A 115,343-nucleotide genomic window follows, 5' to 3' on the forward strand; every position below is an offset into this window, starting at 1 on the left:
GGCAGCGGTCATCTTGAACGGGCGCCCCCCTTTTCTGCCGCGAGCACGCGCCGAGACGAGCCCGGCGACCGTCCGCTCGGAAATCAACTCCCGCTCGAACTCTGCCAGTGCCGCGAAGATCCCGAACACCAGCTTTCCCGCCGCAGTGGTAGTGTCGATGGCCGCACCGTGGCCGGTGAGCACCTTTCAATGCAGGTTCATTCGCAGCTAACGCTGGTTTGCCGGGCCGGACAGTCGTAGTTAATCCTGGTCGAAAACGGCGCTGATTGCAGGTCGGAACGTTTTCGTTTGCAGGTCGTTACACCTAGGGACAACGGGTGCCCGGTTGTTTCGACCACCGTGACGCTGTGCAAGCCAGGTTGAGTCGCGATGGGCTTCGCAGAAGGGGTCTATGCTGGCCGTACCGACCTCATCCCTGTGCAATACACTGCAAGGAGACAATTAATGGAGCCCATGCCCAGTTCCGGAAAGGCGTTTTCCCAAGGCCTGCTTGATGTCCTGATTCGCGCCGGGCTGATCGCCATTATGGCAATATTCTGTTTCGAAATTTTCCATCCATTCCGAGACCTGATGCTCTGGTCGCTGATCCTGGCGATCACCCTCTATCCGCTGCAACGACGGCTCAAAGTCATGCTCGGCTACAAAGAGGGGCGCATTGCGACGCTGATCGTACTGGTCGCCATTGCAATCCTCATGGTGCCCATCTACTTGTTGGGCATCTCGATTGCCGACTCCGTCGAGCGTGCCATGATCGTGATCAAGAACGGTGAGTTCAACATTGCTCCACCGACCGCTTCAGTCGCCGATTGGCCGTTGGTGGGCAAGCCTCTGTATGCCATATGGTTGCAGGCCGCGACCGATCTTCCCGGTTTAGCCGGGAAGTACATACCGCAAATCAAGGGCATCAGCCTGAGCCTGTTGAGCAAGCTCGCCGGGGTCGGCATGGGGTTCCTCATGTTCATCTTCGCCCTGATAATCGCCGGGATTTTCATGGCCTATGGCGAGAGCGGCAGCCGCAGTGCGGTGCAGATTGCTTCGCGCATCAGCGGGCCGATCAAAGGACCGCAAATCTCTGGACTGTGCACTGCCACCATTCGGGCGGTAGCGTTAGGGGTGGTCGGCATCGCCTTTATCCAGATGCTGCTGATTGGCATCGGCTTCGTGCTCAAGGACATCCCTGGCGCTGGCCTGCTGGCTTTGGCGGTGTTGCTGATCGGCATCATGCAGCTTCCGGCCACGCTGATTACCCTGCCGGTCATCGCTTTCGTTTTCGCCACCGAGGGTGCCAGCACAGCGACCATCGTCTTCGCCATCTATGTTTTCGTTGCCGGGCTAGTAGACAATGTCCTCAAGCCATTGTTGCTGGGTCGCGGTGTCGATGTGCCCATGCCAGTGGTGCTGATCGGCGCCCTCGGGGGCATGGTCACCAGCGGCATCCTCGGACTTTTTATCGGGCCGGTAGCACTGGCAGTAGGCTATCAGCTGTTCTGGCAGTGGGTACAGGACCCGCCGCAAGCTCGCTCGCTTGACGAACCTGTCGAAGGCATGGCGGACCCGTCAGACCGCTAACGACTCAGGGCGTGAAGCGGTAACTAGACCAATCGGTTAACCGCAGGCGTCCCGTAGAGGAGGCCAGGATGCGAGCATAAGTGGGGGCGGATCAACCTGATTAGGCTCGCAAAACACTAGCGTCTGAACTCCTAACGTGGAAGTGAGGGGCGGTACGCGGCTTCATCGTGAAGCATCCCCTCGACTGTAGGGTTATAGGGCTCGTCTGTCTCAGCATAGAATACTCATCGCCAGTGCATAACCGTGGCGTGCGACAACGACGCCAAGAAACCCCGCGATTACGTTTGCTAGCGTGCCGACGAGAAACGTCATGAGAAGGTGTGACGCCCAGCTACGACGGGCGATTAAGAAACCGATGGGGTCGACACCCAGGATGTCTTTCGGTACAGAGACGACGTTTGTCCAAGCGTTCCACTTTGATGCGACCTTGAAGGCAAGCCAACCGGCCACTACTACATCAGCATTTGCCAAAAAAGCGCAGAAGAACAGAAAACGCTCTAAAAAGCCCAGCACACTGCCGCCTTCGTTCCCAGACACCACCCTCGCCCATTCGCTGGCTAGAGCGCTGCTTGGCGGTGGCAGAGACATTGACTTCGTCGCATGCGTCAACAACAGCTTGACCGTCAGGCCGAGCAAGAACGTGACAAGAAGGCCGGCTAGGATTTGGACGAGATTGGCAAGTGGTGACATTGCTGACGAGCCCTGATGTTTGAGTTTAGCGGCTGCCGAACGCAGTCCGTTGCACCGAAGGGTTAGGTCTCCGGGCCCTGACTAGGCCAGGCGTTGTGACATTGGCTGCCACTGAAGAACGTTATACGCCACGAACGGATAGCCCAATCTGCTCAATCAGTTCCGGCAACAGACTCAGCATAGCTATTCAATCGCCATCGCTCCGCCCACCGGCGGCTCTTGGCCTTCTCTGCCGGTCATGTCTGCACGAATCTTGCTGATCAAATACGGTGCACATGACTGGTCAGGTCGAATGCAAATGGGGGTCATATGCAATGCAAACGGGTGGTCAAGTAGGGTGCAATTTCGCAGTTTGAGGTCAATCCAGACGAAAGACCGTACATGCGAAACAGATGGATCAAATCTGAGGCGGGGTGGCGACCTTGCCTCGGAACCGAGAAATAGGCTCGCTGCCAGCAACCTCCTTTCTTCAAATCCTTCCAAATGAACGGCCAAGAGCTAGATGAAATGGAAGCGTTGCGACGAGAGCAGAAAAAGGGCCTGAGCCGGGCGCAAAAACGACTGACCGCGCAGGGCCAACGCCCATTGACGTGGAAGGATGTTTTTGGCGATTTGACTGCGAGCGATGAGCTTCACGCGCTCATCGGCGAGTGGCTGGACCTTGCGGAGAACCGGGAGGCCTTTCGGCAGGCGAAGATCCAGTCAACTGTTGAGCAACACTTCAGCGTCTAAGCAAGGTGATACAGGGCTGCAAGCTGCCCTGTATCTCGAACTGAGGATAAACCCAAGACTTACGCTTGAAATGAACTGTAGGAGTCGGCGGTTCGGCGTTCCGATTTACCGGAGTGCCGGACCACAGCGATGGTTTGCACAGCAGGCCTAACCATTGGGGCCCCTGCGGGACCCATCGCGGCTAAAGCCTGCTCCTACAAGGGGGGCGTTTGAGGCAGTAGGGCAACCACTCTTGACTCGATGGTTTCCAATACTTTTGCGCCCTCGGCTACCAGCAAGGCAGCGGCGTCGAGCGCGGCCCATAAGTCGGCTTTTTCGGTGCTCGGTGGCAGGTGGTTGAGCAGGTCGCGGCCCAGGCTTACGCGCTGACTGGCGCAGAGCACAAGGTCGAGCAGGTCGGCTTTGGCGTCGAGGTGGAGAACGGCAGGTGCGGTGGTCGGACAGTAGAGCGGGATAAAATCAGACATCGATAGTGCTCCTCACTAAAACTAGTTAAGAGCCACCTTGTTCGCTGCTAAACGAATTTAGGGTGGCGACTGTACGCGGGTTAGCAGACCGGCAACTAGTAACCAGCGCACCCGAAGGTGCCCCGCGCACAGCCGCCATAACGCAGGGTCCGGGAACATAAAAGCCCACGGAACGGTTACGGTTCTGTGCGATTAGTTGAGCGGGCTGCTAAACCCGATCGCTGATGTGCAGCGACGGGGCGCAGAGTAGCGTTGCAAGGGCGGTAACGCAACAGTGGTCCACAACACAGCCCCCGGCGCGGGAGCGGGAGCGGGATATCACGCAGGGATCGTGATTGCGGCGAGGCTATTGGCGAATGAAAACACCGCGGTTTTCCAGGCATTGCGCGTCATCGTTCATTCGCATGGTCCGGCATTCCGGCTAAAGCCGCTCACACATGCATCTAGATTCAGGAGTTTACCTGCCGCTTGGGAAATTTCCCGCTCAACTTTGGGAAATGGTCCGTATACGAAGAGCATCGATTCCACCAGCCTTGGCTGCTTATCCCACGTCACTCAAATCCGCATGCTCCATTGCGGATGACACTCAGGAAGCGCAGGTCCTACTGGAAGAGTCCATGATCAAAACCAACATCCCTCCTGCCTTCTGGCGAATCACTTCATACATACAACTAGCAGGTCTTGGCATCGCGGCCCTCAGCCTCAGCGCCTGCGGCGTGATCGGCTCACTCGCCAAGGAAGGTGCGATATCTGCCACCGGCCGCTACGGCTGGGACACCTTCACCTTTGCGGGAGAGCTGCCCACTCAGTTCGGGATTAAAGCAATAACTCGCTACGCCCCCATCACGCCGAGTGCAAGCTGTGAGGTCGAGCGTTTTGGAAGCAGTAACAAGGCAGAGCGCAGCCATGTGCAGTCCTACGAAAGCAACATCCAGGGCCAGCCACACAACTTCAAGTTCAACATCCCACTGAGCTACAGCGTTGGTCTTTGCAAGATGCAACTAGCGGCCATTGATTTGAGGATTCGAGGTCGGCATGGCGATCAGGACTGGCAGAAGACGTTTGGTCGCGGGGGGCTTCGTATCCTGGACATTCTTCCCGAAGGCGCGCCAGGGTTCGACTCGAACAACGCACTTCAAATCAGGGGGCGGTGTGATTGGCTTTTTCAGCAAAGCCAAGCCAAGTCTCGCTTTGGAGAGCTCGAGAAGTTATTGACCTGCAAAGGTGCCGGAGCCTATCTGCAATGGGATCAACTGGCCGGTAAGACGGTGAAGCTAGCGATTTCGGTCAATCCAGAAGAAGAGCCTTCCCACGATGACACTTGGGTCAAGTTTCCCAATGGTTGGAAACCTTGCCTACCCAAGGAAGGTGGTTGGATCAGATGCCAAAACCCGCCGACTTTCAAAACCTTCCAAATGAACGGACAGACCTGCACGGTCTATCCCGGCTGCACGGAGTAAACACGGATGACATTCTATATCAAGGAAACTTGCCCCAAACGCGGCTACTGGTGCAGCGTTCGACTGGTGGATGAACATGGCAGCAGCTCGCCCTATGCAGGTCTTGGCTATACGTTTCACGACCGGCTGGGCGAGTCCTACTCAGGCTATCTGGACGATGAGGGCTATGCCCGAATCGAAAATTTTTATTGCGGGCCTTTGGTTCTCGATTTGTCGATGCCTTACCAAGGCTTAGTGGACCCTTGGTACGACGAGCTACAGATTCGAAAACATTTCAAAATCCCGCTCACAGCCCTTCAGGTCGTCGCCGAACAATCCCCCTCAGGCCCTCGCGACAACGGTAAAACCTACCTCGCCAAACAACGCGCCGAAAATGAACAGGCCGAGTTCTACCAAGTTGAAGTACGCGACTTCGTCAAACCCGATGCAGCAGCTCACTTACCTGATACTGATACCTCTCTTTTTCCTCGTCCCTCTTCATTTCTTAAAGAAGTCTGCGGACGGTCCAATCAGCGACCAGGCATTGCCCTGATGGCAAACGAGCACACTCTTCTTGAAATTAAAGCTCTGCGTGCCTACAGCCCGTTGTTCTCACGGGACAAAGCGTTCTGCGCCTTGAATGCCTATCACCTGTCGATGATGTCGGTCTTGAGCTATGCGCCGTTTCATAAAAAGCGCTCTGCCAGCCAGCCCCCCGAGCCGCCGCCCTATCAGGTACCCGGCTGTATCGGCGCCGTCTTGCACAACCAACTGGCCCATCTAGAAAAGCCCACGCTGTTTGAAAGTGCCGGCCCCTATCACTTGCTCTGCGAAGAAGTCCCCTATTCCAAACGACTGGAAGTCGTGCCCTATGACCGGGAGCGCTATCAAAAAGAAGCCGCTTCGGGTTGGGAGTACCCAGAGCAGGTCCATTTCCTCAACGACGACAACGATACCCAGGGTTTTATTACTCACAACGACAAGTTCGTGATCATTTCCATTCGCGGGACTGCAGAGCTTGTGGCCGACGCGCTGCGCGACATGGATGCGCGTCAGGTTCCCCATGAGGATGGATTGGGTCAGGCCCACCGCGGATTTCATGATGCCTTCGTCAAAGCAAAGGAATTTATTGACCAATACATGCGAGCCTTTCACCGAAAAGAGCAAACCATCCTGGTCTGCGGCCACAGCCTGGGAGGCGCCATTGCCCTTCTGCTGGCTGAATGGCTTCGTCGCAAATACTCGGACGATATTCAGCTCTACACCTTCGGCTCTCCCCGCGCAGGCGACAGTGCCTTTGTCAAAGCCGCTGCCGATCTGCCCCATCACCGCATCGTCAATCACAACGACCTGGTGCCCGGCGTGCCTTCCACCTGGATGGACGCCGAATGGAAATTAGCGCTGCCCGGCACGCTGATGCTGGTCGCTTCCGTGGGTTCCCCCTTGTTAGGCGCCGCGCTGTTCTTGGGCGGACTGATGAACTTGCGTGGCGATAATTACGAGCACCATGGCGAGCAATGGCATTTCATGCCACGCAAGCAAAACGCCAACGGCTTCAGCTCGATCCTCTGGCAACCCGGGTGCGCCGCCATCGAACAGAAGATGTGCGCTGAGTTCACGGGGGATATCGACCTTCACGGCGATATGCCCAAGCGCCAAGGTTTGTTGGTGCAGTTGGCCTCGGTGAACCAGCACTCCAGTAACAGTGGGTACAGCCGGGGCGCGTTGACCACTTTGCTGCGCTGGCACACCAGCGTGATGCATCGCGGTGGCGAGCTGTTTACCGAAAGGGAGCGCAAGAAATTAGGCGGGCAAATCGAGCCTTTGCAGGAAGCCATGAGCCAGCCCATCCCCCTTACCTACGTTCAGTTTCGGCAAAAGTTGCGCCTGCAACCCCAGCCACGCCTGGAGAAAATGGGCGAAATCGAACTACGCACGTTGTTCGAACAGGGGCTGGTTGAAATGGAGACGTTGCGACTAAAGCAGAAAAAAGGCTTGAACCGGGCGCAAAAGCGACTGACTGCGCAGGGCCAACGCCAATTGACATGGCAGGATGTTTTTGGAGATCTGACTGCGAGCGATGAGCTTCACGCGCTCATCGGCGAGTGGCTGGACCTTGCGGAAAACCGGGAGGCCTTTCGGCAGGCGAAGATCCAATCGACTGTTGAGCAACACTTCAGCGTCTAAGCAAGGTGATACAGGGCTGTAAGCAGCCCTGTATCTCAAACTGATGATAAACCCCACACTTACGCTTGAAATGAACTGTAGGAGCCTGCCGCCCCCGGCGCCGCGCTGTCGCGTATAGAACCCATGTGGGAGTGCTGGTCCGGCACTCCGGCTCATCAGCGAATAGAGGCGCCGCGGTTTGTCAGATACACCGCGGTGCCCCTATTCGCGGATGAATTGAATCGGTCAAGAGATTTTGGACACCCGTTTAGGTCTTCGTGCCGGCCAGCTTCTCTGCAGCTACCGGCGACCGGTAGCTTCACCGCGTTCTGCCCGATACACCATGGCGTCTGCATCGAGCAAGCTTGGCTCCCACAGAATCAAAAGCTCACTGCTCGATATCGAGGTGAACGGAGATCGGGGTGGGAGTAAAGCTTGCTCACGATAGCTTCACCGCGCTCTGCCAGATACACCGTGGCGTCTGCATCGCGACGGTTCGGCGCCCCGACAAGCTTGGCTCCCACAAGATCAAAAGCTCACTGCTCGATAGCGGGGTGAACGCAGATTGGCGTGGGAGTAAAGCTTGCTCACGATAGCTTCACCGCGCTCTGCCAGATACACCGTGGCGTCTGCATCGCGATGGTTTGCACAGCAGGCCTAACCATTGGGGCCCCTGCGGGACCCATCGCGGCTAAAGCCTGCTTCTACAGGGGGGGCGTTTGAGGCAGTAGGGCAACCACTCTTGACTCGATGGTTTCCAATACTTTTGCGCCCTCGGCTACCAGCAAGGCAGCGGCGTCGAGCGCGGCCCATAAGTCGGCTTTTTCGGTGCTCGATGGCAGGTGGTTGAGCAGGTCGCGGCCCAGGTTTACGCGCTGACTGGCGCAGAGCACAAGGTCGAGCAGGTCGGCTTTGGCGTCGAGGTGGAGAACGGCAGGTGCGGTGGTCGGACAGTAGAGCGGGATGAATTCAGGCATCGATAGTGCTCCTGACAAGCTAGATAAGCGCCACCTGGTCCGCTGCTAAACGAATTTAAGGTGGCGACTGTACGCGGGTTAGCAGACCGGTATCTAGCAACCAGCGCACCCGAAGGTGCCCCACGCACAGCCGCCATAACGTGGTGCCCGGGAACGCGAAAGCTCACGGAACGTTGACGGTTCTGCGGTGCAAGATAAGCGGGCTGCTAAACCCGGTCGCTGATGTGCAGCGACGGGGCGCAGAGTAGCGTTGCAAGGGTGCTAACGCAACAGTGGCACACAACACAGCCCCCGGCGCTGGAGCGGGATATCACGCAGGGATCGTGATTGCGGTGAGGCTATTGGCGAATGAAAACACCGCGGTTTTCCAGGCATTGCGCGTTATCGTTCATTCGCATGGTCCGGCATTCCGGCTAAAGCCCAAATCAATCAAGAGCCGTCTGCGGGATTCCGATCATCCCTAGCTCAGGCAGTGGCTGTGGTTATGGCTGTGGACTGTGGTCTGTGGGAGCGGGCTCTGCCGGATTGCCGGACCACCGCCAATAAAGACTACGCGTAATAACTGAAAAATCGCGGGGCATTCATTCGCTGGCAAAGCCAGCTCCCACATGAATCAAAAGCCGCCCTGCGGGATTCCCGTCAACCATGAAATCTCCCACAGGATCCAGCGCTCACAAATTCTTCGTTCAAATAAAATCTTGTTCTATGAGAGGCGAGCTTGCACAAGATGGCCAGGCCCGTATAGCGGGCCTGGCCATTTTGCATTTACCGCTTTACACGCTCCTGCAAATGGCAAGCGGGTATGGCCACCAGCAGGATCAGCGCCCCCACCACCAGGACAGCCGCGATCACGTCGAACGCCAGGTACAGGTCTCCCGTCGCAGACTTGATAGCGCCCACCACCACCTGGCTGATAACCCCCGCCAAACCGCCAATGCAGCTGATCACCGCAATGCCGACGGCCGCCGATGAGGGCGGCAACAAGGCCGGTGGGATGGTCCAGAACAGCGACAAGGCGGAGATGGCTGCAGCGGCGCCCACGCTCATCAGGAACACCGAGAGCAGCAGGTTGCCCTGGGCCGGGCCCAGCGATAAGAAACAACTGGCGCTCACCAGCAGGGTCACGCCTACATGCCAGCGACGCTCCAGGTGTTTGTCGGAGCTGCGGGCCAGAAGGTACATGCCGAACAAGCCACAAATGTACGGCACGCTGGCCACCAGGCCGATGGTTTTCAGGTCTTCCAGGCCGAACCCGCGAATCAGGGTCGGCATCCAGTAAGACACCGTGTTGGAGCCACTGTAGATACAGAAGAACACCAGGCCCGCGATATACACCCGGGGGTTGCACAGTACCTTGCCAAGGCTGGCCTGGGGCATGTCAGCCGGTTGTCCCTGCGCAACCCCTGCGGCCACCAGCTGCTTTTCTCGCACTGTGAGCCAACGGGCATCCGCCGGTTTATCGACCAGCCAGAACCAGCCGAATACCCCGAGCAGCATGGCTGGAATACCTTCCAGGACAAACAGCACTCGCCAGCCCCCAAGCCCCATCCAGCCGTCGAAGTGGGTCATGATCCAACCGGCCAGCGGCCCACTGACGATCCCGGCGACCATCGCGGCCATCAGGAACACCGCGGTGATTCGGGCTCGCAGCGCGGGTGGGAACCAGAAGGTCAGGTACAAAATGACCCCCGGGAAAAAGCCGGCTTCAGCGATGCCAAGCGCAAACCGCGCGACGATCAACTGGTTCGCCGTGGTCACAAACGCCGTGGCCACGGTGACCAACCCCCACAACAGCATGATCCGGGTCAGAGTGGCGCGAGCGCCAACCCGCTGCAGGTACAGATTGCTGGGAATCTCGAAGAGGATGTAACCGAGATAGAAGATGCCGGCACCGATGCCGTAGGCCGCATCGGTGAGCGCTATGTCTTCGGCCATGCGCAGCTTGGCGAAGGACACGTTCAGACGGTCGATGGTATTGATGGCGTATGCCAGGAAAAGGAACGGCAGCAAGCGCAAGATCACCTTGCGATAGACCGCCCGGGCCTCGGGTGTGGCGTGCTCGGCTGTTGCCGGCAAGGACTGCTCGAATGCATGGCTCATGGAAGGATCCTGCACAATAACGCGCAAAAAAAAACCGGGCCTGACGCCCGGCAAAGTCAACAGCTCGTGACCTTCGCGAGTACGCGGTCAGTTCGAGATGGGTGCCGGCAATTTCTGCAAACGCATCATGGCCTGCTTCACCGCCAGGCTCTGGTAGCTGATGTTGGCGGGGTTCAGATTGACGCCTTCCTGGAATGGATACTGGCCGATGGTCGCCATGAACGTCTGGATTTGCGCCTGGACGGGCACGAACAACCACAGCTGATCGGAGGCCCAGCGCCGCGCCATCGGTGACTCCTTGCGCGCGGTCTCGAACGGGTCGGCCTTGAGGTTGGTAAGGATTGGAAAGTTGGTGACTTTGCGGGTCCCGGTACCAATATCACCGTCCACCGATGCAAAACTCAGTTTCCAGTCCTTCCAGCGCAAGGCATTCAACTCGCCGGCCATCCCGAAGTAGAAGTACTCTTCGCGTGGGCTGTCCTTGGTCTGGCCTTTGAAGAATGGCAAGAAATCGTAGCCGTCCAGATGGACGCGAAACTCTTTACCGTTGCGGTTCGTGCCCTTGGCCATGTCCGCCACCAGGCTTGAGTCGCCGGCCGCCGCCGCCAAGGTCGGCATCCAGTCATTGTGGGCAATCATGTTGTTGTAGTGAGTGCCCGGTTTGATCACCCCTGGCCACTTCACCAGCAATGGCACGCGATGCCCACCTTCATTTGAGGTGCCCTTCTCGCCCGCAAAGGGTGAAGTGCCGCCGTCCGGCCAGCTGAGTTTTTGCGCGCCGTTGTCGGTGGTGTAGATGATGATGGTGTTGTCGGCAATGCCCAGGTCATCGAGTTTCTTCAGCAACTGACCGACCTGCCCGTCATGTTCGACCATACCGTCGGGATACAGGCCGATGCCGGTCTTGCCCTCGGCTTCCTTGGTCAGGTGGGTCCAGACATGCATGCGCGTGCTGTTGAACCAGACGAAGAACGGTTTGTCGGCCTTGTGGGCCTTGTCGATGAAGTTTTCGGTGGCCTGCAGGAACTCGCCATCAATGGTTTCCATGCGCTTGCGGGTCAGCGCGCCGGTGTCCTCGATCTTGCCGTCGGCATAGGCGTGAACCACGCCACGCGGGCCATACTTTTTACGGAACTCCGGGTCTTTGGGGTAGTAGTAGGTTTCCGGCTCTTCCTCGGCGTTCATGTGGTACAGGTTGCCAAAGAACTCATCGAAGCCATGGTTAGTGGGCAGGTGCTTGTCACGGTCGCCCAGGTGGTTCTTGCCGAACTGGCCGGTGGTGTACCCCTGCTGCTTCATCACATCACCGATGGTCGGCGCCCAGTCCGGGATACCGTGCTCGGAGCCCGGCATGCCAACGGTCAACAGGCCGGTACGAAAGGGATGCTGGCCGAGGACAAAGGCCGAACGCCCAGCGGTGCAGGACTGCTCGCCATAGGCATGGGTGAACAGCGCGCCCTCTTTGGCGATCCGGTCAATGTTCGGGGTTTCGTAACCCATCATGCCCTGGTTGTAGGCGCTGAGATTGTAGTAGCCAATGTCATCGCCAAAGATCACCAGGACGTTCGGTTTGTCGGCGGCCATGGCGCCGAGTGACGTCACCAGCAGCAAGCTCGCCAGGGCGAGCGTCTGTAACCCTTTCCCGATCCGGGACATACCGTACTCTCCATCGTTATTGTTATTGGTCGCCAGCAACCTGCATCAATTTGGCGTAGGCCTGCAGATGATGGTCGTCATCACCGAACTGTCGCGCGACCATCAGCAGGTGCTTGGCATGGTGCGACAGCACGTATTCCCAGGTCAGGCCGATGCCGCCGTGCAGTTGGATACCTTGGTCTGCAATGAATCGGCTGGCACGGCTGACGATGAACTTGGCAGCGGCCAGAACCCGGCTGCGCTCGTCACTGTCTGCCTGATCAGCCACGCAGGCGGCATGGATGGCCATGGAGGTGGCCTGATCCAGTTCGATGCGCATGTCCACCATGCGGTGCTGCAAGGCTTGGAATTTGCCAATCGGCTGGCCGAATTGCCGGCGCGTCTTCAGGTAGTCGAGGGTCAGCGCGCAGGCGGCCTCCATGCTGCCGATGGCTTCTGCGCACTGGGCGGCGATGCTCCGGCCTTGCTGGTAACGCAACGCGGCCAGGGCCTGGCCAGGCTCACCGAGCAGCGCTGCGCCGCCGACCTCCACATCGTCAAGGTACAGTTCACAGGCGGTGCGGCCGTCCATGGTCGGGTAGCAACGACGTCGCACGCCGCTGGCCTGTGGGTCGACCAGGAACAGGCTGATGCCATCCTCGTCACGCGGGCCGTGGCTGATGCGCGCGGACACCAGGATCAACCCCGCGCTCTGCCCACCGACCACCACCGATTTACGGCCATTGAGTCGCCAACCACCACTCACGGCATCAGCGCGGGTCTGTACGTCATGCAACTGGTAATGGCTCTGTGGCTCGTCCAGGGCCACGGCCAACTGCAACCTGGCACTGGCGACCTGGGGCAGCAGTTCCTGCTTTTGCGCCTCAGAACCCAGCTGGGCCAGCAGGCCGCCGGCGAAAATCACCGAATGCAGGTAGGGTTCCAGGCACAGGCCGCGGCCCAGCTCGGTCATCACCAGCATGCTGTCCACACCGCTGCCGCCAAAACCGCCATAGGCCTCGGCAAACGGAACAGCGCACAGCCCCAGGTCTCCCAGCTGTTGCAGGAACTCGGTACTGAAGCCCTGCTCGCGTTTGCGGAACTGCTCGCGCTGCTCGAAACCATAGGTGTCACGCACCAGACGGGCTGCCGTGTCTTGCAGCATCTGCTGCTCTTCCGTCAATTTGAAGTCCATGGTCGTTGCCCCTTACAGTTCAAGAATCATTTTCGCGATGATGTTCTTCTGGACCTCGTTCGAGCCGCCATAGATCGAGGCCTTGCGGGCATCCAGGTACTGGTAGGTGGCCGAGGCGCTGTATTCGGTGTAGAGCAACTCATCATCGCCATAGCCCAGCTCGTCCTCGAGGAATGGCAACGCATGGGGCCCCACTGCCTTGCTCATCAGGTAGGCGATGGTCTGGCGGATCTCGGTGCCCTTGATCTTCAGGATCGAACTCTCAGCGCCGGGCGCAGCGCCGTCACGGGCAGCGGCCAGGGTCCGCAGATTGCTCATTTCGGCCGCCATCAGCTGCATTTCCACTTCGGCAACCTGGGTGCGAAACAACGGGTCTTCGATCAGCGGCCGGCCGTCGCGCAGCTCACTGCTGGCGATAGACTTGAGACGTTCAAGCATCGCTTTGTTCTGGGCGATCCCACCAATGCTGGTGCGCTCATGGGTCAGCAGGTACTTGGCGCAGGTCCAGCCTTCGTTTTCGCGGCCAACCAGGTTGGCCACCGGCACCCGCACGTTGTCGAAGAACACCTCGTTGACTTCATGCTCACCGTCAAGTGTGATGATCGGCCGTACGGTGATACCCGGGGTCTTCATATCGATCAACAGGAAGGAAATGCCGCGCTGCTGCTGAGCCTCGGGGTCGGTGCGAACCAGGCAGAACATCCAGTCGGCGTAGTGCGCCAGGGTGGTCCAGATTTTCTGACCATTGACCACGTACTGCTCGCCATCACGCACCGCACGGGTCTTCAGTGACGCCAGGTCAGAGCCCGCACCCGGCTCCGAATACCCCTGGCACCACCAGTCTTCGCTACTGAGAATGCGCGGCAGGAACCGTGCTTTCTGCTCGGGCGTGCCGAATTTGATGATCACCGGCGCCACCATTTTTACGCCAAAGGACACCACCCGCGGCGCGCCGGCAGCGAAACACTCTTCTTCGACAATATGTTTTTGCACCGCACTCCAGCCCGTGCCGCCGATGTCGGCCGGCCAGCCTGGTGCCAGCCAGCCCTGCTCGTTGAGGGTGCGCATCCACTGGACCTGGTCGTGCTTGTTCAGGTGCTTGCCCTGCTGGATTCGCTGGGCAAATTCGTTCGGCAGTTTTGCTTCGAGGAAGGCTCGCACTTCTTTGCGAAAGGCCTGTTCCTCCGGGGTGAAATCAATGTCCATCTCTCTACTCCGCACACCTGTTGGCGCGCCGGCGCATCAGCCGGCCGGCGCGTCGTGGATCAGTTATCGAAAATGATGACCGAGCGCGCCAGCTCACCACGGCGCAACTCATCGAAGGCCTCGTTGATCTGTTCCAGTTTGATTCGTTGGGAAATCATCTGGTCGAGCTTGAGCTTGCCGCTCATGTAGAAATCCACCAGGCGCGGCATGTCCACCGGGAAGCGGTTGGAGCCCATCAACGAACCCTGGACCCGGCGCTCGTGCAACAGGTGATAAGGGTCCAGCTCAATTTTCAGACCCGGCTTGAGCATGCCGATAATGGTCGCGGTGCCGCCGCGGGCCAGCATGGCGAAGGCCTGCTCGGCGGTCTGCTTCAAGCCAATACATTCGAAGGAGTGATGCACGCCACCGCGGGTCAGCTCCAGCACTTGTTTGGCGGCATCGCCGTCCTTGCCGTTGACCAGATCGGTGGCGCCAAATTGCTTGGCCAATTCCAGCTTGGAATCGAGCATGTCGATGGCGATGATCCGCCCTGCCCCCGCCAGCGCCGCGCCGTTGATGGCCGCCAGGCCAATACCGCCACAACCGATCACCGCCACGGTTTCACCGGGGCGGACCTTGGCGGTATTGAAGACCGCGCCCGTGCCGGTGGTCACCGCACAGCCCAGCAGCGCCGCGCGGTCGAGCGGCATGTCACGGCGGATCGCGACACAGGCGTTTTCATGGACCAGCATCTGTTCGGCAAAGCCGGACAGGTTGACGAACTGCGGCATCGGCTTATGGGCATAGGTCAGGCGCGGCTCGTCATCGGCGTCGCGCTTGGTTTCCGGCGAGACGCAGCGCGACAGGTGGCCGGTGACACAGTGTTCGCAATGGCCGCAGAACACGGTCAGGCAGGTGACAACATGGTCGCCCGGCCTGACCGAACGCACGTCGCAGCCGACCTGCTCGACGATACCGGCAGCCTCGTGCCCCAGCACCAGGGGGCCCGGAAACGGATAAGACCCATCAACCACATGCAGGTCGGAGTGGCAGACACCCACCGCCTGGGTGCGGATCAGGACTTCACGCGGACCTGGCTTGCTGATACCGATCTGTTCGATGACCAGCGGGGCTCCAACCTGGTGGAATACGGCAGCTTTCATGACATACCTCTCAAGAGTGGGCGTAGGGGGTTCAGGCCGGCTTTACCGGGGAACGAAATACCGCCTTGGCGTGGCTGAAGGTGCGGAAACCATCGATACCGTGATAGCTGCCCATGCCGCTGTGACCGACGCCACCGAAGGGCAGGCTTTCCACCGCTACGTGCTGCATGACCTCGTTCAGGGTCACCCCACCGGAGCAGGTACGGTTGAGTACAAAGGCTTCTTCCCCCGCGTCGTGGCCGAAGTAGTAGAGCGCCAGCGGGCGTGGTCGGGCGTTGATAGAGGCCACGACCTCGGTGAGGCGCTCATAGGATTTGATCGGCAGCAGCGGGCCGAAGATCTCGTCCTGCATCACCTGCAAGTGGTCGCCGGGGTCACGCAGTAAGGTCGGCACAATCTTGTTGTTTGCAGCTGTGCTGAAGTCCTCGCCAGCCGGGTTCAGCTCGACCAGCTCGACACCGGCTGCGCGGGCTTCGCTCAGATAGCCCAGCAGGCGCTCGAAGTGCCGCGTGTTGATCACCGAGGTGTACTCGGGATTATCCTTGAGGGTAGGAAAGAATTTGGCCACAACGGCTTTGGCCACCGCGATGAACTCATCCACCCGCTCGTGCGGAACAAAGACATAGTCCGGCGCCACACAGAGCTGACCGGCGTTGAGCAACTTGCCGAAAATGACCTTGGCGACCGCGGTCTTGAAGTCGGCGGAACGAGAAATAATGGCGGGCGACTTGCCCCCCAGTTCCAGGGTGACGGGTACCAGGTTGTCGGCTGCGGCACGCAACACCTGCTTGCCGATGCTGGCCGCGCCCGTGAACAGCAGGTGATCGAACGGCTGGCTGCAAAATGCCTGGGCGACTTGCGGGCCTCCGGTAATCACCGCAACTTCCTCGGGGGCGTAGACCGAACGGATCAGCCGGGCGACCAAGGCAGAGGTGTGCGGGTTGAACTCCGAGGGCTTGATCATCACTCGATTGCCGGCCGCCAGTGCTCCGGCCAAGCCCTTGAAGATCATATTGCCGGGCACGTTCCAGGCCGTGACGATGCCCACCACGCCCAGTGGCTGGTACTGCACCCAGGCCTCACCAACCTTGGTCTGGCGCGTTTGTGGCAGCATCCATTCGGCCAGCTCTGCCTGGGTCTGCTTGAGCGTTGCCAAAGGCGACTGCACTTCGCTGGCCCGCGAGAAAGCCGGGCTACGATGACCAAAATCGGCCGTCAGTGCATCGATGATGTCCTGTTCGTGATCAATCAGCAGCCCTATGGCGCGGTCGATCAATTCACAGCGTTGTTCCACGCTGTAGGGTTCATTGGCCAGGTAGGCCGACCGTTGTCGTTCCAGAATTGCGCGAATATCTGCATGCGTCGGGCTTTCAATAGCGCTCATACACATTCCTCTTATTGTTCTGTCGGCGTCGTGCTGGGTTCATGGTTGTCGATCAACTTCAGGACTGCGCCACCCGTATCAGGTGGCGGCCTGAGAACCTCAAGAACAACGCCTTGCGAGCAAGACGCTGTTCCGCTTACGGCAAGAAAAATCAGCGAATGCCTGCGTTGCGCAGCGCCGCTGGGGTGAAGTCGCTCAGGGAGGCGGACATGCCGTACTGCACACCTTTCTTGGACTCATTGGTCAAGCCCATCACGATGTAACGCCCGGCCGTCAGGTCATTGATCGACTGAGCCGCGTAGGTGGCGATGCCGTGCTCGAAATCGTTCAGTGCAAAGCCTTCGCTGACCCGCCACAGCTGGCCACGGCCATCGTAGTGATCGACCTCGGCCAGTTGCCAGGTGTCCTCGTCGAAGTACAGGTCGCGCTTGGCATAGATATTCCGCTGGCCGGCCTTCAGCGTCGCCTCCACATGCCAGACCCGATGCAGCTCGTAGCGAGTCAGGTCCTGGTTGATATGCCCGGGTTTGATGATGTCGTCGTACTTGAGCTTGGGCGACTGCAACCGGTAGTTGTTATAGGGGATGTAGACCTCCTTCTTGCCAATCAACTTCCAGTCGTAACGGTCGGGCGCACCGTTGAACAGGTCTGCGTTGTCCGTGGTTCGCAAGCCGTCAGCCGCGGTCCCCGGCCCGTCGTAGGCCACCTGAGGTGCACGGCGCACTCGGCGCTGACCGGCGTTGTATTGCCAGGCCATGCGCGGCTCGTTCACCTGGTCGATGGTTTCATACGCCAACAACACGTTACCGGCCAGGCGCGACGGCGCGGTGACCCGCTGCTTGTAGTAATAAATAATGTTTTGCGCCTGGTTCTTGTCCACACCCTGCATGTATTGCGGGGCGCCCATTTCATCCTCGATCTCGACGACGGTGTAGGTACCGTTGGCTTGGGGCGTCATCTGCGCGGTGGTGCGTTTGAAGTTCGGCCCCCGGTAACGGGTCGTGTGGTTCCACAGCACCTCGATGCCGCTCTTGGGAAGCGGGAAAGGGAAGAAACGCGTGTCGGAGAAATTGCGCAAGGCGTTGCCGTTATCGGCCAACTCAGTGCTGACGGCACTCTTCTTCGCAATCTCGTAGATCTCCTGAGAGGCCGATGCGCTGCGATGGGTCTTGTACACCGGGATCTTGTAGCTCTCGGGGTAGCGCGTGAACATCGCCAGCTGGCCTGGGGTCAGCTTGTCCTTGTACTGGCCGGCATTGGCTGCGGTGATGGTGAACAGTGGTTTTTCATCTTTGAAGGGGTCGCCCAAAAAACCGTTTTCATAAGGTGCGGCGCCCTTTTGCAGGCCGCCGGTCCAGGCCGGGATGCTGCCATCGGCGTTGCCGGCTTTCTGACCTCCCAGCGGTGTCAGGGTGGTGCCCAGTTGGGCCGCTTCCTGCGGCGAAACCGCCGCCATCACGCCGGTGGCCAACAACGACAGGGTCATTGCGCCAACGCGCAGCATAGTGATCGTGTTCATTCTTAAGTTCCTCTGCCCAGGTTGCATCAGAAATTCACGCCGAAGCTGAGCGCGACATAGTCACGGTCGACGTTAGTGTTGAAGTCGCCACCGAAGTAATCGGTGTAACTGAGACTGGCGGTGTAGGTGTTGAGGTAATCGGCATCCAGACCGAGGCTGACGGCCTTGGAGCCTTCATCGAAGTTCGGGCCATTACCCGAGACGTCATGGGACCAGGCCAGCGATGGCGACAGGTTGATGCCCGCGATCGCGTTGGGGTAGTCGAGCTTGGCCCGCACCCGGTAGCCCCAGCTGTTGCTGGTATAGAAACCGTCGTCGTTGCATTCCTGCGCCGGGTTACTGGCCGTTGGCAGGCCCGCGGCAGTGCCTGTGCACGCGGCCAGGCCTTGCGCACCCGGCAGTTCACCGGAGCCAAAGGCCGGGCTGCGACCGAAGCGCAGATCGGTGCCGTCGGCCTTGCCCAGACCGCCGATGTGGTTGTAGCCCACTTCACCCACCAGGGAGAGGCGGTTGGCACCCAGCACCTGGTCAACGAACTGGGTGACGGTGACCTGTGCCTGAGTCACCGGCATGCGCTTGTAGCCCTCCACCGTGGCACCGGGAGTGCGTCCGGCAAAGCCGGTGGTGATCAGCGGTGAGGTTGCACTGAAGGTGGCCGCGGACAGCAGGTCGGCGGTATTGAGTTGCAGTGGCATGTTCGGCCGGAAACTGACCTCACCGCCCAGGGAGGTGCCGCCCAGGTTGGTCTGGAAGCTCAGGCCATAGAGGCGGACATCCTCGGGAAAGTCGATGAAGTACCGCGCGCTGCGGGCAGAAGCGAGACCGCCGCTCAGGTCAGACATCTGATTGACGCTCAAAAACGGGGCTCGACTGTGATAGTTCATCGCGTAGGCGCCGAACTCGGTCTCGTTGAGCTCCGGCACGAACCAGCGCAAGGCCAGGCCATACTGCCCGTCGTTACGCGCCTCATCGTCGTTAAGGCGCGGGATGTAGGCGTTGGTGTTGGCATCGACCGGGCCGGTGTTGTCCGAGACGCCGGGCGGCAAGTCGAGGCCGGCGACCACCAGACGGTCGTCGCAGCCCTTGGCGATACCGTCGCTGCCGAAGAACGTACCGCAGTTATCGACGATCGATTTTTGCCACTGCAGTTGATAGAAGACTTCGGCCGTCAGGTTCTCGGCCAGCCCCTGGGAGAGATAGAACATGTTGACCGGGATCAGGCCTTCCTTCACCTCGGCCCCCGGGCGCCGCAGGGCTGCCACGTCGATCGGGTTGATGCTGTTGATCGAGTTACCGATAAAGGTGCTCTCGCCCCAGCTCACTACCTGTTTGCCAAGCCGCACGTTGCCGGCCTGATCGCCCAGGGTGTAGTTGTGGTAGACGAAGCTGTCGAGGAACATCGCGCCGGAGGACTTGGCCGCACGCTCGCGGCCGCGGTCGTCGATGTCGTAGAACGGGCGGTGCTCATCCTTGAGCTCGAAGTCATACCAGTACTTACCGCGCACGAAGGCGCCGCTTTCACCGTATTTGAGCTCCAGGTCATGCACACCCTTGAAGATTTTCGAGAAGGTCTCGCCCTTCTTGAAGTTCAGGCGGTTGTCATCGACGGTACGCGACGAGGAGGTTCCTCGTTCGCCCTGCGAGTTGAAGTTGGAAATCAACGACGGATCAGGCCCGCGCACCGACCAGCTGGAGCCAATCGACAGCGAGGAGTCGAACTGGCCCGAGATCTCCCCGATATTGAAATCAATCGCCTGAGCCTGAGTACTCATTCCTGCGGTTACCGCTACGGCCAGCAAACTGGGCTGGAAGACTCCGCGGATTTTTTTTCTTGTCATGCGGTTTCTCCGATTAAGGATGAAAGGGTGAGGCCATGTACCCGATGGCCCTGATACCCGAATGGGTGGTTTGAGACCTCGTGCAACAGCTTCCGTATTCGGGTTATCGCTGGCAGAGCCGAGCCTGATCCCTGGACCGAATGTAGTGACGAGGGGGGGGTAAAAAGCCCCCCGCATTGGGTGGCAGAAAAGCCAATCCGAGGTTGCTCGTCGATTCGAGCCGGCGCCGCCAGCGTGGCGGGCGACCACCCGAGTCGGGTGGCGCTGAGTGACCCGGCAAGTCCGAGCATGGCGCAAGCCCTCCCGCCATTGACACCAGGACGCCCAATGAAGACCGAGCTGATCACGCTGCGCAAAGCCCAACTTCTGATCAATGGCGGCATTGCCGAGTTCTCGCACCAGGACCCGAGCTCGCGCAACGCCTTGTCGCTGGACCTGCGCCAGGACTACAGCGAGATGCTCGACCGCGTGCAATCGGATCGCAGCATTCGCGCCTTGGTCATCACCGGTTCAGGCGGCAGCTTTTGCGCAGGCGGCGACCTCAAACCCTTCAAGGAACGCCAGACCAGCACCGACCCCGAACTCAACTCCGCGGATGCCATGCGCCGCCGCCTGCAGGCCGTGCACGTCTGGGTGGAGCGCTTGCGCAACCTGGAAATCCCGGTCATCGCGGCGGTCGACGGACCGGCCTATGGCGCCGGTTTCGCCCTCGCGCTGGCCGCCGATTTCGTGCTCGCCTCGCGCCGCGCCTCGTTCTGCATGTCCTTCGCCAAGGTTGGCCTGGTCCCGGACTCGGGCACGCTGTACATGCTGCCCCGGGTGGTCGGCCTGCAAATGGCCAAGGAGTTGATGCTGACCGCACGCCGCGTCGACGTCAGCGAAGCCCAGGCGCTGGGCATCGTGCATGCCGTCTACGACCCTGAAGCACTGCCGGCCCAAGCCTTGAATTTCGCTCGACGCTTTCTCGATGGACCTCGGGAAGTACTGGCGCAGACCAAGAGCTTGCTTAACAAAAGCTTCGAGACCCCCTACGCCACCCTCGCCGAGCTGGAATGCCTGGCCCAGGCCCTGGTGTCGACCGCGCCCTACCACCCCCAGGCCGTGAACTGTTTCCTGCGTGGCGAGCCCGCGCCTTTCGACTGGGATCGCCAGGCCTGAGACCTGAGATGAGTGCCGACCACCCACCTTGGGTGGAGTTCTCCAGGTCGTCACGACCTACCGTAAAGCCTGACAGCAGAGGCCTATCAACGGCGATACCCGAAGTCATGCGCGTACTGATCGCCCGCAATTGCTGATCCCTCCAACAACAAGGAAAACTCCATGAGCCAGAAAGTGTTCGTCGCCGGCGTCGGCATGATTCAGTTCAAAAAACCCGGTACCAGCGAGACCTACGATGTCATGGGCGAGCAGGCAATTCGTCTGGCGCTGGCCGACTCGGGTCTGGATTTTGGCGACATTCAGCAGGCCTACGCCGGTTACGTCTATGGCGACTCCACCTGCGGCCAGAAGGCCCTGTACCGCGTCGGCATGACCGGCATCCCGCTGATCAATGTCAACAACAACTGCGCCACCGGTTCCTCCGCACTGTTCCTGGCTCGCCAGGCGGTACAGAGCGGCGCGGTGGACTGCGCGCTGGCGTTTGGCTTCGAACAGATGAACCCGGGTGCGCTGAAATCCGCCTGGAGCGACCGCGCACCGGCCACCGAGCGCGCGCTCCACGTGAGCAACGAGCTGATCGGCATGACCGAACTGCCCAACGCAATTCGTCAGTTCGGGGGTGCCGGCTACGCGCACATGCAGAAGTACGGTACTCGGCTGGAGACCTTCGCGGCGATCCGCGCCAAGGCCAGCCGCCATGCCGCGCGCAACCCGCTGGCGGTCTTTCGCAATGTGGTCAGCACCGAAGAAGTGATGGCCGCACCGATGCTCTGGGAAGGCGTGATGACCCGGCTGATGGCCTGCCCGCCGACCTGTGGCGGCGCGGCGGCGATCGTGGTTTCCGAAGCCTTCGCCAAGAAGCATGGCCTGCGCGCCGACGTGCTGATCGCGGGCCAGGCACTGACCACCGACCTGCCGAGCACCTACGACGCCAAGGACATGATCCGCGTGGTCGGCTTCGACATGACCCGTCTGGCCGCCCAGCAAGCCTACGAGCAGGCCGGTATTGGCCCCCAGGATGTGCAGGTGATCGAGTTGCACGACTGCTTCGCCCAGAACGAACTACTGACCTACGAAGGCCTGGGCCTGTGTGCCGAGGGTGGCGCCGAGCAGTTTGTGCATGACGGCGACAACACCTACGGCGGCCAGTGGGTGACCAACCCGTCCGGTGGCTTGCTCTCCAAGGGCCACCCGCTGGGTGCCACCGGTCTTGCCCAATGCTACGAGCTGACTCACCAACTGCGCGGCACGGCCGGTGATCGCCAGGTGGCGGGCGCGCGCGTCGCTGTGCAGCACAACCTTGGCCTGGGCGGTGCCTGCGTGGTCACCGTATTCCAGAAGAACTGACAGACCCATGGAGTGAGCGACATGATCGACCAGAAACACATCGGCAAGGAGATCGGCTCTTTCACCGTCACCGCAGAGCTGGGCCAACTGCGCCTGTTCGCCAAAAGCGTTGGCGAAACCAACCCGATCTACTTTGACGAGCAAGCCGCGCGCGACACCGGTCACCCCAGCCTGCCGCTGCCACCCACCTTTTTGTTTTCGCTGGAGTTCCTCCTGCCGTCGCAAGCCTGGCGCGACGAGCTGGGTATCGTGCCGGCCCGCGTGCTGCACGGTGAGGAAACGTTCAAGTACCACCGCATGGCCTACGCCGGCGACACCCTGCACTTCGTGACCCGCATCGCCGACATCTACGCCAAAAAAGGTGGCGCCCTGGAGTTCGTGGTGCGCGAGTCGCGCGTGACCAATCAACGTGGCGAGCACGTGGCTGACCTGCGCAGCGTCCTCGTCCATCGCAACGGCTGAAGCGGAGAATCCTGATGAACACCGTGACTTTCGACTCCCTCCAGGTCGGCGACCTGCTGCCGGCACTGGCCCTGGCGCCGATCAACCGCACCACCCTGGGGCTGTTCGCCGGCGCCTCGAACGACCACAACCCGATCCACATCGACCTCGACTACGCACGCAAGGCCGGCATGAGCGACGTGTTCGCCCACGGCATGCTGTCGATGGCCTACCTCGGTCGCCTGCTGACCCAGTGGGTCGACCAACGCCAACTGCGTGAGTTCGGCGTGCGCTTCATCGGCATCACCCACCTCGGCCACCAGATCACCTGCACCGGCAAGGTTGTGGAGAAGTTCACGGCCGACGGCGAACAACGCATCAAGGTAGAAATCCAGACCGCCAACCAATACGGCGACGTGAAAATCCTCGGCGACGCTGTGATCGCCGTCTGATTCCCACTCAACAGGAGTACACCCCCATGGCAAAACTCGACGGCAAAGTAGCACTGGTCACCGGCTCCGGCCGCGGTATCGGTCAATCCATTGCACTGAAACTGGCCAGCGAAGGCGCCCGCATCGTCATCAACGATCTGGACGCCGACCCGGCTCACGAGACCGCGGAACTGATCCGAAAAATGGGCGGCGAAGCGGCTGTCTGCCACGGTAATGTCAGCGCTCCGGATTTTGCCGAGCGTTACATCAAGACCGCGATGGACAACTTCAAGGGCATCGACATCATCGTCAACAACGCTGGCTACACCTGGGACGATGTGATCCAGAAGATGAGCGATGAGCAGTGGCACGCCATCCTCGATTGCCACCTGACCGCGCCGTTCCGCATCCTGCGGGCCGCCTACCCGATCATCAAGGCCCAGGCCCAGGCCGAAGCTGCCGACGGTCTGGAAGTGTTCCGCAAAGTGGTCAACATCTCTTCGGTCTCGGCGCTCAATGGCAACGCCGGGCAGATGAACTACTCCTCGGCCAAGGCGGGTGTGATCGGCATGACTCGCTCGCTGGCCCGCGAATGGGGGCGCTTCAAGGTCAACGTCAACGCGGTGGCATTCGGCTTCATCGAAACCCGCATGACCCGGGCCGACGCCAACGCGGGTGCAACCGTGAATATCGAAGGCCGTGACATCCGCGTCGGGATCAGCCCGGAAGCGGCCAAGTCGCACTCCCAGCGCAACCCACTGGGCCGACCCGGTACGCCGCAAGAAGCCGCTGATGCTGTGTACCTGTTCTGCTCGCCCGAGTCGAACTACATCACAGCCCAGACCATCGCCGTGGCAGGCAATCTGCAATAAGCACCCTCGCGGCTGCGCCCGTTCGATGCGCCTCGCCCTGGTGCATGCGCAACGGCAGGCGCAGCCGCTGTGCGCGAATGACTGCTTATGGAGCAGAGCTGATCGAATAACAATAAAACTGGAGAGCTCAATGGCTACGGATAAGGGCGACGCTCGCCCGCTGATGACACACCGCTGGGCGGTGCTTTCAACCGCACTCACGCTGTGTGGCGCACTCTGGATGATGTCGGCCTGCGCTGTGGAAACGACGGTCGCAACGGACCGCTATGCCATCGACTCGGCCAAGGCTGTGCGCAGCCTGATGCTGGATGTCGTTCATGCCGGTACTCGGCTGGTGGCCGTGGGCGACCGTGGCCATATCCTGTATTCCGATGACCAGGGCCAAACCTGGGCCCAGGCAAAAGTGCCGACCCGGCAAATGCTCACGGCGGTATTTTTCGTCGACGACCAGCATGGCTGGGCGGTCGGCCATGATGCCCAGATCCTGGCCACGGCCGACGGCGGCACCACCTGGCGCAGTCAATTCCAAGACCTTGCGCGTGAGGCACCGTTGCTCGACGTCTGGTTCAAGGACGCCAGCACCGGCTTTGCCGTGGGTGCCTATGGCCAGTTCCTCGCAACCACCGACGGCGGCCAGCACTGGAGTGACGCCAGCGAGCGCCTCGATAACGAAGACCAGTATCACTTCAATGCCATCGGTGCCGTGAAGGACACCGGCCTGTTCATCGTCGGCGAACAGGGCAGCCTGTTCCGCTCCGCCGACTGGGGCCAGACCTGGGAGCGCGTGCAGGGCCCCTATCAAGGTTCGCTGTTCGGCATGATCGGCACGGGGCAAGGCCGCACGCTGCTGGTCTATGGCCTGCGCGGCAACCTGTTCCGCTCCACGGATTTCGGCGACAGCTGGGAAAGCATCCCGCTCCAAGGCGCCCGTGGTGCACTGGAGTTCGGCCTGTCCGGCGCCAGCCTGCTCACTGACGGCAGCCTGGTGCTGGTCGGCAACGGCGGCAGCGTGTTGCGCAGCGACGACGCCGGCCAACACTTCAGCGTGCTCAACCGGCCAGACCGCCTTTCGCTTTCTGCCGTCACCGGCGGTGCCAATGGCGAGCTGATCCTGGTCGGCCAGGGCGGCATACACACGAGCGCTACGACCGGCGCTGAACTGGGCCAACAGGTGGGACAACGATGAGCAGCCGTGAGAAGTTTTCGATGAGTCAACACCAGCAGGATCAGGCCACCTTCCTTGAGCGGCTGATTTTCAACAACCGGCCGGCGGTGATCTTCATCTGCCTGCTGGTCAGCAGCTTCCTGTTCTACCAGGCCACGCTGATCCGCCCCTCCACCAGCTTTGAGAAGATGATCCCGCTCAAGCACCCCTTCATCGAGAAGATGCTGGAGCACCGCAATGACTTGGCGAACCTGGGCAACAGCGTGCGCATCTCGGTGGAGGCGGTCGAGGGTGACATCTTCTCCAAGGACTACATGGAGACCCTGCGCCAGATCAATGACGAAGTCTTCTACATCCCCGGTGTCGACCGCTCGGGCATGAAGTCGTTGTGGAGCCCCAGCGTGCGCTGGACCGAAGTCACCGAGGAAGGCTTCGCCGGTGGCGAGGTGATCCCACAGAGCTACAATGGCTCGGCCGGTAGCCTGGAACAGCTGCGCAACAACGTGCTCAAGTCCGGGCAGGTCGGGCGCCTGGTGTCCAACGATTTCAAGTCGAGCATCGTCGAGATTCCGCTGCAGGAGTCCTACCCGGACCCTGACGACCAAGGCAAGCAGGTTGCGCTGGACTACCAGATGTTCTCCCACAGCCTGGAAGAAAAGATCCGCGACAAGTACCAGGCGCAGAACCCCAACGTCAAAATCCACATTGTCGGTTTCGCCAAGAAGGTCGGTGACCTGATCGACGGCTTGAACATGGTGGTGATGTTCTTCGGCGTGGCTTTTGTCATTACCCTGGTGCTGTTGTACGGGTTCACTCACTGTATCCGCAGCACCATCGCCGTGTTGAGTACCACCCTGGTGGCAGTGGTCTGGCAGTTGGGCCTGATGCACGCCGCAGGCTTCGGCCTGGACCCGTACTCGATGCTGGTGCCTTTCCTGATCTTCGCGATCGGCATCTCCCACGGTGTGCAAAAAATCAACGGGATTGCCCAGCAGTCCGGTGAAGCAGACAACGCCCTGACGGCGGCGCGGCGCACCTTCCGTCAACTGTTTTTGCCGGGCATGATCGCCATCCTCGCCGATGCCGTGGGCTTTATCACCCTGCTGATTATCGACATCGGGGTGATTCGCGAACTGGCCATTGGCGCCTCCATCGGCGTGGCCGTGATTGTCTTCACCAACCTGATCCTCCTGCCGGTGGCGATCTCCTACGTTGGCATCAGCAAGCGCGCCATCGAACGCAGCAAGCTGGACGCCGTGCGCGAGCATCCGTTCTGGCGTGCGCTGTCGAACTTTGCCAGTGCGAAAGTGGCACCGGTATCCATCGTCCTGGCATTGCTGGCCCTGGTCGGTGGCCTCTGGTACGGGCAAAACCTGAAGATCGGCGACCTCGACCAGGGCGCCCCGGAGCTGCGCCCCGACTCGCGCTACAACCAGGACAACCAGTTCATCATCAACAACTACTCGACCAGCTCGGATGTGCTGGTGGTCATGGTCAAGACCCAGGCTGAAGGCTGTTCGACCTACGCGACCATGGCGCCGATCGACGAGTTGATGTGGACAATGAACAACACCCAGGGCGTGCAGTCGGCGGTTTCCCTGGTGACCGTGTCCAAGCAGATGATCAAGGGCATCAACGAGGGCAACCTGAAATGGGAAACGCTGTCGCGCAACCCCGATGTGCTGAACAACTCCATTGCCCGTGCCGACGGCCTGTACAACGCCGACTGCTCGCTGGCGCCGGTGCTGATCTATCTCAACGACCACAAGGCCGAAACCCTGGACCGCGCCGTCGCGGCCGTGAAGGCGTTCGCCAGGGACCACGACCAGGACGGTCTCGAGTTCCTGCTGGCGGCCGGTAATGCCGGTATCGAAGCGGCCACCAACGAAGTGATCAAGACCAGCGAGCTGACCATCCTGATCCTGGTGTACCTCTGCGTGGCGGTGATGTGCCTGATCACCTTCCGTTCGTTCGCCGCCACCTTGTGCATCGTGTTGCCGCTGGTGCTGACCTCGGTGCTGGGCAATGCGCTGATGGCGTTCATGGGCATCGGCGTGAAGGTCGCGACACTGCCCGTCGTCGCCCTGGGCGTGGGCATCGGCGTGGACTACGGGATCTACATCTACAGCCGCCTGGAAAGCTTCCTGCGGGCCGGCCTACCGTTGCAGGAGGCCTACTATCAGACGCTCAAGTCCACCGGCAAGGCGGTGCTGTTCACCGGGTTGTGCCTGGCGATCGGCGTGGCGACGTGGATTTTCTCGGCGATCAAGTTCCAGGCCGACATGGGCCTGATGCTGACCTTCATGCTGTTGTGGAACATGTTCGGCGCGCTGTGGCTGCTGCCAGCGTTGGCGCGGTTTCTAATCAAGCCGCAGAGGATGGTTGGGCAACAGAGCAAGTCGTTGTTTGCCCATTGACCTGCGCGCTGCGCGCGGCCAATGTCGAGGGTCCCCTGTTCGACCAGTCAAAAGCCCTCTACCTGAACACTCAGAACCTCTTCGGCCTGTTCGGCGGCATGCCACCAGGCAAGCCAGGTGGCGGTCCGAAAAAAATGGCGATGGGGAATAAACCCATCGCCATCAGTGTAACCTTTCTAATGTGACTTACTTGTTACCGCTTGTTGCTTTGCCTGCCTCTGGGGCGGCTTTGCCGGCTGCTGCAGTCGCTGCGTCAAAACCGCTCTGGGCAACGTCAGCAGCCTGTTTTACGGCTTTCTGTGCGCTTTCAAAAACGGTGCCGGCATTCGCCAGCGACGACTTGAACGCTGCCACAACAGGCTCGGAGCCAGCCGGCGCATTTTTGCTGATCACTTCAACGAACTCTTGCACCTGCTGGGTGCCCGCCTCGACCTGACGCGTGGTCAGTTCGGCGATTTCCGACTGGGTGCCAACAATCAGCGCTTGCACTTGGCGATTGAACTCAGCCAGGCGTTCGGCTTGCACATTTGGCTGGGTGAAAGAAGCCTGGAGCTCAGCGAACCCTTGTGGATCACGGACTGCCAGCAGTTTGCGAAAACCGTCCAACTGCTCCTCGGTGGAAGCCTGCAGCGTCTTGATCTGCAATTGGGTGAACTGTTCAACGCTGGCGAAGATTTTGCCGCTGATTTGCTGCAGGGCGTCTAGGTTGGCTTTCTGAGCTTCTTGCAATTTTTCCGAGTTAAAAAAAGACATGCTTGAATCTCCTGATTCTGAAAGACCGACATAGGCCTGAGGACGCGATAGCGATCCTGCTGATCATCACGTTAGCCTTGATATTGCAGTGCACAAATTCCTTTGGCAACGTTTTTTTGTGCGCCGCACAAAATTTTCCCCCGCCTTCCTCTATTCGTTCTAGACTCCAGCATCGAACGGCAGCCAAGCACTCTTGATTCATGAGGCGCAGGCAGCGGCTTCTCATGCATAACGCCAGGAGAGCATCATGGACCAGGAAGAAATTATTGCATCGCAATATGAAAAGCTTTCCTTTCAACACGGCCTGTTCGAACACCTGAGTCATCTGCAGCGCCTCAATACCCTGAACGTCCTCGATGCTTTGCGCCAGCGCCGGGAAAAAACCCTCGCGCCCCTGACTCGGGGTCAACTCAGACCACCCTCGCCCGCTGACTGGCTGGAATACTTCACCGACCTCAGCCAACGCAGCCTGCTGTTCTGGGACACCCTGCGCCAGCGCGGCGACAACACGCTGGCCCATGCACGCGCCGGGTATCCGCTGCTGCTCAAGTTCGATCATGAAACCCTGATCGCAGGCTCCGATCTCCCACGCCCGGTCAACTATTCTCTGTTGCGAATCCTCCCAGGACCTGAGCAAAGAATCGACAGCAACGGCCAGCCGGTGATCATCATTGACCCACGCGGCGGCCACGGCTCGGGCATCGGCGGCTTCAAACAGGATTCGGTATTAGGTGAAAGCCTCAGAGCCGGCCACCCCACCTATTTCATCTCTTTCAGTCACTCACCACAGCCTGGGCAAACCCTGGCTGATATCGCCCAAGCCCAGGCCCGGTTCATCGAAGTCGTCAGCGCCCGTCACCCGGCCAACAGCAAGCCGATCATCATCGGTAACTGCCAGGCCGGCTGGGCCTTGATGGGACTGGCGGCAACTCGACCGGAACTGCCGGGATTGATCATTATCAACGGTGCCCCCTTGTCATACTGGGCCGGTGTCAATGGACGCAATCCGATGCGCTATACCGGTGGACTGCTGGGTGGAGGCTGGATGACTCGCCTGGGCAGCGACTTGGGCAATAACCGCTTCGACGGTACCTGGCTGGTCAGCAACTTCGAGAACCTGGACCCGGCCAACACCTATTGGGGCAAGTACTACCAGCTGTTCAGCCAGATCGACAGCGAGGCCGGGCGTTTTCTCGACTTCGAACGCTGGTGGGGCAGCCCAACCCTGCTCAATGGCGAAGAAATCGAGAAGATTGTCGATGACCTTTTCATCGGCAACCAGTTGTCCGCCGGACTTGGCCGCAAGAGCATCGGCATCGACCTGAAACGGATCGAAGTACCGGTGGTGGTGTTCTGTTCCTATGGAGACAACATCACCCCTCCACAGCAGGCATTGAACTGGATCACCGATGTCTACCCCAGTGATCTCGCTTTGCATGACGCTGGACGCACCATCGTCTATCTGCGGCATGCCAGCATCGGCCATCTGGGGATATTCGTTTCCGGTAAGGTGGCGCGGCGTGAGCACCGTGAGTTGCTCGGTGCGGTTGACGCCCTCAACGCGCTGCCGGCGGGGCTGTATGAAATGCTGATTGACGATCTGCCTGAGCCTTCAGAGGGCGGTGACACACAATATTCTGTGCGTTTCGAATCGAGGCGTATCGCTGATATCCACGGTGACGGCAAGCCGCCCCGTGATGATGATCGTGAATTCGCTTTAGTAGAACGTGCTTCTGAAATCAACAGCACGGTTTACGACGTTTTCGTACGTCCTTGGCTGCGCCAGATGATCAACGAGTCCAGTGCCGAACTGATGCGCAAAGCCCACCCCTTCCATCAGCAACACGTGTTATGGAGCAGCCTGAATCCGGCACTGTGGTGGCTGGCAGGAAGCGCCGCCCAAACGCGCAGCGACCGTCGTCCCGCAAGCCAAGGTAACCCGCTGCTTGCCTGGCAGGAGCTGTTCTCCAACCAGGCGCAAGACGCCCTGAATGCGTATCGCGATGTGCGTGGCGCCATCCAGGAGCTGTGTTTCTACGGCGTTTACGGCGCGCTGAGTACCTTTGCCAGCAACAAGCCTGCGCGAAATCTCCAGGCACATGCAGACCTGCAGGACCAGGCTCTGATCGAGCGCCTGCAGGATGCGCTGCCCCTTGGCGGCCCATTGGAGGCCTTGGTGCGGATTCTGTTTCTGCTGGCCCGCAACAGTGACAGTGCAAGCAAGGAAAGTATCGAAAAACTGATCCAGCAGGTGCATCTGCTGGTCCAGGACCACAGCGATACGCCCGCCGCCCTGCGCGAAGCCATCCGATTGCAGAACCTGCTGGTTTTTGCCCACCCGCAAGAAAGCTTGCACAACCTGCCCTTGCTACTTCCAGAGGCCAAGTCACGCCTACAGGTTCTGACGGTCGTTGGGCAATTAATGCCTGAACTGCTGACAACTACCTACGCTTGCGGCGAATTATGGCGTGAATTGCACGCGCTACTCGAAGTCCCCCTGCCAGGTTTTAGCCTGACCCAACCGCCCGGTGAAGCAGACACCCTCGTTGTTACAAAACCAAAACGCAAAGTGAGCAAAAGGTCGAAAGCCCCCAAGCCCAAATGAATATTAATCAAGGAATTACGGGTGTACCCGTTCGGCGTAGGAGCCTGCGATCTTTTGACCGTTGCGCAGATCGACGGGGTTCATGGACAGGATCTGCGCGGCTTCCTCGACCTCAAACGATGACTCATCAGTTCGATACTGACCGGGGGTCATACCAAACCAGCGGGTGCACGCCTTATGGAAGCTACTGTGGTCATGAAAGCGGAGCAGATAAGCCACATGTTTCATATTGAAATGACAATGGCGCAGATAGAAGTCGGCCAACTGCCGGCGTACATCGTTCAGGACATCCTTGAATTGCGTGCCATCCTTCTCAAGGCCTCGTTGAAGCGTTCGCTTGCTGAGGCTCAGTGCCTGCGCTATCGACTCCATATCACATGGCCCTTGTCCTTGCCCCTGGCTCAAACGTTCGGTAATCAGCGCGCGAATCCTGCCCGCAATGGAGAAGCCGGACAACAGGTCCAGCTGAGCCTCGGCAAAACTGTCATGAAGTACAGCCAGCGCCTCGTTGGCCATACTCAGAGGACGCACAAGCTCCTCACCATCGAACAAGATGCTGTCATAAGCAGCCCCGAAATGCAGCGGACAGCCAAAAAGCCGCTGATGCTCCGAGGTGTCTTCAGGTTCCGGATAAGTGAACTCAACACTCAGCGGCTGCGGCGACTTGCCACCTGCCAGCCAGCGGCAGAAACCCAGCAGAGAAGCCAGTTTTGCATCGGTATATTGACGAGGCTTGACCGAGCCACATTGCAGATGATCGAGGCTGGCCAGACGGTAATGCTGCTGCTCCTGGACAAAGAAAAGGCTGAATCCAGTTCCAATCAACGGGCTGAAACGAACCAGACGTTCGAACGCCCTTTTCAGATTCGAACTGGACATCATCGTGTAGCCCACGATCTGAAAAACGCCGGGATGGAGATTCCCATAGGCTTTCAAACCGATGTTCGGATCTTCCAGGGCCTGGGCTGCCAGGCCCCAAAGAGAATAGATATCGCTTCGCTCGCAGAATGCACCCGGTTCAATCGCGACCTTGCCATCAAGTCCCGCCGCCTGGCACAGACTGGCAATATCCAGTCCTTGAGCCGAGAGCGTATTCGCCAGCACGCTGGCATAACCTGAACTCATTCTATACATGGCGTCCTCAATGACCTGTGGAACCGAACATCCTGTCGGGAGCCGTTACTGATATGCGTTGAACATATTTCAGCAATGTTGCACGAATATGAACGGCTCGTTGAGTTTGAAGTATTGATCCCGGTATAGATACGCCTCCATTTTTGCCAGCTGACCAAAACACCCCAGTGGCACTGTTGGACACGAAGCAGTCACCTCCCAACACTTCCTCCTGACCCCCGTCGTACCGAACAATCCACCCATCTTGCAACGCACCATATCAAAGGGAACAAGTGTATGAAGTCACTTAGTCGTATTGCGTTGGTAACCGGTGGTATGGGTGGGATTGGCACGGCGATTTGCCAACGCCTGTACAAGGAAGGCTTCAAGGTAATCGTCGGCTGCAGCTCTGACTCCAGCCGCAAGAACGACTGGATTGCCAGCCAACTGGCGGCGGGTTATCAGTTCGAGTGCATCTATGGCGACATCACCGATTGGGAGTCGACCTGCAAGGCTTTCGAGATGGCTCGTGAACAATTCGGCCCGATCGATGTGCTGGTCAACAACGCTGGCATCACTCGCGATGCCTCCTTTCGCAAGCTCACCCCAGAAGACTGGAACAGCGTGATCGGGACCAACCTGACGGGCCTGTTCAACACCACCAAGCAAGTCATTGAAGGCATGTTGGCCAACGGTTGGGGGCGGATCATCAACATCTCCTCGATCAACGGTCAGCGCGGTCAGTTCGGTCAAACCAACTACTGCGCCGCCAAGGCCGGCATCCATGGCTTCACCATGGCCCTGGCCCGGGAAGTCTCCGGCAAGGGCGTGACCGTCAATACCGTATCCCCAGGCTACATCCAGACCTCAATGACTGCGGCAATACGCCCGGACATTCTCGACAGCATGATCGCAGCAACACCGGTCGGTCGCCTTGGCCAACCCGAAGAGATCGCCTCAATCGTGGCCTGGCTGGCCTCCGATGAGTCCGCTTACAGCACCGGCGCCGACTTCTCGGTAAACGGCGGCATGAACATGCAGTAACCCCGACCAGGGCATGAATGCCCCGGCCTGTTCGACGAGTTTTGTCTTTTCCATGAGGTCACGCATGAACGAAGTTGTAATCGTTGCCGCTACTCGTACCGCCATCGGCAGTTTCCAGGGTGCTTTGTCTGCAATTCCCGCGACCGAGCTGGGTGCCGCAGTCATTCGCCGCCTGCTGGAGCAGACGGGTATCGATGCAGCTCAGATAGATGAAGTGATCCTCGGCCAGGTACTGACTGCCGGCGCCGGGCAAAATCCGGCACGTCAAACAGCGATCAAGGCTGGCTTGCCACATACCACGCCCGCCCTGACCCTGAACAAGGTCTGCGGCTCCGGTCTCAAGGCGGTCCAGCTCGCCGTTCAGGCAATCCGTTGCGGCGACGCCGAGTTGATCATCGCTGGCGGTCAGGAAAATATGAGTCTGGCCCCCTATGTCCTGCCCAAGGCACGCACTGGCCTGCGCATGGGGCATGCGCAACTGCAAGACAGCATGATCCAGGATGGCCTGTGGGACGCCTTCAACGACTACCACATGGGCATCACCGCTGAGAATTTGGCGCAAAAGTACGAGATCTCTCGTGAAGCACAGGATGCCTTCTCTGCCGCCTCGCAACAGAAGGCCGCAGCGGCCATTGAGGGTGGGCGCTTTCAGAGCGAGATCACCCCGATCCTGATTCCCCAGCGCAAGGGCGAACCACTGGTCTTCGACACCGACGAACAGCCCCGTATCGACTGCACTGCGCAAGCCTTAGAGAAACTCAAGCCGGCATTCCAGAAAGACGGCAGCGTGACCGCCGGCAACGCTTCGACCCTCAACGATGGTGCGGCCGTGCTGTTGCTGGCCAGCGCCGCCAAAGCACAAGCGCTGGGCCTTCCAGTATTGGCACGGATCAAAGCCTATGCCAGCGCCGGTGTGGACCCGTCGATCATGGGCATTGGCCCGGTCCCGGCGACACGACTGACTCTGCAAAAAGCCGGCTGGAGCGTCGAGGACCTGGACCTGATCGAAGCCAATGAAGCCTTCGCCGCCCAGTCGCTGGCGGTTGGCAAAGAGTTGGGTTGGGACACCAGCAAAGTCAACGTCAACGGTGGCGCGATCGCCCTTGGCCATCCGATCGGCGCGTCAGGGGCTCGTATCCTGGTGTCGCTGGTGCACGAACTGATTCGTCGCGACGGCAAGAAGGGTCTGGCCACCTTGTGCATCGGTGGCGGACAAGGCGTCGGCCTGGCCATCGAGCGCTAATCCACGGCATCCAGTGACCCATGCGCGGGCTTGGGCCCCAAGTCCGCGCATCACATTGGCGTCACACAATGCGGCCCGCATTCCGGCCGTCGCTACGCCGGAGTCCGGCAAGCGCGGCTTTTTTCTGCCCGGCTCATTTGTATGGGCAAGGAACTTTATGGACAACAACGCGCATACATTCAACGCCTATTGGTCAGGCCAGATTCCGTTCGTCGCGTCTTTTGCAGTGCAGCAATTGCGCCTATGGGTCAGCACCAATCCCTGGTTTTCCGGGCATGATCACGACGCTTGGTTCAAGCTGCCTGGCGAAACCCTGAACAGTCTTCAAGCGGACTACCACCTGCAATGGGGCCAACTCGGCCAACAGCTGCTGACCGGACAACCCTTGAGCTTCGACGATCGACGCTTCGCCAGTGGCAACTGGAGCGCGCCACTGTTCGGCTCCCTCGCTGCGTTTTACCTGCTCAATGCCAACTTTCTTCTGAAACTGCTCGACAAGCTGCTGATCGACGAAAAAAAACCGCGCCAACGCCTGCGCTATCTGGTGGAGCAAGCCATTGCCGCCAGTGCGCCAAGCAATTTCCTGGTCAGTAACCCTGATGCGCTCCAGCGTGTGGTTGACACTCAAGGTGCCAGCCTGTTTACAGGTCTGCAACATCTGGCCAGTGACATGAGCCAAGGCAAGATGCGCCAGTGCGATAGCGGCGCCTTCAAGGTTGGCGTCGACCTGGCCAACACCCCCGGCGAAATCGTCTTCGAGAATCACCTCTTCCAACTCATTCAGTACTACCCGCAAAGCGAAACCCAGTACCTGCACCCGGTATTCGTAGTACCCCCGTCGATCAACAAGTACTACATCCTTGATCTGCGCCCGGACAACTCGATGGTCCGCCACCTGCTGGAGCAGGGACATCCCGTATTCATGATGTCCTGGCGCAACTTTGATAAGGAGCACGCAGGCACAACCTGGGATGACCTGATTGAGCACGGCGTGATTAACGCACTGCAAGTGACTCGCGATATCAGTGGCGAGCAGCGACTCAATTGCGTGGGTTTTTGCATCGGCGGCACCCTGTTGAGCACTGCACTGTCCGTACTTGCTGCACGTGGCGACCGAGAGATCGCCAGCGTGAGCCTGTTGACCACGTTCCTTGATTACCTGGATACCGGTCCCATCGACATCTTCGTCGACGAAGAACTGGTGACCTACCGCGAGCGCACCATCGGTGGCGTGAATGGCCCCATCGGTCTGTTTCGTGGCGAGGACATGGGCAATACCTTCTCTTTGCTGCGTCCCAACGATTTGTGGTGGAACTACAACGTCGACAAATACCTCAAGGGGCAGAAGCCGACTCCGCTTGATCTGCTGTTCTGGAATAACGACAGCACCCATCTTCCGGGCCCGATGTACTGCTGGTACCTGCGCCACACCTACCTGCAGAACGATTTGAAATCAGGAGAGCTGGAGTGCTGCGGGAACACGGTGGATTTTCGTGCAATTGACGCTCCCGCTTACATCCTTGCCACCCATGACGATCATATCGTGCCCTGGAAGAGTGCCTACGCCAGCACTAACCTGCTCTCCGGGACCAAGCGCTTTGTACTGGGTGCTTCTGGGCATATCGCCGGCGTCATCAATCCGCCTGCCAAGCAGAAGCGCCATTACTGGACCAACAATCGGGTCACTAAAAACCCGGAGACCTGGTTCAAGAATGCCGAACAGCATCCTGGCAGCTGGTGGAATGACTGGTTCAACTGGCTGGCCGGGCACTCTGGTGAGCGCCAACCCGCGGTTGCGCACACCGGGAATACCAAATTCCCGCCTCTGGAGCCGGCGCCAGGCAGTTATGTAAAGCAATGAAAGACGGCTGTGGGCCAGATGTGGGTTGTGTCGAAGTAAGACTGATCGAAAACGAGTAATGAAGCCCGCCTTGTGCGGGCTTCAGGTCGCTGACAAAGCCCCGACGGCACATCATTTATTTGGGTACAAGGAGAGAAGCCCCATGAGCACCCCGCTGCGCATCAACGAAGCACTTTTGATTGCCGGCAACGCATTCGAACCTTTTCAATGCGTCGCCTGGGCTGGGCAAGACGGTAATGGCGAACTTAGCCTGACCATCATCGACCGGGCCAGCACTCGTATTGGCCGCAAACAGATTCCAAGCAGTGCCTATTGCGACCCGGCACAGCTGGAAAGCCTGCTGGAAGAGGTGCGCGCCGAGTTAAGCCAGGAGGGCTACAAGCTGCAATCCTGGACAATGCCAGAGTAAGCATTCGCGCGGATCGCTACCGGTGATCCGCGTACTACTCCACTCTCAACGGTGCTTGCGCGCGAAACATCATGATGGGCATGTTCGTCGAGATTCCATAACACGGAAAAAAGGCGACCTCGTGCAGATTGTGTGAAGCCAAATCCGGGGATAGCCGTGCTACCAACACCATGCTGGCGATACACTCAGGACCAAAGACCCGCGCTATTCGCGTCAAGCGCCGCCATGACGTGTTCTGTATGTGCGCCACGGGTCGGTATCGCCCCCGGCGTCACCACTTGACCGTCGAAGCGCGGTGCGGGGTGCGCCTGCAACATGTCATCACGTTCGAAATACACGCCTCGCTCGACCATGTGTGGATGCCTGGAAGACTCACGTGGGCTGAGTACCGGAGCGAAACACACGTCTGTACCTTCGAAAAGCTCGCACCATTGCGCGCGAGTATGGCTGATAAAGATTTCCTCGAACGCCGCGCGCATTTCACCCCAGCGACTCATATCCCATTGTTTGGCGAAGCGAGGGTCGTCGATGAGGTTCAGTTTTTCCAGCAGTAGCGCATAGAACTGTGGCTCCATCGCCCCGAGGGAAATGTAGAGGCCATCGGCGCAACAGTAAGTCGCGTAGAAATGGGAGCCATCATGCAGGCTCTTGCCTCGCTGCTCTTGAATCCCGCCACGGGAAGCCATCGACATCAGTAGCTGCATCATGTGCGCCGAGCCGTCTACGATCGCTGCATCGACCACAGTGCCTTTACCCGTACTGCGCGCATTGAGGATCCCAGCCAGCAGACCGACCGCGAGATAGAGCGCCCCACCGCCAATGTCGCCGATCAGCGTGATGGGGGGAGACGGGGCTTCACCCTCTGTGCCGCAGTAGTACATCGCCCCAGACAGGGAGATGTAGTTGTTGTCGTGGCCTGCCGCATGCGCCATCGGGCCACTCTGGCCCCAGCCCGTCATACGCCCGTAGACCAGCTTCGGGTTACGTGCCAGCAGCACCTCTGGCCCCAACCCGAGACGCTCCATCACCCCGGGGCGCATGCCTTCGATCAACGCGTCCGCGCTTTCGATCAGCTTCAGCAAGACCTCGCGCCCCTCGGGCGTTTTCAGGTCGGCTATTACAGAGCGCTTGCCACGATTCATCGCGTTTTTCGAGGTTTTCTTCTCACCCGTGCTTGAGGTGGGATCACCGCGTTCAACGGCGATGACCTGCGCCCCCAGATCGGCCAGATGCATTGCGCAAAACGGCCCAGGGCCGATGCCGCAAATTTCTACAATTTTGATGTCGCTCAGCATGGGTTTTCTCTTATCTCGTCCAGTTGTGCGTTGGGCCATGGTGAACCCGTAGGGTGCCTGTCAACAGATCGCATGAGCCACATGAGGTGCCTGCCTTGGTTTTTCCTTTGCTCTTGAGATCGCGCGCCGCCCGCGCGGCGCATCGCCGGCTAAAGCCGGCTCCCACATTGGTTGCAACGTGCCATGGCCTGTGAGAGTGGAGTTGTCAGCCACGCGCCCCCCACCCGAAACCACAAAAATCCAAAGCCGAACCACCAAGGCTAACAACCCCAACCCCACAGGCCATGGCACGTTGCAACAAATGTGGGAGCCGGCTTTAGCCGGCGATGCGCCGCGCGGGCGGCGCTCGATTTGGGCAACAGCACAAAACCCAAGGCAAGCGCCTGGAAGCCTTGAAACGGTCTTCCTCCCGGCGTTTGTCGGGTAGCCAGACGCGGTTGCCCGCGTCCAGCCCCCTAAGAACCGTGCATGCGCCTTTCAACGCACACGGCTCAAGCCTCTACTAAGGCATCTTTCGACACCCGGTTACCCAACTTCGTTTTAGGCGTGTTGCTGATTTCTACGGCAATTGAGATGGTGCATTTGCAGGTTGCTTGCTGCATCTGATCCGCCGTCAGTCCGTTTTACAATACAGCGAACATCCCAAGGGGTGTTCTTTGTGATTGGTTTCTGACAGGTAGAGCACATGCCATCTTGCCTCCGCCAGACACGGTAAAGCTTCCCGCGACCTTTCGACGAGTACAGCATTTTCTTGCTCCATCGGGACTCGAAATACTGCTCCCACTGTGGGTCGTGCGGGTTCGCGTCCGCTTTGATCTTGATGTGCCGCTGTATTGGCGTATCCGACTCTGCGAGCAGGATGCGCTCCCTTTTCGCTCCATCTTTTCTTTCTTCTGTTGCGGCAAATACCCAAGTTCGGGTGCCTCTGGTCTTGAAGTAGTGCTCCTTAACCCACCGGGCTCCTTTGTTCGGGTGCCTTCTTACCGCCCATCGCCATAGCATTGACCATACGTTGGAGTCGATTCGATTAAAGGTTTTCTTGGCGACTACATGGCTGTGGTAATTCGCCCATCCTCGTAACACAGGATTGAGCTGTTTTATCAGGTCAGTCTGTTTAGCCGGCCTGTTGGCCTTTATGACTTCGCGGATTTTGTCAAGATGCGCTTTGACGTTCGCTTTCGACGGCTTCATCAACAGCTTGCCGCTGTACTTGCGGATGTTCCATCCGAGGAAGTCAAACCCATCCTTGATGTGCGTTACTTTGGTTTTTTCAGGTGACAGGACTAGCCCACGCTCTGCCAGAAATTCAACCACTGCGGGCTTGACCTCTTGTTCCAGCCACTCTTTCGAATTACCAGTAATAATGAAGTCATCCGCGTAACGCACCATGTTCATTTTCCGGCCTGTTCTCTTCGCTTTCGGGAATTTTTCCGAGAGCATCAGTTCGAGGCCATCCAATGTCATGTTTGCCAACACTGGCGATATTATGCCCCCTTGCGGGGCGCCGGAGTCGGTGGGAAAGAGTTTGTTTTGATACACGAATCCCGCCTTGAGCCACTTATTTAAAACCACCTTGTCCGTTGAGATATTGGTGATCATCCAGTCGTGACTGATTTTGTCGAAACAGCCTTGAATATCAGCCTCCAGCACCCACTGCGCGCTCGCCTTTTGCGCCAAACAAGTGAAGCATTGTTCACCGGCATCGGCAGTTGAGCGTTCCGGCCTGAACCCATAAGAATTCAGGTCGGCGGTGGTTTCCGCGATCGGTTCCAGGGCCAGCAAGTGCAACGCTTGCATAGCCCTACACTTCATCACGGGTATGCCGAGCGGCCTCGTCTTGCCATTTTTTTTCGGAATCATCACTCTCCGAAGCGGAAGAGGCGAGTAACCTCGCCGCTTCAACGACGCAATCGCGTTGGTCTTTGCCCTCGGCGTTTTCCACGTCACCTTGTCCACGCCGGGGGTATTCTTGCCTTTGTTTTCAGTCACTCGCTTGACGGCTAATGCCTTGCCACAAAACGAGTGGGTCAGCAGCCATTGCAAGGCTTTCGCCTTGTTGTGCCTGCCGGCCTGGGTGGCCTTCACAATACGCGTTTGCAGCCGTCTTACATGGCGCTGGACATCGATCCAATTAATGCCGTCCCATGCCACGCCGGAAGGTGCACACGCCAGTGTTGCAGCATTCATTTGCTCTCCTCCCGTTTAGATGGTTCTAAAAATTCTCTTGTGAAGAGAGACCAAGAGGAAGTCTGCCCGCTTTCGCGTGGGGTGATGTTGCAATCCCTATCCGTCCCATTACAGGGCGGCGTTCGCTTTGTCCTCGATCCTGTTCCCGCACCGCCATTGGCAGACCTTGCGGCCTACTGTCCCCGCAGGGCGCGATACGGGGTTCCCACGTTCCACTTGCAGAAGTATGTCGGGTTAGGTGCCTGCTATGAGCCGGGAGGCGTGCGGGTCACGAAGGCGCACTTGAAAAGCGCTCTTCCCACCTCCGTTACCGTTTTGGTTCAAGCGCAATAGCCATTTCCGCTTGTTCAACTTAACGACCTTTAGCGCAGATTCACATGTGTTCACCATACCAACTATCTAGCACTACACCGGCGTATGGCTGCCAGAAGAGTACGCCTCTCGCGATTGATACCCCGCACCTCGCAGTGCTTCGTTACATTGTCAGAGTCGCTCTTTATTCAGACTCCTAGATTCACCAAGTGACATTGGTGGTTCCCTCAGTTGAAGCGGGAACAACTTCTACAAACGACTTCGTGTCGCACTTCAAGGTACTTGTCGCTTCAACCGTCTAGGGAGACGCTGAACAAATCACCGATTCATACCGAGCCCCATTTTCAAACCGGTTTTTTCGCCCTACCGGTCTTATTCCACGTTTCTGGGGCCGATTTCAGGCCCCATTTTGCTAATTAGCGGGCCAACCCCGCCTTTCAGACGGATTTATCCCGCCATGCGCTGGAAATACCGCTTGGCCAGCATCAGATTGGCCAACCCGAACAGACTAAACAACTGCGCGGTGTTCTTTTCCAGCCCGCGGTAACGCACCTTGCGATGATTGAAGCGCACTTTGATCACTTGGAACGGATGCTCTACCTTGGCACGCAGTTGCGCCTTGGCGTATTCGATCTTGCGCTTGGCCCTGTACAGCACGCTGTCTTTGCCGTGATGCTGGTAGCTGCTTGGCCGTGCTGCAATCGACCAGATAACGTCCCGTTCAGCATGCTCCGCTCGCTTGTCCGCACCGGTGTATCCAGCATCTCCCGAGACATAGGTTTCGGCACCGTGTAGCAGCTTGTCGACCTGGGTGACATCGGCCACGTTGGCCGCCGTCCCCACCAGGCTGTGCACCAGCCCCGACGTGGCGTCGACGCCAACGTGGGCCTTCATCCCAAAGTGCCACTGATTGCCTTTTTTGGCCTGATGCATCTCAGGGTCGCGCTTGCCTTCTCGGTTCTTGACCGAGGGCGGTGCGGCGATCAGGGTGGCATCGACAATGGTGCCTTCCTTGAGCAACAGACCACGATTGGCCAGATGCTGGTTGATCGTTTCAAACAGCACCCGTGTCAGCTGATGGGTTTCCAGCAAGCGGCGAAAACGCAGCAAGGTAGTGGCGTCCGGTGCCGACTCGCGGCCCAGGTCAATGCCCATAAATCCACGAATGGCCTGGCTGTCGTAAACAGCATCTTCGGTACCTTCATCGGAGAAACCGAAACACTGCTGCACGACATACATGCGCAGCATGCGCGACAACCCAATCGCGGGGCGCCCGCGCCTGCCTGTGGTGTCGCCGTAAAACGGCGCCACCTGCGCCTCCAATTGCGCCCAGGGCACCAACTGCTCGATATCAGTCAGGAAACGATCGCGGCGAGTTCGCTTTTTCTTGCCGGCGTATTCGAGTTCGGAGAAGGTCTTCTGCATGTCGGGTAACGAGGCTCACGAAGAGGATGGCTGGCTGAAGGTGTGCAGTGTGCCAAGGGTCGGGGGCGGTTGGCTATTTATGCAGCGTCTCCCTAACTATGCCGCTCTTTTCTCGACCTGTTGCTCTCGATCCGGGTTCAACAACACGGTACCGATCGGCTGCCAGTTACGCGTCCGGCCTGACCACCGCTCCGGCTTTTTCTCCTTGGCTCGCTCATACAACTCATGCCGTCGGGCCAGGACCTGATGGTCCATTCCTCGATGCCGCTCGGCTGGCGTGACGAACCGGATACGGCTATGCCGGTGCTCGTGGTTATACCAGCGCATGAAATCCCTCACCCAAGCGCGTGCAGCGTCCAAGCTGGCAAAGCCATCCGGCGGCCATTGCGGGCAGTATTTCAGCGTTCTAAACAACGACTCCGAGTAGGGATTGTCGTTGCTGACCCGCGGTCGGCCCCGCGAGGGCGTGATGCCCAGGTCATACATCTTGCTCAACAGCGTCACCGATTTCATCGGCGCTCCGTTGTCCGAGTGCAGCACCAGAGGCTCGCGCAAACACTGCTCGCCGCTCACGCTGCGTTGCAGCAGCGCAGCGGCTTTCTCGCCGCTTTCCGCGTCGTAGACCTCCCAGCCCACGGCTTTGCGGCTGTAAATATCTTCGATCAAATAGAGGTAGTAATACTTTCCACGTATCGGCGACGGTAAATAGGTGATGTCCCACGACCACACCTGATTGGGCCCTTTGGCCGCATGCGTCGTCGGTGCGGCATGCCGCCTGGGGCGTTGGCTACGACCTCGGTGTTGCTGTTGACCCGCCGCCCGCAAGACGCGATAAAACGTCGCCTCCGACGCCAGATAACGCCCTTGATCGGCCAGGCGCGGCACGATCTGACTCGGCGGTAGATGGGCGTACTCAGAGCTGTTGCACAGCGTCACAATCACCTGTCGCTCGCCCTCGCTCAGTGCGTTACAGGGCGTTGGCCGCACGACCGTCGTTCGAGCATCGGCCTGAACGACTTCAGTTTCGGTCCAGCGTTGCAGGGTTCGCGGCGATAAACCGACCTCCTGGCAGGCCCGGATTTTTCTGGCTCCCGCCATGACCGCTTCACTCAGCCAGTCAACGAACAACTGCCGTTGCGGCAAAGACGTCAGTTGTCCTCGTTGTCGGTCCCCCAGTAGTCGTTGAGCTTTTTTCGCAGCACCAACAACGCGGCTGTTTCAGCGAGCGCCTTATCTTTGCGGCGCAGTTCTCGCTCAAGCTCCTGGATACGCTTCTTATCCTTGCGCGACTGCTCTCGATCCTCTTTTTGCAGGGCTTTATCCGACTTCTGGCCGGTAATGAAGGCTTGTCGCCACGCGCTGATTTGCTCGGGGTAAAGGCCTTTGCGCCGGCAATACTCGCCCAGGTCGATCTCGGACAAGCTGGCGGTTTCAAGGACGACAGCAAACTTGGTTTCGGCTGACCAGTTCTCGGTCAACGGCTTGTTTTCGGACACTGCATTTCCTTCAGAACTGAGCTGCTTGCGCCAGTTGGACAAAGACATTTCGCTGACCCCTTCGCGCCGAGAAACCTCGGCCATCGACAGGCTCAGTGGGGGAAGCAGCATCTTGAGCAATGCGGCTCTGCGTTCAGGTGAATAATACGGCACGACCAGTCTCTTTCCGCCCCCGATATGCTTTTTTAGGAAAAATCGGAGAGGCGACAACTATCCTGACACCGGGGGCGCCTGGAAGCCTTGAAACGGTCTTCCTCCCGTCATTCACAGGGTGAACCGCAGAGTGCCTGTCAACAGATCGCATGAGCCCCACGAGGTGCCTGCCTTGGTTTTTCCTTTGCTCTTGAGATCGAGCGCCGCCCGCGCGGCGCATCGCCGGCTAAAGCCGGCTCCCACATTGGTTGCAACGTGCCATGGCCTGTGAGATTGGAGTTGTCAGCCACGCGCCCCCCACCCGAAACCACAAAAATCCAAAGCCGAACCACCAAGGCTAACAACCCTGAGCTGGTCTAATAGCTCCGGACACCTCAATGGGTGAAACTACCCCTAGAGGAGTCCCCTATGACCAAGAAATACAGAAAATTCGATGCCGCTTTCAAGCTAGATATCTGCAAGCTGATCGTTGATCAAGGCCAGAGTGTGAACTCGGTCTGCATCGACATGAACCTGAGCGATACGGCGGTTCGACGTTGGGTAGAGCAGTACAAGGCCGAGCTACAGGGGGGTCCTGGAATCGGCAAACCGTTGACCAGTGAACAGCAACGCATTCGCCAGCTTGAACAGCAGGTTCGTGAGCTGAAAATGGACAACGACATCTTAAAAAAAGCTACGGCCTTCTTTGCCCGCGAATTGAAGTGATCCATCAGGTGGTTCACCAATTACAACGTAAGGCCTATCCGGTGGCGCGTGTTTGCCGGGTGTTGCGGATCAGTCGTTCAGGCTATTACGAAGCCCATCAGCGAAGCCTGCAGCCAGACGTTGTATGCCCGACTTCGCTCCAGCTCAAGACTCTCTTCGAGAGTAATGAAAGCTGCTTTGGCAGCCGACGCTTGCTGGAGGCAATGCGTGCCAAGGGCGCGTCGATTGGTCGTTTCAAGGTGCGTGGACTTATGAAAAAGCTGGGATTACAACCGATCTGGAAACGCAAATTCGTGCATACCACCGACAGCAATCATGACTTGCCAGTAGCGGCGAATCTACTTGATCGCCAGTTCAATCCTGAGCGCGCCAATCAGGCCTGGGTCGCGGATATTACCTACATCCGAACACGTAGCGGCTGGCTTTACCTGGCCACAGTCATGGACTTGTTCTCTCGCAAGATCGTTGGATGGTCCATGGCGCCTCATATGCGTGCTGAGTTGGTGTGCAGCGCCCTGCAACTGGCTATTGCGCAAAGACAACCTGAGCCAGGCCTGATCATGCACTCCGACCGAGGCAGCCAGTATGCAGGGAGCGTTTATCAGGATCTGTTGAAGCGCCACGGGATGCTCTGCAGCATGAGTCGAAAAGGAAACTGCTGGGACAATGCGGTGATGGAACGCTTCTTCCTGAACCTGAAGATGGAACGGGTCTGGAGAAAGGATTACGCCAACCATGGTGAGGCCAGCAAGGACATTACTGATTACATCATGCGGTTTTACAACGAAGGCCGCCTGCACTCGACACTGGGGTATGTCTCACCCAATCAGTACGAGCGCCAGGCAGCCTGAATAGTCACCGATTAAGGTGTCCGGAAAAACTTGACCACTACACCCCAACCCCACAGGCCATGGCACGTTGCAACCAATGTGGGAGCCGGCTTTAGCCGGCGATGCGCCGCGCGGGCGGCGCTCGATTTGGGCAACAGCACAAAACCCAAGGCAAGCGCTTGGAAGCCTTGAAACGGTCTTCCTCCCGTCATGAACCGCAGAGTGCCTGTCAACAGATCGCATGAGCCCCACGAGGTGCCTGCCTTGGTTTTTCCTTTGTTCTTGAGATCGCGCGCCGCCCGCGCGGCGCATCGCCGGCTAAAGCCGGCTCCCACATTGGTTGCAACGTGCCATGGCCTGTGAGAGTGGAGTTGTCAGCCACGCGCAACACCCCCGAAACCACAAAGACCTAAAGCCGAACCACCAAAGCTAACAACGCCGATCCTGCAGGCTATGGCACGTTGCAACCAATGTGGGAGCCGGCTTTAGCCGGCGATGCGCCGCGCGGGCGGCGCTCGATTTGGGCAACAGCACAAAACCCAAGGCAAGCGCTTGGAAGCCTTGAAACGGTCTTCCCCCCTTCATTCTCATGGTCCCATGGTGAACCCGCAGAGTGCCTGTCAACAGATCGCATGAGCCCCACGAGGTGCCTGCCTTGGTTTTTCCTTTGTTCTTGAGATCGAGCGCCGCCCGCGCGGCGCATCGCCGGCTAAAGCCGGCTCCCACATTGGTTGCAACGTGCCATGGCCTGTGAGAGTGGAGTTGTCAGCCACGCGCAATACCCCGAATCCACAAAGACCTAAAGCCGAACCACCAAGGCTAACAACCCCAACCCCACAGGCCATGGCACGTTGCAACCAATGTGGGAGTCGGCTTTAGCCGGCGATGCGCCGCGCGGGCGGCGCTCGATTTGGACAACAACGCAAAACCCAAGGCAAACACTTATTGATCGAAGACGATCACCGAACGCGCCAGCTCACCGCGACGCATCTCGTCAAAAGCAACATTGATGTCTTCCAGCTTGATGCGCTGCGAAATCATCTCGTCGAGTTTGAGTCGGCCCTGCATGTAAAAATCGGTCAGTCTCGGCAGATCGACCGGAAAACGGTTGGAGCCCATGATGGAACCCTGGATGCGGCGCGCTTGCAAAAGCTGGAAAGGGTCGATCTCAAGCTTGATACCCGGCTTCATCATGCCAATGATCGTGGCGCAGCCGCCGCGCTTGAGCATGCCGAACGCCTGCTCGGCCGTTTGCTTGAGGCCGATGCATTCGAACGAATGATCCACCCCGCCTCGGGTCAGCTCCACCACTTGTTGTACCGTATCGCCATTTTTCGCATTGATCACATCGGTGGCGCCGAACTGCCTGGCCAGCTCCAGCTTCGAGTCAAGCATGTCGATGGCAATGATACGGCCGGCGCCAGCCAGTACCGCGCCATTGATCGCGGCCAGGCCAATGCCGCCGCAGCCAAGAACAGCCACGGTCTCGCCGGGACGCACTTTGGCGGTGTTGAATACTGCACCAGTCCCCGTGGTGACGGCACAGCCCAGCAGCGCAGCACGATCAAGCGGCATGTCACGGCGAATGACAACCAGCGCATGCTCGTGAACCAGCATCTGTTCGGCATAGGCAGACAGGTTGGCAAATTGCGGCATGGGCTTTTGCACGTACGTCAGGCGCGGCTCCTCGCCTTTGCTGCGGCGGGTTTCCGGCGATACGCACAGCGACAAGTGACCGGTGACGCAATGTGCGCAGTGGCCGCAATAGACCGAGAGACACGTGACCACATGATCACCGGGTTTGACGGTACGTACGTCCGAACCCACCTGCTCGACGATACCGGCAGCCTCGTGGCCAAGCACCACTGGGGCTGGATGCGGATACATTCCGTCGACGATATGCAGGTCCGAATGACAGACACCAACAGCGACCGTGCGAACCAGAACTTCACGCGGGCCCGGTTTGCTGATCCCGACTTCCTCGATGACCAGAGGGGAACCCGGCGTATGGAATACAGCAGCTTTCATGATTTACCTCGACAAAAAAATTATTGTTTTCTTTGCGTGATCGGTCAGGCCGTTCACGCTGTGACTAGACAAGCAAAAGCACTTCACAAACTTCGATCGGTCAGCCCTGCCCAGAATCCCTCGGAACCCGCAGCAATGGCCGCCTGCCCCAGTACCTTGGCCCAAAGCGCATCACTGCCGAACTCGTCACGCCAGGACCAAAGGCGACGCGTGGCAAAATGCAGGGTGTGTTCATGGGTAAAACCAATCGCGCCATGCACCTGATGCGCCACCGATGCGGCCAGCGTCGCGGCCTCGCCGGCACACACCTTGGCCACTGCGATGTCGAATGCCAGGGTGCTGCGGCTGCCAGCGGCCCCGGCGAATACGTCGCTCGCGCTGCGTAAGGCCACTTGCACCGCCATGCGCGCTGCGCCGGTGGCGCCGGCCATCTGTGCCAGGTATTGCTGCAGCACCTGCTGCTTGCCAATCGGCTTGCCGAACTGCATACGCTCATTGGCATACAGCACCGCCTTGTCAACGGCAGATTCCAGCGCGCCGACCAGCATGCAGGCACGCAGCAGCGCACCGAGCAGCCATACCGGCTCATGCAGATCGGCCAGTTGCAGGTGACCGATGGCCTGGCTGCTGGCGTTGGCGAAAACCAGGGTGTCGCGCGCCTCATCGGCGAAGTTGCTACCGGTTGCCAGGCTGATGGCGGCCTGGCGCAAGTCGACCAACGCGAGGCGTTGGCCATCGGCAACGACCGCCCAGCGACAACTGCGGGCCCACGGCACATTGACGGCTCGGCCTTCGAGGCGATGGCCCTCATGATCAAGTCGCAGATCGCCAAGGCGTCCCGCTTGAATCAGGGTGATCGGTCCTTCTGGCACTTCCAGCCCGGCATGCGCCAGCAATGCAGCGCCGAGCATGGTTTCCGACAACGGCAGAGGCGCCTGCCAGTAGCCGATGGCGCGCAGCACCGGGCTGGCATCGAGCCAGCTAGCGCCGCTGCCACCCGAGGCTTCCGGTACCAGCGCGCCGGGCAGGCCGTTGTCGACGACCATTTGCCATAACGAGTCTGCGCTGTGACCAGCATCGAAGCGCTCGAGCAACTCACGTGTGACGTGTTTGGCAAACAGACGCTCGACGCTGTCGGCGATCATGCTTTGCAATTGCGAAGGGGTGCCATCGTCCACACCCTGCTGATTCATTGCTGTATTCATCGCAGTCCAAGGCCTCCGGCAATAATGCCGCGCAGAATTTCACGGGTACCGCCACGCAACGAGAAGGACGGCGCGCTCTGAGTCAGGAATCGCATCACCTGGTCGAGGTCGGAACCAGGCTCACGTTGATCACCGAACAGATCGTGAGCGACTTCTGGAATAGCCTGTTCGAGCAAGGCACCCTGGTCCTTGACCACGGTCGCCGGGATGGCCGGATTTTCTCCCCGGGCGAGCATGCCAGCGACGCCCAGCGACATCTGCCGCAGCGCTGCGTAGCGTGCCGCCAGGCGGCCGAGGCTGATAGCGTGACGGTTGTCTTGCGGGTCGGCCTCGTCGAGCATGGCCAGATACAACTGGGTGCAGCTCAGGTAGCGCTCCGGTCCGCTGCGCTCCAATGCCAGTTCCGCGGTGACTTGCTGCCAGCCATTGCCCAACTGACCGATGACGAAATCATCGGGAACAAAGACGTTTTCCAGGAATACTTCGTTGAAATCATGCTCGCCGAGCATGTTGTAGATCGGGCGCACGGTCACGCCCGTGGCCTTGAGGTCGATCAGCAGTTGCGACAGCCCTGCGCGGCGATTGTCCTCTTCTTTCGGCCCGGTCCGCAGCAGCGTGATCATGTAGTGAGCCAGATGGGCTCCCGACGTCCAGACCTTGCTGCCGTTGACGATCCAGCCACCCTCGGTTTTTTCCGCGCGAGTACGGACAGCGGCCAGGTCCGAACCGACGTCGGGCTCACTCATGCCGATCGCCAGCAATGTCTCGCCGCGGGTAATACCCGGGACGATCTGCGGGGCCAACACTTCTGGAGAAAATTTGATCAGCAACGGACCGCTCTGGCGTTCGGCCACCCAGTGCGCCCCAACCGGTGCGCCTGCCGCGAGCAGTTCCTCCAACACTACGTAGCGCTCCAGCGCACTACGTTCGTGACCGCCGTAGCGCTTGGGCCAGGTCATGCCCAACCAGCCGCGCTCGCCGAGCTTGCGGGTGAACTCCGGAACAAGACCGACGAGCCCCTTGGCACGCTCGGCCGGTGAATAGTGCTTGAGCTCTTCGGCGAGAAACGCACGAACCTCTGCGCGTAGCGTTTGCGCCTTGGCGTCTAGCCTACAGGGCCTGATTTCGAGTGCCTGCATGGTCTCTGCTCATGTGATGTTGGAAAACGGCCGACTCAATAAACTTGCTGGTCGGCCAACAAGCAAATAAGCTATCAGCATTCTCGTAACGGGATCAAGCGCCATCGATCCAGCCCATTTCCCTACCCATACGGAGCATCAGATGACTACCCTCCCCACCTTCATTCCTGGTCGCGGCCTGACGCTCGATCTGCAGGGACATGTCGCCACCCTTGAATTCAGCCGTCCGCCACTGAATTTCTTCGATCAGGAATTGATCATGGATCTGGTAGCGGCACTGGAGTATCTGGACCAGTTGCCCGCATGCCGCGTCGTTGTCTTGCAGGCTGAAGGCAAGACGTTCTGTGCTGGCGCTGACTTCAGTGGATTGGGACAGACCGGTGAAAAAATTCTTCCTCGCCAGTTGTACAAATACGCGGTGCGCCTGTTCCGCACGGCCAAGCCACTGATTGTGGTGGTGGAAGGTGCCGCCATCGGCGGGGGATTGGGCCTGGCGCTGGTGGGCGACTACCGCGTGACCAGCGAGAAAGCCCGTTTCTCAGCCAACTTCAACCGCCTGGGCATGCACCAGGGGTTTGGCATTTCTGTTACGCTGCCGCGCGTCGTCGGCCTCCAGATGGCCTCCCTGTTGATTGCCACCGGCCGCCGTATCGACGGCAGGCAAGCGGTACGCATCGGCCTGGCGGACGTGCTGGCCGAACCGGGTCAGGAGCGCCAGGCTGCTCGCGCCCTGGCCGAAGAAATCGCCATGAGTGCACCGCTTGCAGTCATGTCGAGTCGCCAAACACTACGTAGCGGCCTCGCCGATTCAGTGGATGCAATCATCGACCGCGAGGCCTCCGAGCAAGAGTGGCAAGTCCTCACCAACGACTTTGCCGAGGGCAACAAGGCGATGCGCGAGCGTCGCGATCCTGAATTCACCGGTAATTGATAACTCATCCATGGACACCCCCGACCAAAGCACACCCAACAGCACCCGTCGAACCCAGGTGGAACGACGCGCCGAAGCCGAACAATGCATGCTGGAGGCCGCACGCCAGATCGTCGCGCGCAAGGGCTGGATCGGCATCACCTTGGCCGAGGTGGGCCAGCAGGCCGGTTACAGCCGCGGCCTGGTAACGCATCACTTCGGTAGCAAATCCGGCCTGCTGCGTGCGTTGGCCGGGTTCGTGAATACCAGGTTCATGGACGTCGTCGAGGACAAGGCACCCCGGCGCCAGCCAGGGTTGGACACCTTGCTCGGATACATCGATGCGTACTTCCTGCGCGACGACGCCGATTGGACCAACGCCCGTGCTTTGCTGGCGTTGATGGCGGAGGGTGTGACGGTTGAGTCGGAATCCGCAGCGATACTTGCCGAGTACAACAATTCGGTGCGGATGGCCCTGGCAAAGCAGGTGGAAATCGGCATCGCCAACGGAGAGATCCATGCCGATACCGATCCGCTGGCAGCCGCAACCATGCTGATCGGAACGATGCGCGGCATGATGCTTCAGCTTCTGCTCGATCCATCGGGGGCTGACCCGACACGGCTGCATAAACAACTGCGTCGACTCATCAAGACCTTGCTGACCTTGCCCTGCGATTAATTGCTGCCGGCGCTGCCCGGGACATCGCCTTGCGCCTTGTTCAACAGCCTTTAAACTGCGCTGATCGCTTCTCGACGAAGGCCTTCACGCCTTCGCGAAAGTCCTCGGTGCGGCCTGCTCGTGACTGCAGCGCGGCTTCCCATTCCAACTGCGTGGCAAGGTCGTTGCCGACACTGGCATTCAGCGCCTGCTTCAGGAGGGCGTAGGCCATCGTCGGCATGCTGGCAAGATGGTTCGCCAACTTGGCTGCTTCCGCCTGCAGCGTTTCGTCGGGGTAGACCTTCCACACCAGGCCGATGCGTTGCGCCTCGTCGGCATCAATCTTCTCGGCCAGAATGGCGAGTGCGCGGGCACGCATGTCGCCAACGCTACGAGGCAGAAAGTAGGTGCTGCCGCAGTCAGGCACCAAACCGATCTTCGAGAATGCCTGCAAAAAACTGGCTGACTTGCCGGCCAGCACTATATCCCCCGCCAGCGCGATGCCCATGCCGCCACCGGCCGCCACACCGTTGACTGCGGTGATGACGGGTTTGGGCATGTTGCGCAGCGCGAGGATAATCGGGTTAAGCCGCTCGCGCAGCGAGTCGCCGAGGTCCACGGCGGGGTGGTCGGATTTCGCGCTCAAGTCAGAGCCAGACGAGAAGCCCCGGCCAGTACCCGTCAACACCACCGCGCGCACGGTGGCGTCTTGCGCCGCACGTTCGACTGCTTCGCGCAGCGACTCCCGCATTTCGCGACTGAGGGCGTTGAGCACCTCAGGGCGGTTCAGGGTAATGGTGGCAACGCCTTCGCTGGCGTGATAGAGCACTGATTCAGTCATGGGGTGTCTTTCCTGCCAAGAGGTGAGCGCTTCGAAAAATAGCGATGAGTCAGGCGAGTTTTTTCAACTCATCGACGCCGAGGTGTCGCCCAGCAAGGCTCCGCCATCGCAATCGAGGATTGTGCCGGTGATATAACTGGCGTTAGCCGAGCACAAGAACAGCGCGGCATCGGCGATGTTTTCCTTAGTGCCGTAGGCGCGCAGGGCCAGAATGCTCCTGATGCGTGCTTGCTTCTCAGGCGTGGAAGCGAGCCGGGCCATGCCCTCGGTGTCAGCGATGGGGCCCGGCGAAATACCGTTCACGCGCACGCCGAGCGGGCCCCACTCCATCGCCAGGCATTTGATCAGCATGTTGACGCCGGCCTTGGCTGCGCATGCGTGGGCCTGAAACATTTTGGGCTGTACGGCCTGTGGCGCAGAGATCGCAATCAGTGATGCGCCCGGCGCCTGCAGAAAGCCAAAGCAGGCGCGGAATACATTGAAGGTGCCGATCAGGTCGATATCGACGACGGTCTTGAAAGCGTTAGGCGACATGTCCAGCGCTGGTACGTGGAAATTGCCCGCAGCACCGGAGATGACTGCATCGAATGGCCCCAGTGTATCGCGCGCCTGCGTCATGGCAGCTTCTACGGCGCCGTAGTTGCGCACATCAGCGGCAATGCCGATCGCCTTGCCGCCGGCATCGTTAATAGTGGCCGCTGCTGCCGCGATCCGCTCCGGATCGCGACTGATCAACGCCAGCCGGGCGCCTGCGCGCGCGAAGCGCTGCGCGATGCCAAGGTTGATGCCGGACGACGCGCCTGCGATAAATACGGTCTTGCCCGCCAGGGCATCTTCGCGAAAGACTGTAGTCATGTGTCTCCTTTGGAGCTATTAGGTAGGATCGTTCAGCTAAAGGGTGATATTGCAAACCCCGTTGCTTGTCCTTTGTTGCCGGCCGGTTTCGCAAACACGGTCGAATGGGGGCGTCGATAGACCCGCGCTTCAGTCAGCGGAAATCTCTGAGAGGGTGGCGCATCGCGACGCTTGGCAACGATTATTGTGCTTGCGACTTCCCTGAATGCCTCCCCGAAGTGGGTGGGTAGTCGAGTGACGGATGCGACCAAGGAGGCACATTCAATAGCGATGCGCTCAGGACCAAAGACCCGCGCTATTGGCATCAAGCGCCGCCATGACTTGCTCTGTATGTTCGCCACGGATCGGTGTCGCCCTCGGGGTCACCACTTGACCATCGAAGCGCGGCGCGGGGTGAGCCTGCAATGTGCCATCGCGCTCGAAATACACGCCTCGCTCGACCATGTGCGGATGCTCGGAAGATTCACGCGGGCTGAGCACCGGAGCGAAACACACGTCAGTACCTTCGAAGACTTCGCACCATTGTTCGCGAGTACGGCTGATAAAGATTTCTTCGAACGCCGCGCGCATTTCGCCCCAGCGACTCTTATCCCTTTGCTTGGCGAAGCGAGGGTCGTCGACGAGGCCCAGCTTTTCCAGCAGCAGCGCATAGAACTGTGGCTCTATCGCCCCCAGGGAAATGTAGCGACCATCAGAGCAGCAATAAGTGGCGTAGAAATGGGAGCCATCATGCATGCTCTTGCCTCGCTGCTCTTGAACTCCCCCGCGGGAAGCTATCGACATCAGCAGCTGCATCATGTGCGCCGATCCGTCGACGATCGCTGCATCGACCACTGTGCCTTTACCCGTAGCGCGCGCATTGAGGATGCCAGCCAGCAGACCGACCGCGAGATAGAGTGCCCCGCCACCAATGTCGCCGATCAACGTGATGGGCGAAGACGGTGCTTCGCCCTCAGTGCCGCAGTAGTACATCGCCCCAGACAGCGAGATGTAGTTGTTGTCGTGGCCTGCCGCGTGTGCCATCGGGCCACTTTGGCCCCAGCCCGTCATACGCCCGTAGACCAGCTTCGGGTTGCGTGCCAGCAGCACCTCTGGCCCTAACCCGAGGCGCTCCATCACCCCTGGGCGCATGCCTTCGATCAACGCGTCCGCGCTGTCGATCAGTTTAAGTACGACCTCGCGGCCCTCAGGCGTTTGCAGATCGGCTATGACGGAGCGTTTGCCACGATTCATCGCGCTTTTCGAGGCTTGCTTCTCGCCTGTAATAGACGTGGGATCACCGCGCTCAACGGCAATGACCTGCGCCCCCAGATCTGCCAAGTGCATGGCGCAAAACGGCCCCGGGCCGAGGCCGCAAATTTCTACAACTTTGATGTCGCCAAGCATGGGCATTCTCTTTTCTCGTCAGATTGCTATGCGAGGCGAGGCCAGAGCACGTCTACGTGCGAAGCCTCGCCCGATTGTTCACCCGCAACTCATTGATCGAAGACGATCACCGACCGCGCCAGTTCGCCACGTCGCATCTCGTCGAAGGCCACATTGATGTCTTCCAGCTTGATGCGCTGCGAAATCATTTCGTCGAGTTTGAGTCGACCCTGCATGTAGAAATCGGTGAGGCTCGGCAGATCGACCGGGAAGCGATTGGAGCCCATCATCGACCCTTGAATGCGGCGCTCTTGCAGAAGCTGGAAAGGGTCGAGCTCAAGCTTCGTTCCCGGCTTCATCATGCCGATGATCGTGGCGCAACCGCCGCGTTTGAGCATGCCGAATGCCTGCTCGGCCGTCTGCTTGAGGCCGATGCACTCGAACGAGTGATCGACACCGCCCCTGGCCAGCTCGATCACCTGTTGTACCGTATCGCCATTACTGGCGTTGATGACATCAGTGGCACCAAACTGCCTGGCCAGCTCCAGCTTCGAGTCGAGCATGTCGATGGCAATGATGCGGCCGGCACCGGCCAGTACCGCGCCATTGATAGCGGCCAGGCCGATGCCGCCGCAGCCCAGAACAGCCACGGTCTCGCCGGGGCGTACTTTGGCGGTATTGAATACCGCACCGGTGCCCGTGGTGACGGCGCAACCGAGCAGCGCGGCGCGGTCTAGTGGCATGTCACGGCGGATGGCAACCAGCGCATGCTCATGAACCAGCATCTGTTCGGCATAGGCAGACAGGTTGGCAAATTGCGGCATGGGCTTTTGTATGTAAGTCAGGCGCGGCTCGTCGCCCTTGCTGCGGCGGGTTTCCGGCGAGACGCACAGCGACAGGTGGCCGGTGACGCAATGGGCGCAGTGGCCGCAATAGACCGACAGGCAAGTGACCACATGATCACCGGGTTTGACGGTACGTACGTCCGAGCCCACCTGCTCGACGATACCGGCAGCCTCGTGACCGAGCACCACAGGCGCGGGATGCGGGTACATCCCGTCGACGATATGCAAGTCCGAATGACAAACACCAACAGCGACAGTGCGCACCAACACTTCGCGCGGGCCCGGCTTGCTGATCCCGACGTCCTCGATGATCAGCGGGGAACCCGGTGTATGGAAAACGGCAGCTTTCATGATTGACCTCGATAAATTTTTTGTTTTATTGGCGTGATCGATCAGGCCGTTCACGTTATGGCTGAACAAGCAAACCGGTTGCAGCCGCGGCCTGGTACGCACCACTTCGGCAGCACCACGTTCATGGACGTGTTCGAAGACAAGGCGCCCACCGGTTCTCACCGGTGAGCGCTACACCTGCACGGCTTAACGCTTGATCATCGCGTCAACCATCTGCCGCACCTGCTCGGTGAAGGGTGGACGGGTGATGTCCGGCCCCTCTGCTGCGCGCAGTACCGGCTTCGGATGGCTGAAGGTGATAAAGCCCTGATGCCCCAGATAACTGCCCATGCCGCTGTTGCCGACCCCGCCGAAGGGCAGGCTGTCCACACTGGAGTGGAGCGCCACATTATTGATCGTCACCCCACCCGAGACGGTGCGCTCGAGGACAAACTGCTCCTCAGCTGCATCGTTGCCGAAGTAGTACAGCCCCAGCGGACGCGGATGAGCGTTGATGTAGGCCACCACCTCGCGCATGTCCTTGTAAGGCTTGATCGGCAACAGCGGGCCGAAGATCTCGTCCTGCATGATCTTCAGCTCGTCCCCCGGATTGCACAGCAAGGTCGGGATCATCTTGTGATGAGGCTGGTCGGAGAAGTCTTCATCCACGGGGTTCACCTCGATCAACTCCACGCCAGCCGCACGGGCCTCGGCAAGGTAGCCTTGCAGGCGGTCGAAGTGGCGGCCATTGATCACCGAGGTGTAATCCGGGTTGTCCTTGAGGCTCGGATAGAGCTTGGCGACCGCCACTCTGGCTTGCGCGATGAAATCCTCCATCGCCTCTTCGGGAACAAACACATGATCCGGCGCCAGGCAGACCTGACCGGCATTTAACAATTTGCCGGCCATGATCTTGCTCGCAGCGGCCTTCAGATCGGCGGAACGCGACACGATGGTTGGCGACTTACCACCCAGCTCCAAGGTAACCGGTACCAGGTTCTCGGCAGCGGCGCGCATCACATGTTTGCCAACGCTGCTGGCACCGGTGAACAACAGATGGTCGAATGGCAGGCTGCAGAACGCCTGGCCGACCTCGGCGTCACCGGTGACGATGGCAATCTCGTCCTCGGCGAAGGTGGCGCTGAACATCCGCTGCATCAGTTCGGCGCACTTGGGGTTCAGCTCGGAAACCTTGACCATCGCCCGGTTGCCGGCCGACAGCGCACTGGCCAGCCCCTGGATAACCATGCCTACCGGGAAGTTCCAGGCGGTGACGATGCCCACCACGCCCAACGGCTGGTACTGGATCCAGGCCTCGCCACGGTCGGCGGCACGCTGTTCGGGTTGCATCCACTCGGCAATTCTGGCCCTGGTTTTCTTCAGCGCCGAGAGTGGGCCCAACAGGTCAACGATGCGCGTCAGGTCGTGGCTGCGATGACCGAAATCGGCCGCCACCGCTTCAACGATTTCCTGTTTGTACTCAACCAGCATGCCGATCAGGCGATCGAACAATTCGCAGCGCTGCTCGGCGCTCCAGATGTCATTCGACAGATAAGCCGTGCGCTGCAGGGCGAGGATCCCACGCATGCGCTCCACTTCGGGAGTTTCGATCGTGCTCATTGGAGGTTGTACCTTCTCATTGTGGGTCTTTGCGACCATTGAGCTCGGCGCGGGCACGGGTCCCGCGCCGACGCTGGTCAATCGACTTTCTTCATTTTGGTGGTATCCAGACGGACCAGGCCGAAGGCCATGCCGTACTGAATGGCACCGGATTCATTGACCTTGATCGCCGAATACATGCCATTGAAGCGCGGGTCGCTGCCGGTATGGATCTTCAACACGGTGTCGCCACTGTCCAGGTCCATGCCGATGTGGTAGCGGTCATTCCAGTCGCGGGTGAAGTAGCCATCAATGATCGCCATCCGGCCGCCACCACTGATCATCGGCACCGACGATATCGACGACACGTCGTTGCGCATCCACAGCTGTTTCCACCCATCGTTCTTCTGGTCCCACTTCAGCATGGAGACACCTTTGGGCCCGGGACGCGTGGCACCGTTGAGCATGCTCACGTAGTAATTGTCACGCGCCAGGTAAGGGGCATCCTTGCTGATGATGTTGTTGACCACAAAGGCATAGTCGCCATAGGTCGACACCGACTGCTCGGACTGCACGGTCTCGACGTCCGCGCCCATGTCCACATGCAGCTGGTCGGCGATACGTGCCGACAGCGTGCCGGGCTTCTGCTTCCAGCCAGCCGGCAGTTGGTCGCGCCAGAAGGCCACCAGACGCATTTTCTGCGCGCCGTCGGTGATCACCACCAGCTTGTCTTCGTCCGGCCCGAAGCCCATCAGGGTCGGTGTCGAGCCCGTACCGTCAGCGACTTTCAAGGCGGAGATGCGTATGCCGCGGTCATAAGCGGCTTTCCAGGCACCGCTGGCCTCGTCGCTGTGGATCTTGCCCTTGGCATCGACCACCAGGCGATACATGTTCTGGTTCGAGGCTACATAGACCGCGCCACCACCCGCCTCATCACCATTGGCAAAACCGTTGAGGAACAATTCGTCCGCGCCATCGACGGCATAGGTGTCGACGATCTCCAGGGTTTTCGGGTCGAGGGTGATCACCTTGCCGCCGACGGTATTGAGCACCATGAAGCCGTTGAAGGTCATCCCCATGCCAAGGTTGAAATCGGCAGGGAAGTCAGTGCCACGCTTGACCTTCTCGTTGTCGTACAGCGCCTCCGGCAGCACACGGACCAACGGCGCACCCATGCCCGAGGCAGGTTTTTTCGGATCGAGTTGATCAACGCGGTAAATCTGCCGGCCACCGGCACCAATGAAGCCATCATCGCGGGTCAACATCGCATAGAGGGCGCCGCCACGAAGCTGATCCGTGATGCTACTAATCATCCGGTTCGGCTGCGTGCGCATGTAGTCGAGCAAGCCCTTTTCATCCTTGTTGTCGAGCAACCGCTGGACCTCTTCGGTCTGCTTCAGACGTTGATCGTCGCTGACCTTTTCAAAGCCCGGCAACTTCAGCGGCATTTCGGTGCGTGCCACTTCGACCAACTTGCCATCGACGCTGTTGTACTTGCGCAGGCCAAGGCCGGACCACCACCACGTCACCATGGTGCCACCGACCTTGTCGACTAAATGCGGCATGCCGACGGAATCGCTTGGCAGGTAAGTCACCGATTCCGGTGTCAGCTCAAAGGAGCCACGGGGCACGGCAATCTCTGTGCTGTCCGTCTGCGCGCTGTTCCAATGGGACTGGTTGCTGAAGGATTGAGCCAGATAAGGGTTCATGGGCGGTGCAGACTGGGCAGCCGCCATGGCGGACAAACCGGCCAATGCCAGGCCCGCCCCCACTCGTGCGAAGCGACATGTTGTGATTGTTATGCGTCTCATTGTGGAACTCCTTGAGGGAATGAACTCGGTGCCCAAGCGCTAACCGCGCTGGAACGACACCAGCAACGCAGAGCCTACGAAGCCCGTCTCACTCACTACCCCCCCCACAATGAGTAGGGCACTGCTGAAAAGCACTCCCCTGCCCGATGGGCAAATTCCTCACCCCCCCACTGCGGGGAGGGATGCTGCGACAGGCACCCCGGCAGCATTCCTCCAGTCCCTCGGACACTTGACTCCCCCCTTGAGTCGCTTGCCGATCCTTTTACAGACACTGGAGTCCGTAATGCACATTCAACGATCCGTCTTCCGCGAAGACCATGAAATGCTCCGCGAAACCGCCCGCCGCTTCTTCGAGCGCGAATGCGTCCCCCGCCAGGCCGAATGGGACGAGGCCGGTAAAGTCGACCGCGCGACCTGGCTGAAAGCCGGTCGCGAAGGTTTGTTGTGCACCATGATTCCTGAGGAATATGGCGGTGGCGGCGGTGACTTCGGCCACGGGACCGTGATTAACGAGGAGATGCACCGCGCGGGTGTCTCCGGCGTCAGCTTCGGCCTGCACTCGGACATCATTGCGCCGTACATCTTGCGTATCGGCACCGAGGAGCAAAAGCATCGCTGGCTGCCGAGCATCTGCAGAGGCGAAACCATCCTGGCCCTCGGCATGACCGAGCCAGGCAGCGGCAGTGACCTGAAGGCTGCGCGCACCACCGCGATCCGCGATGGCGACGAATATGTCATCAACGGCAGCAAGACGTTCATCAGCAATGGCCTGAACTGCGACATGATTCTGCTGGCCTGCCGGACCGATCTGACGGCGGGTTCCAAAGGCATCAGCCTGATCATGGTGGAAGCCACCCGCGAAGGCTTCCGTCGAGGCCGCAAGCTCGACAAGGTCGGCCAGCGTGCCTCGGACACTGCCGAAATGTTCTTCGACGACGTGCGCGTACCCGTCAGCAACCTGCTGGGCGAGGAAGGCAAAGGCTTTGTCTACATGATGCAGGAGCTGCCGCAGGAGCGACTGGGTATCGCCGTCTACGCCGCGATTCGCCTGGAGCGTCTGCTTGAGCAGACCATCGAGTACGTCAAGGATCGCAAGGCCTTCGGCCAGTCGGTGTGGGATTTCCAGAACACCAAATTCAAACTGGCCGATGCCAAGGCCGCCTCGGTCGCGGTACGCACCATGGTCGATTACTACATCAGCGAACACATGCGTCGCAAGCTGACCGTGGAAGAAGCCGCCATCGCCAAATTGTTCGCCACCGAGACCCTGTGGAAGCACCTGGACGACATGGTCCAGTTGCACGGTGGTTACGGCTACATGCTCGAGTACCCGATTGCTCGCGCCTTTGTTGACCTGCGCATATCCCGCGTCTTCGGTGGTACCAACGAAGTCCAGCGCGAATTGATCGCTCGCAAACTGTAATCCCCTCTTCTTCTACCGAGACCCAAGACATGAGCGATAAAGTTATCGTCGCCGGCGTCGGCATGATTCCGTTCAGCAAGCCGGGCGCAAGCCCGAGCTACACCGAGATGGGCGCAGAGGCGCTGCGCCTTGCACTGAAGGATGCCGGCCTTGGCTACGACAAAATCCAGATGGCCTTTACCGGCTACGTGTTCGGCGACTCCACCAGTGGCCAGACCGCCCTTTACGAGGTGGGCCTGACCGGTATTCCGGTGGTCAACGTCAACAACAACTGCTCCACCGGTTCCACCGCCCTGTATCTGGCCCGTGCCGCCGTGGCCAGCGGTCAGGTCGATTGCGCCCTGGCGTTGGGCTTCGAGCAGATGCAAGCCGGTGCGCTGCGATCGCATTGGGATGACCGTCCACGTCCCCGTGCACGCTTCATGCACGTACTCGAGTCGCTCACCGCTGATGCCGCGGACGTACCTCAGGCCCTGCGTGGTTTCGGCGGTGCCGGTCGCGAGCACATGCAACGCTACGGCACCACGATGGAAGCCTTTGCCGCAATCCGCGCCAAGGCCAGCCGCCATGCCGCCAACAACCCGCTGGCGCTGTTCAAGAACGTGGTGAGCACCGAAGAGGTGATGAACGACAAGCTCATCTGGCCCGGCGTCATGACCCGTCTGATGGCGTGCCCGCCGACCTGCGGTGGCGCCGCAGCGATCGTCTGCAGCGAAGCCTTTGCCAAGAAACACGGCCTGCGCAGCGACGTGGCGATCCTGGCCCAGTCGATGACCACGGACGTGGTCGAGTCTTTCGATCCACCCTCGATGATCAGCTTCGCCGGTTTTCACATGGCCCAGGCTGCCGCGAGCCAGGTCTACGAAAAAGCCGGCATCGGCCCTGAGGACATCCGCGTGGTCGAGTTGCATGACTGCTTCGCCCACAACGAACTCCTGACCTATGAAGCCCTGGGGCTATGCCCGATCGGCGGCGCCGAACGTTTCATTCTCGATGGCGACAACACCTACGGCGGCCAGGTCGTGACCAACCCGTCCGGCGGTCTGCTCTCCAAGGGCCACCCGCTGGGCGCGACCGGTCTTGCCCAATGCTATGAGCTGACCCATCAGCTGCGCGGCACCGCCGACAAGCGCCAAGTGGAAGGTGTTCGGATCGCCCTGCAGCACAACCTGGGTCTGGGTGGCGCCTGCGTCGTCACGCTGTTTGGCAAGAACTGATCGCCCCGCTCGCGCGCCTTGTGAAGGCGCTCGTTCTCACACAGGAGCCAAGTGAACATGGCAGACAAAAATCTGATTGGGCACAAAACCGGCGTGTTCAGCGTCGATGTTGAAAAGGGTCGCCTGCGCCTCTTCGCCAAAGCCATCGGCGAAACCGACCCGGTCTATACCGATGAAGCCGCCGCGAAGGCTGCCGGCCACAAATCCTTGCCGGTACCTCCCACCTTCCTCAAGTGCCTGGAAAGCGAAGGCCGGAACACGGTGGAACTGCTCAACCTGGTCGGCTTTGACCTGGGCCGGGTCCTTCACGCCGAGCAGTCCTTCGTTTACCACAAGATGGCCTACGCCGCAGATGTGCTGACGTTCGACGGTTGCATCTGCGACATCTACGAAAAGAAAGGCGGCGCCCTGCAGTTCGTGGTCATGGAGGCCCGGGTAACCAATCAGGATGGCGAGCACATCGCCGATGTCCGCTCCTCCCTTGTGCAGCGCTAAGGAGTCGTCATGAGCGTTCAGTTTTCCGATATCCAGGTCGGTGACGAGATCCCGCTGCTCAAGTTGCAGCCGGTCAACCGCACCACCCTCGCCCTGTATTGCGGCGCCTCAGGTGATCACAACCCGATCCACGTCGACCTCGACTTCGCCCGCAAGTCGCGGATGCCCGATGTGTTCGCCCATGGCATGTTGTCCGCGGCCTACCTCGGTCGCCTACTGACAGGTTGGGTTGCGCAGAGCCAGGTGCGCAGCCTGTCGGTCCGTTTCACAGGAATCACTCAACTCGGCCACATACCAACCTGCACCGGCACGATCATCGAGAAGTTCTTCGAGGCCGGCGAGCAGCGGGTGCGCCTGGCGATTCGCTGTGCCAACCAGCATGGCGAAGAGAAATTGGCCGGCGAAGCCGTCGTCGCCCTCGCTTGATGACTCAACCCACACACTCTCAGGAACAACACAATGAAAAAACTTGAAGGTAAAGTCGCCCTGGTCACCGGTTCCGGTCGTGGTATCGGTCGTAGCGTCGCTCTGCAACTGGCAGCCTATGGTGCCAAGGTCGTGGTCAACGACCTCGATGCGGCCCCGGCCGAAGAAGTCGTCGCCGAGATTCGTGAAGCGGGTGGCGAAGCCGTGGCCTGTGTCGGTAGCGTCACCGCCGTCGACTTCGCCGATCGTTTCGTACAAACCGCAGTACAGAATTACGGTGCCGTCGACATCATCATCAACAACGCCGGTTACACCTGGGACAACGTCATCCAGAAAATGACCGATGAACAGTGGTACGCGATCATCGACTGCCACCTGACCGCACCGTTCCGCATCCTGCGTGCGGCTCAGCCGATCATCAGCGCCCAGGCCAAAAAAGACGCCGCCGAAGGTCGCGAAGTGTTCCGCAAAATCGTCAACATTTCCTCGGTTGCCGCTGGCGGCAACGCCGGTCAATCCAACTACTCCGCAGCCAAGGCCGGCATCGTCGGCATGACCAAAACCCTGGCCAAGGAGTGGGGCCGTTTGAAGGTCAACGTCAACGCCGTGGCCTTCGGCTTCATCGAAACCCGCCTGACCCAGCCGCTGGCCGGAAACGAGAGCAAGACCGTCAACATCGAAGGTCGTGAAATCAAGGTCGGCGTACAACAAGAACGCCTCGATAGCGCCAGCTCTGCCATTCCTCTGGGTCGTCCGGGCACGGCGCAAGAAGCGGCGGGTTCGGTGGTGATGCTTTGCCTGCCGGAAGCCGACTACGTGACCGGTCAGGCCCTGGTCTGTGGCGGTGGCTACGGCAACCTTTAAGCGGTCGTGAAATTCCCCGGGCACTCGTCCCTCCCAAGGTTGGAAGAATGCCCGGTCAATGAGATCACGGCATGCAGACACCTCGCCAATAGACTCTCGACAAAAACAAGATTGGAGGTTTCGATGTACATGACCCAAGGGCTACAGCGCCATCGGCAGCAACGCCCCAATGCCACGGCAATTCGTTATCAGGGCCGTAGTCTGACCTTCGCTCAATTGGGTGATCGCGTTGCCCGGCTGGCTGGCGCGCTCAAACGCCTGGGCGTGGCCAGTGGTGAGCGTGTGGCGATGCTCTCGCTCAACTCGCAACGCTACATCGAGTACTACCAGGTGGTGCCATGGGCCGATGCCGTGCTCAATCCGGTGAATATCCGCTGGAGCGCGGCAGAAATCGTCTATTCACTGGATGACTCGCAAACCTGCGTGTTGATCGTCGATGACGCCTTCCACACATTGGGGGCCCAGGTGGCCGTCGAGGCCAAGAGCATCCGCTGGGTGATCTATGCCGGCGACGGCGAAACGCCCGACGGCATGCTCAACTACGAAACCCTGATCGCCGAGAATGAACCGGTGGAGGACGCACACCGTTGCGGTGACTCCCTGCTGGGAATTTTCTACACCGGCGGCACCACTGGTTTCCCCAAAGGCGTCATGCTCAGCCACAACAACATCGGCATCTCCGCCCTGGCCAACCAGGATCGGGTGGGGTATGGCGCGCATACGCGCTACCTGCATGCCATGCCGATGTTCCACCTGGCTGACCTGGCCGCCATGGTCGTGCTGTTCACCAGTGGTGGTTCGCATATTGTGCTGCCGACCTTCAAGCCGCAGGATGTGCTCGAACAGATTAGCCAGGAGCAGGCCACCGACACCCTGCTGGCGCCGACCATGCTGCAGATGCTGCTCGACTGTCGCCAGACAAATCCGGCCAACACGGCTTTGGACCTGAGCTCGCTTCGGGAAATCACTTACGCCGCCTCGGCTATCACGCCCGCCCTGCTCGACCACGCCCGTCAGACCTTCCCGGCGGCCCAGTTCGCCCAAGGCTATGGCATGACCGAAATGGCGCCCGGGATCACCATGCTTGGCGCCGAATACCACTGCGAGGAGCATCAGCGCAGCGGCAAGATGTATTCGGCCGGGCTGCCAATCAGCTGCGTGGAAATCCGCATCGCCGATGTCGAGGACCGTGAAGTACCGCGCGGCACAGTCGGCGAAATCCTGGTGCGCGGACCGAACGTCATGCTCGGCTACTGGAACAAGCCCGAGGCCACCGCCGAAGCGTTGCGAGGCGGCTGGATGCATACCGGTGACGGCGGCTACATGGACGCCGATGGCTTCATCTATATCTGCGACCGCCTCAAGGATATGGTCGTCAGCGGTGGGGAGAACATCTTCACCGCCGAGGTCGAGAACGCCATTGTCTGCCATCCGGACGTTGCCCAGGCCGCAGTGATTGGCATCCCTAGCGATAAATGGGGGGAAACGGTGCATGCCGTGATCGTACTCAAGCCCGGCACCCGTGTGACCGAAGATGAAGTCGTCGCGCATTGCCGTGAAAAAATTGCCGGCTACAAGGTGCCGCGCAGTATCGAGTTTCGCGCGTCCTTGCCGATGTCCAGCGTCGGCAAGGTACTGAAAAACGAACTGCGCAAACCGTTCTGGGAAAATCGCCTGAGCAATGTCAACTGATGCCCGATGCCAGTGGGATCAATAACTCCCGCTGGCGCATCACAATGGCGTAGGAGCCAGCCTTGCCGGAATGCCGGACCACTGCGATGGCCATAGGTATCTACACAACTCTGGGGCAGCGCGGCTCTTGTAGCCGCTGCCGAGGTACGAGGCTGCGATCGGCGGCGAAGCCGTCGTAAATTCAGGCCCTTCGGTGTGCCTGATGGATTATGGTCTCAGGTTTTACGGCCGCTTCGCTGCCGATCGCAGCCTCGTACCTCGTCAGCGGCTACATTCGTAGCAGTACGCCAAAAGATGTGTAGATACCTATGCTGCGATGGCCGCACCGCGGTTTTCAGGAAGACCGCGGTGCGGCCATCGCAGTGGTCCGGCATTCCGGCAAGGCTGGCTCCTACCCGATATTAAGATCGCGCCATTTGGCAATCGCTTCTACCCTGCCGGCTACGCCGAGCTTGGCGAATAGATTCTTGATATGCCATTTCACCGTTTCCGGCGATACGCCGAGGGTCCGGGCAATCTTCTTGTTGGTCATGGCTTGTGCCATTAACTGCAGAACCTCCGTCTCTCGCTCGCTCAGCGATGCAATCGGCGAAGCCACCTTGCGCTCGGTGTTCTCTGCAGGTTGGGCCGCTGCGATCAACCGCTGCGCATAGAAGGCGAGCACCGGGTCGAGCGCGTTGGCTTGCAGCAAGTCGTCCAGCAGCCGGGGCAGCTGCGGCGCAACATCGAGCAGGCTGCGTACCAGGCCCAGCCGGTGCCCCAGGCGCAGGACCTCCATCAGTTGCTGGTGAGCTTGCTCGTCATGCCCAAGACCTTTTTCGGCGATAGACAGTTGCAGTCGCACAATGGCCGCCAACTGCCAGTGGGTTGCAGTTTCGCACCCGTTAATCAGCGGTGCGATTTGCTGGATGGCCATGCTGAAGTTGCGCTGATACAGACTCATCTCGACAGCGGCCCGCATGGCCACTAGCTGGATGATCATTGGAGTGCCGCGATGAATACCAGCATGCTTGTCGGCAAGCGCCTGGAGCTCTGTCAAAAGGACTTCGGCCTGTGCGGACTGGTATTTTTCCAAGTGCCAACGCATGCGCACGTACAGTGCCCAAGCGAGCAGACGGCCCAGGTCGTAGCGCTGAGCGTATTCTTTCAGGCGGTCCAGATATTCCAGCGCCTGGGTTTGCTCGCCCTTGAGCCAGTAAGCCCGGCTCAGCGCCAGCAGACTGTGAAGAACGATGTTGGGCACGGATATCCGCTCAAAGACGTCGAGGCGAGGCTCCAGCAGGTGGCAGACCTCCGCCAGGTTATTCTGCTCGTACAACAGGCTGGCCAGGTACGCTGCGGCCGTATGTCCGGCGACCGCAGCACTGCTGCCATGCGGCTTTGCCTCTTCCAGGGTGTTGCGAAAAATATTCTCCGCTTCGCTGATACGTCCCTCGTGAACCAGGCTCACGCCATAGATACAACGGCCGATGAAGGTCCGGCGTGGCGATGTATTCGGGCGGTCGCTGTGCTGGATGATCGCGCGCACCCGCTTGTGATCGCCGCTGAACAAAGACAGCCAGGCAAGAATGGAGGCGCGACCCGTCAGTATCAGGTCGTCGGCATCGTCAGGTATTGCTTCCAGCTCCGGAGCAAGGGACCACGCCGCCTCGGTCAAGTCGCGTTGCATGGCCAGGGTACCGCGTGTGACCAGCAGGCCCTGGCGCTGTTGGACGTTGAGCCGGTGCTGTTGCGCCTCCAGTTGGTCGAGTATCTGTTGCCCTTCTGCGAAGTTATGCGCATGGAGCTGCAACTGGGCCATCACCAATTGCAGGCTGTAACGTTCGCGCATCTGTTCCATGGGCAACTTGCGCAGCAGGTTGGGTAGCTGGCTCAGGGAGCCACGCGCCATCAGTTCGTGCGCACAGGCTTCGACAATCTCGGCAGCGATCTGAAAATCGCCAGCCAGTACGGCGTGACGAACGGCCTCGTCGATATGGCCTTGTTCAAAGAGCCAGTCCCGAGCAACCGCATGGAGTTTTTTCTGCTCTTCTTCGGGCTCGCGGCTCAGATGGTCACGCAGTACCTCGCGCAATAGCGGATGGAGGCGGTACCAGGTTTCCCGGTCGTGGCTCTTGATCTGGGTGATGAACAGGTTATCGCTGTCCAGGCGAGTCAACTGGTTCATCATCCCGGCGATGGCATGAGGCTTGCCGACCAGCCTGGCACACAGGGGTGCCGTGAAGCGGTTGCAAATCGAAGAATGGGTCAGCAACTGCCGGTCTGCGATGGGCAGGTGGACCAGCACCTCCTGCTCAAAGTACTGTGCAAAGGCACCGGCACCACGGACCTGCATGCGACTGAAGCCGCTACCGTGCTTGGATTTCAAGTCAATCGCGAACAGTTGCAAGCCAGCCACCCAGCCATCGGTCAAGTCGTGCAAGACCTCGGCATCGTGAGTGCTGATTTCGCCGAACTGGCGCAGGTAGCGCTCTGACTCTTCGACGCTGAAGCGTAAATCCTGCAAGTCATACTCGGTCAGCTGGCCTTGTGTGCGCAGGCGGGCGAGCGGAAGCGTGGCAGGTAAAACGCTGCGCGTGCCAAGCACCAGATGCAGGTTCGGCGGTGCATAGTCGAGCAGCCAGCCCAGAACCTTGAATATGTCGGGGTCGTTAAGGTGATGAACATCGTCGATCATTACCACCAGGTCATTGCCGTGCTGAGCAATAGCCTGGAGCAGGACGATGATCCAGTGTTCGAGCGCCAACTCGCCGCCACCCTCCCCAAGCAGCAGGGCGGCCTCCCGGGCAAGCGCGGCGTCGACCTCGGCAACGCTAGCCAACAAGCAGTTGGCCAGCCGCGCCGGCTCATTGTCCTCGCCGGTCAGCGACAGCCAGGCCACATCGAAGTCGATTGCTACCAGTTCTCGGCGCCAGGCCAGCAGGGTGCTGGTCTTGCCACTCCCGGCAGGCCCCTGGATGGCCACACAGCGCTGCCGGCGCGCCTCCATCAGGCGGCTCATCAGTGCCGCGCGAGGCATCAGCTGGCGAGCGCCGCGAGGAGGAATGACCTTGGTGTCAGGGATGAGCTGAAGCAGCCGGTCGGCTGACAGGTGGAGCTTGGGGCCTGGGGGTGGAATGGGCATCGACCGAATTTCCAGAGGCAATCGCCTTCAAGTGCAGACTGACAGTTTAATGCAGAGGGTACGCCATACTGATTTGCTGCGCTCAGAAGGAACGCGTGCGTCCAAGGGAGCGCACGCGAGCGGCATCAGGCGCGGCCGTACAGCGTGACGACACAGGCGCCACCCAGACCCAAGTTGTGCTGCAAGGCGATCTGCACACCTTCCACTTGGCGCTTGTCGGCGGTGCCGCGCAGCTGATGGGTCAGTTCATAGCACTGGGCCAGCCCCGTGGCGCCCAGTGGATGGCCCTTGGAGAGCAGACCGCCGGACGGGTTGGTCACCACGCGACCGCCGTAGGTATTGTCTCCGTCGAGCACGAACTTCTCGGCGCCACCTACCGGGCACAGGCCCAGGGATTCATAGGTCAGCAGCTCATTCTGGGCAAAGCAGTCATGCATCTCGGCCACCAGAATGTCCTGCGGACCGACGCCGGCCTGCTCGTACACCTCGCTGGCGGCGCGCTGGGTCATGTCGAATCCGACCGCCTGGATCATCGATGCCGGTTCGAAGGAAATCCCGCGATCAGTGGTCATCGATTGCGCCAGGATCACCACATCGGTGCGCAGACCATGCTTTTTGGCGAACGCTTCGCTGCAAATGATCGCGGCAGCAGCACCACAGGTCGGCGGGCAAGCCATCAGGCGCGTCATCACGCCAGGCCAGAGTACCTGATCGTTCATCACGTCTTCAGTGGTGACGATTTTACGGAACAGTGCCAGCGGATTGTTGGCGGCATGCCGGCTGGCCTTGGCGCGGATCGCGGCAAAGGTACTGAGTTCGGTACCGTAGCGTTGCATGTGCTCGCGACCGGCGCCGCCGAACTGGCGCAGGGTCATCGGTACGCCGATCGCACCGGCGTCGGCAGTCAGCTCGTCCGAAACATCCTGGTGCTTGCCCATGCAGGCCGGACGATCGATAAACACCGCCCCCAGGGCACCGGGTTGCATCTGCTCGAAGCCCAGGGCCAGGGCGCATTCGACCGCCCCGCTTTCTACTGCCTGGCGAGCCAGGTACAGGGCAGTGGAACCGGTGGAGCAGTTGTTGTTGACGTTCACCACCGGCACACCGCTCATGCCGACTTCGTAGAGCGCCGATTGACCGCAGGTGGAGTCGCCATAGACGTAACCGACATAAGCCTGCTGAACCAGGTGGTAGTCCAGGCCTGCGTCTTTCAATGCCTGGCGAGTCGCCTCAGCGCCCATCTGGATGTAAGACCCACTGGCACCGGGCTTCAGGAACGGGATCATGCCAACCCCGGCAACATACGGTTTGTGTGTCATTACATTCTCCATAAAAAGTTAAGCCCGCTTCAGCTTCTCGCTTCTGCTGCTCGATAGCCCGAACAATACGAGCTGCCATCGTTGCGAAGCAGCTGCAGGCTGTACCCGCTCCCTGCGGGGGGTATAGGGGGTGCCCCCCCACACTTGTCCCGATCTGCATCTGGCCCCGTCAGTAATTTTGTCATTGCATAAACCTGTAGTAATCAGCCTAAAATCCTGCAAAACATAACAACTCGCAGTGTTGGCGGTAGCGCATTATCGATGACACTACATGCCCAACCCTCACGGGGCATCTCCCCAAGGCCCTTCAAATCCGCTGCAGACTGGATTAGCCATGCCCCCGACTTCCCCGCCGATTACCACCCGTTTCTCGCCGCCACGCATCAGCAGTCACGCGGTGCTGCGGGAAATGCTGCTGGCCCGCCTACAGGCGGCTCGGGACTGCCGCCTGACACTGATCAATGGCAGCGCAGGTTTCGGCAAGACCACGCTAATGGCGCAATGGCGACAAAGCCTGATCAAAGAGGGAAACAGCGTTGTATGGCTGTCCCTTGCGCAGGAGGATGGCGCTCTGGAATCCTTTTGCGCCAACCTCATCTGCACCCTTCAAAACGCCGGCGTCCCCCTTGAGGATGACCTGTTGCTGCTGATCGAACGCGAGTCACTAGACGGCTTGCTCGCCCTGGCTTCGGTGATGATCAACACGTTGGCGCGGGTCAGCAGTGCGCTGTATTTGATGATCGATGACTTCCATTTCGCCACCGATCCACGCATTTCGCGCTTGGTACAAATAGTGGTAGATGGCGCTCCGGCGCAGCTGCACATCGTGCTGGCCTCTCGTGTGAATCCCAATCTGAAACTCGGACGACTGCGGGCGATGGCCGAGCTTTGCGAGATCGGCGCCACCGAGCTTGGCTTCGATTTCAACGAGTCCCTGGCTTTCCTCAAGGCCTACCTGGACGATGGCGTTGATATGGAATTGGCGCACGCCATCCACGACAACACGGACGGCTGGCCCATCGGTCTGCAATTGATGTCCATCTCTCTCAAGGCCAACCCGCGCAAGGAAGCGAAGATCCATCGACTGCTACCGGGCAATAGCGATCTGCGGGACTATCTGGCCGAAGACGTGGTAGACGGACTACCCGCAGAGATTATTGGATTTCTCGAGAAAATCTCGATTCTGCGCCGCTTCAATGCGCAAGTAGCCGGGCATGTCAGCCAGGCACCGCAAGCCGCCGACCTGATTGCCAGCATCGAGGCCCACAACCTGTTCATCCTGCCTGTCGACATGGAGAGCCAGCAGCAGTGGTATCGGTTGCATCCGCTATTCGCCGAATTCCTGCAACAACGCTTGACCACGTCGGACACCGACGTGCCTCGGTTGCACCTGCGTGCCGCGCAGTGGTTCGAACAGGCCGCAATGGTAAGCGAGGCGACCCGTCATGCGGTGCTCAGCGAAAACCTTGAGGAATTGGTGCGCCTGCTGGAGCGCAAACAACCGTCCTATCACGGCTTGAGTCACCTTGGCCAATTCATGCGTTGGCTGGATTGTGTGCCTTTGGAACAGCTGACACAGCACCCCAAGGTGCTTCTGCAAGGCGCCTGGGGTTGCGTGCTGACGATGCTCACCAGCAAGGCTGAAACCTGGATCGACGTGCTCGAAAAAAGCACAGCAGCCAAGGCCACCTGGGGGCCAAGCATTGATCTGGTCAGGGCGGCGATCGCTCTGCAACATGATGATCTGGCACGCTGCAGCCAGCTTGTTCAGGGCTTGCCCGAGCGAGCCTTTACGCATCCGTTCGATGAGCGGATGCGAGTTTGTCTGTACATCAACTGCCTGGTCTACCTCGGGCAGCAGCAACAGGCCTTGCAGTACCTCAATAGCCCCGAATGCGAAACGCTTCGCACCAGTCATGACGAGCTGGCGCTGATGATCGTCGCCACGATTGCCCATGGCATTCTGCAGTGCGGGAATGTCCTCGAGGCTTCACGGCACCTCATCGATGTCCTGCTCCTGGCGGAGAGCAATCACGGTCATCGTTCGGTCAGCGCCTGCACCTGCGCGGTGGGGGTCGCCGAGGTGCACTACGAGATGGATCGCATCGACGACGTGCGCGAAGTCCTGAGCAACCGCCTGGATCTTTTACGCTTCGCCCCGCCGTCGGTGATCATCTCCGCGATGGTCAGCGTCGCCCGCTTGAACTACCTGCAAGGGTCGCCAGCGAATGCGCTGACTTACCTGGCCAAGATGGCGATGGAGTTCCGCGCCAGAGGTTTCGATCGTGCGTTGGCGCACAACCTGACCGAGCAAGTTCGCATTCTGCTTGGCAATGGCGACTGGCGGCAGTGCGAAAGCCAAAGAGCCGGCCTCGACGCGTTGACCCACCGCCACTCGGGCGACACCCCTCTCGCGCATGAAATCAGTGCCCTGGCGGCCCTGTCGCGGGCCCGCATCTGCCTGGTCAGGCAAGAGCCGGATCGCGCGCTCCTGGCCCTGGACATCGTCGAACAGTTCGCCAGCCGCTACAGTCGAGGAAAATGGCGAGTCCAGTCGAGCCTGCTGCGAGCCATTGCGCTGAATGATCTGGGACGCCACACAGAATCCAGCGTGTTACTGCGTGAAGTCGTCGGCGAAAGCTATCGATTGGGCCTGGTGCGCACCCTGCTGGATGAAGGCTCCTCCCTGCTGGCTCTGCTGGCCAATCTGGATTGTCGAGACGACCCGGTGCTGGACAGCTACTGCAGTCGGTTGGCGGCCGTCCCGCTGAACTGCGCCAGCACTGGCCCGGCATCGGCACGTGCGACGAAAGATTCGGCGGCGGGTGAATCCTCGCTGTTTACCAAGCGGGAACTGGAAATCATCAGCCTGCTTGAGCAGTCGATGCCTAACAAGCGTATCGCTCAGACCCTGAACCTCAGCCAGGAAACCATCAAGTGGAACTTCAAGAATATCTACACCAAGCTGGGTGTCTCGTCCCGCTACGAAGCACTCACCGCGCTGAGACAACGGGCCGAGCAATAGGGGGGCTTAAAGCAGCGAGCCCCGCTAAAAGAGCACTTGTAGGAGTCCGCCCGTCGCCCCCGGCGCCGCGCTGTCGCGCATAGAACCCATGTGGGAGCGGTGGTCCGGCACTCCGGTTCATCCGCGAATAGAGACGCCGCGGTTTGTCAGATACACCGCGGTGCTCCTATTCGCGGATGAATCCGCTCCCACATTTAAAATCATGTTCTATGAGAGCGAGGGTTCGTGAGCAAGCTGCATCGCCCCGAACACAGGGCGATGCCTGGCATTGCACGATTAACGAATGCCTGCGTTGCGCAAAGCGGCCGGAGTGAATTCAGCCAGTTTCGGCTTGACGCCGTACTCGATCCCTTGCTTGTACTCGTTACCCAGAGCCATGGCCAGGTAGCGACCGGCAATCAGGTCATACAGCACCTGACCTGCGTAAGTCCCGACGCCTTGTTCGTAGTCATTCATCGCCATACCTTCGCCAACACGCCACAACTGACCACGACCGTCATAATGGTCGACCTCTGCCAATTGCCAGGTATCTTCATCGAAGTACATATGACGCTTGGCGTAGATGTGACGCTGGCCCGGCTTCAGGGTCCCCTCCACTTCCCACACACGGTGCTGCTCGTAGCGAGTCAGGTCCTGATTGATGTGCCCGGCCTTGAGAATGTCGGCGTATTTCAGCGAAGGCGAAGCCAGACGATAGTTGTTGTAAGGAATGTACATCTCCTTCTTGCCGATCAGCTTCCAGTCATAGCGATCCGGGGCACCGTTGAACAAGTCGCCGTTATCGGTAGTCCGCATGCCGTCCGAGGCAGTGCCCGGTCCATCGTAGGCAAGCTGCGGCGCACGCCGTACGCGACGCTGACCGGAATTGTAGACCCAGGCGAGACGGGGCTCCTTGACCTGATCGATGGTCTCGTGGAGCAGCACGACGGTACCGGCCAGACGTGCCGGCGCAGTCACTCGCTGCTTGTAGTAAGCAAAAATGTTGGCAGAGCTATCCTTGTCGTCACCGCTGATGTATTGCGGGAAAGCCATTTCGTCTTCGAACTCGACGATGGTGAACGATCCATCGACCTGTGGCGCGGCCTGGACCATCTGGCGCCTCTGGTTGAGGCCACGATAGCGAGTCAAGTGGTTCCAGAGCACTTCGACGCCGTTCTTCGGGATCGGGAACGCGAAGCTGCGAGAGTCACTGAAATTGCTCAAGCCATTGCCACCATCGATCGGCAGGGTATTCAACGCGCTCTTTTTCGCCGCATCGTAGATTTCCTGCGGGGCGGCGGCTGTACGGTGGGTCTTGTAGACCGGAATCTTGTAAGTGTTGGGGTAGCGCTTGAACATGGCCAACTGACCGGCGCTGAGCTTGTCCTTGTACTGCTCGGCGTTGGCCGGCGTGATGGTAAACACCGGTTTTTCACCGCTGAACGGATCGCCCAGGAACCGATTGGTCACCGGCGCCGCGCCGGGTTTCAAACCACCCGTCCAGGCCGGAATACTGCCATCGGCATTGCCTTCCTTCTGCGCCCCGAGCGGGGTCAGGACAGTACCCAGTTTTGCCGCCTCTTCCTGAGAAACTGCCGCCATCACTTGGCCGGCAAGCAGGGTCAATGCGAGTGCGCCTATATGCATCATTGTCGTTTTCATGCTTGGTTTCTCTCGACTGTCTTCTTTTTAGAAGTTCACACCCATGCTGAACGCGACGAAGTCACGGTCACCGTTGACGTTGAAATCGCCACCGAAGAAATCGGTGTAACTGAGGCTTGCGGTGTAGGTATTTTTGTAATCGGCATCCAGACCGAGGCTGACGGCCTTGAGGCCTTCTTCGAAGTTCGGGCCGTTGCCATTGACGTCATGCGACCACGCCAGGTTCGGCGCCAGGTTGATACCCGCAATCACGTTCGGATAATCCAGACGGGCGCGAGCGCGGTAGCCCCAGGAGTCAGTGGTGTAGAAGCCCTTGTCGTTGCATTCCTGTTGCGGGTTGGTCGTCGTGTTCAGGCAGGCGGTGTTCGATGCCCCTGGCTGAACGCCGACACCGAAAATCCCGCTGCGGCCGAAGCGCAGGTCAGTGCCGTCGGCTTCGCCCAGACCATTGATGCGGTTGTAGCCCACCTCTCCCAACAGGGTCAGGCGACTGGCGCCCATGACCTGCTCGTAAAACCGGGTGGCAGACATCTGCGCTTGCAGCACCGGCATGCGCTTGTAGCCGTTTATTTCGCCGCCCAGGGAAGTGCTGCCAAAGCCGATACGATTCAGTAGCGCTGTCGGGTTACCCGTCGTGGCGCCCGCCAGGTCCGTGTTGTTGAGCTGCAGCGGCATGTTTGGACGGAAACTGATCTCGCCCCCCAGCGAAGTGCCGCCGGCGTTGGTCTGGAAGCTCAGGCCATACAGGCGGATATCTTCGGGGTAATCGACGAAATAGCGCGAAGCGCGAAGCGCGGCGACCGGGTTGGCCGCGTTGAATGGCACTGTCGAACGCAGGGTGCTCAAATACGGGCTGCGGCTGTGATAGTTCATCAGGTAAGCACCGAACTCAGTGTCGTTGAGCTCTGGCACGAACCAGCGCAAGGCCAGACCGTACTGGCCGCTGTCACGAGCGTCGTTGTCCTTCACCCGCGGGGTGTAGGCGTCGTCGGTGTTATTGTTGAAACCGGGCGGATTGGCCGTGTTGTTTGCAAGCCCCGGGGCCAGATCCAGCCCGGCCCCCACCTGACGGTCATTGCAACCTTTGGCCAGGGGATCGGCGCCGAAGAAGGTACCGCAGTTGTCAACGACAGTGCTTTCCCATTGCAGCTGATAGAACGCCTCGGCACTGAGGTTCTCGGTGATGTTCTGCGACAGGTAGAACATATTGACCGGGATCAGACCTTCCTTGACCTCGGCACCCGGGCGGCGCAAGGCAGCCACATCGATCGGGTTGATCGAGTTGATGCTGTTGCCGATAAAGGTGCTCTCGCCCCAGCTCACCACCTGCTTGCCCAGGCGCACGTTGCCCGGCAGTTCACCGATGTTGTAGCTGTGATAGACAAAGGCATCGAGGAATTCGGCGCCGGAAGCCTTGGCCATATCATTGCGGCCGCTGTCGTCGATGTCATAGAACAGCCGGTGCTCGTCCTTCAATTCGAAGTCGTACCAGTATTTGCCACGCACGAAGATACCGCTGTCGCCATACTTCAACTCCAGGTCATGGATGCCCTTGAATATCTTCGAAAACGTTTCGCCCTTCTTGAAGTTCAGGCGGTTGTCGTCAGACAGCCGGGACGAAGAATTGCCGCGTACACCCTGCGAGTTGAAATTGGAAATAAAGTCAGGATCGCCGCCGCGCAGCGCCCAACTGGAGCCGATGGAAAGTGAAGTATCGAACTGTCCCTTGATTTCCCCGATTTCGAAATTCACGGCGTAAGCCTGGGTGCCCAAACCCATGGCAACAGCTGCCGCCAGCAGTTGGAGGCGAAAGCCACCCTGCATTATTGTTTTTGTCATGCGGCACTCCAATTGTGCGAAAAAGTACGACGCGAGTGGGCTTGCGCTGCAAACCGCGACGGCTGCGCAAGCGGGTTGAAGGTCGCTCTGCTGGCGATATCCACGTGTAAGTCTTCCTCAGTGTTTTCTTGTAATTCTTGAGTAGAGCGATTCGATCCTAAGAGCCGGACCGAGCATCTCGCCCACCCGCGGGAGGGGGAATACGGGGGGGTTGGATAAATAAGCGATGAGGACATGCAGGCCTGATAAAAAAGGGCCCGAAGGCCCCAGATGGCCACACCGCGGTCTTTCAGGCGCACCGCGTAGCCTTCATCGCAGTGGTATCTACACAACTCTGGGGCAGCGCGGCTCTTGTAGCCGCTGCCGAGGTACGAGGCTGCGATCGGCGGCGAAGCCGTCGTAAATTCAGGCCCTTCGGTGTGCCTGATGGATTATGGTCTCAGGTTTTACGGCCGCTTCGCTGCCGATCGCAGCCTCGTACCTCGTCAGCGGCTACATTCGTAGCAGTACGCCAAAAGATGTGTAGATACCGATGCTGCGATGGCCACACCGCGGTCTATCAGACAGACCGCGTGGCCTTCATCGCAGTGGTCCGGCACTCCGGCAAGCCTGGCTCCTACCCCGAAGCCCCGGTTGTCAGTGGACCTGCATCAGTCGGCTGTAGGTCTTGAGATGATGGTCATCGTTACCGAACTGATGACTGAGCATCAGCAAGTGCTTGGCGTGGTGCGACAGCACGTATTCCCAGGTCAAGCCAATGCCACCGTGCAATTGAATACCCTGGTCGGCGACGAATCGGGCGGCGCGTACGATCAACACCTTGGCAGCGGCCAGGGTGCGGCTACGCTCGTCGCTGTCCGGTGCATCGGCCGCACATGCGGCGAGGATGGCCATGGAGGTGGCCTGGTCCAGTTCGATGCGCATGTCCACCATGCGGTGTTGAAGGGCCTGGAACTTGCCGATCGCCTGGCCGAATTGCTTGCGGGTCTTGAGGTAATCGAGGGTCAGGCCGCACACCGCTTCCATGCTGCCGACCGCTTCGGCACACTGCGCAGCCAGCGCGCGGCCTTGTTGATAGCGCAACGCGTCAAGGGCCTGACCGGGTTCGCCGAGCACACTGGCGGCACTGACGAAAACGTCGTCCAGGTGCAGCTCGCAGGCCTTGCGGCCGTCCATCGTCGGGTAGACACGACGGCTCATGCCGGCTGCTTGCGGATCGACCAAAAACAAACTGATACCGCTTTCATCCCGATCACTGCCAGCAGTACGCGCAGACACGAGAATCAACCCGGCACTGTGCCCCGCGACCACCACCGATTTACGCCCGTTGAGCCTCCAGCCCCCGTCCACGGCCTCGGCACGGGTGCGCACGTCGTGCAACTGGTAATGGCTGGTCGGTTCGTCGACGGCCACCGTCATTTGCAATTGCCCACTGGCAACGGGCGGCAGCCATTCGCTACGTTGCGCTTCACTGCCCAATTGGGTCAGCAAGCCACCGGCGAAGATCACAGAATGCAGGTAGGGTTCCAGACACAGACCACGGCCCAGCTCAGTCATGATCAGCAGGGTTTCCACGCCGCTGCCACCAAAGCCACCGAACTCCTCGGCGAATGGCACGGCGGTCAGGCCCAGATCTCCCAGCTGCCGCCAAAAGGCAAGGCTATAGCCCGGCTCGCTCTTGGCGAACTGCTCGCGCGCTTCGAACGCATAATTGTCACGTACCAGGCGCGCGGCGGTGTCCTGCAGCATTTGCTGCTCTTCGGAAAGTTTGAAGTCCATTATCGATACACCCCTTACAGCTCTAGAATCATCTTGGCGATGATGTTTTTCTGGATTTCATTGGAGCCGCCATAGACCGAAGTCTTGCGCATATCGAGGTACTGGCTGGCCGGTGTGGTGCTGTAGTCGCGGTACAGATCCGCTTGCTTGGCATAGCCCAGTTCTTCTTCGACGAAGGGCATGGCATACGGGCCCAGGACCTTGCTCATCAGGTACGTGATGGCCTGGCGGATTTCACTGCCCTTGATCTTCAGGAACGAGCTTTCAGTGCCTGGCACCCCGCCGTCGCGGGCGGCGGCCACAATGCGCAGGTTGCTCATTTCGATCGCCATCAGCTGGATTTCCAGCTCGACTATTTGCATGCGCAACTGAATGTCATCGATCAATGGCAGGCCGTCTCGCTCCTCTTGGCTTGCGATGTGCTTGAGCCGGCCCAGCATCTGCTTGGCCTGGCCGATGCCTGCAATGCTCGTGCGCTCGTGGGTGAGCAGGTACTTGGCGCACGTCCAGCCTTGGTTCTCCTCGCCGACCAGGTTTTCGACCGGCACGCGGACGTTGTCGAAGAACACTTCGTTGACTTCATGTTCACCATCGAGGGTGATGATCGGGCGCACGGTGATGCCCGGGGTTTTCATGTCGATCAACAGGAAGCTGATGCCGCGCTGCTGCTGCGCTTCGGGGTCGGTACGCACCAGGCAGAAAATCCAGTCGGCGTAGTGCGCCAGGGTGGTCCAGGTTTTCTGGCCGTTGACCAGGTAGTGGTCGCCATCGCGTACAGCGCGTGTCTTTACCGCGGCCAGATCGGAACCGGCGCCCGGTTCGGAATAACCCTGGCACCACCAATCTTCACTGCTGAGGATACGGGGCAAGAAGCGCGCCTGTTGTTCAGGCGTACCGAACTTGATGATCACCGGAGCGACCATGTTGACCCCGAACGGCACGACCCACGGGGCTCCGAAAGCGGCACACTCCTCCTCGAAAATGTGTTTCTCCACCGTGCCCCAGCCGGTGCCGCCGAACGCCACCGGCCAACTGGCCGCCAACCATCCCTGCTCACTGAGCAGGCGCATCCAGATGACTTGATCTTCTTTGTTGAAACGCTTGCCATGCCGACCGCGCGCCGCGATTTCGGCCGGGAGCTTGTTACGCAAAAAACCACGGACTTCCTCTCGGAAGGCCAATTCGGCAGGGGTGAATTGGATGTCCACTGATGTACTCCTCACATTATCAATCGGCAATCGCACTCAAACGATCGCGCCAACATTGCGCAGCGCATCGATCTGCGCAGCGTCGAAGCCCAGTTGCTCAAGGATTTCCAGGGTGTGTTCACCGTTTTTCACCAACGCACCGGCCTCGACCGGCGTACGGCTCAGGCGTGGCGCGGGTGCCGGGTGCAATACACCGGCAGACTCCATGAACAGATTGCGGGCGCGGTTATGCGGGTGCCCAGGCGCTTCGCCGAAATCCAGCACCGGTGCGAAGCAGGCATCCGTGCCTTCGAGTAGCTCGACCCAGGCATCGCGCGAACAGGTCCGGAACACGGCCGCTAGCTTTTCGCGCAGCACCGGCCAGTCTTGCTGTCGCCATTGATCCGAGAAGTCCGGATCATCGATCTCGCACAACTGCAGCAGGAGCTGATAGAACTGCGGCTCGATCGCGCCAATGGACACGAACTTGCCGTCGGCACAGGCGTAGCAACCATAGAAAGGCGCACCGCCGTCGAGCATGTTGCTCTGCCGCTGATCCGACCATTGGCCTTGCTGGCGCAGGTCGTAGTACATGCTGCACAGCAGGGTCGTACCGTCGCAGATGGCCGCGTCCACCACCTGCCCGAGACCGGATTTCTGTGCTTCAAACAGCGCCGCCAGAATGCCAGCCAGCAGAAACATCGCACCACCGCCCATGTCACCCACCAGGTGTAGGGGCGGCGTCGGTGGTCGGTCGGCATGCCCCATGGCATTGAGAGCCCCCGAAAGCGCGATGTAATTGATATCGTGACCCGCTGCATGGGCCAGCGGCCCGGTCTGGCCCCAGCCGGTCATGCGCCCGTAGATCAGTTTGCGATTGCGCTCCAGGCACACTTCAGGCCCCAGCCCCAGTCGCTCCATCACGCCGGGCCGAAACCCTTCGATCAACACGTCAGCGTCTTCGATCAGCTTGAGCAGGACTTCATTGGCGTAAGGCTTGCGCGGATCGATGGCAATACTGCGCCGCCCTCGTTTAAGCAGACTGCCATCGGCATTGAGAAAGCCTGCCACATGACGATCAACGCAAATGACCTCAGCCCCCATGTCCGCCAGCATCATGGCTGCGAACGGCACAGGGCCGATCGCATTCATTTCCAATACTTTCACACCTGCCAAAGGTCCGGGCATCGTAGGGCTCTCTTCCGTATTAGGGGGTTGTTCGCTGCAGCCCAAGACACTAGACGCAAGGCGCCTTGGCTGACCCACCACCTACGGGGGGAATCGTCCCCCCCTCCCCACCTACGCCCAGGTCTGTGCGCTAGCTGATTTCATGCAGCGTCTGGCGTTGCTTCAACGTACTCAAACGGATCGCCCCCCTAACCATTGATCGAGCTTGGGCCACATCCGCTTGACCGCGGCCGGGCCCGCCACCAGGCTGACATGGCCGCCCGGCAGCATGACTTCTTCCTTGTCGCGCGAACTCACCCTGGCCACCAAAGGCTGCGCGCAGGCCGGCGGCACCAGGGAGTCAAATTGCGCGATGACGTGCAGCAGCGGCACCTCGATATTCTTCAAGTCGACCTCTTGGCCACCGATGCGCAAGCCGCCTTCATACAGCCCATTCTTTTGCCCCAGTTCCTGATGGATCTGTCGGAAGTATTCGCCTGGAAGTGGCAAGGTCTCATTACTGAAGCGTTCCATCATGCGGTAACCCCTGACGTAGTCGTCATTCCACATGTTGTCCCAGAGCCGGGCCTGGCCGGCGATACGGCCTGCGGGGCGATGCAGTTCGATTGCCTTGACGATGCTCTGTGGTGGCACGACGCCCGTCGCATCGATCAAGCGCTCGGCCTTGAAGTGGCGCTGTTTGGCCAACGGCATCTTGGTCCAGTCGATGGGCGTTGTGAAACACACCAGGTTCTTCAGCGGGCCATCAGGATGCAGCGCGGCGTAGAGGGTCGAAAGAACACCGCCCATGCAATAACCAATCAGCGTGACGTCTTCCACGCCTGAGTCTTGCTGCACTCGGCGGATACAATCGGGAATGAAGTCGAGCACATAGTGCTCGAACTTCAGGTGGGACTCTTCCCGGCTCGGCGCATTCCAGTCCATGACATAGATGTCATAACCACGTGCAAGCAGATACTCGACCAGGCTCTGTCCCTTTGCCAGATCGAAGATGGCAGCCTTGCTGGTCGTCGCCATGACAAACAGCAGCGGCACGCGGTAGATCTCGTCCGATGTTGCGTGATAGTGGTATAGGCACAGGGTGCCGCGACGGTGCAGTAGTGTCTTGGGCGTCAAGCCAACAGCCGGCGGCGGAGTGCTGAGGTATTCGAGGGCGTTGAGTCTGCGCTGGACCATCATGCTGACCTCCGAGCGCAGTCTATCGGCCAACGACATGCCGGCGACCTGATGGTTATGCGGCCGAGTCATCTTCACTTCCTTCCTTTCCTTTACGTTTGGATGCTGGCTTGAGGGGCGCCGGGCGCACTGCAGCCAGCGGGCGCCGAGTGCGTGGGGGACGAGGTGCAATCAGCGTACTGGTTGGCGCTGGCAACAATTGGTCGAGCTTGTCTTCTACGCGCAGCAAGGAGATGGTAAGGGCGTCGATTTCGGAGCGACTGGGCAGGTCCATGCGCTTGTACAAGCGCTCCAGCGACGTCTGCTTCAGGTGCTGCAATCCAAGTGAGACCTTGGAATATTGGTCGATCACAAGGCCAAGCTCTTTCGAGTCGAGATGACGGGCGGCCAGGGCATTGATGCCGTTTTCGAACCGGGTAATGGCCTCGCGATACAGTTTCAACGGATCAGGTAATGCCATGACGTATTCCTCGATCAAGGGTTCACAGTGCAGTTTTTCTCGGTCGGATAGGTTTGCCGCGCGGCCAGCCGATCAAGGCCGCGAATGGCTTTGCGGCGCATCATTACGGTGGGCATGAGCAAAGGTTTGATTAACCGCCGGCAAGCCTTGGCCGTCTTTGGCGAGAGCAGGCGCAGCAAGGCGATACCCCACCGCTCGGTGACAACCCAGGTGGTCAGGGTTGAGGTAGCCAGTTCGCCGGCGGTGGCGCGTAGACGCGAATGCCTGCGTAGCGTTTTGTCGGCGATCTCGATCGTCCTGTCTGCAGCCGGTTGCTGGGCGAATACCCCCGTCAGCGCATCTGCGATGCGTTGCAGCGCATCGCGGCTGGCACCGTTGACCGAATCGAAATTGAGGAACCCGTGGAACTGGCCCCTGTAGTGCAACAGTTCCACCGGTACGTTGGCAGCGCGCAGGCGGGCGGCATAATCCAGACCGTCATCGCGGATCGGATCGAAACCGGCACTGACGACTACTGCCGGCGCCAGGCCGCGCAGATCAGGGCTGCGGCGTGGCGAATACCAGGGGTCGAGAAGGTCCAGTGTGTCGAGCGAAGGGGCCAGGGTCTGTTCGATCCATTGAATCGCATGATCGGTCAACAGCGCGCGCCCGTGCGCGTTCTCCGCATAGGAGGGGAATTTCTCCACCAACTCGGTCGCCGGGTAAACCAGCACTTGCAGGCTCAGTACCGGGCCGCCGCGACGCAGGCTTTCCTGGGCGACGGCAGCACAGATATTGCCGCCTGCCGAATCACCACCCATCGCGAGGCGAGTCGTATCAATACCCCACTGCGTGCCATTTTTTGCCACCCATTCGAGCGCCGCGAGGGCATCGGCTCGGCCTGCAGACAAATCGTGCTCCGGCGCCAGGCGATAGCGCACGGCAATGACGATGCAGTTGGCGGCCAGAGCAATGCTGCGGCAGATGCCATCGGCGGTGTCCAGATCGCCGATGATGAACCCACCGCCGAAAAACCACATGAACGCAGGCTGCAGCTGTTCAGCATTATCGGGCTTGAAGATACGCAGGTCGATTGCGCCGCCCGGCCCTTCGATCCGTTGCTCGGTCACCGAGCCCAGCGCCGGATTACGCCCGAGGGCAAGGGCTGCCAATCGCCAGCCCTGGCGCAGCCTGGGCAGCGAGTAATCTTCGGCAGGGCGCAGGCTCATGGAGAGGTTGGCCAAGCGCAGGAATGCTCGCGCCTCACGGTCGGGTTGGTGAGCACGCAATACGCGAGGCATGCCGATAGCCTGTCGCTCAAGGTGCGCCTCTTGTTTTTTGTTGTTTTTCATTGCCACTCCATTCGCAGGAAATCCATATATCGCGCTTCAGCAATAGTCTAGTGAGCACGACGGTTTCCAGGCGCTACCCTCAATGGGGGGTATACGACCCCTCCCCACTTCACGTGCTTCAAAGGAGGTGCAATGCTCCCACTTCCAACTTGATGAACATGTTCTTCAAGTTCCATTTGACCGTCCGCACACCGATTTCCATAGCAGCCCGCCCCATGTAGCTAACCCTTTCCAAGCAGATCTGAGTACTAGAATGTGGCGTGATATCAAGCCGTCCAATCAGGCCCATTCTCAACTCACTGCCCATTCACTGCCAAAATGGGAAGTTTCGCGGTCACCTGCTTTTTCGACACGCATAAAAAAATCGCTGTGAGGTTCGAGTAGGAGCACGGCTTGCCCGCGAGGCGGTGGGTCAGGTTGACCGCGGCGCCTGGATCGCGAGCAAGCTCTGCTCCTACACGTCGATCTGCGTTCAAACCGATTTTGTGCGGGCTACATCACTCCCACCAATACTCGACCTGCACACCAAAGTTGCTGCCATGGCGCGCGGTGTCGAAGGCGCCGCTGCTCGACAGTGCCGAGCCCTGTGCCATTTCATCCGCCGCCCGTTGCGCGGCGCGGTTCCACACCGCGTAGGTGTAATACAGCCTCACTTCCGGACGTGCCCAGAAGTCCGGCCCTTGGGGTGACCAAATGGGCGCCACGGTGAATTTGCTGAGTTTGCGGGTGCCCTCGCTGGCCTCGATCTGGTCGTGCCCGACCTCCGCCACCAGCTTGAACTCATCGCTGATGGCATACACCGGACGCACACCCAGCGACACCCAGTTCTGCCGCTCGCCACCGTCGCGATAATCACGCTGGTACCTTATCGGCCAGCTGCGCTCCTCCCCGGTGGGCCCTCTCCCCCTCCACTTCAATTCGCAAGCTTTCCAGCAAACAATTTGCTTTCATCCTGATCACCAGTCTGTTTTTCATCTGGGGCTTGTCCCATGGTTTGTTGGACGTATTGAACAAACATTTCCAGGACACCTTGAGCATCTCCCATGCCCAATCGGCACTGATCCAGACGTCCTATTTCGCCGCGTATTTATTCGTAGCGCTGCCGGTTGGCGTAATGATCGAGCGTTGCGGCTACCGAACTGCCATTCTGGTCGGCCTGGCCAGTGGCCTGGCATGCCTGGAAACCGCTGCAAACCTGTATGCCGCGACCCTGGGTGATCCGGCGAAAGCAGAACAGCGACTCACGTTTGCGCAATCTTTCAACGGCCTCGGCGCCTTCATCGGCCCCCTCATCGGTGGGTCGGTATTCTTCCTCCCTGCCTTCAATATCGGCGGCTTCACCGTCGAGCCGGTTTCGCTCACCTATGTTGTGCTGGCAGCAGTGGTCGTACTGATGATGCTGGTGTTTCGTCACCTACCCATTGCCCGAAGTCAAAGTCGAAGAAGTCAAAATCGGCGGTATAACTGAAGCCTCGGGTAGCCTGTGGAGAAAGCGCAACTTCACCGGCGCGCTGATCGCACAGTTTTTCTTCGTCGGTAACTACGTCGGTATTGGTGCATTCTTCATCAACTACGCAATTGATCACTGGCCAGGCATGGTGCCTCGGGATGCCGCGTACCAGTTGTCAGGCGGCATGCTCGCTTACATGGTGGGTCGGTTCGCCGGTATTCTGATCCTGCGCTACATTCCCGCCAGGGACTTGCTGATCCTCAATAGCGTGGTCGCGGCCATCCTGTGTGGCATCGCCATCATGGGGGTATCGAAGATCTCGCCTTTGGCTGTTGCCGCTATCTATCTGTTCATGTCGACGCTTTACCCGACGATCTTCGCCATGGGCACACGAGGCCTGGGTAAACGAACCAAAAGAGCGGGTTCAATACTCGTCATGACACTCGTGGGCGGCGCCATACTTCCCCTCGTAATGGGCGCGCTAGGTGATCGCTTCGGCACCCAGTGGGCGTTCATCGTGCCGTTGCTCGGCTTCCTGGTTATTGGCCTGTATGGCTTGAGCCAGCAGCCGATCAAAGTCAGGTAGGCAGGAAAATCGCCGACGGGACTGAGGGCATCAAGTCGCAGCCTCGGTCTGGCGCAAGCGATAGATTGACGCGCAATAGACCAGCAGTGCCAAGGCCGCCAGCAAGCCTCCAACCTGCCCTATATGGGCGAACCCTAGCTGGCCGCCTACCCAACTGCCAAGCAGCGCTCCGGCACCGATGCCGACGTTATAGATTCCCGAGTACAGCGCCATCCCCACATCGGTAGCGTCTGGAGCCAACACCAGGATCTTCGACTGCAGAGCCAGCCCAAAACTCATGATCGCCATACCCCAGATCAGACTGAGCGCTCCCAAGTACGACACCTTGCCACTCAATGGCAACAGCAATGCCAGGCAGAGCGTGAGTATGACCACGACCACGATCAGAAAGCGCTGTGGGTTATACCGGTGTAGCCAGCCGAAAAGCAGCGACCCGAAAATACCAGCCCCCCCAAACAACAACAGCATGAGGGTAACGACATTTCCACTCATGCCGGCCACGGTTTGGACGAAGGGCTCGATGTAGCTGTAGGCGGTGAACTGAGCAGTTACCACCACTACCGTCAGGCCATAGAGTGACATCAGCGCAGGCCGCTTGAACAATAAGGGAAGGCTTCTGAGGGAACCGGAATTCTCACTGGGCAACAACGGCAAGGTCCTGGCCAACCAGAACACTAACGTAGTCGCCACCACAGCGATCACGGTGAAGGTGGTGCGCCACCCCATGGCCTCGCCCAACAACCTGCCAAGCGGAACACCCAGCACCATCGCCAGGGTGGTACCGGTTGCCAGCAAACCCAGCGCCTGCCCCTGCTTACCCGGTGGAGCCAGGCGCGCAGCCAATGCCGCGGTGATCGACCAGAACAAGGCATGAGACACCGCCACACCGATCCGACTCAACAACAGTAGACCGAAGTTCGTGGCTAGGCTTGAGAGGACGTGACTGAGAATGAACATTGCAAAGACGACGATCAACAGCTTGCGCCGCTCGATGTTACGGGTCAGTAACATGACGGGGAGCGCCGTCAGGGACACTACCCATGCATAGATAGTAAGCATCAGTCCCACTTGAGCTGTCGACAGGTCAAAGCTGCTGCCGATGGCGCTCAACAGGCCCACAGGAACGAATTCGGTGGTGTTGAACACAAAGGCTGCCAACGCCAGCGCTATGACCGGCTGCCAATTACACTTAGTTGTCGTCACAGAAAGGCTCATTTAAAGGCTGTATGAATCTCTTGGCAAATCAGACTACATCCCCTGGCAACAGCAAAACACACGCGCGGTGAAAAACTGTTTTCCACTCAGGCGACTGACAGCATTCAAGGAGATTCTTAAAGTCTTAACGTTAACCCGCCAGAGACTGCCCCCTTGAATCATCAAATAGATTTAAGACGTGACCTGGTAAATTATTGTGAGCTTCACCCGTAAGCAGCAATGGCAGAGTGCCTGGGGTACCCTGCCATTGGAGTATCTTCTAGATTAATCGAGGGCAACCCTCGATTATCAGAAGCGAGTTTGAATCTTCAGGCCGGCGACCCATGCATCGTCGACTTCCTTTACCCCGCCCGGATGACGAATATATTGCACGTTCGGGCGCACCATTAGCCACGGAGTCACTGCAAATCCATAATAGATCTCAGCATCGTATTCAGTATCACGGATCGGCATGAACGCCGGATTATCGTAATCGGCAATACCGGCTAACTCGTTGCTCAGTCGAGCATGCCGGGCAACCTCTTCATTGACATGGATACGAGCCACCCCGACGCCGAAGTCATCGTTGGGTCGTGCATCAAAGGGCCCTTTATAGGTCAAACCAACCTGAAGGAAATTATCCACGAGGTTGGTCGCCTGATCATGTACCGTGGCATTGAAGAACACACCCAAGCCGCGTTTGGAGTTGCCGTTTCGACTCGTCAACTGCTGCTGCGCCACAATCCATGCTCCGTGCTTGCTGCCATGACTTTGGAAATCGCCCCCCGAAACGGGTTGGGGTTGACCGTCAGCACCGTCATAAACATCGTTTGCTTTTGCCGTGCTGTAGTAATAGCCCAGACGATACTCTCCAGGCAGTTTATTCACCTGAGGAGACCAGACCAGTTCCACGGGAATGAGAGCGCCTTCAGTTCCGCTACCACTGAGCTTGAAGCCGTTGCCAATCTCCAGGTTCGAAGAGTTGACTTCAAAAACACCCACTTGGGCGTACAGTTCCGAGGAGAGGTTGTACTTGACTCGCAGCGCCCACTGGCTGACCGGCCAGTTGTACCAGACCGATCCCGCCCAGTTGGCGGCTTGAGCACCACAAAATGCGTTGTTCTGAAAGTCGCAGGGAAAGGTGTTGAAGTCTTCGCCTTCACCAAAACGTCCGAATTTAACGTCTAGGTCGCCGTCAAGAAATTCTTGGCTAAGCCACATCTGTGTGAGACGCCAGGTCTGACCACGGCCGTAGACTTCCTGGGTTGAACTGAGCATCCCGGCCCGAGGATCACCGATTCGATCAGGTGCCAAATTTCGGCCACTGCGTTCAGTGATCATGAGTTGAAACTGTGCACCGTGCCAGCCCCACGCTTTTTCCAGATCGACATGCATTCCCAGCGCAACTTGGTCGGCATCACGTGCGGTGCGATCATCGTTATAGCCACCGTGAAGGTTGGCTGCTATTTCATTGGTGTATTCCAGCGTGAAGTCGTAACCCTTTGCATAGAGGTCCGACCGCACACCGCCCCAATCCCCAAAGGCATACCGAGATGAATCAAAATTACTGTCAGCGACGACTTGATCGGAAACAGTTCCGATTAATCCAAGCAGTGCCATTCCAACAATCAGGCGAGGACTGACCGCGCGTACAGGATTCACGCCAAGCATCTCATTCTCCATTTTTTATTTTACGCCATCATCAGACAAGCGCCCGCGCATCACGGGCTCAAGATCCATAATGGGCATTTATTGAAAGGGGTTGACTGTTTGATTCGACTAAACGATGAAGCCTCGTAGGCCGGCTGGACTCACCGATGGCCCACGAGTTCTCTCTTAACTAAGCAAGTACCGCCCTTACCAACTTATGCTGGCCGCCCCCTTTTCCTCTGGCGACTCGCTTTCATCGTTGGCTTTTTTGCTAAACCGGCGCTCCATCAACTTTTCAATTTCTTCAAGCGACAAACCCTTCGTCTCAGGAATGCACAGGGCACAGAAAATAAGAGAGCCGATGTTTACCAATGCAAACAAGAAGAATGTCATCCCACCAAAGACGCTAAGCGTGATCGGGAACGCAAACGCCACAATCGCATTAAACACCCAGAACAGCCCTACTGAGATCCCGTTCATTAATCCGCGGGAGTGGGTCGGGAACATTTCAGACATCAGTACCCAATACACTGGACCGATGCACATTTGCATGAAGAAAAGGAAAACCAGAATACCGGACAACGCCAGGTAACTTTGCAACATAGAACTGGGCATGAAGTTCAGGACTGCACCCAGGAACACTTGAGCCACGACCACCATCACCAACCCCATCAGCAACATCGGGCGCCGTCCCATCCGGTTGATCGCCCACATTCCGATAAGGCAGGCAATGACAGAAATGATGCCATTTCCCATCGTCGCCACCAAGGCTGCGTTTGTACCCATCCCCGTGGATTTCAAGATAATCGGTGTGTAATACATGAAGGCGTTGACACCCGTCGCTTGAATCATGAACCCAAGTCCGATGCCGACCAGAAGCAATTTTACTAACCAAGGCTCATTGAGCTTACTAAACATACCGGAATGCGTTTTTTCATAGGTGCATTGCTCGGCGATCTCGCGAACTTCTTGCTCAGCCTCAGCCTTAGTGTCACGAAGGTTAAGCAGAATTTTGCGCGCTTCATCTATGCGGCCTTTCGCAATCAGCCAACGTGGGGAGGTGGGAATAAAGTTCACCCCGATGTAGAGCAAAGCAGCAGGAATCAGAGCAATAGCCAGCATGTAACGCCATATCACCGGATTTTCGAAGAGGTGCGCAAGCGTGGCACTCGAAACGTAGGCCAGACACTGACCAGAGACAATCATCAATTCGCTTTGGCATACCAGTCGGCCACGATGTTTGGGCCCCGCCAGCTCAGCAATGAATACCGGCACGATGGAGGACGCGCCGCCCACAGCGAATCCAAGGGCAAAACGGATGAGGATCATGGCCCAAAGGTTGGGTGCCAAGGCACTGCCTATGGCGCCGAGTGCGAAAAGGAACGCAAGTACTTTGAGCATGGCCAGGCGGCCGTAACGATCCGATAGCTGGCCAACGAAGAAGGCGCCGAACGCACCACCGAAAATCAGCGAAGACGTCACAGCACCTTCGGTCACAGGCGTTAAGGCTAGCCCCCCCTGAGAAGGATCCAGGGTCATGAAAGGGAGTGCCCCAGAAATAACGCCTGTGTCATATCCAAAACCCAGAGACCCCATCGTAGCGATGGCCGCAACTCTCCAGAGGATCCGAGATTGAGATCGGGACGCGGCTTGATCACCGTGGTGCATGGTATCTACCTTCTTTAGACTTATTATGTGTATTCAGTTGTGGGGCAGCCTATCCCCACTAGGCAAAAAGAAAAACCTGCTCTAGGGAATTGTGTTTTTCGCTGGCTGAAAACCAAGGTGATGAGGCATCCATTCCTCTATCAATTGTGTCGCTCACGCTAAACCGGAACGTAATCGACCTGGTGTCTTGCGATACGTAAACTTCCTAACTCGCCTCTCACCCGCAGGTGCTCGGGGTGACTGGCATAAGCGTTCAGCGCCTCTTGAGAGTCAAACTCGGTATAGAGCACCACGTCGCAGGCGTAGTCGATCTTGCTGATATCCACTCCGACTTCTATCTTCAACAGGCCCGGAATTAACCCCGCGAGCCCCTCGAAACGCTCCTTTAGAAACAGGCAAGCTTGGCTATTCTGCTCAGGCGTGTCTCCTTCCACATTCCACATGACGATGTGCTTAATCATCCCTGCCCCCTGCGCTGTGAGTCATGCCTGCCATCTCAACTCTTGCTCTTCTGGTATACATCCACGAATACCGCCGCCAGTAACACAGCGCCCTTGATCATCTGCTGGTAGTCAATGCCGATGCCCATGATCGACATGCCGTTGTTCAGCACACCCATGATGAAAGCGCCGATCACCACCCCCACCACTTTGCCTACACCGCCGGAAGCCGAGGCCCCGCCGATAAATACTGCTGCAATGACATCCAGCTCAAAACCGGTGCCGCCGCGCGGCGTCGCGCTGTTGAGGCGAGCAACGAAAATCAATCCGGCCACCGCAGCGAGCACGCCCATATTGACGAAGGCGAAGAACGTCACCCGCGAAGTATTGATGCCAGACAAACTGGCAGCCTTGAGGTTGCCGCCCACCGCATAGATCCAACGCCCCATCACCGTCCGATTCATGATGAAGGTGTACACGCCAATCAACACGCTCATGATGACGAGCACCGTGGGGATACCGCGATACGTTGAGAGCAGGTAGCAGAAGTACACAAGGAGCGCTGTGATCACGCCATTTTTAAGCGCAAACAGGGCCATGGGCGCGACGTTACCGCCGCTCTTGAGCGTGCGTTTTCGACTGCGATATTCGACTACCCAAAACATCGCTGCGACGGCAATGCCCAGCAACAAGGAGGTGACTCTCAGGTTTTCATTGGCGAAAAAATCGGGGATAAAGCCCGAGCTGATCGCCGTGAACGCCGGCGGAAACGGGCCGATCGACTGCCCTTGTGAGATCGCGATGGTTGCGCCGCGAAAGATCAGCATGCCGGCCAGGGTGACAATGAACGACGGCATGCCCCAGACCGCCACCCAATACCCCTGCGCCGCGCCAATCAGTGCACCCGCCGCCAGACAGATCACTGTTACGGTGAAGAAATCCAATCGATACTGGACCATCAGCACGGCAGCAAGCGCGCCGATCACGCCGACCACTGAACCGACCGAGAGATCGATGTGGCCGCAGACGATCACCATCAGCATGCCCAGCGCCATTACCACGATGTAGCTGTTCTGCAACAACAGGTTGGTGAGGTTGAGCGGCTGCATCAGTGCCCCACCGGTGGCCACCTGGAAGAACACCATGATGACGATCAACGATGCCAGCAGACCGTATTCACGAGCGCCGCGCTTGAATGACGTGAGCACCGTTGGTTTGGATGTGAGAGGTACGCTTACTTCGCTCACTGGATCACCTCGTTTTTCATGATTGCGTGCATGATTTTTTCCTGCGATGCCTCGGCGATCGGAAACTCGCCGACAAAGCGCCCTTCGTTCATCACATAGATACGGTCACAGGTACCCAGCAATTCGGGCATTTCCGAAGAGATCATGACGACGCCCCGGCCCTCGCTGACGACCTGATTGACCACGCCGTAGATTTCGTACTTGGCACCCACATCAATGCCGCGGGTGGGCTCGTCGAGGATCAAGACCTTGGGATCGGAAAACAGCCATTTACCCAGTACGACCTTCTGCTGGTTACCACCGGACAGCTTGTCCACCGTCTGCAAGACATTGGGGGTGCGGATGCGCAGTCGCGTCTGGAAGTCGACAGCCACCGCGGTCTCGGCCAGTTCGTTCATCACCCAACGTTTGGATACAGCCGCAAGGTTGGCCATGCTGGTGTTGCGGGTGATGCTCTCGCCCAGAATCAGGCCAGCACCCTTGCGATCTTCAGTGGCATACGCCAGGCCGTGATCGATGGCCTTGCGCACGGTACCGAGGTCGACTTCCTGCCCGTCAATGCGCGCCTTGCCACGTATGTTCGAACCGTAGGAGCGGCCAAACACGCTCATGGCAAACTCGGTACGGCCTGCACCCATCAACCCGGCGATGCCCACTACCTCGCCACGACGTACGTGGAAATTGATATTGCGGATGCGGTCGCGCCCTGGATGCTCTGGATCGCCGACCGACCAGCCCTCTACCTCGAACAATGTTTCGCCAATTTCGGACACTCGCGCCGGATAACGATCGGACAGCTCGCGCCCGACCATGGAGCGGATCACCCGGCCTTCATCAATAGGCTCGGCACGACAGTCGATGACGTCGACAGTACTGCCGTCGCGGATCACGGTAATCTCGTCAGCCACTCGACCAATTTCATTGAGCTTGTGCGAGATGATGATCGAGGTGATGCCCCGCCCCTTAAGTTCGAGCATCAGCTTGAGCAGTGTGTCGCTGTCTTTTTCGTTGAGGCTCGCGGTTGGCTCGTCAAGAATCAACAAGCGCACGTCCTTGGCCAGCGCTTTCGCGATTTCCACCATTTGCTGCTGGCCGATGCCGAGATTGCCTACCAGTGTTTGCGGCCTGACATCGAGGCCCACCCGGGCGAGCAGCTCGCGAGCTCGCTGGTGCGCTTGATCCCAGTCGATCACGCCATGACGGGCAATCTCGTTACCAAGAAACAGGTTCTCGGTGATCGACAGCATCGGCACCAGGGCCAATTCCTGGTGAATGATGCAGATCCCCAGCGCTTCACTGTCACGCAAGCCCTGGAAGGTACGCTGTGCACCCTCGAAGATGATTTCACCTGTGTAGCTACCATGCGGATAGACGCCGCTGAGGATCTTCATCAAGGTCGATTTGCCGGCGCCGTTTTCACCGCAGATCGCATGGATTTCGCCATCGCCGACTTTGAGATTGACCCGGCTGAGCGCCTTGACCGGGCCGAAACATTTCTGGATATCACGCATGTCGAGAATAGTTTTTGTCATTTTTCTCTCCTGCCCGCACTCACCGGCCGGGCTGCCTCAGCGCAACTGCTCAGGGGTGTAGAACTGGGTGTCATCGACGAGGACTTTCTGCCAATTCTTGTTATCGACCAGTTGCGGCGTCAGCAATTGAGTCGGTACGACCATGGAGCCGTTGTCGTAGGATGTGGAGTCGTTGATCACGACCGTCTTGCCCGTCAAAGACGCATCCATCATCTGTGCTGCGGCTTCGGCGAGGGCGCGGGTATCTTTGAAAATGGTCGAAGACTGATCGCCGCGAATGATCGACTTGATGCTGGAAATCTCAGCGTCCTGGCCGGTCACAATCGGCATCGCCGCCTTGCCAGTGCCGTAACCCACGCCGCGCAATGAAGACACCACACCTGTCGCGATTTGATCGTTCATGGCCAGCACCGCGTCCAAGTGGGTGTTGCTGTAGAACGCGCTGAGCAGGTTATCCATGCGTGCCTGCGCCTGGGCGCCATCCCAGTTAGGCGTCGCCACCTTTTCCATGGCTTGTTGGCCACTGCGAATGACCAACTTGCCACTGTCGATGTAGGGCTTAAGCTGTGACATCACGCCCGCGTACACCACATGAGCATTGTTGTCGTCTGTGGAGCCGGCGAAAATTTCCAGATTGAATGGACCTTTACCCTGCTTGAGTTGCAACGAGTCGACGATGGACTGCCCTTGCAGCACACCCGTGCGATAGTTGTCGAAGGTGACGTAGTAGTCGAAGTCTTTGGTGTTGCGAATCAGGCGGTCATAGGAAATAACCTTGATGCCTTTTTCCTTGGCCTGCTTGAGCACATCAGCCATGGTCGTACCATCGATCGGGGCCACAATCAGACCCTTGATGCCCTTGACCATCATGTTTTCAATTTGCGACAGCTGAGTCGGTGCTTCGTACTGCGCATACTGAAGGTCAGTGTCGTAACCGAGTTTCTTCAACGAATCGACAATGTTGCTACCGTCCGACACCCAGCGTGCCTCGGTTTTCGACGGCATTGCGACGCCGATGGTGCCCTTGGTGCTGGTAGCGCTTTTATCGCAGGCACTGACGGCCAGTCCCAACAATATTGCACCGGCAATCTTGATGATCTTATGCATAGTGTCCTCTTCTTTTTGTTGTTGGCATTTCTCGGGGATGCAAACTCCCTTCCGGCCCTGTAAACAGAGCCGGCCGGGTTACTTCATCTATTGGACTACAGAGGGTTATCCAGCCAGGTTGACTTCCTGACCGTTCAACTCAGCGGACTCGAACAGCGCTTCGAGTATCACGTTGATGTTATGCGCCTGGCTGGCGGGCACCGTAGAAGGGTCACCGGTGCGCAACGACTGGACAAAGGCTGCGGCCTCTCGATCAAAATACACCGGGTTGCCGATCTCGGCGATCTCCGGGGAATAGACGGTCTTGCGGACCGCCCAGATCTCCGGGAAGCTGTTCTCGTTCCAGTGCGTCCAACCTTGCTGATGGCCATTCTTGCCATCGTGATAAAGCTTGTAGGACGCCGGCATCGGCGTGGAATGCATCACCCCATGGGTGCCATAGGCCGTGATGTCCCAACTCTCGGTCCAAGGCATTGGGTCCCAGGACATGAAGTCGATGGTGATCAGCTTGTCGTCGTAATTGAGCACCGCGCCCGCCGCGTCTTCACGTGCCGAATCACACATCTGCCCGGCGAACTTGGTGATTCGTGCATTGACCGATTTAGGCATGCCGAAGTGCAGCAACAAACGGTCGATAGTGTGGCAGCCGATCACATAGAAAGCCCCGCCACGGTCGCCAGGCTGCTTCATGTGGTTGGTGTCGGCCTCGTCGTGGGAGCAGCCGGCGTGGGCGCGCACCTGCAGGACTTTGCCGATTTCACCGCTCTGCAGCACCTGCTGCATTTTTTCAACCGACGGCGCGTAGCGCCAGCAGTAGCCCACCTGGAACAACCCGCCGGTCCGTTCGACCGCTTCAACGATACGGCGGGTGTCGAGGGTACCGCGACCCGCCGGCTTCTCGCAGAGTACCGCCTTGCCGGCCTCCAGTGCTTCGATGGTCCAGTCGGCCATCAGATAGCTCTTGGGGTGCACCAGCACCACATGCACGTTCGGGTCAGCAAGGATCTCTTCCTTGCTGCGGGCCTGCAGGCCCAACGCATCGCAGAACGGCGCAAGCAACGGGCTGTCATCGTAGGCGCCAAGGAACTGCACGTCGGGCATGCGTTGGAAGGCTTTGACGCGTCCAGAGGTGTGCGGGTGGGTGATACCCAGGCAGGCCACGCCAATGGTGGCGCCTTTCTCAAGCTTGTAGGACATGATGATCTCCTGGTGTTCTAGTCCGAGATAGCGAACGAGGCTTCAAGCCTCAGAGCCTGACCGCACGCCCGGTCTTGACTGACTCGACAGCGGCATCGGCCAACTTCAGGGCCTTGAGACCATCCTGCACGGTGGTGGGCATGGGAGTGCCTTTCACCAACGCGTCGATATAAGCATCCAGCTCGGCCTTGTAGGCTTGCTGATAACGCTCGAGGAAGAAGTTCAGCAGCGGTTCGCGCGCGTCAGTCACTTCCTGGCTCCAGCGGCGGATGGTGGTCGGGCGCAGGTTGTCCATCTGCAACATGCCCTTGGAGCCAAACACCTCGATGCGCTGGTCATAGCCGTAGACCGCCTGGCGGCAGTTGTTGATATGGCACTGCTTGCCCGACGCCGTTTGCATCTGCACCATCGCGGTGTCGTAGTCGTCGTACTTTTCCATCATCGCAGGGTCAATCAGGCGGCTGCCGATGGCGGTCAGTTCGACCGGTTCTTCGCCCAGCAGCCAACGGCCGATGTCCAGGTCATGGATGGTCATGTCGCGGAAAATGCCGCCCGAATGCTGGATGTAGTCTTCAGGCGCGAGCCCCGGGTCGCGGCTGCTGATGATCACCTGGCGCACTTCGCCGATATCGCCGGCTTCAATGGCGGCGCGCATTTCGGCAAAGGTGGTCTCGAAGCGGCGGTTGAACGCCAGCATGACCCGCCCGTTGAGGCGCTCCACCTCCTCCACAGCGGCCAGACTCTTGGCCATGTCCAGGTCGATCGGCTTCTCGCAAAGCACCGCCTTGCCCTGGCGCACGGCGCGCAGCATCAGGCTGATATGAGTGTGTGTTGGGGTGCCGATGACGATAGCCTGCACATCGTCGCGATCGATTGCCGCTTCACAATCGGTCATAGCCTCTGCACCCAGCGAATCGGCCAGGCTCTGTGCGGCATCGGCGAAGGGATCCGCCACCACTACCAGTTTGGCGAACTTGCTCGCAGCAATGTTGGCCGCATGAATCTTGCCGATACGACCGGCGCCGAGAACTGCGATACCTACCATTTTTAACTCCTTGAAGCGCTAATATTCGTGGGTGTGTACGAGCAAGATTTAAGTGTGCTTCGGCGTATCAACTCGGGAACTTGATCCCTTCGAATTGCGCGATGGTTGTGTCAAAGGCTTTCTTCGCCGCCACTTCCAGCGGCAGCTTGCGCAACTCGGCGGAGATCAGCTCGACGCCCCAGGGTCCGCGGTAGCCAACGTTGACTACCTGCTGGATAAACGCAGGTACGTCCAACTCGCCTTCGCCGCAGCATTTACGGTGGTGCGTAGAGTCGTTGAACAGCGATTCGACGATGCGGTGATTGGCATCATCCAGCTCGATGGACTTGATCAATTCCAGAGGAATCTTGGCGATTTCATCAAAGCTCATACCACCACGCGCGACGTGCCAGGTGTCTACCAGCAGGCCGCCGTTAGGGCGTACGCCCTCGGCCACGGCAATGGCGCGATCGATGGTGCATACGCTGGAAAACGGCAGAAACTCGATCACAACATTGATGCCGAAGGGTTTGGCCCGGTCGCACAACAGGGCAAAGGCCTCGCGCATACGCGGCACATCGGGTGTCCCGTCTTCAAATAAGCCGGCGGCGACCTTGAGACTGCGGGCGCCCAGTTCACCGCCAATTTCCAGCAGTTCATCACGCATCTTGTCCGACGCTGCTCGGCGTTCGCCGTCCAGGTGCCAGTCGGTCAGGAACTCGACTTCCAGATGCTTGATGCCGTTGTCCTGGAAAATGTTGCGTACCGTCGAAATGCCCAGCTTGTCCACGTTATGCAGGAGGTCCGCATGGACCAGCCCCATGCCTCGCCACCCGGCTTTCGAGGCGACTTGTGCACGCTCCTGCAGGGAGAAGGGACTGATTTCGCTGGGAGCACCGGGGTAAGTATCACCGGCGAGGGTCCAGTAGGCGGCAAGCAGTTCAATATTTTTAGTTGGCATGACGGTCACTTATGAGTGAGTAATTTGAGCGGTCGTAAACAGTTGTCGATTAATCAAGCCTGGGTCAGGACAAAGTCCCAATTGATCGCCAGGAACGGCACTTGCAAGTCGTAGCGTTCGGCGATGACCGGGTCGCTTTCAGTATTGACCTCGGCGATCAATTCTTTCTTCACGCCAAATACGGTGTCTTCGTGCAAGTACGGGCAGTCGGGGGTGAAGAGATGAGTAATGACCGGGTCGTAACCTTCGGCGGTGACGATAAAGTGCAAATGCGCGGCGCGGTTCGGGTGCCTGCCCAGATCGCCCAGCAACTTGCCTACAGGCCCATCGGCGGGGATCGGATAATGACGCGGCTTGACCGTGCGAAACGCGTAGTAACCCTCGGCATCAGTGGTGAACAGCCCGCGCAGGTTGTAGTCCGGTTGCACGCCTTTTTGCTGCACGTCGTAGAAGCCATCGTCGTTGGTCTGCCAGATATCCAGGGTCGCGCCGGCAATCGGCCGGCCGGCCGTGTCCAAGACCCGGCCACTGACCAGGGTCGGCTCGCCCTTGCCGTCCAGGCAGATGTTCGCGCCGTTCTCGTAGTGCGGCGCGTTGGCCACATAGAACGGGCCGAGGATGGTATTGGGCGTGGCGCCCTTGGGTCGCCGATGGTTTATCGCGTCGATCAGCATGGTCGCGCCCAGCACGTCCGACAGCAGGATGTATTCCTGGCGCCAGTCGGTGCACATCTGCCCCGTCTGGGTCAGGAACTCGATGGCTTTAAACCATTCATCATGGGTAGGCTCGATTTCCTTGATAGCTGCATGTAGGTGCCGGGTCAATACCGCCATGACTTCTGCCAAGCGCGGGTTGGCGTCGGTGGAGATTCGGGCATTGACGATCTCAGCGGAGTTTTCCTCTTCGAAAAGGCCGCCAATGGCAATGTCGGTATCCAGGTGAGTAGTCATGATGTGAGTTCCTTGATCGTTATTCTTGAGGGCCGAGGATTTTTAACGTCGGCACCGGCAGGCGCCCGGCAACACTTAATACGCTTGAGCTTCGACAGGACGCCGTTGACGGCCGCTGAAGCGCTGCTTCATTTGCTGTTCGATCTCTTCCAGGGTCAGCCCCTTGGTTTCTGGCAGCCACAAAGTGCAGAAGACGATTGAGCCGATGTTCACCACCGCGAACAGGAAGAACGTCATGCCGCCCATCACACTCAATAGGACCGGGAAACCGAAGGCGACGATGGCATTGAAAATCCAGAATACACTCACTGAAATGCCATTCATCAAACCGCGGGCGTGAGTGGGGAACAGTTCCGACATCAGCAACCAATACACCGGGCCGATACACATCTGCATGAAGAACAGGAACACCAGCACGCCGGACAACGCTAGATAACTTTGCATTAGCGAATGCGGCATGAAGTTGAGCACGACTCCGAGGAAGATTTGCGCCAGGACCACGACGGCCAGCCCAAGCAGCAACATCGAGCGCCGCCCCATGCGGTTGATCAGCCACATGCCGATCAAGGTGGCGATCACCGAGATCACGCCATTGCCGATCGTTGCAGTCAGTGCGGCATTCGTGCCCATGCCTGTCTCTTTGAGAATCATCGGCGTGTAGTACATGAAGGCATTGACGCCGGTGAACTGGATAACGAAACCCAAGCCGATGCCGATGGCCAGTAGCTTGAGTAGCCAGGGTTCATTGAGCTTACTGAGCATGCCGGTAGAGTGCCGTTCGACGTTGCACTGAGCGATGATCTCCTTCAGTTCGTGGTCCACTTCGCGCTGGGTGTCACGGATTCCGGCCAAGGTAGCCCTGGCTTCTGCAATACGGCCTTTACTGACCAGCCAGCGTGGCGAGGTGGGGACGAAATGCATGCCGACATACAGCAGCACCGCCGGGATCAGGGCAATAGCCAGCATGTAGCGCCAGATGAACGGGCTGTCAAACAGGTGCGCCAGGCCGGCGCTGCTGATGTAGGCCAGGCACTGGCCGGAAACGATCATCAACTCGCTCTGACACACCAGCCGACCGCGGTGCTTGGGCGCTGCCAGCTCGGCGATCAGCACCGGCACAGTGGAGGATGCGCCACCGACAGCGATACCGAGAATGAAGCGAGTGATGACCATGGTCCACATGTCCGGCGCTACCGAGGTGCCTAGGGCGCCCAATGCAAACAGTAGGGCCAAGGCCTTGAGTACACCGAGGCGGCCATAACGATCGGATAACTGACCGGCGAACAGAGCCCCAAACGCCCCGCCAAATATCAATGAAGAAGCCACCAGCCCTTCCGAGACAGGCGTCAAGCCGAGACCGCCCTGGCTGGCGTCCAGCGTCATAAAAGGCAGCGCTCCGGAAATGACACCTGTGTCGTAACCGAATCCCAGCGACCCCATGGTGGTGATGGCTGCGATGCGCCAGAGGATCTTTGACGAAGCACTCGCAGTAGTTCGACTGTTCAACATGAGGTCAACCTTTTGAAGTTATTGTGTGCACTCAGTGGAATTCAGACTACTGCCATTGAAACGGAAAAAAAATGCCCCTTCGGCAAATGTGTTTTCCGCTTGGTGGAAAACTGATTTAGCGCGTCCAATAACGCTCGTATTCATGCTCGGTAAAGTCTGCCAGCAGAAAATCGATGAAGACGCGCAGCTTGGTTGGCATGTACCGGCGGCTCTGAAAGGCCATATTGATCGTCAGGCGAGGCAAGTCCCAATCATCCAGTACCGGGATCAAGCGCCCGGCAACCAGGTCGGCATTAATGATGTACTTGGGCTGCACCAGAATACCGCCGCCAGCCAATGCCGCCGCCCGGACAATCTGCCCGTCGTTGGTTTCCAGGATGGGGTCAACCTTGATCGCAACTTCTTCTGCCCCTTTGGTAAAGCGCATGACCCGAGGCTGGTTGGCGTGGCTGTAGAGCAAAAGATCGTGATGGGCAAGGTCATCGATGGTTTTCGGCGTGCCCTTGCGCTGCAGGTAGCCGGGTGAAGCGGCCAGTACTCGACGCGTTTCAGCTAGGCGGCGAATGGTGATATTGGAGTCTGGCTCGAATTCCTTGGTCCTGATCGCCAGGTCGATTTCGCTATCGATAATGTCGTAGTAGCGGTTTTCGCCCAACAACTTGATGTTGATGAGAGGGTACTTCTTGCGAAACGCCGGAATCAGGGGCGCGATATGCAGCGTGCAAAACGAGATTGACGAGGTAACGGTCAGGGTGCCAACCGGTTGTACCAGCGATTCACTGAGCGAGGCTTCGGCTTCCTTCAACTCGCCGAGCAGGCTCTTGCAACTCGCATAAAACTGGTGGCCTAAATTGGTCAGCGCCAGGCGGCGGGTGTTGCGGTCAACTAGCCTGACGTTCAGCCGTTGTTCCAGTGCGACCAAATGCCGGCTTGCCGCAGCGTTGGATAACCCGAGTATTTCAGCCGCCTTGCTCAAGGTGCCTACTTCCGCCGTCAGTACAAACAGCTCCAATTCGGTCAGCCGATCCATTCATGTGCTCCGTTTTTTATTTTTTCATATAGGAAATAAAGAATTCCATATACGGACTTTTCTTACGATCAGCGGAACTATAACGTGCGGCGCTATAGCCTGAAAAGAACAGCCGGTGGCCCATCCGTAATCGCCAACAGTGCGTGCTGGCAAAAAAACCTGAGGAGTCACACGATGCGTAATCTGGACGAAGCGAGCATCACACAAGCCGTATTAGCGCGTCATAGCGGCGCCGCTGACGCGCGCTTATGTGAAGTCATGACCAGCCTTGTACAACATCTGCATGCCTTTGCTCGCGATATCAAACTCACGGAGCAGGAGTGGCAATACGGAATTGACTTTCTCGGTCAGGTAGCAAAGGTTTGTTCGCCCGATCGCCAGGAATTCGCGCTCCTGTCCCACACGCTGGGACTGTCGACCCTGGTGTTGGCGCAGAATGACAAGAAGCCGGCGGGGTGCACCGAGGCCACCGCTTTCGCCGCGCTACAACCCTCCAACGCCGCGCTCTACGACTTGGGCGCGGACATCAATACGGGGTTGGCCGGGCCGAAGTGGTATGTGCGCGGCGCGATACGTGACGTCAATGGCAATCCCATCCCCTACGCTGCCATTCAAGTCTACCCAGCCGCCGGTAACGGTCGTGGTGCAAACGAACGCGGCCAAGCCTTGCTGCAAGCCGATGAGACCGGCCAATACCATTTCTCGACGATCGTGCCGGACTGTCACCCCATCCCCGGCGATGGCCCCATCGGCAATCTGCTCGCTGCCCTCAACCGCCATGCGTGGCGCCCGGCACATCTGCAGTTCACCATCAGCGCACCCGGCTACCGGCGCTTGACCACCCAGGTGTTTCGCGAAGGCGACCCGTATCTGGATTCTGATGCGGTGTTTGGCGTGCGCTCTTCGTTGATCGCCGAATGGGTCCGGCAAGAACCCGGCCCGACGCCGGACGGCACGCTGAGCAGCGAGGTGTTTTATACCTTGGCGTTCGATTTCGTCCTGGCCAGGGAATGAATCGCCCGGATTTGATGTGGCGCGAGTTGCGCGCAGTTATTCTTCTACCTAGAGGGGCCCATGATTAACGACGCATCCATTACCTCTGTTATCAGCGCGCTCGAAGCTCAACGTTACTTGGCCATGCAGCGCGGTGACTTGCAATCTTTTGAACACTTGTCGCACCCCGAGCTTACTTATATTCACTCGAATGGTGTCAAGGATAGCTTGAGCAGTTATTTGGACAAATGCCGTAATGGCCTTTATGTCTATCACCGCATCGATCACCAGGTTCATGAAGTGCGCTGTTCAGGCAATACCGCGCTTGTCTTTGGCGAAATGTCAGCCGATATCATTTCCCATGGCACCACCAAATCGATCCATAACCGCACGATGACTGTCTGGCTTCAGACGGGTGTGCAATGGCGCCTGTTCGCCTATCACCCCACGCCTATCGCAAAGCTTTCAGCGTAACCCCTGCCCCCCGGAGAACAGCACAATGTCAACAGCCCCCTTTATCTATAACGGCCAACCGTCGCGCGTCATTTTCGGCAAGGGTTCGCTGCAACAGTTGGAAGCGGAAATCGATCGGTTGGGCGCCAAACGGGCGCTGGTGCTTTGTACACCAGAACAGCGCGCCCAAGCTGAACGCATTGCCCAATTGCTGGGCAGCCGTGCCGCGGATATTTTCGACAAAGCGGTCATGCACGTGCCCATCGAAACCGCCCGCGAAGCCCGTGAGGTCGCACGCAAGCTGGGTGCCGACTGCGCGGTAGCCATCGGTGGTGGCTCGACCACAGGCCTGGGCAAGGCGATCGCGATGGACTCGGGCTTGCCGATCCTGGCGATACCGACCACCTACGCAGGTTCCGAGATGACGCCCGTATTTGGCCTGACCGAAAACGGCATCAAGCGCACAGGCAAGGACCCGCGCGTACTGCCAAAGACCGTGATCTATGACCCTGAACTCACTGTCAGCCTGCCCGTGGAGATGTCCATCACCAGCGGCATGAATGCCATCGCTCACGCCGCCGAGGGCTTGTACGCCCAGGATGGCAACCCAGTCATGTCGCTGATGGCCGAAGAAGGCATCCGTGCGCTAGCCGAAGGCATGAAAACGATCCGTCAAAACCCGGGGGATCTCGATGCCCGTGGTGATTGCCTCTACGGCGCCTGGCTTTGCGGCACCGTGCTGGGCAATGTCGGCATGGCGCTGCACCACAAGCTGTGCCACACCCTGGGCGGCAGCTTTAACTTGCCCCATGCACAAACCCATACCATCGTGCTGCCTCACGCCATCGCCTACAACCAGTCTGCCGCTGCCCCTGCCCTGTCGCGCATATGCCGGGCACTTGGGGTCGACCATTGCAGCCCGGCGGCGGCTCTGTTCGATCTTTCCAGCTCACTGGGGGCACCGACCCGCCTCAAGGATCTGGGCTTGACCGAAGCCGACCTGGATCGCGCCACAGACATCGCGCTGTCCAACCCCTACTGGAACCCAAGACCCATTGAAGCTGCGGCGATCCGCCAATTGCTCCAGGACGCCTATGAAGGTGTCCGACCGCAATAAGCCGTCGTACGGTGACGATGAAGCTCCTGCCCTCCCCTCAAAAAAACAAAAACCCCGGAGGATAATCCTACCGGGGTTTAAGGGTTTGCCGGGTAAAGACAGCGCTTAATTCTGGCCCGCCGTGGCGAGGTAGTCGAGGCAAGTATCGACGGTTTCCACATCGGCGAACTTGGCTTCATCAACTTCTGTACGCCGGGAATGATCTCGTCGTCGATTTTTTCACAGGTGAAGGGATTCCCCGGACGGGTCCAGGCGTTGGCCAGGTCGACGTTGATCACCGGCGCACTGGATATGGACAGCTACTGCTCGTTAAAACACCTGCTGGTGTCCAGCGATGTGGGCAGTATTCGCGGCTATATGGACGAAGCACTGCAGGGGCTTGGGCGGCAGCGATCCGTTGTCTATTCGATTCCGCAGATCATATTGGCCCCCGAAATCCTGCGTCACTCCGACTACGTCTGTACCTTGCCCGCCATACAGCTGACTCGCTTTTCGGACGTGCTGGATACCTTCGAGCTGCCGTTTTCAGCGCCAGACTTCACCCTGCGTCTGGCCTGGCATCCCCGAAATCACGCCGACCCGGCCATTACTTGCCAGAGCGGGTTGGCTCACAAGCTCGGTGAATGTTGGTTTGGCGGTACTTCAGCCTCCCGCCACTGCGCTTTCAGTGAACTCATTCACAGAGTAGACCTTACCCCGCCCACCCTCAGAACGCCGGGCCGGGGCCGCCACCGCAGTACAGGGTCTGCCCCGACAGGTAATCCGCCTCCGGCAGGCACAACAGCACCACCGCCCCCGCGGCTTCCCGTGCCTGTCCTGGCCGTCCCAGTGGAATTGCCGAACGCGAGGCCTCTACCAGTTGCTCACTGATGCCCACTTTGATCTGGCGGCCTTCGATGTCCACGGTGGCGCTATCCTTGCCGGCGAATGGTACCGTCAGGCGGGTTTCGATATGACCGAAGGCCACGGCATTGACGTTGACCTTCAGCCGCCCCCACTCCTTGGCCAGGGTCTTGGTCAGGCCGAGAATGCCCGCCTTGGCGGCGGCATAGTTGGCTTGTCCGGGGTTGCCACCTGCTGAGCTTGAGGAGATGTTGACGACCTTGCGAAACACTTCGCGGCCTTCGGCGGCTTCTTTTTTTGCCGCAGCGCTGATCACGACCTGGGCGGCGCGCAGGATACGAAAGGGCGCGGTCAGGTGACAGTCGATGATTGCGTACCACTGCTCATCGGTCATCTTCTGGATCACGTTGTCCCAGGTGTAGCCCGCGTTGTTGATGAGAATATCGATACCGCCGTAGGCCTCAACTGCGGTTTTCACCAGTCGTTCGGCGAAATCCACAGCGGTCACGCTGCCCACGCAGGCAACCGCCTCGCCGCCCGCCTCGCGAATCTCCCTGACCACGTCTTCGGCCGGCTGGGCGTCGAGGTCATTGACCACCACCCGCGCACCATAGGCGGCCAGTTGCAGGGCCACTTCGCGGCCGATACCACGACCGGAGCCTGTGACCAGCGCGACTTTGCCTTCAAGCTTTTTCATTGAATGTTCCTGTTGGATTGTTGTTGTCGTTGTCGAGGAGAACTTCAGCGGCCCCAGACCCCGGCAAGGTCGTGCGCGTCAAGTGCGCTGAGTACCTGTTCGGTATGCGCGCCGCGGGTGGGAATCGGCCCTGGGGTGACCACTTGGCCATCAAAGCGGGGTGCCGGGTGCGCCTGCAGCAAACCATCACGCTCGAAATACACATTGCGTTCGACCATGTGCGGATTCTGGGCCGCCTCCCGAGGGCTGAGCACCGGGGCAAAACAGGCGTCACTGCCTTCAAGCAGATCACACCAGTGCTGGCGGGGTTGGCTGGCGAACAGCTCAGCCAGGGCTTCGCGCATGACGGGCCAGGCGCTGGCGTCCCATTGCCGGGCAAAGCGCGGATCATCTTGCAGGCCCAGCGTGTTCAGCAGCAGCGAATAGAACTGCGGTTCCATCGAACCCAGGGCGACATAGCGGTCGTCAGCGCAGCGATAGGTGGCATAGAAATGCGAGCCATCGTGAACGCTCTTGCCCCGCTGTTCGTTGAGCAGGCCTTTGTTTGCCAAGGACATCATCAACTGCATCATGTGCGCCGAGCCGTCGACAATGGCGGCATCGACCACACTGCCCTGCCCGGTCTGCCGTGCCTTGAGCACACCGGCGAGCACCCCGATGGCCAGGTAAAGCGCGCCACCGCCGATGTCACCGATCAAGGTGATGGGCGATGACGGCGCCTCCCCTGCAGTGCCACTGTGGTACAGCGCGCCCGACAAGGCGATGTAGTTATTGTCATGACCGGCAGCATTGGCCATTGGCCCGTGCTGGCCCCACCCGGTCATGCGCCCATAGACCAGACGCGGATTACGTGCCTGGCAATGCTCCGGGCCCAGGCCCAGGCGCTCCATGACACCCGGGCGCATGCCCTCGATCAGCACGTCGGCGCTTTCGATCAGTTTAAGCACCACCTCACGCCCTTCGGCGCTTTTCAGGTCCGCCACCACCGAGCGTTTGCCACGATTGAGTGGGTTGCTCGATGCACTTTGTTGGCCGGTAATCGAGGTGGAGGCCCCGCGCTCGACTGCGATCACGTCAGCCCCGAGATCCGCGAGGTGCATGGCGCAGAACGGCCCTGGGCCGATACCACAGATTTCGACGATCTTGATACCCGACAGCATGTGCACTCCTTATCCGTAACCTTGTTGTCATGGGGGCACGCTAGCAGAGGAAGACCTGCTAATCGTGCCCCCCGCCAAGGGGGGCTATGACGGCGGATAAGGGTGGCTACTCTGGCCCGGCACCCGTCAGCAATAACAACAAAAGGAAAACAGCGTATGTTTGAGTTACCTCCTCATTGGGCCCTGTGGGCAGCCTGCTGCCTCAGCGTTCCTGCACTGGCCAACGCACAAGCTCAGGTCGCCCCGGCCAACCCCTACCTGGCGCAGTCCTATAACAACCAGACGCACTGGAACGATGGCGCTTCAGACAGCACTGCCATCAGTGTGGCGCGCGGTTCGTACAAGATGACGCCAGACGCTTATCGGGTGGTGCCCAACGAGTCGGGAAGTCTGATGCAGTACACCGACAAAGTGGCTGGCACTGATGTGTACTGGTACTGGGCGGGCTTTTCCCTGCGCAAGCTGAAGATCAACAACGACTTCACGTTCAGTGAAATCGCCCGTGTCGACCTGCCGGTGAAACTGCCTGACTACAAGGCGGTGTCCCCTGAGGAGCGCCTGCAACAAGCCGCGCAGACGCGTCAGTTTCTCGAGGCCAAGGATGAAAAAGGCTTGCTCGAATACATGCAGACGCAACCCAACCGCATGCTGACAGCCACCACCGACCAACTGCTGGGAGGCGCCATCTATTCACTGCTGACTCGCGACAATGCCTTTATCGGCGCCAGTGCCCGTCGCGTGTTCCGTATCGACCAGAACGCCCCCCAAGACCCCGCCTCGGGCATGAAGCTGACCCAGGAAGTGCAACTGCCGGACGCACTGTTCGATAACGAGAAAACCAAACGCGCTATCGGCATGCCTGCAGACACGACCTTCGGCATGGGCATGACCCTCAATGGCTACTTGGTGGTCAACACCATGGGCGGTACCGTGGCCACCCTTGACCGCAATACGCTGAAGCTGATTGACAGCTACCGCATCGAAGGCAGTGACGAGGTGTTCCTCAACTCCTTCTCCACGGGCCCTGAAGTGAATGGCGGCGCGGTCTATGTTGCCTCCAACCAGAACATGTATCGGCTGGTGGTCGACAAAGACGGCAAGATCCACGCTGACGAAGCCAGCGGCGCCTGGAAAGCCGCCTACGAGCGCGGCGTACGCTTCTCTTCAGTGAAGATCGCCGACGGCACCGGTGCCACCCCAACCCTGATGGGCTACGGCCCGGATGAAGACAAGCTGGTGGTATTCACTGACGGTTCGAAAAAGATGAATCTGGTTGCCATGTGGCGTGACCAGATCCCGGCAGGCTGGAAACAGAAGCCGGGCACCCTGTCGTCCCGTATTGCCGACCAACATCAGGTGGACCTGGGGGACGGGATATCGACCGTGCAGTCCGAGCAATCGGTGGCGGTGTTTGACGGCCATGCCTTCGTGGTCAACAACATTCCGGCTGAAGAAAAGCCGACACTGGCCAAGTCTGGCTACTACGTCACCATGCTCAACGGCATGACTCGCCCTGCCGCCAAGGGCGTGGCCATGCTCAAGTGGGACAGCGCCAAGGACCAGTGGAGCACCCTGTGGACCCGTACCGACGTCGGCTCCGTCTCGGTGGTACCGATGATCAGTGGTGGTAGTCGCATGGCCTTGATCAACGGCGTGTACACCGCGCGTCAAGGTGAGGGTTACCACATCGGCATGGACCTGGACACCGGCAAAACCGTGCTGGAAATCGCCACGGGCAGTAATCCGGTGTTCAACGGCATGTATGCGCCGATCAAAGTCGATGCCCAGGGTCGCCTGATGTACGGCATGGCCTTCGGTTTGGTGTTGATGGACACCAGCCGCATGGTGAAGGTCGAGCAGGTCGCCAAGCGCCAGTAGCGCTTCTTGAAGCACACAAACGCCCGGTGCCTTGCACCGGGCGTTTTTATTTAGGTAGGCGCTGGGTTTACCCGCGATGAGTCAACGCGGTCCACCTGATGCACCGCGGCGAGGCCATCGCAGCCAAGGATTTGCTTTAGGTAGGAGCCAGCCTTGGCTGCGATGAATTCGACGCGGTCTTCCTGATGCACCGCGGTGCGGCCATCGCAGCATAGGTATCTACACAATTCTGGGGCAGCGCGGCTCTTGTAGCCGCTGCCGAGGTACGAGGCTGCGATCGGCGGCGAAGCCGTCGTAAATTCAGGCCCTTCGGTGTGCCTGATGGATTACGGTCTCAGGTTTTACGGCCGCTTCGCTGCCGATCGCAGCCTCGTACCTCGTCAGCGGCTACATTCGTAGCAGTAGACGAGTTCAGCGAGGCCAGGTCCGGGGACGTAGTCCTCGCAAAGCCTGTACTCGCGGTGTATCTGAATACTGAAGTGCCAGGTTTTACGACTGCTGCGCAGCCGGACGTGGCCTCGTTCTACTCGTCCACTGCTACGAAATGCAGTACACCAAAAGATGTGTAGATACCTATGCCCATCGCAGCCAAGCAGGCTGTGTGAAAACTCAAAATTTGGTTGATTTAGGGGGTACTTGACCCCCTCCCGACTAGTCGATCGTCGCGTGTACGCGATTACAGGAGGTCGTTTTTTGAGTGGGTCGACTTTTGTCGGAGTTTTCACACAGCCTGCAAGGCTGGCTCCTACACAAGGCAAAAAAAACCGGGCACATGGCCCGGTTAAAGGTGCGCGATCGATCAGCTGCGGCCGTACAGGGTCACCACACAGGCGCCGCCCAAACCCAGGTTGTGTTGCAAGGCAAGGCTGGCACCTTCGACCTGGCGCTTGTCGGCAGTGCCACGCAACTGGTGGGTCAACTCGTAGCACTGGGCAAGGCCGGTGGCCCCCAGTGGATGCCCCTTGGACAACAGCCCGCCAGACGGGTTGGTGACTACCTGGCCGCCATAGCTGTTGTCGCCATCCAGAACAAAACGCTCGGCGCCTCCCACCGGGCACAGGCCCAGGGATTCATAGGTCAACAGCTCGTTGTGAGCGAAGCAGTCGTGCAGTTCGACCACGCGAATGTCCTTTGGATCGACACCCGCCTTCTCGTACACCGCGTTCGCAGCCCGTTGCGCCATGTCAAAGCCGACCACTTCAATCATCGACATCGACTCATGGCAAATCGGTGTATCGGTGGTCAACGACTGGGCAAGGATCACCACATCGGTGTTCAAGCCGTGCTTTTTGGCGAACGCTTCGGAGCAAATGATCGCCGCCGCCGCGCCGCAGGTGGGCGGGCAGGCCATCAGGCGGGTCATGACGCCCGGCCAGATCACCGGGTCGTTCATCACATCTTCGGTCGTGATGATTTTGCGGAACAGGGCCAGTGGGTTGTTGCTGGCATGACGGCTGGCCTTGGCGCGAATAGCGGCAAAGGTGCTCATCTGCGTGCCGTACTTCTGCATGTGTTCGCGACCCGCGCCGCCGAACATACGCAATGCACTGGGCATGCTGGAGACTTCAGCGGTCAGCTCATCGATCACCGGCTGAGTCATGTGCGTCGTCGCACCTGGACGGTCACCCCAGACGGACTTCAGGGCACCGGGCTGCATCTGTTCGAAACCAAAGGCCAGGGCACACTCCTCCGCCCCGCTCTCCACCGCCTGGCGTGCCAGGAACAGCGCGCTGGAGCCGGTGGAGCAGTTGTTGTTGACGTTGACTACCGGAATACCGCTCATGCCTACTTCATACAACGCTGCCTGGCCACAGGTGGAGTCACCGTATACGTATCCGGCATAGGCCTGTTGCACCAGGCTGTAATCCAGGCCGGCGTCTTCCAGGGCCAGGCGCACCGCCTGGGACCCCATCTCGATATAGGTACCGCTGGTGCCAGGCTTGACGAAAGGAATCATACCGACGCCGACGACATAAGGTTTTTGCGACATCACTCGTTCTCCAGGATCAGAAAGGTTCACACAGGAAGGTGCCATTCGCCCCTGAAGGGCGAATGGCAAGTACAGGCAGGTTTAGCGAATACCGGCGTTGCGCAGCGCGGCCGGGGTAAAGTCGTTGACGCTCGGCTGATAGGCGTAATCAATGCCTGTTTTGTTCTCGTTGCCGAGGTTCGATACCACGTAGCGCCCAGCCATCAGGTCATAGGTGGCAATGCCGGCGAAGGCCGTCAGCTGTTGCACGTAGTCGGTGTAGGTGTGCCCTTCGCTGACCCGCCACAGTTGGCCACGACCGTCATAGTGGTCAATCTCAACGGCCGTCCAGGTGTCTTCGTCAAAGTACATGTGGCGCTTGGCGTAGATGTGCCGCGAGCCCGGCTTGAGCGTGCCCTCCACTTCCCAGACCCGATGCAGCTCATAGCGGGTCAGGTCCTGGTTGATGTGGCCCGGCTGGATGATGTCCTTGTACTTGAGCGAAGGCGACTGCAGTTTGTAGCTGTTGTAAGGAATGTAGATTTCCTTCTTGCCCACCAGTTTCCAGTCGTAACGATCCGGTGCGCCGTTGTACATGTCGGAGTTGTCGGCGGACCGCATGCCGTCAGCGGCAGTACCCGGGCCGTCATAAGCCACTTGAGGAGCGCGCCGTACCCGACGCTGGCCGGCATTGTAAGCCCAGGCCATGCGCGGCTCCGCGACCTGGTCCAGGGTCTCGTGGATCAGCGTTACGTTACCGGCCATGCGCGCCGGTGAAGTGACCGTCTGCTTGACAAAGAACAATATGTTACTGGTGTCCTTGGATTTGGCGTCGGCCATGATCCAGGGGAAGCCGCTGGCAATTTCAATATGCACCGGCGTGAAGTCACCATTGACTTGCGGGGTGGCCTGGACCTGTACGTTGATGTAGTTGTGACCGCGGTAGCGAGTCAGGTGGTTCCACACCACTTCCAGCCCGTTTTTCGGGATCGGGAAGGCAAAATAATGAATCTGGTCGAAGTTTTTCAGCGAGTAGCCGTCGTTGATCGCTTCGGTCGTTACCGCACTTTTCTTCGCCGCGTCATACACCGATTGCGGCATGACAGCGCTGCGCTGTGTCTTGTACACCGGGATTTTGTAGGTGTCAGGGTAGCGCTTGAACAGGGCCTGCTGGCCTGCGGTCAATTTGTCCTTGTACTGCTCGACGTTGGCCGCGGTGATAACAAACAGGGGCTGTTCACTGGCATAGGGGTTGCCCATGAAGCCGTTTTGTACCGGCGCAGCACCGGGCTTGACGCCGCCGGTCCAGGCCGGAATGCTGCCATCGGCGTTGCCCGCTTGTTGTGCCCCCACGGGGGTCAGGCTGGTGCCCAGCTTGGCGGCTTCCTGTTCGGAAACCGCGGCCATGACACTGGACGCCATCAGGGTAAGGGTGCAGGCGGTGAGTAGAAAGCGTAGTGGTTTCATTGTTGTTTTCCTCTCGCTGATGGGTCAGAAGTTCACGCCGAAGCTGAGGGCGACGTAGTCACGATCAGTGTTGGTGTTCCACTTGCCGCCGAAGTAGTCGGTGTAACTGAGACTGGCGGTGTAAGTGTTCAGGTATTCGGCATCCAGGCCGAGGCTGACAGCCTTGGTGCCCTCTTCGAAGTTCGGCCCTACGCCGTCGACGTCATGGGACCAGGCCAGGTTTGGCGACAAGTTGATGCCGGCAATCACGTTGGGATAATCGAACTTGGCGCGCATCCGGTAGCCCCAGGAACTGCTGGTGTAAAAGCCGTGGCTGTTGCATTCCTGCTGTGGGTTGCTGGCCGCATTCACCCCAGGCTGCCCAGGGACTGGCGAAATGGACCCGACGCAGACCGCCTGGTTGGCCAGTTGCCCTGCGCCAAACACAGTACTGCGACCAAAGCGCAGGTCACTGCCATCGCTTGCGCCCAGGCCGTTGATGCGGTTGTAGCCAACCTCGCCGATCAGGGTCAGGCGATCACTGCCCAGCACCTGATCGAAGAAACGGGTCGCGCTGACCTGGGCCTGCAAGACTGGCATGCGCTTATAGCCATCGATGTCGGCACCGGCGACGTTCACTGAGTTACCACTCAGGAACAGCGGCGATGCAACATTGCCCAGCGCGGCCAGGTTGGTGTCGGCACCGTTGAAGTTCAGTGGCATGTTCGGTCGGAAGCTGATCTCGCCACCGACCGAGGTGCCATCGATGTTGGTGGCAAAACTCACCCCGTACAGGCGCACATCTTCGGGATAGACCACGTTGTAGCTGGCAGTGCGGATGGCCGTGACTGCGTTGCTGGTATTGGTGGCACGGGTAAAGTCCACGCTCGGGTTACGGCTGTGGTAGTTCATGGCATAGAAGCCAAGCTCAGTCTCGTTCAGCTGGGGCACATACCAGCGCAGCGCCAGGCCGTACTGGCCGCTGTCACGGGCATCGCGGGTCTTGGTGCGGGGAATGTACGCATCGTCGGCCACCCCTGGCAGGCCGGTGTTGTTGGCCACGCCCGGTGGCAGGTCCAGGCCCGCCAGCACGGCTCGGTCAGTACAGCCCTCCGGTGTCACGTCGTTGCCGAAGAAGGTGCCGCAGTTGTCGATGACTGAGCTTTGCCATTCGATCTGATAGAACATCTCGGCGGTCAGGCTGTCCGTCAGCCCCTGGGACAGGTAGAACATATTGACCGGGATCAGCCCTTCCTTGACCTCGGCGCCGGGGCGGCGCAAAGCGGCGACGTCGATCGGGTTGATACTGTTGATCGAGTTGCCGATAAAGGTGCTCTCGCCCCAGCTCACCACCTGCTTGCCGACCCGTACGTTGCCCGGCAACGAGCCGAGGTTGTAGTTGTGGTAGACGAAGCTGTCGAGGAACATCGCCCCGGACGACTTGGCGGCGCGATCACGGCCATGGTCATCAATGTCATAGAACGAGCGGCTTTCATCCTTGAGCTCGAAGTCATACCAGTACTTGCCGCGCACGAACACGCCGCTCTTGCCGTACTTGAGTTCCAGGTCGTGCACGCCTTTGAAGATCTTCGAGAAGGTTTCACCCTTCTTGAAGTTGAGGCGGTTGTCATCACTGGTGCGCGAGGCGGAATTGCCCCTGACACCTTGTGAGTTGAAGTTAGAGATGAAGTCCGGATCCGGGCCACGCACGGCCCAACTGGCGCCGATCGACAGTGCTGAATCGAAGCTGCCTTTGATGTCGCCAATGCTGAAGTCCTTGGCATTGGCCTGGGAATGAACGGCGATGGCAACGGCGACGGCCAACAGGTGCGGAGCGCGGGCTCCACGCAATCTCGTCAGGTTCATGGGTACTCCGGGTACTGGGGCGCAAGGAAGGCGTGCCACACGCATCGGTGCGGTTCTGGTCTCTGCGGGAACGGAAGAAAAGCGCGGCCGTCTTGGCCGCGCGGCACTCAAGACTCAGGCAACCCCACGCTTGCGGTTTTCCCAGAAGGGCTTGCGCAGTTCGGTCTTCAACACCTTGCCAACGCTGGTCAGCGGTAGCGAATCGCGAAACTCGATGCTGCGTGGCACTTTGTACCCGGCGATCCGCTCACGGCAGTGAGCGATGACTTCTTCGCTGCTAATGGTCACTCCCGACTTGAGAACGATCACCGCGTGCACGGTTTCTCCCCACTTCTTGCACGGAATACCGATCACGGCGCTTTGCGCCACGGCCGGGTGACTGGCAATGGCAGTCTCGACCTCGGCGCTGTAGATGTTCTCCCCACCGCTCACCACCATGTCTTTGAGTCGATCGCAGACATAAATAAAGCCATCGGCATCCATGTAACCGCCGTCACCGGTGTGCATCCACCCACCACGCAAGGCTTCGGCCGTTGCTTCGGGTTTTTTCCAGTAGCCCAGCATCACGTTTGGGCCACGAACGATGATTTCACCCAGCGTCCCGCGCGGCACTTCGTTGTCCAGGGCATCCACCACCCGCACTTCCACGCAGATCCCCGGCAGGCCCGCCGAATACATCTTGCCGTTGGCCTGGTACTCGGGCGTGTGGTATTCAGGTCCCAAGGTCGTGGCCACCGGTGCCAGTTCGGTCATGCCGTAACCCTGGGAGAAGTCGGCGTTGGTGAACAGCGCGCGAGCACGGTCGAGCAACACCGGCGTGATGGTCGATGCGCCATAACCAATGCGTTTCAGGCCACTGACATCGATGTGCTGACCCTGGTTCTGGTGCCAGTCCAGCAGCATCTGGATCATGGTCGGTGCCAGCAGTACTTCGTTGACCCGCTCCTGCTCAATGGCTTCCAATACGCCCTGGGCAGTGAAGGACTGCAGGACAATGTGCGTGCCGCCACTGATGAACAACGCCACCATGGCAGCGAAATCAGCCAGATGGAACATCGGCATCGAGTGCAGGAAGCGCGCATCGGCGCAGCACTTGCCCGAGCTCACCGAGTTCATCGCCGAGAAGCTGACGTTGGTGTGGCTGAGCATCACGCCCTTGGGAAAGCCGGTGGTGCCGCCGGTGTAGAAAATGCCCAGCAATGCATCGCCGCCACGGCGCGCGTCTTCAATGGCTTGGCTATTGGCGATCAGGGTTTCATAGTTGAGCATGCCCGGCGGGGTCGGGCCGTCGCCGGCGTAGATCAGTACCCGCAGGGTCTTGGCCTGTTCGAGAAAACTTTGTGCAAGGTCCTTGTGGTGATCATCAACGATCAGCACGGTGGTTTCCGAGTCGTCCAGCGAATAGATGATTTCCGCCGCACTCCAGCGAAAGTTCACCGGATTGACCACCGCGTCGGCCCAAGGCACCGCCAGGTAGTACTCCAGGTAACGCTGGCAGTTGAAGGCAAGCATCGCCACGCGATCACCACTGGCAACGCCCAAGCCTTTCAGTGCACCGGCAAGCCGTGCCACCCGGTCGCCATACTCGGCGTAAGTCACGCTACGGCCCTGGGATCGAATGGCCACCGCTTGCGGTCGGCTCTGCAAATGGCGATGCAGCCCTTGAGTGATGTACATACTACTGATCTCCAAATAACTTTTTTTGTTGGACTGATTTGGATCGAGTGGCGCTGTGCGGCGGGCCGACGGGGTCAGCCCTGCCTGCGTTGAAGGTCACAATGAGCGGGCAACCACCTCGCGCTGGATCTCGTTGGAACCGCCATAAATGCGGGCGACCCGCGCATCAGCCCACATCCGTCCGATCGGGTATTCGTTCATGTAGCCGTAGCCACCGAACAGTTGCAGGCAGCGGTCGAGCACTTCGCCCTGGCGCTCGGTTAGCCAGAACTTGCCCATCGAGGCCAGGGTGGTGTCCAGGCTGCCGTCGATCCAGCGCTGCACGATCAGGTCAACGAAGGTCTTGGCGGCCAGCACCGTGGCCTTGACGTCAGCCAGCACGAAGCGGCTGTTCTGGAAGTCGATGACCGGTTTGCCAAAGGCCTTGCGGTCCTTGGTGTATTCCACAGTCAGGCGCAGGGCGCGTTCCATGACCGCAACGGCACCCACGCCAATCTGCGCTCGCTCATAGGGCAGCTGACTCATCAAGGTGTAGAAACCTTTGCCTTCCACTTCGCCGAGCAGGCAGTCGGCAGGCACCCTGACGTCATCGAAGAACATCTC

Annotated in this window: 89 protein-coding genes and 2 pseudogenes (2 of these 91 running past the window's edge); 33 read left to right on the top strand and 58 right to left on the bottom strand. The window is 59.2% G+C overall.

The window, feature by feature from the left end:
• Positions 1-162: pseudogene (locus AC3IX4_RS17900) on the bottom strand (recombinase family protein) (its annotated part extends 159 nt beyond the left edge of the window); the annotation flags it as partial.
• A gap of 282 nt (positions 163-444) precedes the next feature.
• On the opposite strand from AC3IX4_RS17900, the gene AC3IX4_RS17905 reads away from it, so the two are divergent.
• Entirely contained in the window at positions 445-1,569 is a 1,125-nt protein-coding gene (locus AC3IX4_RS17905) for an AI-2E family transporter (protein ID WP_489256743.1), read from the top strand.
• 210 nt (positions 1,570-1,779) lie between these two features.
• Here AC3IX4_RS17905 and AC3IX4_RS17910 read toward each other — a convergent pair whose 3' ends face one another.
• On the bottom strand, positions 1,780-2,259 hold the full coding sequence (locus AC3IX4_RS17910) for a hypothetical protein (protein WP_489256744.1): 480 nt from the start codon (positions 2,257-2,259) through the stop codon (positions 1,780-1,782).
• A gap of 507 nt (positions 2,260-2,766) precedes the next feature.
• On the opposite strand from AC3IX4_RS17910, the gene AC3IX4_RS17915 reads away from it, so the two are divergent.
• A complete protein-coding gene (locus AC3IX4_RS17915; protein ID WP_489256745.1) occupies positions 2,767-2,991 on the top strand; it encodes a hypothetical protein in 225 nt (74 codons plus the stop codon).
• A 194-nt stretch (positions 2,992-3,185) separates the two neighbouring features.
• Here AC3IX4_RS17915 and AC3IX4_RS17920 read toward each other — a convergent pair whose 3' ends face one another.
• Positions 3,186-3,458, bottom strand: a complete 273-nt coding sequence (locus tag AC3IX4_RS17920; protein WP_489256746.1) for a hypothetical protein — start codon at positions 3,456-3,458, stop codon at positions 3,186-3,188.
• Between the two features lie 617 nt (positions 3,459-4,075).
• Here AC3IX4_RS17920 and AC3IX4_RS17925 point away from each other — a divergent pair.
• A complete protein-coding gene (locus AC3IX4_RS17925) occupies positions 4,076-4,918 on the top strand; it encodes a hypothetical protein (RefSeq protein ID WP_489256747.1) in 843 nt (280 codons plus the stop codon).
• Positions 4,919-4,984: 66 nt separating this feature from the next.
• Entirely contained in the window at positions 4,985-7,084 is a 2,100-nt protein-coding gene (locus AC3IX4_RS17930; RefSeq protein WP_489256748.1) for a lipase family protein, read from the top strand.
• A 683-nt stretch (positions 7,085-7,767) separates the two neighbouring features.
• Here the strand turns inward: AC3IX4_RS17930 and AC3IX4_RS17935 are convergent.
• The 9 genes from AC3IX4_RS17935 to AC3IX4_RS17975 form a co-directional block, all read right to left on the bottom strand.
• The gene (locus AC3IX4_RS17935; RefSeq protein WP_489256749.1) at positions 7,768-8,040 is read right to left on the bottom strand and encodes a hypothetical protein; all 273 of its coding nucleotides are present in this window, start codon (positions 8,038-8,040) and stop codon (positions 7,768-7,770) included.
• 765 nt (positions 8,041-8,805) lie between these two features.
• Complete coding sequence (locus AC3IX4_RS17940; protein WP_489256750.1) at positions 8,806-10,140, bottom strand: MFS transporter; 1,335 nt, start codon at positions 10,138-10,140, stop codon at positions 8,806-8,808.
• 87 nt (positions 10,141-10,227) lie between these two features.
• Positions 10,228-11,796, bottom strand: coding sequence for an arylsulfatase (locus tag AC3IX4_RS17945; RefSeq protein ID WP_489256751.1), 1,569 nt, complete (start codon positions 11,794-11,796; stop codon positions 10,228-10,230).
• Between the two features lie 22 nt (positions 11,797-11,818).
• Positions 11,819-12,970, bottom strand: a complete 1,152-nt coding sequence (locus tag AC3IX4_RS17950) for an acyl-CoA dehydrogenase family protein (RefSeq protein ID WP_489256752.1) — start codon at positions 12,968-12,970, stop codon at positions 11,819-11,821.
• 12 nt (positions 12,971-12,982) lie between these two features.
• Entirely contained in the window at positions 12,983-14,176 is a 1,194-nt protein-coding gene (locus tag AC3IX4_RS17955) for an acyl-CoA dehydrogenase family protein (protein ID WP_489256753.1), read from the bottom strand.
• Between the two features lie 59 nt (positions 14,177-14,235).
• Complete coding sequence (locus AC3IX4_RS17960; RefSeq protein WP_489256754.1) at positions 14,236-15,321, bottom strand: Zn-dependent alcohol dehydrogenase; 1,086 nt, start codon at positions 15,319-15,321, stop codon at positions 14,236-14,238.
• 31 nt (positions 15,322-15,352) lie between these two features.
• Positions 15,353-16,705, bottom strand: a complete 1,353-nt coding sequence (locus AC3IX4_RS17965) for a coniferyl aldehyde dehydrogenase (RefSeq protein WP_489256755.1) — start codon at positions 16,703-16,705, stop codon at positions 15,353-15,355.
• A 151-nt stretch (positions 16,706-16,856) separates the two neighbouring features.
• Positions 16,857-18,224, bottom strand: a complete 1,368-nt coding sequence (locus AC3IX4_RS17970; RefSeq protein ID WP_489256756.1) for a DUF1329 domain-containing protein — start codon at positions 18,222-18,224, stop codon at positions 16,857-16,859.
• 26 nt (positions 18,225-18,250) lie between these two features.
• Entirely contained in the window at positions 18,251-20,062 is a 1,812-nt protein-coding gene (locus tag AC3IX4_RS17975; protein ID WP_489256757.1) for a DUF1302 domain-containing protein, read from the bottom strand.
• 327 nt (positions 20,063-20,389) lie between these two features.
• Between AC3IX4_RS17975 and AC3IX4_RS17980 the strand changes: the two genes are divergently transcribed.
• The 8 genes from AC3IX4_RS17980 to AC3IX4_RS18015 all read left to right on the top strand — a co-directional run bounded on the left by AC3IX4_RS17980 (position 20,390) and on the right by AC3IX4_RS18015 (position 28,078).
• Positions 20,390-21,220, top strand: a complete 831-nt coding sequence (locus AC3IX4_RS17980; RefSeq protein ID WP_489256758.1) for an enoyl-CoA hydratase/isomerase family protein — start codon at positions 20,390-20,392, stop codon at positions 21,218-21,220.
• A gap of 162 nt (positions 21,221-21,382) precedes the next feature.
• Positions 21,383-22,567 (top strand): lipid-transfer protein, encoded by a 1,185-nt coding sequence (locus AC3IX4_RS17985; RefSeq protein WP_489256759.1) that lies wholly within the window; start codon positions 21,383-21,385, stop codon positions 22,565-22,567.
• Between the two features lie 21 nt (positions 22,568-22,588).
• On the top strand, positions 22,589-23,029 hold the full coding sequence (locus AC3IX4_RS17990) for a MaoC family dehydratase N-terminal domain-containing protein (protein ID WP_489256760.1): 441 nt from the start codon (positions 22,589-22,591) through the stop codon (positions 23,027-23,029).
• A gap of 14 nt (positions 23,030-23,043) precedes the next feature.
• Positions 23,044-23,460, top strand: coding sequence for a MaoC family dehydratase (locus AC3IX4_RS17995; protein ID WP_489256761.1), 417 nt, complete (start codon positions 23,044-23,046; stop codon positions 23,458-23,460).
• 26 nt (positions 23,461-23,486) lie between these two features.
• Complete coding sequence (locus AC3IX4_RS18000) at positions 23,487-24,311, top strand: SDR family NAD(P)-dependent oxidoreductase (RefSeq protein ID WP_489256762.1); 825 nt, start codon at positions 23,487-23,489, stop codon at positions 24,309-24,311.
• Positions 24,312-24,441: 130 nt separating this feature from the next.
• The gene (locus AC3IX4_RS18005; RefSeq protein WP_489256763.1) at positions 24,442-25,497 is read left to right on the top strand and encodes a WD40/YVTN/BNR-like repeat-containing protein; all 1,056 of its coding nucleotides are present in this window, start codon (positions 24,442-24,444) and stop codon (positions 25,495-25,497) included.
• 20 nt (positions 25,498-25,517) lie between these two features.
• Positions 25,518-27,893, top strand: coding sequence for an efflux RND transporter permease subunit (locus tag AC3IX4_RS18010; protein ID WP_489261316.1), 2,376 nt, complete (start codon positions 25,518-25,520; stop codon positions 27,891-27,893).
• Positions 27,890-28,078 carry a hypothetical protein gene (locus AC3IX4_RS18015; protein ID WP_489256764.1) on the top strand — a complete coding sequence of 63 codons (189 nt, stop codon included), beginning with the start codon at positions 27,890-27,892 and terminating at the stop codon, positions 28,076-28,078. The genes AC3IX4_RS18010 and AC3IX4_RS18015 overlap by 4 nt, the downstream gene beginning before the upstream one ends.
• A 1-nt stretch (position 28,079) precedes the next feature.
• On the opposite strand, the gene AC3IX4_RS18020 is transcribed toward AC3IX4_RS18015, so the two are convergent.
• On the bottom strand, positions 28,080-28,646 hold the full coding sequence (locus AC3IX4_RS18020; protein ID WP_489256765.1) for a phasin family protein: 567 nt from the start codon (positions 28,644-28,646) through the stop codon (positions 28,080-28,082).
• A 247-nt stretch (positions 28,647-28,893) separates the two neighbouring features.
• On the opposite strand from AC3IX4_RS18020, the gene AC3IX4_RS18025 reads away from it, so the two are divergent.
• Positions 28,894-31,251 (top strand): DUF3141 domain-containing protein, encoded by a 2,358-nt coding sequence (locus AC3IX4_RS18025; protein WP_489256766.1) that lies wholly within the window; start codon positions 28,894-28,896, stop codon positions 31,249-31,251.
• A 15-nt stretch (positions 31,252-31,266) separates the two neighbouring features.
• On the opposite strand, the gene AC3IX4_RS18030 is transcribed toward AC3IX4_RS18025, so the two are convergent.
• A complete protein-coding gene (locus tag AC3IX4_RS18030) occupies positions 31,267-32,385 on the bottom strand; it encodes an AraC family transcriptional regulator (RefSeq protein WP_489256767.1) in 1,119 nt (372 codons plus the stop codon).
• 276 nt (positions 32,386-32,661) lie between these two features.
• Between AC3IX4_RS18030 and phbB the strand changes: the two genes are divergently transcribed.
• The 4 genes from phbB to AC3IX4_RS18050 all read left to right on the top strand — a co-directional run bounded on the left by phbB (position 32,662) and on the right by AC3IX4_RS18050 (position 36,921).
• Positions 32,662-33,408, top strand: a complete 747-nt coding sequence (gene phbB, locus AC3IX4_RS18035) for an acetoacetyl-CoA reductase (RefSeq protein ID WP_489256768.1) — start codon at positions 32,662-32,664, stop codon at positions 33,406-33,408.
• A 64-nt stretch (positions 33,409-33,472) separates the two neighbouring features.
• Entirely contained in the window at positions 33,473-34,651 is a 1,179-nt protein-coding gene (locus AC3IX4_RS18040; RefSeq protein ID WP_489256769.1) for an acetyl-CoA C-acetyltransferase, read from the top strand.
• 157 nt (positions 34,652-34,808) lie between these two features.
• Positions 34,809-36,512, top strand: coding sequence for a class I poly(R)-hydroxyalkanoic acid synthase (phaC, locus tag AC3IX4_RS18045; protein ID WP_489256770.1), 1,704 nt, complete (start codon positions 34,809-34,811; stop codon positions 36,510-36,512).
• A 142-nt stretch (positions 36,513-36,654) separates the two neighbouring features.
• Positions 36,655-36,921: a hypothetical protein gene (locus tag AC3IX4_RS18050; RefSeq protein WP_489256771.1), complete on the top strand. Its 267-nt coding sequence runs from the start codon at positions 36,655-36,657 to the stop codon at positions 36,919-36,921.
• A gap of 185 nt (positions 36,922-37,106) precedes the next feature.
• Here AC3IX4_RS18050 and AC3IX4_RS18055 read toward each other — a convergent pair whose 3' ends face one another.
• The 4 genes from AC3IX4_RS18055 to AC3IX4_RS18070 form a co-directional block, all read right to left on the bottom strand.
• Positions 37,107-38,216, bottom strand: coding sequence for a CaiB/BaiF CoA transferase family protein (locus AC3IX4_RS18055; RefSeq protein WP_489256772.1), 1,110 nt, complete (start codon positions 38,214-38,216; stop codon positions 37,107-37,109).
• Positions 38,217-38,756: 540 nt separating this feature from the next.
• Entirely contained in the window at positions 38,757-40,403 is a 1,647-nt protein-coding gene (ltrA, locus tag AC3IX4_RS18060) for a group II intron reverse transcriptase/maturase (RefSeq protein ID WP_489256427.1), read from the bottom strand.
• A gap of 759 nt (positions 40,404-41,162) precedes the next feature.
• Positions 41,163-42,140, bottom strand: coding sequence for an IS5 family transposase (locus tag AC3IX4_RS18065; protein WP_489256167.1), 978 nt, complete (start codon positions 42,138-42,140; stop codon positions 41,163-41,165).
• 96 nt (positions 42,141-42,236) lie between these two features.
• Positions 42,237-43,789 (bottom strand): IS3 family transposase gene (locus tag AC3IX4_RS18070; RefSeq protein WP_489256773.1). Its coding sequence is split into 2 segments (ribosomal slippage): positions 42,237-43,327 and positions 43,327-43,789, totalling 1,554 coding nucleotides; the frame shifts between segments, so codons are not numbered across the junction.
• A 408-nt stretch (positions 43,790-44,197) separates the two neighbouring features.
• On the opposite strand from AC3IX4_RS18070, the gene AC3IX4_RS18075 reads away from it, so the two are divergent.
• Positions 44,198-45,345 (top strand): IS3 family transposase gene (locus tag AC3IX4_RS18075; protein ID WP_489256774.1). Its coding sequence is split into 2 segments (ribosomal slippage): positions 44,198-44,450 and positions 44,450-45,345, totalling 1,149 coding nucleotides; the frame shifts between segments, so codons are not numbered across the junction.
• A gap of 921 nt (positions 45,346-46,266) precedes the next feature.
• Here AC3IX4_RS18075 and AC3IX4_RS18080 read toward each other — a convergent pair.
• From AC3IX4_RS18080 to AC3IX4_RS18090, 3 genes are all read right to left on the bottom strand, one after another.
• Positions 46,267-47,352 (bottom strand): Zn-dependent alcohol dehydrogenase, encoded by a 1,086-nt coding sequence (locus tag AC3IX4_RS18080; RefSeq protein WP_489256775.1) that lies wholly within the window; start codon positions 47,350-47,352, stop codon positions 46,267-46,269.
• 83 nt (positions 47,353-47,435) lie between these two features.
• Entirely contained in the window at positions 47,436-48,545 is a 1,110-nt protein-coding gene (locus AC3IX4_RS18085; RefSeq protein WP_489256776.1) for an acyl-CoA dehydrogenase family protein, read from the bottom strand.
• An 8-nt stretch (positions 48,546-48,553) separates the two neighbouring features.
• On the bottom strand, positions 48,554-49,696 hold the full coding sequence (locus AC3IX4_RS18090) for an acyl-CoA dehydrogenase family protein (RefSeq protein WP_489256777.1): 1,143 nt from the start codon (positions 49,694-49,696) through the stop codon (positions 48,554-48,556).
• Positions 49,697-49,838: 142 nt separating this feature from the next.
• Here AC3IX4_RS18090 and AC3IX4_RS18095 point away from each other — a divergent pair, with 142 nt between their 5' ends.
• Positions 49,839-50,627, top strand: coding sequence for an enoyl-CoA hydratase/isomerase family protein (locus AC3IX4_RS18095; RefSeq protein WP_489256778.1), 789 nt, complete (start codon positions 49,839-49,841; stop codon positions 50,625-50,627).
• A 10-nt stretch (positions 50,628-50,637) separates the two neighbouring features.
• Entirely contained in the window at positions 50,638-51,285 is a 648-nt protein-coding gene (locus AC3IX4_RS18100; protein ID WP_489256779.1) for a TetR/AcrR family transcriptional regulator, read from the top strand.
• 40 nt (positions 51,286-51,325) lie between these two features.
• Here the strand turns inward: AC3IX4_RS18100 and AC3IX4_RS18105 are convergent, their stop codons facing one another.
• The 6 genes from AC3IX4_RS18105 to AC3IX4_RS18130 all read right to left on the bottom strand — a co-directional run bounded on the left by AC3IX4_RS18105 (position 51,326) and on the right by AC3IX4_RS18130 (position 58,910).
• Positions 51,326-52,105: an enoyl-CoA hydratase-related protein gene (locus AC3IX4_RS18105; RefSeq protein WP_489256780.1), complete on the bottom strand. Its 780-nt coding sequence runs from the start codon at positions 52,103-52,105 to the stop codon at positions 51,326-51,328.
• A gap of 63 nt (positions 52,106-52,168) precedes the next feature.
• Complete coding sequence (locus tag AC3IX4_RS18110) at positions 52,169-52,960, bottom strand: SDR family oxidoreductase (RefSeq protein WP_489256781.1); 792 nt, start codon at positions 52,958-52,960, stop codon at positions 52,169-52,171.
• A gap of 276 nt (positions 52,961-53,236) precedes the next feature.
• The gene (locus tag AC3IX4_RS18115) at positions 53,237-54,346 is read right to left on the bottom strand and encodes a CaiB/BaiF CoA transferase family protein (protein ID WP_489256782.1); all 1,110 of its coding nucleotides are present in this window, start codon (positions 54,344-54,346) and stop codon (positions 53,237-53,239) included.
• 89 nt (positions 54,347-54,435) lie between these two features.
• Complete coding sequence (locus AC3IX4_RS18120; protein ID WP_489256783.1) at positions 54,436-55,521, bottom strand: Zn-dependent alcohol dehydrogenase; 1,086 nt, start codon at positions 55,519-55,521, stop codon at positions 54,436-54,438.
• 186 nt (positions 55,522-55,707) lie between these two features.
• Positions 55,708-57,120, bottom strand: a complete 1,413-nt coding sequence (locus AC3IX4_RS18125; RefSeq protein WP_489256784.1) for a coniferyl aldehyde dehydrogenase — start codon at positions 57,118-57,120, stop codon at positions 55,708-55,710.
• Between the two features lie 77 nt (positions 57,121-57,197).
• Entirely contained in the window at positions 57,198-58,910 is a 1,713-nt protein-coding gene (locus AC3IX4_RS18130; RefSeq protein WP_489256785.1) for a hypothetical protein, read from the bottom strand.
• 283 nt (positions 58,911-59,193) lie between these two features.
• On the opposite strand from AC3IX4_RS18130, the gene AC3IX4_RS18135 reads away from it, so the two are divergent.
• The 6 genes from AC3IX4_RS18135 (at position 59,194) to AC3IX4_RS18160 (ending at position 65,027) form a co-directional block, all read left to right on the top strand.
• Positions 59,194-60,333, top strand: a complete 1,140-nt coding sequence (locus AC3IX4_RS18135) for an acyl-CoA dehydrogenase family protein (RefSeq protein ID WP_489256786.1) — start codon at positions 59,194-59,196, stop codon at positions 60,331-60,333.
• A gap of 29 nt (positions 60,334-60,362) precedes the next feature.
• A complete protein-coding gene (locus tag AC3IX4_RS18140) occupies positions 60,363-61,550 on the top strand; it encodes a lipid-transfer protein (protein WP_489256787.1) in 1,188 nt (395 codons plus the stop codon).
• A gap of 57 nt (positions 61,551-61,607) precedes the next feature.
• The gene (locus AC3IX4_RS18145) at positions 61,608-62,045 is read left to right on the top strand and encodes a MaoC family dehydratase N-terminal domain-containing protein (protein WP_489256788.1); all 438 of its coding nucleotides are present in this window, start codon (positions 61,608-61,610) and stop codon (positions 62,043-62,045) included.
• Between the two features lie 9 nt (positions 62,046-62,054).
• Positions 62,055-62,471, top strand: a complete 417-nt coding sequence (locus tag AC3IX4_RS18150) for a MaoC family dehydratase (RefSeq protein WP_489256789.1) — start codon at positions 62,055-62,057, stop codon at positions 62,469-62,471.
• Positions 62,472-62,504: 33 nt separating this feature from the next.
• Entirely contained in the window at positions 62,505-63,335 is an 831-nt protein-coding gene (locus tag AC3IX4_RS18155; protein WP_489256790.1) for an SDR family NAD(P)-dependent oxidoreductase, read from the top strand.
• A 123-nt stretch (positions 63,336-63,458) separates the two neighbouring features.
• Positions 63,459-65,027 (top strand): long-chain-fatty-acid--CoA ligase, encoded by a 1,569-nt coding sequence (locus tag AC3IX4_RS18160; RefSeq protein ID WP_489256791.1) that lies wholly within the window; start codon positions 63,459-63,461, stop codon positions 65,025-65,027.
• Positions 65,028-65,418: 391 nt separating this feature from the next.
• Here the strand turns inward: AC3IX4_RS18160 and AC3IX4_RS18165 are convergent, their stop codons facing one another.
• Together AC3IX4_RS18165 and AC3IX4_RS18170 are read right to left on the bottom strand one after the other, a co-directional pair.
• The gene (locus AC3IX4_RS18165) at positions 65,419-68,151 is read right to left on the bottom strand and encodes a winged helix-turn-helix domain-containing protein (RefSeq protein WP_489256792.1); all 2,733 of its coding nucleotides are present in this window, start codon (positions 68,149-68,151) and stop codon (positions 65,419-65,421) included.
• Between the two features lie 125 nt (positions 68,152-68,276).
• Positions 68,277-69,470 carry a lipid-transfer protein gene (locus tag AC3IX4_RS18170; protein ID WP_489256793.1) on the bottom strand — a complete coding sequence of 398 codons (1,194 nt, stop codon included), beginning with the start codon at positions 69,468-69,470 and terminating at the stop codon, positions 68,277-68,279.
• 334 nt (positions 69,471-69,804) lie between these two features.
• Between AC3IX4_RS18170 and AC3IX4_RS18175 the strand changes: the two genes are divergently transcribed.
• A complete protein-coding gene (locus tag AC3IX4_RS18175; protein WP_489256794.1) occupies positions 69,805-72,495 on the top strand; it encodes a winged helix-turn-helix domain-containing protein in 2,691 nt (896 codons plus the stop codon).
• Positions 72,496-72,771: 276 nt separating this feature from the next.
• On the opposite strand, the gene AC3IX4_RS18180 is transcribed toward AC3IX4_RS18175, so the two are convergent.
• The 9 genes and pseudogenes from AC3IX4_RS18180 to AC3IX4_RS18220 all read right to left on the bottom strand — a co-directional run.
• Positions 72,772-74,136, bottom strand: coding sequence for a DUF1329 domain-containing protein (locus tag AC3IX4_RS18180; protein WP_489256795.1), 1,365 nt, complete (start codon positions 74,134-74,136; stop codon positions 72,772-72,774).
• Between the two features lie 27 nt (positions 74,137-74,163).
• On the bottom strand, positions 74,164-75,975 hold the full coding sequence (locus AC3IX4_RS18185; RefSeq protein WP_489256796.1) for a DUF1302 domain-containing protein: 1,812 nt from the start codon (positions 75,973-75,975) through the stop codon (positions 74,164-74,166).
• Positions 75,976-76,611: 636 nt separating this feature from the next.
• The gene (locus AC3IX4_RS18190) at positions 76,612-77,754 is read right to left on the bottom strand and encodes an acyl-CoA dehydrogenase family protein (RefSeq protein ID WP_489256797.1); all 1,143 of its coding nucleotides are present in this window, start codon (positions 77,752-77,754) and stop codon (positions 76,612-76,614) included.
• Between the two features lie 14 nt (positions 77,755-77,768).
• Positions 77,769-78,962: an acyl-CoA dehydrogenase family protein gene (locus AC3IX4_RS18195; protein ID WP_489256798.1), complete on the bottom strand. Its 1,194-nt coding sequence runs from the start codon at positions 78,960-78,962 to the stop codon at positions 77,769-77,771.
• A gap of 36 nt (positions 78,963-78,998) precedes the next feature.
• Positions 78,999-80,129 (bottom strand): CaiB/BaiF CoA transferase family protein, encoded by a 1,131-nt coding sequence (locus AC3IX4_RS18200; protein ID WP_489256799.1) that lies wholly within the window; start codon positions 80,127-80,129, stop codon positions 78,999-79,001.
• A gap of 171 nt (positions 80,130-80,300) precedes the next feature.
• A complete protein-coding gene (locus AC3IX4_RS18205; RefSeq protein WP_489256800.1) occupies positions 80,301-81,377 on the bottom strand; it encodes an alpha/beta fold hydrolase in 1,077 nt (358 codons plus the stop codon).
• The gene (locus AC3IX4_RS18210) at positions 81,361-81,765 is read right to left on the bottom strand and encodes a hypothetical protein (protein WP_489256801.1); all 405 of its coding nucleotides are present in this window, start codon (positions 81,763-81,765) and stop codon (positions 81,361-81,363) included. Before AC3IX4_RS18210 ends, AC3IX4_RS18205 begins: the two co-directional genes overlap by 17 nt.
• A 14-nt stretch (positions 81,766-81,779) precedes the next feature.
• A complete protein-coding gene (locus tag AC3IX4_RS18215; protein WP_489256802.1) occupies positions 81,780-83,096 on the bottom strand; it encodes an alpha/beta hydrolase in 1,317 nt (438 codons plus the stop codon).
• A 497-nt stretch (positions 83,097-83,593) separates the two neighbouring features.
• Positions 83,594-83,959: pseudogene (locus AC3IX4_RS18220) on the bottom strand (carbohydrate porin); the annotation flags it as partial.
• A gap of 143 nt (positions 83,960-84,102) precedes the next feature.
• Between AC3IX4_RS18220 and AC3IX4_RS18225 the strand changes: the two are divergent.
• Together AC3IX4_RS18225 and AC3IX4_RS18230 are read left to right on the top strand one after the other, a co-directional pair.
• Complete coding sequence (locus AC3IX4_RS18225) at positions 84,103-84,564, top strand: hypothetical protein (RefSeq protein WP_489256803.1); 462 nt, start codon at positions 84,103-84,105, stop codon at positions 84,562-84,564.
• Positions 84,518-85,132 (top strand): MFS transporter, encoded by a 615-nt coding sequence (locus tag AC3IX4_RS18230; protein WP_489256804.1) that lies wholly within the window; start codon positions 84,518-84,520, stop codon positions 85,130-85,132. Before AC3IX4_RS18225 ends, AC3IX4_RS18230 begins: the two co-directional genes overlap by 47 nt.
• A gap of 30 nt (positions 85,133-85,162) precedes the next feature.
• Here AC3IX4_RS18230 and AC3IX4_RS18235 read toward each other — a convergent pair whose 3' ends face one another.
• From AC3IX4_RS18235 to AC3IX4_RS18295, 13 genes are all read right to left on the bottom strand, one after another.
• Positions 85,163-86,347: a sugar transporter gene (locus tag AC3IX4_RS18235; protein WP_489256805.1), complete on the bottom strand. Its 1,185-nt coding sequence runs from the start codon at positions 86,345-86,347 to the stop codon at positions 85,163-85,165.
• 288 nt (positions 86,348-86,635) lie between these two features.
• Positions 86,636-87,997, bottom strand: a complete 1,362-nt coding sequence (locus AC3IX4_RS18240) for a carbohydrate porin (protein WP_489256806.1) — start codon at positions 87,995-87,997, stop codon at positions 86,636-86,638.
• 186 nt (positions 87,998-88,183) lie between these two features.
• A complete protein-coding gene (locus AC3IX4_RS18245; protein ID WP_489256807.1) occupies positions 88,184-89,644 on the bottom strand; it encodes a sugar porter family MFS transporter in 1,461 nt (486 codons plus the stop codon).
• 158 nt (positions 89,645-89,802) lie between these two features.
• On the bottom strand, positions 89,803-90,105 hold the full coding sequence (locus AC3IX4_RS18250; protein WP_489256808.1) for a Dabb family protein: 303 nt from the start codon (positions 90,103-90,105) through the stop codon (positions 89,803-89,805).
• Positions 90,106-90,140: 35 nt separating this feature from the next.
• Positions 90,141-91,331, bottom strand: a complete 1,191-nt coding sequence (mmsB, locus tag AC3IX4_RS18255; protein WP_489256809.1) for a multiple monosaccharide ABC transporter permease — start codon at positions 91,329-91,331, stop codon at positions 90,141-90,143.
• Entirely contained in the window at positions 91,328-92,863 is a 1,536-nt protein-coding gene (mmsA, locus tag AC3IX4_RS18260) for a multiple monosaccharide ABC transporter ATP-binding protein (protein WP_489256810.1), read from the bottom strand. The genes mmsB and mmsA overlap by 4 nt, the downstream gene beginning before the upstream one ends.
• A 36-nt stretch (positions 92,864-92,899) precedes the next feature.
• The gene (chvE, locus tag AC3IX4_RS18265; RefSeq protein WP_489256811.1) at positions 92,900-93,970 is read right to left on the bottom strand and encodes a multiple monosaccharide ABC transporter substrate-binding protein; all 1,071 of its coding nucleotides are present in this window, start codon (positions 93,968-93,970) and stop codon (positions 92,900-92,902) included.
• A gap of 105 nt (positions 93,971-94,075) precedes the next feature.
• A complete protein-coding gene (locus tag AC3IX4_RS18270; protein ID WP_489256812.1) occupies positions 94,076-95,167 on the bottom strand; it encodes a Gfo/Idh/MocA family protein in 1,092 nt (363 codons plus the stop codon).
• A gap of 49 nt (positions 95,168-95,216) precedes the next feature.
• Positions 95,217-96,212 carry an inositol 2-dehydrogenase gene (iolG, locus tag AC3IX4_RS18275; RefSeq protein ID WP_489256813.1) on the bottom strand — a complete coding sequence of 332 codons (996 nt, stop codon included), beginning with the start codon at positions 96,210-96,212 and terminating at the stop codon, positions 95,217-95,219.
• 67 nt (positions 96,213-96,279) lie between these two features.
• On the bottom strand, positions 96,280-97,152 hold the full coding sequence (locus tag AC3IX4_RS18280; RefSeq protein WP_489256814.1) for a sugar phosphate isomerase/epimerase family protein: 873 nt from the start codon (positions 97,150-97,152) through the stop codon (positions 96,280-96,282).
• Positions 97,153-97,205: 53 nt separating this feature from the next.
• Positions 97,206-98,102 carry an intradiol ring-cleavage dioxygenase gene (locus AC3IX4_RS18285; RefSeq protein WP_489256815.1) on the bottom strand — a complete coding sequence of 299 codons (897 nt, stop codon included), beginning with the start codon at positions 98,100-98,102 and terminating at the stop codon, positions 97,206-97,208.
• A gap of 75 nt (positions 98,103-98,177) precedes the next feature.
• Complete coding sequence (locus tag AC3IX4_RS18290; protein ID WP_489256816.1) at positions 98,178-99,611, bottom strand: sugar porter family MFS transporter; 1,434 nt, start codon at positions 99,609-99,611, stop codon at positions 98,178-98,180.
• Between the two features lie 115 nt (positions 99,612-99,726).
• Positions 99,727-100,641: a LysR family transcriptional regulator gene (locus tag AC3IX4_RS18295; RefSeq protein ID WP_489256817.1), complete on the bottom strand. Its 915-nt coding sequence runs from the start codon at positions 100,639-100,641 to the stop codon at positions 99,727-99,729.
• A gap of 174 nt (positions 100,642-100,815) precedes the next feature.
• On the opposite strand from AC3IX4_RS18295, the gene AC3IX4_RS18300 reads away from it, so the two are divergent.
• From AC3IX4_RS18300 to AC3IX4_RS18310, 3 genes are read left to right on the top strand one after another with little or no spacing between them, the layout of a single operon-like run.
• Positions 100,816-101,655, top strand: a complete 840-nt coding sequence (locus AC3IX4_RS18300; protein ID WP_489256818.1) for a dioxygenase family protein — start codon at positions 100,816-100,818, stop codon at positions 101,653-101,655.
• A 60-nt stretch (positions 101,656-101,715) separates the two neighbouring features.
• Positions 101,716-102,108 carry a nuclear transport factor 2 family protein gene (locus AC3IX4_RS18305; protein WP_489256819.1) on the top strand — a complete coding sequence of 131 codons (393 nt, stop codon included), beginning with the start codon at positions 101,716-101,718 and terminating at the stop codon, positions 102,106-102,108.
• A gap of 25 nt (positions 102,109-102,133) precedes the next feature.
• Positions 102,134-103,204, top strand: coding sequence for a maleylacetate reductase (locus AC3IX4_RS18310; protein WP_489256820.1), 1,071 nt, complete (start codon positions 102,134-102,136; stop codon positions 103,202-103,204).
• 706 nt (positions 103,205-103,910) lie between these two features.
• Here the strand turns inward: AC3IX4_RS18310 and AC3IX4_RS18315 are convergent.
• Positions 103,911-104,744 (bottom strand): SDR family NAD(P)-dependent oxidoreductase, encoded by an 834-nt coding sequence (locus tag AC3IX4_RS18315; protein ID WP_489256821.1) that lies wholly within the window; start codon positions 104,742-104,744, stop codon positions 103,911-103,913.
• A 44-nt stretch (positions 104,745-104,788) separates the two neighbouring features.
• Positions 104,789-105,904, bottom strand: coding sequence for a CaiB/BaiF CoA transferase family protein (locus AC3IX4_RS18320; RefSeq protein WP_489256822.1), 1,116 nt, complete (start codon positions 105,902-105,904; stop codon positions 104,789-104,791).
• A gap of 156 nt (positions 105,905-106,060) precedes the next feature.
• Between AC3IX4_RS18320 and AC3IX4_RS18325 the strand changes: the two genes are divergently transcribed.
• Positions 106,061-107,782 carry a hypothetical protein gene (locus AC3IX4_RS18325; protein ID WP_489256823.1) on the top strand — a complete coding sequence of 574 codons (1,722 nt, stop codon included), beginning with the start codon at positions 106,061-106,063 and terminating at the stop codon, positions 107,780-107,782.
• Between the two features lie 799 nt (positions 107,783-108,581).
• Here the strand turns inward: AC3IX4_RS18325 and AC3IX4_RS18330 are convergent.
• From AC3IX4_RS18330 to AC3IX4_RS18350, 5 genes are all read right to left on the bottom strand, one after another.
• The gene (locus AC3IX4_RS18330; protein WP_489256824.1) at positions 108,582-109,772 is read right to left on the bottom strand and encodes a lipid-transfer protein; all 1,191 of its coding nucleotides are present in this window, start codon (positions 109,770-109,772) and stop codon (positions 108,582-108,584) included.
• Positions 109,773-109,853: 81 nt separating this feature from the next.
• Entirely contained in the window at positions 109,854-111,218 is a 1,365-nt protein-coding gene (locus AC3IX4_RS18335) for a DUF1329 domain-containing protein (protein WP_489256825.1), read from the bottom strand.
• Positions 111,219-111,242: 24 nt separating this feature from the next.
• A complete protein-coding gene (locus AC3IX4_RS18340) occupies positions 111,243-113,063 on the bottom strand; it encodes a DUF1302 domain-containing protein (protein ID WP_489256826.1) in 1,821 nt (606 codons plus the stop codon).
• A gap of 114 nt (positions 113,064-113,177) precedes the next feature.
• The gene (locus AC3IX4_RS18345) at positions 113,178-114,740 is read right to left on the bottom strand and encodes a long-chain-fatty-acid--CoA ligase (protein ID WP_489256827.1); all 1,563 of its coding nucleotides are present in this window, start codon (positions 114,738-114,740) and stop codon (positions 113,178-113,180) included.
• 96 nt (positions 114,741-114,836) lie between these two features.
• Positions 114,837-115,343 carry the final stretch of an acyl-CoA dehydrogenase family protein gene (locus AC3IX4_RS18350; protein ID WP_489256828.1) on the bottom strand. It continues 636 nt past the right edge of the window, so the window shows 507 of its 1,143 coding nt (coding positions 637-1,143); its start codon lies beyond the right edge, outside the window; it ends in the stop codon at positions 114,837-114,839.

Source organism: Pseudomonas sp. KH_021 (assembly GCF_057838865.1).

Bases quoted from the DNA above. Each gene is read 5' to 3' on its own strand.
- AC3IX4_RS17905 (WP_489256743.1), top strand. From the start codon at position 445: ATGGAGCCCATGCCCAGTTCCGGAAAGGCGTTTTCCCAAGGCCTGCTT.
- AC3IX4_RS17910 (WP_489256744.1), bottom strand. From the start codon at position 2,259: ATGTCACCACTTGCCAATCTCGTCCAAATCCTAGCCGGCCTTCTTGTC.
- AC3IX4_RS17915 (WP_489256745.1), top strand. From the start codon at position 2,767: ATGGAAGCGTTGCGACGAGAGCAGAAAAAGGGCCTGAGCCGGGCGCAA.
- AC3IX4_RS17920 (WP_489256746.1), bottom strand. From the start codon at position 3,458: ATGTCTGATTTTATCCCGCTCTACTGTCCGACCACCGCACCTGCCGTT.
- AC3IX4_RS17925 (WP_489256747.1), top strand. From the start codon at position 4,076: ATGATCAAAACCAACATCCCTCCTGCCTTCTGGCGAATCACTTCATAC.
- AC3IX4_RS17935 (WP_489256749.1), bottom strand. From the start codon at position 8,040: ATGCCTGAATTCATCCCGCTCTACTGTCCGACCACCGCACCTGCCGTT.
- AC3IX4_RS17940 (WP_489256750.1), bottom strand. From the start codon at position 10,140: ATGAGCCATGCATTCGAGCAGTCCTTGCCGGCAACAGCCGAGCACGCC.
- AC3IX4_RS17945 (WP_489256751.1), bottom strand. From the start codon at position 11,796: ATGTCCCGGATCGGGAAAGGGTTACAGACGCTCGCCCTGGCGAGCTTG.
- AC3IX4_RS17950 (WP_489256752.1), bottom strand. From the start codon at position 12,970: ATGGACTTCAAATTGACGGAAGAGCAGCAGATGCTGCAAGACACGGCA.
- AC3IX4_RS17955 (WP_489256753.1), bottom strand. From the start codon at position 14,176: ATGGACATTGATTTCACCCCGGAGGAACAGGCCTTTCGCAAAGAAGTG.
- AC3IX4_RS17960 (WP_489256754.1), bottom strand. From the start codon at position 15,321: ATGAAAGCTGCCGTATTCCACCAGGTTGGAGCCCCGCTGGTCATCGAA.
- AC3IX4_RS17965 (WP_489256755.1), bottom strand. From the start codon at position 16,705: ATGAGCGCTATTGAAAGCCCGACGCATGCAGATATTCGCGCAATTCTG.
- AC3IX4_RS17970 (WP_489256756.1), bottom strand. From the start codon at position 18,224: ATGAACACGATCACTATGCTGCGCGTTGGCGCAATGACCCTGTCGTTG.
- AC3IX4_RS17975 (WP_489256757.1), bottom strand. From the start codon at position 20,062: ATGACAAGAAAAAAAATCCGCGGAGTCTTCCAGCCCAGTTTGCTGGCC.
- AC3IX4_RS17980 (WP_489256758.1), top strand. From the start codon at position 20,390: ATGAAGACCGAGCTGATCACGCTGCGCAAAGCCCAACTTCTGATCAAT.
- AC3IX4_RS17985 (WP_489256759.1), top strand. From the start codon at position 21,383: ATGAGCCAGAAAGTGTTCGTCGCCGGCGTCGGCATGATTCAGTTCAAA.
- AC3IX4_RS17990 (WP_489256760.1), top strand. From the start codon at position 22,589: ATGATCGACCAGAAACACATCGGCAAGGAGATCGGCTCTTTCACCGTC.
- AC3IX4_RS17995 (WP_489256761.1), top strand. From the start codon at position 23,044: ATGAACACCGTGACTTTCGACTCCCTCCAGGTCGGCGACCTGCTGCCG.
- AC3IX4_RS18000 (WP_489256762.1), top strand. From the start codon at position 23,487: ATGGCAAAACTCGACGGCAAAGTAGCACTGGTCACCGGCTCCGGCCGC.
- AC3IX4_RS18005 (WP_489256763.1), top strand. From the start codon at position 24,442: ATGGCTACGGATAAGGGCGACGCTCGCCCGCTGATGACACACCGCTGG.
- AC3IX4_RS18010 (WP_489261316.1), top strand. From the start codon at position 25,518: ATGAGTCAACACCAGCAGGATCAGGCCACCTTCCTTGAGCGGCTGATT.
- AC3IX4_RS18020 (WP_489256765.1), bottom strand. From the start codon at position 28,646: ATGTCTTTTTTTAACTCGGAAAAATTGCAAGAAGCTCAGAAAGCCAAC.
- AC3IX4_RS18025 (WP_489256766.1), top strand. From the start codon at position 28,894: ATGGACCAGGAAGAAATTATTGCATCGCAATATGAAAAGCTTTCCTTT.
- AC3IX4_RS18030 (WP_489256767.1), bottom strand. From the start codon at position 32,385: ATGTATAGAATGAGTTCAGGTTATGCCAGCGTGCTGGCGAATACGCTC.
- phbB (WP_489256768.1), top strand. From the start codon at position 32,662: ATGAAGTCACTTAGTCGTATTGCGTTGGTAACCGGTGGTATGGGTGGG.
- AC3IX4_RS18040 (WP_489256769.1), top strand. From the start codon at position 33,473: ATGAACGAAGTTGTAATCGTTGCCGCTACTCGTACCGCCATCGGCAGT.
- phaC (WP_489256770.1), top strand. From the start codon at position 34,809: ATGGACAACAACGCGCATACATTCAACGCCTATTGGTCAGGCCAGATT.
- AC3IX4_RS18050 (WP_489256771.1), top strand. From the start codon at position 36,655: ATGAGCACCCCGCTGCGCATCAACGAAGCACTTTTGATTGCCGGCAAC.
- AC3IX4_RS18055 (WP_489256772.1), bottom strand. From the start codon at position 38,216: ATGCTGAGCGACATCAAAATTGTAGAAATTTGCGGCATCGGCCCTGGG.
- ltrA (WP_489256427.1), bottom strand. From the start codon at position 40,403: ATGAATGCTGCAACACTGGCGTGTGCACCTTCCGGCGTGGCATGGGAC.
- AC3IX4_RS18065 (WP_489256167.1), bottom strand. From the start codon at position 42,140: ATGCAGAAGACCTTCTCCGAACTCGAATACGCCGGCAAGAAAAAGCGA.
- AC3IX4_RS18080 (WP_489256775.1), bottom strand. From the start codon at position 47,352: ATGAAAGCTGCTGTATTCCATACGCCGGGTTCCCCTCTGGTCATCGAG.
- AC3IX4_RS18085 (WP_489256776.1), bottom strand. From the start codon at position 48,545: ATGAATCAGCAGGGTGTGGACGATGGCACCCCTTCGCAATTGCAAAGC.
- AC3IX4_RS18090 (WP_489256777.1), bottom strand. From the start codon at position 49,696: ATGCAGGCACTCGAAATCAGGCCCTGTAGGCTAGACGCCAAGGCGCAA.
- AC3IX4_RS18095 (WP_489256778.1), top strand. From the start codon at position 49,839: ATGACTACCCTCCCCACCTTCATTCCTGGTCGCGGCCTGACGCTCGAT.
- AC3IX4_RS18100 (WP_489256779.1), top strand. From the start codon at position 50,638: ATGGACACCCCCGACCAAAGCACACCCAACAGCACCCGTCGAACCCAG.
- AC3IX4_RS18105 (WP_489256780.1), bottom strand. From the start codon at position 52,105: ATGACTGAATCAGTGCTCTATCACGCCAGCGAAGGCGTTGCCACCATT.
- AC3IX4_RS18110 (WP_489256781.1), bottom strand. From the start codon at position 52,960: ATGACTACAGTCTTTCGCGAAGATGCCCTGGCGGGCAAGACCGTATTT.
- AC3IX4_RS18115 (WP_489256782.1), bottom strand. From the start codon at position 54,346: ATGCTTGGCGACATCAAAGTTGTAGAAATTTGCGGCCTCGGCCCGGGG.
- AC3IX4_RS18120 (WP_489256783.1), bottom strand. From the start codon at position 55,521: ATGAAAGCTGCCGTTTTCCATACACCGGGTTCCCCGCTGATCATCGAG.
- AC3IX4_RS18125 (WP_489256784.1), bottom strand. From the start codon at position 57,120: ATGAGCACGATCGAAACTCCCGAAGTGGAGCGCATGCGTGGGATCCTC.
- AC3IX4_RS18130 (WP_489256785.1), bottom strand. From the start codon at position 58,910: ATGAGACGCATAACAATCACAACATGTCGCTTCGCACGAGTGGGGGCG.
- AC3IX4_RS18135 (WP_489256786.1), top strand. From the start codon at position 59,194: ATGCACATTCAACGATCCGTCTTCCGCGAAGACCATGAAATGCTCCGC.
- AC3IX4_RS18140 (WP_489256787.1), top strand. From the start codon at position 60,363: ATGAGCGATAAAGTTATCGTCGCCGGCGTCGGCATGATTCCGTTCAGC.
- AC3IX4_RS18145 (WP_489256788.1), top strand. From the start codon at position 61,608: ATGGCAGACAAAAATCTGATTGGGCACAAAACCGGCGTGTTCAGCGTC.
- AC3IX4_RS18150 (WP_489256789.1), top strand. From the start codon at position 62,055: ATGAGCGTTCAGTTTTCCGATATCCAGGTCGGTGACGAGATCCCGCTG.
- AC3IX4_RS18155 (WP_489256790.1), top strand. From the start codon at position 62,505: ATGAAAAAACTTGAAGGTAAAGTCGCCCTGGTCACCGGTTCCGGTCGT.
- AC3IX4_RS18160 (WP_489256791.1), top strand. From the start codon at position 63,459: ATGTACATGACCCAAGGGCTACAGCGCCATCGGCAGCAACGCCCCAAT.
- AC3IX4_RS18165 (WP_489256792.1), bottom strand. From the start codon at position 68,151: ATGCCCATTCCACCCCCAGGCCCCAAGCTCCACCTGTCAGCCGACCGG.
- AC3IX4_RS18170 (WP_489256793.1), bottom strand. From the start codon at position 69,470: ATGACACACAAACCGTATGTTGCCGGGGTTGGCATGATCCCGTTCCTG.
- AC3IX4_RS18175 (WP_489256794.1), top strand. From the start codon at position 69,805: ATGCCCCCGACTTCCCCGCCGATTACCACCCGTTTCTCGCCGCCACGC.
- AC3IX4_RS18180 (WP_489256795.1), bottom strand. From the start codon at position 74,136: ATGAAAACGACAATGATGCATATAGGCGCACTCGCATTGACCCTGCTT.
- AC3IX4_RS18185 (WP_489256796.1), bottom strand. From the start codon at position 75,975: ATGACAAAAACAATAATGCAGGGTGGCTTTCGCCTCCAACTGCTGGCG.
- AC3IX4_RS18190 (WP_489256797.1), bottom strand. From the start codon at position 77,754: ATGGACTTCAAACTTTCCGAAGAGCAGCAAATGCTGCAGGACACCGCC.
- AC3IX4_RS18200 (WP_489256799.1), bottom strand. From the start codon at position 80,129: ATGCCCGGACCTTTGGCAGGTGTGAAAGTATTGGAAATGAATGCGATC.
- AC3IX4_RS18205 (WP_489256800.1), bottom strand. From the start codon at position 81,377: ATGACTCGGCCGCATAACCATCAGGTCGCCGGCATGTCGTTGGCCGAT.
- AC3IX4_RS18210 (WP_489256801.1), bottom strand. From the start codon at position 81,765: ATGGCATTACCTGATCCGTTGAAACTGTATCGCGAGGCCATTACCCGG.
- AC3IX4_RS18215 (WP_489256802.1), bottom strand. From the start codon at position 83,096: ATGAAAAACAACAAAAAACAAGAGGCGCACCTTGAGCGACAGGCTATC.
- AC3IX4_RS18235 (WP_489256805.1), bottom strand. From the start codon at position 86,347: ATGAGCCTTTCTGTGACGACAACTAAGTGTAATTGGCAGCCGGTCATA.
- AC3IX4_RS18240 (WP_489256806.1), bottom strand. From the start codon at position 87,997: ATGCTTGGCGTGAATCCTGTACGCGCGGTCAGTCCTCGCCTGATTGTT.
- AC3IX4_RS18245 (WP_489256807.1), bottom strand. From the start codon at position 89,644: ATGCACCACGGTGATCAAGCCGCGTCCCGATCTCAATCTCGGATCCTC.
- AC3IX4_RS18250 (WP_489256808.1), bottom strand. From the start codon at position 90,105: ATGATTAAGCACATCGTCATGTGGAATGTGGAAGGAGACACGCCTGAG.
- mmsA (WP_489256810.1), bottom strand. From the start codon at position 92,863: ATGACAAAAACTATTCTCGACATGCGTGATATCCAGAAATGTTTCGGC.
- chvE (WP_489256811.1), bottom strand. From the start codon at position 93,970: ATGCATAAGATCATCAAGATTGCCGGTGCAATATTGTTGGGACTGGCC.
- AC3IX4_RS18270 (WP_489256812.1), bottom strand. From the start codon at position 95,167: ATGTCCTACAAGCTTGAGAAAGGCGCCACCATTGGCGTGGCCTGCCTG.
- iolG (WP_489256813.1), bottom strand. From the start codon at position 96,212: ATGGTAGGTATCGCAGTTCTCGGCGCCGGTCGTATCGGCAAGATTCAT.
- AC3IX4_RS18280 (WP_489256814.1), bottom strand. From the start codon at position 97,152: ATGCCAACTAAAAATATTGAACTGCTTGCCGCCTACTGGACCCTCGCC.
- AC3IX4_RS18285 (WP_489256815.1), bottom strand. From the start codon at position 98,102: ATGACTACTCACCTGGATACCGACATTGCCATTGGCGGCCTTTTCGAA.
- AC3IX4_RS18290 (WP_489256816.1), bottom strand. From the start codon at position 99,611: ATGTTGAACAGTCGAACTACTGCGAGTGCTTCGTCAAAGATCCTCTGG.
- AC3IX4_RS18295 (WP_489256817.1), bottom strand. From the start codon at position 100,641: ATGGATCGGCTGACCGAATTGGAGCTGTTTGTACTGACGGCGGAAGTA.
- AC3IX4_RS18300 (WP_489256818.1), top strand. From the start codon at position 100,816: ATGCGTAATCTGGACGAAGCGAGCATCACACAAGCCGTATTAGCGCGT.
- AC3IX4_RS18305 (WP_489256819.1), top strand. From the start codon at position 101,716: ATGATTAACGACGCATCCATTACCTCTGTTATCAGCGCGCTCGAAGCT.
- AC3IX4_RS18310 (WP_489256820.1), top strand. From the start codon at position 102,134: ATGTCAACAGCCCCCTTTATCTATAACGGCCAACCGTCGCGCGTCATT.
- AC3IX4_RS18315 (WP_489256821.1), bottom strand. From the start codon at position 104,744: ATGAAAAAGCTTGAAGGCAAAGTCGCGCTGGTCACAGGCTCCGGTCGT.
- AC3IX4_RS18320 (WP_489256822.1), bottom strand. From the start codon at position 105,904: ATGCTGTCGGGTATCAAGATCGTCGAAATCTGTGGTATCGGCCCAGGG.
- AC3IX4_RS18325 (WP_489256823.1), top strand. From the start codon at position 106,061: ATGTTTGAGTTACCTCCTCATTGGGCCCTGTGGGCAGCCTGCTGCCTC.
- AC3IX4_RS18330 (WP_489256824.1), bottom strand. From the start codon at position 109,772: ATGTCGCAAAAACCTTATGTCGTCGGCGTCGGTATGATTCCTTTCGTC.
- AC3IX4_RS18335 (WP_489256825.1), bottom strand. From the start codon at position 111,218: ATGAAACCACTACGCTTTCTACTCACCGCCTGCACCCTTACCCTGATG.
- AC3IX4_RS18340 (WP_489256826.1), bottom strand. From the start codon at position 113,063: ATGAACCTGACGAGATTGCGTGGAGCCCGCGCTCCGCACCTGTTGGCC.
- AC3IX4_RS18345 (WP_489256827.1), bottom strand. From the start codon at position 114,740: ATGTACATCACTCAAGGGCTGCATCGCCATTTGCAGAGCCGACCGCAA.